Origin of the sequence: Citrobacter sp. MGH104, from assembly GCF_001034485.1 — a bacterium.
Classification (GTDB): domain Bacteria; phylum Pseudomonadota; class Gammaproteobacteria; order Enterobacterales; family Enterobacteriaceae; genus Citrobacter; species Citrobacter freundii.
The window spans coordinates 860,771-976,113 of sequence record NZ_KQ089818.1 but is presented as its reverse complement, the minus strand read 5'-3'; the positions used below and the strand labels follow the sequence as shown (position 1 = coordinate 976,113).

The 115,343-nt window shown below is 51.7% G+C and carries 109 protein-coding genes and 1 tRNA gene (2 of these 110 running past the window's edge); 79 read left to right on the top strand and 31 right to left on the bottom strand.

Annotation, left to right across the window (positions count from 1 at the left end):
* Positions 1-595, top strand: partial view of an aminopeptidase gene (gene ypdE, locus SK34_RS04590; protein ID WP_048232475.1) — the 3' portion only. 446 nt of this gene lie to the left of the window's left edge; the window shows 595 of its 1,041 coding nt (coding positions 447-1,041); its start codon lies off the left edge, out of view; it ends in the stop codon at positions 593-595.
* 23 nt (positions 596-618) lie between these two features.
* The gene (gene ptsP, locus SK34_RS04585; RefSeq protein ID WP_048232473.1) at positions 619-3,120 is read left to right on the top strand and encodes a phosphoenolpyruvate--protein phosphotransferase; all 2,502 of its coding nucleotides are present in this window, start codon (positions 619-621) and stop codon (positions 3,118-3,120) included.
* Between the two features lie 37 nt (positions 3,121-3,157).
* On the opposite strand, the gene SK34_RS04580 is transcribed toward ptsP, so the two are convergent.
* The gene (locus SK34_RS04580) at positions 3,158-3,337 is read right to left on the bottom strand and encodes a hypothetical protein (RefSeq protein WP_048232472.1); all 180 of its coding nucleotides are present in this window, start codon (positions 3,335-3,337) and stop codon (positions 3,158-3,160) included.
* Positions 3,338-3,491: 154 nt separating this feature from the next.
* Between SK34_RS04580 and SK34_RS04575 the strand changes: the two genes are divergently transcribed.
* The gene (locus SK34_RS04575) at positions 3,492-3,875 is read left to right on the top strand and encodes a cupin domain-containing protein (RefSeq protein ID WP_003028244.1); all 384 of its coding nucleotides are present in this window, start codon (positions 3,492-3,494) and stop codon (positions 3,873-3,875) included.
* A 37-nt stretch (positions 3,876-3,912) separates the two neighbouring features.
* Here SK34_RS04575 and SK34_RS04570 read toward each other — a convergent pair whose 3' ends face one another.
* From SK34_RS04570 to SK34_RS04560, 3 genes are read right to left on the bottom strand one after another with little or no spacing between them, the layout of a single operon-like run.
* Complete coding sequence (locus SK34_RS04570; protein ID WP_048232470.1) at positions 3,913-4,776, bottom strand: AraC family transcriptional regulator; 864 nt, start codon at positions 4,774-4,776, stop codon at positions 3,913-3,915.
* 15 nt (positions 4,777-4,791) lie between these two features.
* Complete coding sequence (gene ypdB, locus SK34_RS04565; protein ID WP_003028240.1) at positions 4,792-5,526, bottom strand: two-component system response regulator YpdB; 735 nt, start codon at positions 5,524-5,526, stop codon at positions 4,792-4,794.
* Between the two features lie 14 nt (positions 5,527-5,540).
* Positions 5,541-7,238, bottom strand: coding sequence for a sensor histidine kinase (locus SK34_RS04560; protein ID WP_003028239.1), 1,698 nt, complete (start codon positions 7,236-7,238; stop codon positions 5,541-5,543).
* Between the two features lie 387 nt (positions 7,239-7,625).
* On the opposite strand from SK34_RS04560, the gene alaC reads away from it, so the two are divergent.
* Positions 7,626-8,864: an alanine transaminase gene (gene alaC, locus SK34_RS04555; protein ID WP_003028236.1), complete on the top strand. Its 1,239-nt coding sequence runs from the start codon at positions 7,626-7,628 to the stop codon at positions 8,862-8,864.
* Between the two features lie 64 nt (positions 8,865-8,928).
* Here alaC and ypdK read toward each other — a convergent pair whose 3' ends face one another.
* Positions 8,929-9,000 carry a membrane protein YpdK gene (gene ypdK, locus SK34_RS24625; RefSeq protein ID WP_010723117.1) on the bottom strand — a complete coding sequence of 24 codons (72 nt, stop codon included), beginning with the start codon at positions 8,998-9,000 and terminating at the stop codon, positions 8,929-8,931.
* Positions 9,001-9,343: 343 nt separating this feature from the next.
* Between ypdK and SK34_RS04550 the strand changes: the two genes are divergently transcribed.
* Positions 9,344-9,961, top strand: coding sequence for a lysozyme inhibitor LprI family protein (locus SK34_RS04550; protein WP_048232469.1), 618 nt, complete (start codon positions 9,344-9,346; stop codon positions 9,959-9,961).
* Positions 9,962-10,002: 41 nt separating this feature from the next.
* Here SK34_RS04550 and lpxP read toward each other — a convergent pair whose 3' ends face one another.
* On the bottom strand, positions 10,003-10,923 hold the full coding sequence (gene lpxP, locus SK34_RS04545; protein WP_003845019.1) for a kdo(2)-lipid IV(A) palmitoleoyltransferase: 921 nt from the start codon (positions 10,921-10,923) through the stop codon (positions 10,003-10,005).
* Between the two features lie 440 nt (positions 10,924-11,363).
* On the opposite strand from lpxP, the gene SK34_RS04540 reads away from it, so the two are divergent.
* Complete coding sequence (locus SK34_RS04540; RefSeq protein ID WP_003028231.1) at positions 11,364-11,606, top strand: YfdY family protein; 243 nt, start codon at positions 11,364-11,366, stop codon at positions 11,604-11,606.
* A 106-nt stretch (positions 11,607-11,712) separates the two neighbouring features.
* Here the strand turns inward: SK34_RS04540 and pgtP are convergent, their stop codons facing one another.
* The gene (gene pgtP, locus SK34_RS04535) at positions 11,713-13,104 is read right to left on the bottom strand and encodes a phosphoglycerate transporter PgtP (protein WP_003028229.1); all 1,392 of its coding nucleotides are present in this window, start codon (positions 13,102-13,104) and stop codon (positions 11,713-11,715) included.
* 415 nt (positions 13,105-13,519) lie between these two features.
* Here pgtP and pgtC point away from each other — a divergent pair, with 415 nt between their 5' ends.
* From pgtC to pgtA, 3 genes are read left to right on the top strand one after another with little or no spacing between them, the layout of a single operon-like run.
* The gene (gene pgtC, locus SK34_RS04530) at positions 13,520-14,719 is read left to right on the top strand and encodes a phosphoglycerate transport regulator PgtC (protein WP_103790837.1); all 1,200 of its coding nucleotides are present in this window, start codon (positions 13,520-13,522) and stop codon (positions 14,717-14,719) included.
* A gap of 11 nt (positions 14,720-14,730) precedes the next feature.
* On the top strand, positions 14,731-16,725 hold the full coding sequence (pgtB, locus tag SK34_RS04525) for a two-component system sensor histidine kinase PgtB (RefSeq protein ID WP_170926233.1): 1,995 nt from the start codon (positions 14,731-14,733) through the stop codon (positions 16,723-16,725).
* On the top strand, positions 16,715-17,962 hold the full coding sequence (gene pgtA / locus SK34_RS04520) for a two-component system response regulator PgtA (RefSeq protein ID WP_003839279.1): 1,248 nt from the start codon (positions 16,715-16,717) through the stop codon (positions 17,960-17,962). Before pgtB ends, pgtA begins: the two co-directional genes overlap by 11 nt.
* Positions 17,963-18,067: 105 nt before the next feature.
* On the opposite strand, the gene SK34_RS04515 is transcribed toward pgtA, so the two are convergent.
* Positions 18,068-18,607: a DUF2058 domain-containing protein gene (locus tag SK34_RS04515; protein WP_003839289.1), complete on the bottom strand. Its 540-nt coding sequence runs from the start codon at positions 18,605-18,607 to the stop codon at positions 18,068-18,070.
* A gap of 373 nt (positions 18,608-18,980) precedes the next feature.
* Here SK34_RS04515 and SK34_RS04510 point away from each other — a divergent pair, with 373 nt between their 5' ends.
* The 12 genes from SK34_RS04510 to SK34_RS04460 all read left to right on the top strand — a co-directional run bounded on the left by SK34_RS04510 (position 18,981) and on the right by SK34_RS04460 (position 31,637).
* Complete coding sequence (locus SK34_RS04510; RefSeq protein ID WP_048232467.1) at positions 18,981-20,879, top strand: methyl-accepting chemotaxis protein; 1,899 nt, start codon at positions 18,981-18,983, stop codon at positions 20,877-20,879.
* Positions 20,880-21,053: 174 nt separating this feature from the next.
* Positions 21,054-21,683 carry an ECs1377 family protein gene (locus tag SK34_RS04505; protein ID WP_003028217.1) on the top strand — a complete coding sequence of 210 codons (630 nt, stop codon included), beginning with the start codon at positions 21,054-21,056 and terminating at the stop codon, positions 21,681-21,683.
* A 543-nt stretch (positions 21,684-22,226) separates the two neighbouring features.
* Complete coding sequence (locus SK34_RS23425) at positions 22,227-22,454, top strand: helix-turn-helix transcriptional regulator (RefSeq protein WP_075262632.1); 228 nt, start codon at positions 22,227-22,229, stop codon at positions 22,452-22,454.
* Between the two features lie 18 nt (positions 22,455-22,472).
* Positions 22,473-23,333 (top strand): hypothetical protein, encoded by an 861-nt coding sequence (locus SK34_RS04500; RefSeq protein ID WP_048232466.1) that lies wholly within the window; start codon positions 22,473-22,475, stop codon positions 23,331-23,333.
* 22 nt (positions 23,334-23,355) lie between these two features.
* Complete coding sequence (locus SK34_RS04495) at positions 23,356-24,360, top strand: P2 family phage major capsid protein (protein WP_048232465.1); 1,005 nt, start codon at positions 23,356-23,358, stop codon at positions 24,358-24,360.
* Positions 24,361-24,447: 87 nt separating this feature from the next.
* Positions 24,448-25,038, top strand: coding sequence for a host cell division inhibitor Icd-like protein (locus SK34_RS04490; RefSeq protein WP_001111089.1), 591 nt, complete (start codon positions 24,448-24,450; stop codon positions 25,036-25,038).
* Positions 25,035-25,271 (top strand): hypothetical protein, encoded by a 237-nt coding sequence (locus tag SK34_RS04485; protein WP_003838756.1) that lies wholly within the window; start codon positions 25,035-25,037, stop codon positions 25,269-25,271. The genes SK34_RS04490 and SK34_RS04485 overlap by 4 nt, the downstream gene beginning before the upstream one ends.
* Positions 25,264-25,674 carry a hypothetical protein gene (locus tag SK34_RS04480; protein WP_001063903.1) on the top strand — a complete coding sequence of 137 codons (411 nt, stop codon included), beginning with the start codon at positions 25,264-25,266 and terminating at the stop codon, positions 25,672-25,674. Before SK34_RS04485 ends, SK34_RS04480 begins: the two co-directional genes overlap by 8 nt.
* Positions 25,671-28,358 carry a DUF927 domain-containing protein gene (locus tag SK34_RS04475; RefSeq protein WP_048232464.1) on the top strand — a complete coding sequence of 896 codons (2,688 nt, stop codon included), beginning with the start codon at positions 25,671-25,673 and terminating at the stop codon, positions 28,356-28,358. The genes SK34_RS04480 and SK34_RS04475 overlap by 4 nt, the downstream gene beginning before the upstream one ends.
* Positions 28,359-28,640: 282 nt before the next feature.
* Positions 28,641-28,913, top strand: a complete 273-nt coding sequence (locus SK34_RS04470) for an Ogr/Delta-like zinc finger protein (RefSeq protein ID WP_000783295.1) — start codon at positions 28,641-28,643, stop codon at positions 28,911-28,913.
* A 582-nt stretch (positions 28,914-29,495) separates the two neighbouring features.
* Positions 29,496-30,170 carry a DUF2971 domain-containing protein gene (locus tag SK34_RS23415; protein ID WP_197081263.1) on the top strand — a complete coding sequence of 225 codons (675 nt, stop codon included), beginning with the start codon at positions 29,496-29,498 and terminating at the stop codon, positions 30,168-30,170.
* Positions 30,171-30,173: 3 nt separating this feature from the next.
* Positions 30,174-31,637 carry a hypothetical protein gene (locus SK34_RS04460; protein ID WP_048232462.1) on the top strand — a complete coding sequence of 488 codons (1,464 nt, stop codon included), beginning with the start codon at positions 30,174-30,176 and terminating at the stop codon, positions 31,635-31,637.
* Here the strand turns inward: SK34_RS04460 and SK34_RS04455 are convergent.
* The 3 genes from SK34_RS04455 to SK34_RS04445 all read right to left on the bottom strand — a co-directional run bounded on the left by SK34_RS04455 (position 31,634) and on the right by SK34_RS04445 (position 34,073).
* The gene (locus SK34_RS04455) at positions 31,634-32,821 is read right to left on the bottom strand and encodes a tyrosine-type recombinase/integrase (protein ID WP_048232460.1); all 1,188 of its coding nucleotides are present in this window, start codon (positions 32,819-32,821) and stop codon (positions 31,634-31,636) included. The two genes, SK34_RS04460 and SK34_RS04455, sit on opposite strands and share 4 nt — an antisense overlap.
* 160 nt (positions 32,822-32,981) lie before the next feature.
* Positions 32,982-33,056, bottom strand: a tRNA-Arg gene (locus SK34_RS04450).
* A 75-nt stretch (positions 33,057-33,131) separates the two neighbouring features.
* Complete coding sequence (locus SK34_RS04445) at positions 33,132-34,073, bottom strand: formate/nitrite transporter family protein (protein WP_003839292.1); 942 nt, start codon at positions 34,071-34,073, stop codon at positions 33,132-33,134.
* A 288-nt stretch (positions 34,074-34,361) separates the two neighbouring features.
* Here SK34_RS04445 and mlaA point away from each other — a divergent pair, with 288 nt between their 5' ends.
* On the top strand, positions 34,362-35,117 hold the full coding sequence (gene mlaA, locus SK34_RS04440) for a phospholipid-binding lipoprotein MlaA (RefSeq protein WP_003028190.1): 756 nt from the start codon (positions 34,362-34,364) through the stop codon (positions 35,115-35,117).
* Between the two features lie 59 nt (positions 35,118-35,176).
* Here the strand turns inward: mlaA and fadL are convergent, their stop codons facing one another.
* Positions 35,177-36,457 (bottom strand): long-chain fatty acid transporter FadL, encoded by a 1,281-nt coding sequence (gene fadL / locus SK34_RS04435; protein WP_003028188.1) that lies wholly within the window; start codon positions 36,455-36,457, stop codon positions 35,177-35,179.
* A gap of 371 nt (positions 36,458-36,828) precedes the next feature.
* Between fadL and SK34_RS04430 the strand changes: the two genes are divergently transcribed.
* From SK34_RS04430 to sixA, 4 genes are all read left to right on the top strand, one after another.
* Positions 36,829-37,113 carry a YfcZ/YiiS family protein gene (locus tag SK34_RS04430; protein ID WP_003028186.1) on the top strand — a complete coding sequence of 95 codons (285 nt, stop codon included), beginning with the start codon at positions 36,829-36,831 and terminating at the stop codon, positions 37,111-37,113.
* Between the two features lie 176 nt (positions 37,114-37,289).
* Positions 37,290-38,600 (top strand): acetyl-CoA C-acyltransferase FadI, encoded by a 1,311-nt coding sequence (gene fadI / locus SK34_RS04425; RefSeq protein ID WP_016150715.1) that lies wholly within the window; start codon positions 37,290-37,292, stop codon positions 38,598-38,600.
* On the top strand, positions 38,600-40,747 hold the full coding sequence (gene fadJ, locus SK34_RS04420) for a fatty acid oxidation complex subunit alpha FadJ (protein ID WP_048232457.1): 2,148 nt from the start codon (positions 38,600-38,602) through the stop codon (positions 40,745-40,747). The genes fadI and fadJ overlap by 1 nt, the downstream gene beginning before the upstream one ends.
* A gap of 208 nt (positions 40,748-40,955) precedes the next feature.
* Positions 40,956-41,441, top strand: a complete 486-nt coding sequence (sixA, locus tag SK34_RS04415; protein WP_003028179.1) for a phosphohistidine phosphatase SixA — start codon at positions 40,956-40,958, stop codon at positions 41,439-41,441.
* Between the two features lie 80 nt (positions 41,442-41,521).
* On the opposite strand, the gene smrB is transcribed toward sixA, so the two are convergent.
* Positions 41,522-42,073 (bottom strand): endonuclease SmrB, encoded by a 552-nt coding sequence (gene smrB, locus SK34_RS04410; RefSeq protein ID WP_003839296.1) that lies wholly within the window; start codon positions 42,071-42,073, stop codon positions 41,522-41,524.
* Between the two features lie 166 nt (positions 42,074-42,239).
* Here smrB and prmB point away from each other — a divergent pair, with 166 nt between their 5' ends.
* From prmB to SK34_RS04380, 6 genes are read left to right on the top strand one after another with little or no spacing between them, the layout of a single operon-like run.
* Entirely contained in the window at positions 42,240-43,172 is a 933-nt protein-coding gene (gene prmB / locus SK34_RS04405) for a 50S ribosomal protein L3 N(5)-glutamine methyltransferase (protein WP_003028173.1), read from the top strand.
* Positions 43,173-43,211: 39 nt separating this feature from the next.
* Positions 43,212-44,297, top strand: coding sequence for a chorismate synthase (gene aroC, locus SK34_RS04400; protein WP_044701213.1), 1,086 nt, complete (start codon positions 43,212-43,214; stop codon positions 44,295-44,297).
* Between the two features lie 3 nt (positions 44,298-44,300).
* Positions 44,301-45,125, top strand: a complete 825-nt coding sequence (gene mepA / locus SK34_RS04395) for a penicillin-insensitive murein endopeptidase (protein WP_048232455.1) — start codon at positions 44,301-44,303, stop codon at positions 45,123-45,125.
* Complete coding sequence (locus SK34_RS04390; RefSeq protein WP_003028167.1) at positions 45,125-45,934, top strand: sulfite exporter TauE/SafE family protein; 810 nt, start codon at positions 45,125-45,127, stop codon at positions 45,932-45,934. Before mepA ends, SK34_RS04390 begins: the two co-directional genes overlap by 1 nt.
* The gene (locus tag SK34_RS04385) at positions 45,934-46,482 is read left to right on the top strand and encodes an elongation factor P hydroxylase (protein WP_003834819.1); all 549 of its coding nucleotides are present in this window, start codon (positions 45,934-45,936) and stop codon (positions 46,480-46,482) included. The genes SK34_RS04390 and SK34_RS04385 overlap by 1 nt, the downstream gene beginning before the upstream one ends.
* Positions 46,483-46,514: 32 nt before the next feature.
* The gene (locus tag SK34_RS04380; RefSeq protein WP_003028163.1) at positions 46,515-46,790 is read left to right on the top strand and encodes a YfcL family protein; all 276 of its coding nucleotides are present in this window, start codon (positions 46,515-46,517) and stop codon (positions 46,788-46,790) included.
* A 114-nt stretch (positions 46,791-46,904) separates the two neighbouring features.
* Here the strand turns inward: SK34_RS04380 and mnmC are convergent, their stop codons facing one another.
* Positions 46,905-48,905 (bottom strand): bifunctional tRNA (5-methylaminomethyl-2-thiouridine)(34)-methyltransferase MnmC2/FAD-dependent 5-carboxymethylaminomethyl-2-thiouridine(34) oxidoreductase MnmC1, encoded by a 2,001-nt coding sequence (mnmC, locus tag SK34_RS04375; protein ID WP_048232453.1) that lies wholly within the window; start codon positions 48,903-48,905, stop codon positions 46,905-46,907.
* Between the two features lie 159 nt (positions 48,906-49,064).
* On the opposite strand from mnmC, the gene fabB reads away from it, so the two are divergent.
* Positions 49,065-50,285, top strand: coding sequence for a beta-ketoacyl-ACP synthase I (gene fabB / locus SK34_RS04370; protein WP_046670107.1), 1,221 nt, complete (start codon positions 49,065-49,067; stop codon positions 50,283-50,285).
* A 207-nt stretch (positions 50,286-50,492) separates the two neighbouring features.
* On the top strand, positions 50,493-51,671 hold the full coding sequence (locus SK34_RS04365; protein WP_003845065.1) for an MFS transporter: 1,179 nt from the start codon (positions 50,493-50,495) through the stop codon (positions 51,669-51,671).
* On the opposite strand, the gene flk is transcribed toward SK34_RS04365, so the two are convergent.
* Positions 51,668-52,669, bottom strand: coding sequence for a flagella biosynthesis regulator Flk (flk, locus tag SK34_RS04360; RefSeq protein ID WP_003845068.1), 1,002 nt, complete (start codon positions 52,667-52,669; stop codon positions 51,668-51,670). The two genes, SK34_RS04365 and flk, sit on opposite strands and share 4 nt — an antisense overlap.
* Positions 52,670-52,777: 108 nt before the next feature.
* Between flk and pdxB the strand changes: the two genes are divergently transcribed.
* From pdxB to hisP, 15 genes are all read left to right on the top strand, one after another.
* Entirely contained in the window at positions 52,778-53,914 is a 1,137-nt protein-coding gene (gene pdxB / locus SK34_RS04355; RefSeq protein ID WP_048232451.1) for a 4-phosphoerythronate dehydrogenase PdxB, read from the top strand.
* A gap of 68 nt (positions 53,915-53,982) precedes the next feature.
* Complete coding sequence (locus SK34_RS04350; protein WP_048232449.1) at positions 53,983-54,996, top strand: aspartate-semialdehyde dehydrogenase; 1,014 nt, start codon at positions 53,983-53,985, stop codon at positions 54,994-54,996.
* Positions 54,996-55,808 carry a tRNA pseudouridine(38-40) synthase TruA gene (gene truA / locus SK34_RS04345; RefSeq protein ID WP_003028142.1) on the top strand — a complete coding sequence of 271 codons (813 nt, stop codon included), beginning with the start codon at positions 54,996-54,998 and terminating at the stop codon, positions 55,806-55,808. The genes SK34_RS04350 and truA overlap by 1 nt, the downstream gene beginning before the upstream one ends.
* Before the next feature lie 24 nt (positions 55,809-55,832).
* Positions 55,833-56,492 (top strand): DedA family protein, encoded by a 660-nt coding sequence (locus SK34_RS04340; RefSeq protein WP_003028140.1) that lies wholly within the window; start codon positions 55,833-55,835, stop codon positions 56,490-56,492.
* A 149-nt stretch (positions 56,493-56,641) separates the two neighbouring features.
* The gene (accD, locus tag SK34_RS04335) at positions 56,642-57,556 is read left to right on the top strand and encodes an acetyl-CoA carboxylase, carboxyltransferase subunit beta (RefSeq protein ID WP_003839317.1); all 915 of its coding nucleotides are present in this window, start codon (positions 56,642-56,644) and stop codon (positions 57,554-57,556) included.
* Between the two features lie 192 nt (positions 57,557-57,748).
* Entirely contained in the window at positions 57,749-59,017 is a 1,269-nt protein-coding gene (gene folC / locus SK34_RS04330) for a bifunctional tetrahydrofolate synthase/dihydrofolate synthase (protein WP_003839318.1), read from the top strand.
* Positions 59,007-59,669: a cell division protein DedD gene (gene dedD / locus SK34_RS04325; RefSeq protein WP_048218334.1), complete on the top strand. Its 663-nt coding sequence runs from the start codon at positions 59,007-59,009 to the stop codon at positions 59,667-59,669. The genes folC and dedD overlap by 11 nt, the downstream gene beginning before the upstream one ends.
* A 220-nt stretch (positions 59,670-59,889) precedes the next feature.
* Entirely contained in the window at positions 59,890-60,378 is a 489-nt protein-coding gene (gene cvpA / locus SK34_RS04320) for a colicin V production protein (protein WP_003028129.1), read from the top strand.
* Positions 60,379-60,411: 33 nt separating this feature from the next.
* Positions 60,412-61,929 (top strand): amidophosphoribosyltransferase, encoded by a 1,518-nt coding sequence (gene purF / locus SK34_RS04315; protein ID WP_003028127.1) that lies wholly within the window; start codon positions 60,412-60,414, stop codon positions 61,927-61,929.
* 96 nt (positions 61,930-62,025) lie between these two features.
* On the top strand, positions 62,026-62,595 hold the full coding sequence (locus SK34_RS04310; protein ID WP_003028125.1) for a UbiX family flavin prenyltransferase: 570 nt from the start codon (positions 62,026-62,028) through the stop codon (positions 62,593-62,595).
* 287 nt (positions 62,596-62,882) lie between these two features.
* Complete coding sequence (gene argT, locus SK34_RS04305) at positions 62,883-63,665, top strand: lysine/arginine/ornithine ABC transporter substrate-binding protein ArgT (RefSeq protein WP_003028123.1); 783 nt, start codon at positions 62,883-62,885, stop codon at positions 63,663-63,665.
* A gap of 247 nt (positions 63,666-63,912) precedes the next feature.
* Entirely contained in the window at positions 63,913-64,695 is a 783-nt protein-coding gene (gene hisJ, locus SK34_RS04300; protein ID WP_003028120.1) for a histidine ABC transporter substrate-binding protein HisJ, read from the top strand.
* A gap of 186 nt (positions 64,696-64,881) precedes the next feature.
* Positions 64,882-65,568 (top strand): histidine ABC transporter permease HisQ, encoded by a 687-nt coding sequence (locus SK34_RS04295; protein WP_016150709.1) that lies wholly within the window; start codon positions 64,882-64,884, stop codon positions 65,566-65,568.
* Complete coding sequence (gene hisM, locus SK34_RS04290; RefSeq protein WP_003839329.1) at positions 65,565-66,272, top strand: histidine ABC transporter permease HisM; 708 nt, start codon at positions 65,565-65,567, stop codon at positions 66,270-66,272. The genes SK34_RS04295 and hisM overlap by 4 nt, the downstream gene beginning before the upstream one ends.
* A gap of 13 nt (positions 66,273-66,285) precedes the next feature.
* A complete protein-coding gene (hisP, locus tag SK34_RS04285; protein ID WP_003839331.1) occupies positions 66,286-67,059 on the top strand; it encodes a histidine ABC transporter ATP-binding protein HisP in 774 nt (257 codons plus the stop codon).
* A 33-nt stretch (positions 67,060-67,092) separates the two neighbouring features.
* On the opposite strand, the gene SK34_RS04280 is transcribed toward hisP, so the two are convergent.
* The 4 genes from SK34_RS04280 to yfcG form a co-directional block, all read right to left on the bottom strand.
* Positions 67,093-67,608, bottom strand: coding sequence for a GNAT family N-acetyltransferase (locus SK34_RS04280; RefSeq protein ID WP_071524309.1), 516 nt, complete (start codon positions 67,606-67,608; stop codon positions 67,093-67,095).
* 71 nt (positions 67,609-67,679) lie between these two features.
* On the bottom strand, positions 67,680-68,573 hold the full coding sequence (locus tag SK34_RS04275) for a TIGR01777 family oxidoreductase (RefSeq protein WP_048232447.1): 894 nt from the start codon (positions 68,571-68,573) through the stop codon (positions 67,680-67,682).
* Positions 68,574-68,593: 20 nt separating this feature from the next.
* A complete protein-coding gene (folX, locus tag SK34_RS04270; protein WP_003028107.1) occupies positions 68,594-68,956 on the bottom strand; it encodes a dihydroneopterin triphosphate 2'-epimerase in 363 nt (120 codons plus the stop codon).
* Between the two features lie 54 nt (positions 68,957-69,010).
* Positions 69,011-69,646 (bottom strand): GSH-dependent disulfide bond oxidoreductase, encoded by a 636-nt coding sequence (yfcG, locus tag SK34_RS04265; RefSeq protein ID WP_003845076.1) that lies wholly within the window; start codon positions 69,644-69,646, stop codon positions 69,011-69,013.
* A gap of 134 nt (positions 69,647-69,780) precedes the next feature.
* Between yfcG and yfcF the strand changes: the two genes are divergently transcribed.
* The 3 genes from yfcF to yfcD are packed head-to-tail and all read left to right on the top strand — an operon-like array spanning position 69,781 to position 71,634.
* Positions 69,781-70,425 (top strand): glutathione transferase, encoded by a 645-nt coding sequence (yfcF, locus tag SK34_RS04260; RefSeq protein WP_048232445.1) that lies wholly within the window; start codon positions 69,781-69,783, stop codon positions 70,423-70,425.
* A gap of 55 nt (positions 70,426-70,480) precedes the next feature.
* Positions 70,481-71,032 (top strand): phosphodiesterase, encoded by a 552-nt coding sequence (yfcE, locus tag SK34_RS04255; RefSeq protein WP_044714050.1) that lies wholly within the window; start codon positions 70,481-70,483, stop codon positions 71,030-71,032.
* 56 nt (positions 71,033-71,088) lie between these two features.
* The gene (gene yfcD, locus SK34_RS04250; protein ID WP_044714048.1) at positions 71,089-71,634 is read left to right on the top strand and encodes an NUDIX hydrolase YfcD; all 546 of its coding nucleotides are present in this window, start codon (positions 71,089-71,091) and stop codon (positions 71,632-71,634) included.
* Positions 71,635-71,689: 55 nt separating this feature from the next.
* On the opposite strand, the gene SK34_RS04245 is transcribed toward yfcD, so the two are convergent.
* The 3 genes from SK34_RS04245 to ackA all read right to left on the bottom strand — a co-directional run bounded on the left by SK34_RS04245 (position 71,690) and on the right by ackA (position 76,644).
* Positions 71,690-72,802 carry a fimbrial protein gene (locus tag SK34_RS04245; RefSeq protein ID WP_048232443.1) on the bottom strand — a complete coding sequence of 371 codons (1,113 nt, stop codon included), beginning with the start codon at positions 72,800-72,802 and terminating at the stop codon, positions 71,690-71,692.
* 418 nt (positions 72,803-73,220) lie between these two features.
* Positions 73,221-75,365: a phosphate acetyltransferase gene (gene pta / locus SK34_RS04240; protein WP_003028094.1), complete on the bottom strand. Its 2,145-nt coding sequence runs from the start codon at positions 75,363-75,365 to the stop codon at positions 73,221-73,223.
* 76 nt (positions 75,366-75,441) lie between these two features.
* Entirely contained in the window at positions 75,442-76,644 is a 1,203-nt protein-coding gene (gene ackA / locus SK34_RS04235) for an acetate kinase (RefSeq protein WP_003028092.1), read from the bottom strand.
* A 339-nt stretch (positions 76,645-76,983) separates the two neighbouring features.
* Between ackA and yfbV the strand changes: the two genes are divergently transcribed.
* From yfbV to SK34_RS04215, 4 genes are all read left to right on the top strand, one after another.
* Positions 76,984-77,439 (top strand): terminus macrodomain insulation protein YfbV, encoded by a 456-nt coding sequence (yfbV, locus tag SK34_RS04230; protein WP_003028087.1) that lies wholly within the window; start codon positions 76,984-76,986, stop codon positions 77,437-77,439.
* A gap of 83 nt (positions 77,440-77,522) precedes the next feature.
* Complete coding sequence (locus SK34_RS04225; protein WP_003028086.1) at positions 77,523-78,017, top strand: YfbU family protein; 495 nt, start codon at positions 77,523-77,525, stop codon at positions 78,015-78,017.
* Positions 78,010-78,687 (top strand): sugar phosphatase, encoded by a 678-nt coding sequence (locus SK34_RS04220; RefSeq protein WP_085951580.1) that lies wholly within the window; start codon positions 78,010-78,012, stop codon positions 78,685-78,687. Before SK34_RS04225 ends, SK34_RS04220 begins: the two co-directional genes overlap by 8 nt.
* 77 nt (positions 78,688-78,764) lie before the next feature.
* The gene (locus tag SK34_RS04215) at positions 78,765-80,597 is read left to right on the top strand and encodes an SLC13 family permease (protein ID WP_003845084.1); all 1,833 of its coding nucleotides are present in this window, start codon (positions 78,765-78,767) and stop codon (positions 80,595-80,597) included.
* 101 nt (positions 80,598-80,698) lie between these two features.
* Here the strand turns inward: SK34_RS04215 and yfbR are convergent, their stop codons facing one another.
* Positions 80,699-81,298 carry a 5'-deoxynucleotidase gene (gene yfbR / locus SK34_RS04210; protein ID WP_048232442.1) on the bottom strand — a complete coding sequence of 200 codons (600 nt, stop codon included), beginning with the start codon at positions 81,296-81,298 and terminating at the stop codon, positions 80,699-80,701.
* 83 nt (positions 81,299-81,381) lie between these two features.
* On the bottom strand, positions 81,382-82,599 hold the full coding sequence (gene alaA / locus SK34_RS04205; RefSeq protein ID WP_003028082.1) for an alanine transaminase AlaA: 1,218 nt from the start codon (positions 82,597-82,599) through the stop codon (positions 81,382-81,384).
* 927 nt (positions 82,600-83,526) lie between these two features.
* Here alaA and lrhA point away from each other — a divergent pair.
* The 14 genes from lrhA to nuoN all read left to right on the top strand — a co-directional run bounded on the left by lrhA (position 83,527) and on the right by nuoN (position 100,157).
* The gene (gene lrhA, locus SK34_RS04200; RefSeq protein ID WP_003028079.1) at positions 83,527-84,465 is read left to right on the top strand and encodes a transcriptional regulator LrhA; all 939 of its coding nucleotides are present in this window, start codon (positions 83,527-83,529) and stop codon (positions 84,463-84,465) included.
* A gap of 627 nt (positions 84,466-85,092) precedes the next feature.
* Complete coding sequence (gene nuoA, locus SK34_RS04195; RefSeq protein ID WP_003028077.1) at positions 85,093-85,536, top strand: NADH-quinone oxidoreductase subunit NuoA; 444 nt, start codon at positions 85,093-85,095, stop codon at positions 85,534-85,536.
* A 15-nt stretch (positions 85,537-85,551) separates the two neighbouring features.
* Positions 85,552-86,214, top strand: a complete 663-nt coding sequence (gene nuoB / locus SK34_RS04190) for an NADH-quinone oxidoreductase subunit NuoB (protein WP_003028075.1) — start codon at positions 85,552-85,554, stop codon at positions 86,212-86,214.
* 85 nt (positions 86,215-86,299) lie between these two features.
* Positions 86,300-88,102, top strand: coding sequence for an NADH-quinone oxidoreductase subunit C/D (gene nuoC, locus SK34_RS04185; protein WP_003028072.1), 1,803 nt, complete (start codon positions 86,300-86,302; stop codon positions 88,100-88,102).
* A gap of 2 nt (positions 88,103-88,104) precedes the next feature.
* Positions 88,105-88,605 (top strand): NADH-quinone oxidoreductase subunit NuoE, encoded by a 501-nt coding sequence (gene nuoE, locus SK34_RS04180; protein ID WP_003845087.1) that lies wholly within the window; start codon positions 88,105-88,107, stop codon positions 88,603-88,605.
* Complete coding sequence (gene nuoF, locus SK34_RS04175; protein WP_003839356.1) at positions 88,602-89,939, top strand: NADH-quinone oxidoreductase subunit NuoF; 1,338 nt, start codon at positions 88,602-88,604, stop codon at positions 89,937-89,939. Before nuoE ends, nuoF begins: the two co-directional genes overlap by 4 nt.
* An 80-nt stretch (positions 89,940-90,019) precedes the next feature.
* Positions 90,020-92,746, top strand: a complete 2,727-nt coding sequence (gene nuoG / locus SK34_RS04170) for an NADH-quinone oxidoreductase subunit NuoG (protein WP_044714107.1) — start codon at positions 90,020-90,022, stop codon at positions 92,744-92,746.
* Positions 92,743-93,720: an NADH-quinone oxidoreductase subunit NuoH gene (nuoH, locus tag SK34_RS04165; protein ID WP_003028063.1), complete on the top strand. Its 978-nt coding sequence runs from the start codon at positions 92,743-92,745 to the stop codon at positions 93,718-93,720. Before nuoG ends, nuoH begins: the two co-directional genes overlap by 4 nt.
* A gap of 14 nt (positions 93,721-93,734) precedes the next feature.
* Entirely contained in the window at positions 93,735-94,277 is a 543-nt protein-coding gene (gene nuoI, locus SK34_RS04160) for an NADH-quinone oxidoreductase subunit NuoI (RefSeq protein ID WP_003028062.1), read from the top strand.
* 11 nt (positions 94,278-94,288) lie between these two features.
* On the top strand, positions 94,289-94,843 hold the full coding sequence (gene nuoJ, locus SK34_RS04155; RefSeq protein ID WP_003028059.1) for an NADH-quinone oxidoreductase subunit J: 555 nt from the start codon (positions 94,289-94,291) through the stop codon (positions 94,841-94,843).
* Positions 94,840-95,142 (top strand): NADH-quinone oxidoreductase subunit NuoK, encoded by a 303-nt coding sequence (nuoK, locus tag SK34_RS04150; protein ID WP_000612644.1) that lies wholly within the window; start codon positions 94,840-94,842, stop codon positions 95,140-95,142. The genes nuoJ and nuoK overlap by 4 nt, the downstream gene beginning before the upstream one ends.
* Positions 95,139-96,980 (top strand): NADH-quinone oxidoreductase subunit L, encoded by a 1,842-nt coding sequence (gene nuoL, locus SK34_RS04145; RefSeq protein ID WP_003027695.1) that lies wholly within the window; start codon positions 95,139-95,141, stop codon positions 96,978-96,980. The genes nuoK and nuoL overlap by 4 nt, the downstream gene beginning before the upstream one ends.
* A 183-nt stretch (positions 96,981-97,163) precedes the next feature.
* The gene (nuoM, locus tag SK34_RS04140) at positions 97,164-98,693 is read left to right on the top strand and encodes an NADH-quinone oxidoreductase subunit M (RefSeq protein WP_003027692.1); all 1,530 of its coding nucleotides are present in this window, start codon (positions 97,164-97,166) and stop codon (positions 98,691-98,693) included.
* Positions 98,694-98,699: 6 nt separating this feature from the next.
* Positions 98,700-100,157 carry an NADH-quinone oxidoreductase subunit NuoN gene (nuoN, locus tag SK34_RS04135; RefSeq protein ID WP_003027689.1) on the top strand — a complete coding sequence of 486 codons (1,458 nt, stop codon included), beginning with the start codon at positions 98,700-98,702 and terminating at the stop codon, positions 100,155-100,157.
* Between the two features lie 59 nt (positions 100,158-100,216).
* On the opposite strand, the gene SK34_RS04130 is transcribed toward nuoN, so the two are convergent.
* Both SK34_RS04130 and rbn read right to left on the bottom strand, forming a co-directional pair.
* A complete protein-coding gene (locus SK34_RS04130; RefSeq protein WP_003839364.1) occupies positions 100,217-101,221 on the bottom strand; it encodes a chemotaxis protein in 1,005 nt (334 codons plus the stop codon).
* Positions 101,222-101,285: 64 nt separating this feature from the next.
* Positions 101,286-102,203 carry a ribonuclease BN gene (gene rbn, locus SK34_RS04125; RefSeq protein WP_003845091.1) on the bottom strand — a complete coding sequence of 306 codons (918 nt, stop codon included), beginning with the start codon at positions 102,201-102,203 and terminating at the stop codon, positions 101,286-101,288.
* Positions 102,204-102,270: 67 nt separating this feature from the next.
* On the opposite strand from rbn, the gene SK34_RS04120 reads away from it, so the two are divergent.
* The 9 genes from SK34_RS04120 to pmrD all read left to right on the top strand — a co-directional run bounded on the left by SK34_RS04120 (position 102,271) and on the right by pmrD (position 110,628).
* Positions 102,271-102,732, top strand: coding sequence for a GNAT family N-acetyltransferase (locus SK34_RS04120; protein ID WP_048232440.1), 462 nt, complete (start codon positions 102,271-102,273; stop codon positions 102,730-102,732).
* Between the two features lie 63 nt (positions 102,733-102,795).
* The gene (gene elaB / locus SK34_RS04115; protein WP_003027683.1) at positions 102,796-103,101 is read left to right on the top strand and encodes a stress response protein ElaB; all 306 of its coding nucleotides are present in this window, start codon (positions 102,796-102,798) and stop codon (positions 103,099-103,101) included.
* A gap of 104 nt (positions 103,102-103,205) precedes the next feature.
* Positions 103,206-104,504: an isochorismate synthase MenF gene (gene menF / locus SK34_RS04110; RefSeq protein WP_048232439.1), complete on the top strand. Its 1,299-nt coding sequence runs from the start codon at positions 103,206-103,208 to the stop codon at positions 104,502-104,504.
* A gap of 84 nt (positions 104,505-104,588) precedes the next feature.
* Positions 104,589-106,259, top strand: a complete 1,671-nt coding sequence (menD, locus tag SK34_RS04105; RefSeq protein ID WP_048232437.1) for a 2-succinyl-5-enolpyruvyl-6-hydroxy-3-cyclohexene-1-carboxylic-acid synthase — start codon at positions 104,589-104,591, stop codon at positions 106,257-106,259.
* Positions 106,256-107,014 (top strand): 2-succinyl-6-hydroxy-2,4-cyclohexadiene-1-carboxylate synthase, encoded by a 759-nt coding sequence (menH, locus tag SK34_RS04100; RefSeq protein ID WP_048232436.1) that lies wholly within the window; start codon positions 106,256-106,258, stop codon positions 107,012-107,014. The genes menD and menH overlap by 4 nt, the downstream gene beginning before the upstream one ends.
* 14 nt (positions 107,015-107,028) lie before the next feature.
* Positions 107,029-107,886: a 1,4-dihydroxy-2-naphthoyl-CoA synthase gene (gene menB / locus SK34_RS04095; RefSeq protein ID WP_003027671.1), complete on the top strand. Its 858-nt coding sequence runs from the start codon at positions 107,029-107,031 to the stop codon at positions 107,884-107,886.
* A complete protein-coding gene (menC, locus tag SK34_RS04090; RefSeq protein WP_003027669.1) occupies positions 107,886-108,848 on the top strand; it encodes an o-succinylbenzoate synthase in 963 nt (320 codons plus the stop codon). Before menB ends, menC begins: the two co-directional genes overlap by 1 nt.
* Complete coding sequence (gene menE / locus SK34_RS04085) at positions 108,845-110,269, top strand: o-succinylbenzoate--CoA ligase (protein WP_048232434.1); 1,425 nt, start codon at positions 108,845-108,847, stop codon at positions 110,267-110,269. The genes menC and menE overlap by 4 nt, the downstream gene beginning before the upstream one ends.
* 95 nt (positions 110,270-110,364) lie before the next feature.
* Entirely contained in the window at positions 110,365-110,628 is a 264-nt protein-coding gene (gene pmrD / locus SK34_RS04080) for a signal transduction protein PmrD (protein WP_003839377.1), read from the top strand.
* Positions 110,629-110,630: 2 nt separating this feature from the next.
* On the opposite strand, the gene arnF is transcribed toward pmrD, so the two are convergent.
* The 5 genes in view from arnF to arnA are tightly spaced (each overlapping or abutting the next) and all read right to left on the bottom strand, a layout consistent with a single transcriptional unit that may run on beyond the window.
* Complete coding sequence (gene arnF / locus SK34_RS04075) at positions 110,631-111,017, bottom strand: 4-amino-4-deoxy-L-arabinose-phosphoundecaprenol flippase subunit ArnF (RefSeq protein WP_048232433.1); 387 nt, start codon at positions 111,015-111,017, stop codon at positions 110,631-110,633.
* Positions 111,017-111,352, bottom strand: coding sequence for a 4-amino-4-deoxy-L-arabinose-phosphoundecaprenol flippase subunit ArnE (gene arnE / locus SK34_RS04070; RefSeq protein WP_003027661.1), 336 nt, complete (start codon positions 111,350-111,352; stop codon positions 111,017-111,019). The genes arnF and arnE overlap by 1 nt, the downstream gene beginning before the upstream one ends.
* The gene (gene arnT, locus SK34_RS04065) at positions 111,349-113,007 is read right to left on the bottom strand and encodes a lipid IV(A) 4-amino-4-deoxy-L-arabinosyltransferase (protein ID WP_048232432.1); all 1,659 of its coding nucleotides are present in this window, start codon (positions 113,005-113,007) and stop codon (positions 111,349-111,351) included. Before arnT ends, arnE begins: the two co-directional genes overlap by 4 nt.
* Positions 113,004-113,906, bottom strand: a complete 903-nt coding sequence (gene arnD / locus SK34_RS04060) for a 4-deoxy-4-formamido-L-arabinose-phosphoundecaprenol deformylase (protein WP_048232431.1) — start codon at positions 113,904-113,906, stop codon at positions 113,004-113,006. Before arnD ends, arnT begins: the two co-directional genes overlap by 4 nt.
* Positions 113,903-115,343, bottom strand: partial view of a bifunctional UDP-4-amino-4-deoxy-L-arabinose formyltransferase/UDP-glucuronic acid oxidase ArnA gene (gene arnA, locus SK34_RS04055; RefSeq protein WP_044714032.1) — the 3' portion only. The gene runs 542 nt beyond the window's last position; only the last 1,441 of its 1,983 coding nucleotides appear in the window; its start codon lies off the right edge, out of view; its stop codon occupies positions 113,903-113,905. Before arnA ends, arnD begins: the two co-directional genes overlap by 4 nt.

The following is a 115,343-nucleotide window of genomic DNA, read 5'->3' as shown; positions in this document are numbered from 1 at the left end:
CACAACCTTTCAGGTCTTGCCGCACCAGCGAATCATGGGCAAAGCCTTTGATGATCGTCTTGGATGTTATTTGCTGGTGGCGCTACTGCGTGAATGGCATAACGCCATACTTCCTTGCGAGGTCTGGCTGGTGGCCAGTTCCAGTGAAGAAGTGGGACTGCGCGGAGGACAAACGGCTGCACGCGTTGTCGCACCGGATGTGGCATTTGTGCTGGATACCGCCTGCTGGGCCAAAAACTTTGATTACAGTGCGGCCAATCACCGACAGCTCGGTAAAGGCCCGATGCTGGTGTTAAGCGATAAATCGCTGATTGCACCACCAAAGCTGACGGCGTGGGTTGAAAGCGTGGCCGCTGACGCGGGTATTTCCCTGCAGCTCGATATGTTCAGTAACGGCGGCACCGACGGCGGGGCGGTGCACGTAAGCGGTACAGGGATCCCAACGGTTGTCATGGGACCCGCCACACGGTATGGACATTGCGCGGCGTCGATTGCCGACTGCCGGGACATCATCCAGACGCAGCAGCTGTTGTCGGCTCTTATTTCACATCTTACGTGCGAAACCGTGGCTCATCTGACGGATTTCAGGTGCTGATTTCGCGCTAATCAGGAGTTGTTATGCTAACGATTCAATTTCTTTGCCCGTTACCCAATGGTCTGCATGCGCGTCCGGCGTGGGAGCTGAAAGAACAGTGCAGCCAGTGGCAAAGTGAGGTGATATTTATTAATCATCGCCAGAATGCGCGGGCGGATGCGAAAAGCTCGCTGGCGCTGATAGGTACCGGAACGCTGTTTAACGACAGTTGCAGCCTGTCCATTACTGGTCGCGATGAAGAACAGGCCCGGCGAGCGCTGGAGGAGTACCTACAGCACCGGTTTATTGACAGCGATAGCGTTCAGCCGACCCCGGCGGAACTGGCGGCGCACCCGTTGCCGCGTTCGCTGATTCGCCTCAACCCGGACCTGCTGTACGGTAGCGTGCTGGCAGGGGGCGTAGGAGCAGGTACGCTCACGCTTTGGCAGAGTGATAACCTGGAAAGTTATCGTGCGATTGCGGCGAGTGCGGAAGACAATACCCGGCTGGAGCATAGTCTGGCGACGCTTGCCGAACAGCTCAATCAGCAGCTGCGCGAGCGCGACGGCGAGAGTAAAACCATCCTTAGCGCGCATCTGTCTCTGATTCAGGATGACGAGTTTGCCGGGAATATTCGCCGCTTAATGCTGGAGCAACATCTGGGGCTAGGGGCGGCAATCATTGCCAATATGGAGCTGGTGTGCGACAAGCTGTCGGCCTCCGGTAGTGATTACCTGCGCGAACGCGTCAGTGATATCCGTGATATCAGCGAACAGTTGCTGCACATCACCTGGCCTGAAAGACGACCGCGTAATGCGCTGGTGCTGAATAAACCGACGATTCTGGTTGCTGAGGATTTGACGCCCAGCCAGTTTTTAAGCCTCGATTTGCAGCATCTGTCTGGCATGATCCTGGAGAAAACGGGGCGCACTTCACATACCTTGATCCTTGCCCGTGCGTCAGCTATTCCGGTACTTAGCGGCTTGCCGCTGGCGGCCATTAACCGGTATTCCGGGCAGCATGCGGTACTGGATGCCCGATGTGGGGTATTAGCCATCAATCCAGACGATGCCGTTCGCGGCTATTACGCGATTGCGCAGAAGCTGGCCGATGAATGCCAGCGGCGGCAGGCGCTTGATGCCGCCCAGCCTGCGTTGACCAAAGATCATCAGCGTATTGACGTTGCAGCGAATATCGGTACCGCGCTGGAAGCGCCGGGAGCGTTTGCCAATGGTGCGGAAGGGATTGGGCTGTTTCGTACTGAAATGCTGTTTATGGACCGCGACAGCGCACCTGATGAGCAGGAACAGTTTGAAGCCTACCAGCAGGTCTTACTCGCCGCGGGCGACAAGCCGGTTATCTTTCGCACCATGGATATCGGCGGCGATAAGAACATCCGCTATCTTAATATTCCGCAGGAAGAGAATCCGTTCCTGGGCTATCGCGCGGTGCGGATTTATCCGGAGTTTGCCGGGCTTTTTCGCACTCAATTGCGCGCGATTTTACGGGCGGCGACCTTCGGCAATGCGCAACTGATGATCCCGATGGTGCACAGCCTCGACCAGATTTTATGGGTAAAAAGCGAACTGCAAAACGCGTTGGTGGCGCTGAAAGCGGACGGCTTACGTCATGCTCCGACAATCTCATTGGGGATTATGGTTGAAGTCCCTTCGGTGTGTTACATCATCGACCATTTCTGTGATGAGGTGGATTTCTTCAGTATTGGCTCAAATGACATGACCCAGTACTTGTACGCCGTTGATCGCAATAACCCGCGCGTTTCGCCGCTGTACAACCCGATTACGCCGTCGTTCCTGCGCATGTTACAGCAGATTGTTCGCGTGGCGCACGAACGCGGTAAATGGGTGGGTATTTGCGGCGAACTGGGCGGTGAAGGACGTTATTTACCGCTGCTTCTGGGCCTCGGGCTGGACGAGCTGAGCATGAGCAGCCCACGTATTCCGGCGGTAAAAAGCCAGCTTCGTCAACTGGACGGTCGGGCATGTCGTGAGCTCGCCATGCAGGCCTGCGAATGCCGTAGCGCTCAGGAGATAGAAGATCTGCTAAACCAGTTTGCACCGCAGAAAGATGTGCGTCCGCTGCTGGCGCTGGAGAACATCTTTGTCGGCGAATCTCTGAGTAACAAAGAGCAGGTGATCCAGTTCCTGTGCGGCAATCTTAGCGTTAATGGACGCACTGAACATCCGTTTGAACTGGAAGAGGATGTCTGGCAGCGTGAAGAGATCGTCACCACAGCCGTCGGCTTCGGCGTGGCTATTCCGCACACGAAATCCCAGTGGATCCGCCATTCCAGCATCAGCATTGCCCGGCTTCAGCAGCCCGTTGACTGGCAGTCTGAGATGGGTGATGTGGAACTGGTGATCATGCTGACGCTGGGTGCCGATGAAGGCATAAACCACGTGAAGGTCTTTTCGCAGCTGGCGCGCAAGCTGGTGAACAAGCAGTTCCGCCAGTCGTTGTTTGCCGCTGAAAATGCTGAGAGCATTCTTGCGCTGCTGGAGGCAGAACTGACGTTTCAAGTTTGACAGCAAGAGTGGATAAGAGGGTCAGAAAGGGAAATTATCAATCAGAGAACGGTAGTTTCCCGGCCCTCAACAACGTCATCTCTTGTTTGCAGAGCAGCACTACCGCCTGGCGACCTTTAACACGGCGGGAGGTCAGGGCTCTTTTCACGGTCCGACGATCCGCACCTGATTCCAGCATCTGAAAACACATCAGGGAGAGTGCACGTTTGTTCTTCATCGTATATTCACTTTATTGAGTAAGCCTGCAGGGTTTAGCTAAAGGCCGTTATTTTACAACGATCCTGGCTGAGATTACGAATCGTACAATAAATGACCGCTGCTGATATAATTTAAGAGCGGCCATGCGCGTAATCAACCTAAGGAGGTGCGCAATGGACAAAGCAGAAGTGAAGTCATTTGGTCTTCCAGACGAAGTTCGTGAGTTCCCTCACGGGCGACTGGAGCTTCTCGATGTGGGAGGTGCAATTGTCGGCCGTGCGGTCCTGGAACCAGGCTGGCGGTGGTCTACGTCAGTTCAACCTATCGCTGGAACGAAGAGTTGCGAAGCCCCTCATTTTCAGTACCACGTTTCCGGTGTGCTGCGGGTAAAAATGGATGATGGCAGCGAATTTGATTGTAAGCCCGGTGAGCTGTCGCGCATTCCTCCAGGCCATGATGCCTGGGTGGTTGGCGATGAATCCGTGGTGATTGTTGATTTCCAGGGAATGGTCAATTGGGCTAAACACACAGACATCGGCTGTAACGACTCACCATAAAGCAAAGATGCGGCGGCCTTGGCAGGTGTTGACATAATCAACGCGCTGACTGAAAACGCGCGCCGTACTCTCCCGGCGTCAGGCCAAACTGACGCCGGAACAGGCGGCAGAAATAATCACTGTCATGGTATCCACACCGCTGTGCGACTTCGCTAATCGACAGATGGTATTTCTGCAAGATAATGCGCGCCTTCGCCATTCTTACCCACCGCAGATACTCGACGAACCCCATAGTGCCGTGCTGGGCAAAAACTTTTGACAGGTGATTGGGTGTGATATTAAAAAACTGCGCCACGCTTTCGCGAGTCAGCGGCTGGGCATAGTTATCTTGTATCCAATTACACATACTATGATAGAGAAATTCAGCGCGTGGGCGCTCTGTGTCTGGGCGGGTATTCACCACGCTACGACACAGATGCAGCAGACTAAGCACCAACGGCTGAATGATATCCTGGGCCAGAGGAGAGCGGCTTAAATGCGTCAATGCGGTGAGCATCGCCTCGCCTTCGCCGCGCTGTGGATGGGGTAACTCAATACGGCGTACCGGACGAAGCAGCGATGCGGTTCGATTATCGTAAAAAGAGAGTCCCAGCCATGCCGGAGAAAAAACCAGGCTCAGCAGCATCACGGGTTTGTCGCCGCCGGGCAGATTGGCCGCTTTCGCCGGGATAAACAGCATGTCGCCTTCTGCCAGGTTATGCTGCTGTTTTTGCAGTTGGTTGCTGTATTCCCCACGTAGCACGATATCAAGGCGCGGAAGATCAATACATAAACTGCCGGTCGGTAACGTGGCGGGCTGGGTTGCGAACCACACGTGCCCCAGACGCTGTGGGTTTAACACCAGGCCACTGAACAGATCGGCGAAAAACTGTTGGTCTGCGGGAAGGCCTGGCTCTTTCATCGCTCTTTCTCTGCGCTATAAGTGCATTAACTGTCTGAACTCTTTCACTTTACTCCGACTAACCGGGATTTCAAATTCCAGATCTTTTAAGCGCAAAATATAGGTATTGTTAAACCAGGGTTCGATCTCGCGGATTTTATTCAGATTCACGCAGAACGAGCGGTGGCAGCGGAAGAAATGCGAAGCCGGCAGTTTGCTGCAAAATTCGGTGATGTTCATCGGCATCACGTACGATTCGCGCCGGGTGTAGACAAACGTCATCTTTTCATGGGCTTCTGCGTAGTAGATGTCGTTGATCGGGGTCACGATGATCCGCTCATCTTTGATCAGGTTGATCGTATCGTTTTCGCGGGCCACCGGACTGGCGAGCGAAGTTCCAGTTTGCTGCTGTTGCCAGGCGGCTTCCAGCTTTTGCAGCATGCTGACAATGCGTGATTCCTGGTACGGCTTCAGAATGTAGTCAAAAGCTTCCAGTTCGAAGGCTTCAACGGCGTGTTCTTTCCACGCGGTAATAAACACAATAAAGGGTTTATGCGCGAACTGGCTGATATTTTGTGCCAGCAATACGCCGTCCAGCGAGGGAATATTAATATCCAGAAAAATGGCGTCAACGCGGTTGTGCTGGAGATATTTCAGCACGTCCAGACCATCGTCAAACGTGCCGACAATCTCCATCTGGCTGTGCTCTTTTATCAGCCAGCTCAGTTCCTGTTGGGCCAGGAATTCATCTTCAACAATGATGACTTTCACGACTTCACTCCTGGTTAAAGCAGCAATGTGGCCGGTGCGGCTGCGGGCGAATGCTGATTCGGTACATAAAAGGCAATCTCAGTGCCGGGCTCCAGACGGCGGATATGTAATCCCTCACCGTAGAGCAGCTTAACGCGATGGTGCACATTCAATAGACCAATTTTATTGCCCGGCATTTCATTGGATTCGACCCGTTCAATCACTTTTGGATCGATACCGTGGCCCGTATCCCGCACGGCTATCCGTACCCGGTTACCACACTCCGCCACGCTGATGGTGACCACACCTTTCCCTTTGCAGGGCTGAATCCCATGGACGATAGCGTTTTCTACCAGCGGCTGAATCAGCAGGCTGGGAATATAACAGCTTACCTCTTCATCGATATCATAAATAACCGTTAGTTTGTCGCCAAAACGCGCTTGTTCGATGGCGATGTAATCCTTGATTTGATACAGCTCTTTTTTGATATCGATCTGCTCATCGTCTTTTAATTCGATATTGTAGCGAAGATAACGCGACAAATTAAAAATGAGCTGGCGTGCGGTGTCCGGGTTAAGTCGTACCGAGGATGAAATCGCGTTCAGGGCGTTAAACAGGAAATGAGGATTTATTTTACTTTGTAGTGCGCGTAGCTCTGCCTTATTTGCCATTTCGCGTAGCTGTTCCGCTCGGGAAACTTCAAGCTGAGTCGAGATAATTTGCGACAGACCAATAGCCATTTCCTGCAGCGAGGAGGTTATCTGGTGGGCGTGACAGTAGTAGATTTTTAGCGTACCGGTGACAACGCCTTTCTCCCACAGCGGGATCACCAGCATGGAGTGTATTTCCGGTGTGCGATGCGCTTCATCATTGTTTTTAATGATGATTTTTCCGTAATTGATCGCCTGCTGCGTGGTAGGACTGACGAAATCATCGTTATCACGGTAGTTAAGTTCCCCCACGCCAACGTAGGCCAGAACGTGCTGGGTATTGGTAATTGCGACGGCGTCCGCATGGATGTCATGGCGAATAATTTCGCATACCTGGCGGAGCGACTCGCTGTTAACCTGCCGAAAAAGCGGCAAGGTTTTGTTGGCAATATCCAGCGCCAGCTTGGCCTGCTTCGCGGCGCTGGCCTCTTTCTCGCCCTCCACGCTTTGCACTAGCATGACGATAAAGCCAATGCAGACGCTGCCCAGGATCATTGGGATACCGATTTTTGAGACAATATCCAGCCCCAGTGCGGTAGAGGGGGCCCAGACGACGACGAGGATCATCGTCAGGGATTCGCAAAGCATTCCGCCTAAAATGCCAGCTCGCCAGTGCTGTGCTTTAGGGATCTTACGGTTGATCCACCCGGCAATACAGCCTGCCAGAATACTGGTGATAAAACAGGGCAGGGCGGTGACGCCGCCGATGTCGATCAGATAGCGGTGGGTACCCGCGATGAGGCCCGTAATGATACCGACCCACGGGCCAAACAGAATCCCCCCTGACATGACCGCGATAATACGCACGTTAACCAGTGAGCCTTCAACCGGTACGCCGGACCAGGTACTGAACAGGGCAAACATTGAGAAAATCGCGGTAACGGCGAGCAGCTCTTTTGGGGAGTGGGCTGATTTGTGCAACAGTTCGCGGAACAGGCGGATACGAATCAGGAAAAACAGACAGAACAGCATCAGTGCTGCCCGGTCAAATACCGCCAGCAGCATATTGAATATTTCGTGCACGGGTGACTCTTGCGCAAGGGTTAAACCTCTATGATAGGTAACCTGGGCCAGGATGACCAGCACCCACGCAGCCTGTGCCTAATGAGGAAAAACCATAATATTAAAAGGGGATTGTTGCATGATTGTTGTATTTACAATACCTGTCCTGTCAGCGCTGCATTCAAGGTAATGTATTTAACAACAAAATGTTAAATGATGGTAATTTTAAGCGGGTTGTGAAAATGAATATTTCCTCATTTTACTATGTTGTTCCTCTTTTTTGTCAGGAAAAAATATTTTGTTTTGCCTCTCGACAGAAGGAAATTATTCAGGCTATTTTCTAAACGTGCCACCATCGTGGCAGCGTCGCTCGGACGGTCCGGGCGCTAACGTTAATCTGAGGATATTATGGCTGACTCCCGCCCTGAACGTCGCTTTACGCGTATTGATCGCCTTCCCCCGTACGTTTTTAACATCACGGCTGAACTGAAGATGGCTGCGCGTCGGCGCGGCGAAGATATTATCGACTTCAGCATGGGGAACCCGGATGGGGCCACGCCTCCTCACATTGTTGAAAAACTGTGTACCGTAGCGCAGCGCCCGGATACGCACGGTTATTCCACCTCTCGCGGTATTCCGCGTCTGCGTCGGGCGATTTCCCGCTGGTACCAGGAACGCTATGACGTTGAGATCGATCCTGAATCCGAAGCCATTGTGACCATCGGTTCCAAAGAGGGACTTGCGCACCTGATGCTGGCAACGCTCGATCACGGTGATACGGTCCTCGTACCCAACCCAAGTTATCCCATCCATATTTATGGCGCGGTGATTGCCGGCGCGCAGGTACGATCTGTGCCGCTGGTCGAAGGCGTCGATTTCTTTAATGAGCTGGAGCGCGCGATTCGCGAAAGCTATCCGAAACCGAAGATGATGATCTTAGGTTTCCCGTCGAACCCGACTGCGCAATGCGTCGAGCTGGAGTTCTTCGAAAAAGTTGTGGCTCTGGCTAAACGCTATGACGTGCTGGTGGTTCATGATCTGGCCTATGCCGATATTGTCTACGACGGCTGGAAAGCGCCGTCGATTATGCAGGTACCGGGCGCTCGCGATGTCGCAGTTGAATTTTTCACCCTGTCGAAAAGCTACAACATGGCGGGCTGGCGTATCGGTTTTATGGTGGGCAATAAAACGTTGGTAAACGCGCTGGCGCGAATTAAGAGCTATCACGATTACGGAACCTTTACACCGTTACAGGTTGCGGCCATCGCCGCGCTGGAAGGCGATCAGCAGTGCGTGCGAGATATTGCAGAGCAATATAAACGTCGTCGTGATGTGCTGGTCAAAGGGCTGCATGAAGCTGGCTGGATGGTCGAGGTGCCAAAAGCCTCGATGTACGTTTGGGCGAAAATTCCAGAGCAATACGCCGGGATGGGGTCACTTGAGTTTGCCAAGAAACTGCTGAATGAAGCGAAGGTATGCGTTTCGCCGGGGATTGGGTTTGGTGATTATGGTGATACGCATGTGCGTTTTGCGTTGATTGAAAACCGTGACCGTACCCGCCAGGCTATTCGCGGTATCAAAGCAATGTTCCGTGCAGATGGCCTGTTACCGACCAGTGCAAAATCGACTTCTGAAAGTACCGACTGACCGAATGTTCCCCAAAATGCAAACAGGAGCCTTATGGCTCCTGTTTTTTGCTGCGTCTTTTAATTTAGATCATCAGGGCGAAAGTACCGGCCCAAACGATGACCATAAAAGAAATGCCCATAAAGAAATATTTCACTTTTCATCTCTCCGCATACCTTGGGTATGTCTAAATGAACATATGCTTACCTGACAGAGAGCTGATGCACGCATAAACGAAATGGAGAATTCCCCTCGTTTACTTGGCTGCATCACCTCAGAATTCTGAGCTTTAATGCTCCAGACGGCGCTAATGTACGCCTAAAAATGAGGCGAGACAAGAGGCATTTTTTTATTTAATTTTAATAACTTACAAGTGTCGTGATTCGGCGACAGTTTAATTTCTTTCGGTAATAAATTGCTATTGAGCGACGGAATGCTTACTCGGATAGTTCTCATATCGCCATGATGTTAATGCGGTTAATTTTTCGCGGAATTTAATAATGAAAAGGTTAAAAATGACCAGGTTAATGATGTTAGCACTCGCTCTTACGCCGTTGACGTCGATGGCGGCTTCGCCGCTGGCGTTCAATTTCAGCTGCGCAAGTATTGGTGGTGTGAATAGTGATGGTAAAGGCAATGTCTGGATCGATGGCGCGAAGGCGACGGTGAAGGCTTTCAATGAAAACTATTGGGAGGCGACAAGTGGTAAAAATACCGTTTCTATCTCCCGCAAAGATGACGGAAATCCGGACGTATCCTGGACTGGACCTAATCGTAAGCACGGGGTTTGCCTGCCGGAGGACAATATTGATTACTCTCCAGCGAAAAAATTGACCAACGCTGGTCCGTCTTACTCCTGCTCTGCTGTTCAAAAGGGAAGTGCGGAAGATATTATTTGCCAGAGCCCATCGCTCTCTGCAATGGATCTGAAATTGAACGAAATTTTTAAACAGGCACTGGCTAAATCGAAGAATGATCCGATGTTAAAAGCAGAGCAGCGAGGTTGGATCAAAGGACGCAACGAGTGCTGGAAAGAGAAGGGGGATGAGCCAGCCTGCATTGCCCGAAGCTATAGCGAACGAATGACTGAACTCCACAATAAATGGGGCGTGAAGTAATTCAGCCGTAGAAAAAAAGAAAGGCCTTGCGGCCTTTCTTTTCAGATATACAACGAGGCTTCACCCATTGGGCGCGTTTTGAAGCGACGGTGGATCCAGAGATACTGCTCGGGGGCGCGCATGATCTCTTTTTCGATAATTTTATTCATATAGGCCGCTGCCTGGCACTCATCAGCCGGGTAACCTTCCATTTCAGGCGTGATGAACAGGCGATAACCTGAGTTATCTGCTTTTCTCACCATGGTTACGGTCAGCATCGCTGCACCCGACAAACGCGACAGCACGTAAGTACCGTTGGTGGTTGCCACATCTTTGACGGCAAAGAAGGGGGCAAATGAGCTTCCTTTACGACCGTAGTCCTGATCGGGGGCAAACCATACGGCTTCTCCTTTTTTGAGAGCGCCGACAATACCACGCAGATTATTTCTGCCGATCATCGCCTTGTTGGAGCGCATACGACCGCGGGTTTGGATCCACTCCATCAACTTATTGTTGTGCGGGCGATAGGTCGCCATCATTGGCTGACAAAGTCCCATTACGCGGCCACCCAACTCGAGCGACATAAAGTGTACACCTACAACCATCACACCACGATTTTGCAACTGGGCGCGTTTCAGGTTGTCCAGTCCTTCTACATCAAACCATTTACGCACCCGACGGTCCGGCCAGAACCAGGCCATACCTGTTTCAAGTAGCCCCATGCCGAGTGAACGGAAATTCTCATCGACCAGTTTGTCTCTTTCTTCCTGCGACAAATTTGGGAAACAGAGTTCGAGATTTTTACGTGCAATAGATTCACGGCGTTTTAAAAATGGACGAGCCAGCGTTCCTGTACGGGTACCAAGAAAACACAATACGGGATAGGGAAGCTGTACCAGTAACCAGAGCACTCCAACACCAAACCACGTGAGCCAGTAGCGCGGATGCAAAAACGCGCGTGAAAATTTACATTGGGGGAACATAAGCACCTGTTGTTGATACGAAATAGATGTATCGCGAAGATTCTTTGTCTTTCGCTTTACTCTCTTTACTGATCGTTAGGCCGCCATGAACGACATTGGTTCCTGTAAAGAGTGTAAAACTGAGTCAGGACAAAACCACGAGGGGGCATGAATGATCGGACGCACAATGTACACCCGAAAATTAATGTCAGCCAGAAATAATTACTCAAGATTCGTAAATGTTTTTAAGGCGATTAAGAACAAAAATTAACCTATATATAATCCGTTGTTTTTATGCAGATTAAATAAATGTCTGCCCGAGAGAGTAATAGTATGCAGGTGAAGGATTTTTGTAACTAAGATGTTGCTGAAATTGCACGAGGATAGGAATTGTCTTAGAATATAAAGTTAAGGGAGTGTAAGGACTTACGTTAAGTTTACGGCAAACAGGAGGTATCGCTATGCTCTATTTCTGGATCTTTCTCGCTCTGAGCATTTTGTGCGTCAGTTGCTATATCTGGCAGGTTATGGGCGCTGCGGCGTCAATCAGCGCTTTTCTCGGCATGGCCATCCTTACGGCATTAATTTACTTTTTTACTATGCGATTGACCAATGGTAACGAAATGGTAACCGGGTTATTCCTGTTTCTTGCTCCTGCTTGCGGTTTAATTATTCGCTTTATGGTGGGTTACGGTAAGCAATAATTTGGAATGTTACGTTTAGCAATAAATTATCACGTTGAGCTTTTTTATTTATCTGAGTTATTGAAGTGCCAGCATCGCTGGCACTTTTTTGTGAGAGCGAAATGAATTACCGGGCATCCGCCAACTGGAGTGAGGCTTCCTCTTGCTGAGCATTTTTTCGCTGCTGTTCGAGCTCCAGCGCGCCACGATGAGAGAGGTAGCAAAACAGGATGCAGCAGACAATCCCACCCATCAACAGATAGAATCCGCCATGCCATCCCATTTTGTCGACCATTACGCCAAACAGGCTGGTTCCCAGCGACGCGCCAAAAATGTAGCTCATAAATCCGCGTAAACCTACCGCTGACCCCACTGCGAAGCTGGGGACGATTTCCATCGTCTGAACAGAAGCGAGGAACTGTGGAACATAGATCAGGCAACCCACAATGGCGGCAAAAATAGTGACCATCAGCAGGGATTCACTTTTCCAGTAGCCGATCAAACAGACGAAAATCAGCGCCATACAAATCATGGCCAGCGGCATGCGACGGCCTTTAAACAGTTTATCGGTAAGCCAACCCGCCAGTAATGTGGAAGGGATTGCTGCCCATTCAAAAAACAGAAAAGCGATGCTCATTTGCTCTTTCGAAAAATGTTTTTCGGTTAACAGATAAATAGGCAACCAGCTAATCATGCCAAAACGCACCATATAGACGAAGACATCTACCAGTGAAACATACCAGGCATTCTTATTACGCAGCACATAAGTGCAGAAGATCTGGAAGGCACTCATATTTTCTGGCGCCTGGACAGCGTGTCGGGAATTTAATACGACTTTTTCTTCCGGCATCATTTGTTCCAGAGCCGGTAAGCCTTCCTGGCGCGGTGAACCTTTCCCCAGCATTAGCACAATAAAAGCGAACAGGACGGCCACACCGGCCGGAACAATATAGCTGGCACTTTGCCAGTGCTCGCTCCCCAAAATGGCAAAGGCGGCACCCACGATCGGGGCAACAATACCACCGCCAACATTGTGAGAGATATTCCAGAATGCGCCAACGCGTCCACGTTCTTTACGCGGAAACCAGTTGGCAATGGTAATAAATGAAGGGCCAACGCCCATACCCTGGAACAAACCATTGAAAACGACCAGAGCGGCAAAAATCCAGAATCCGGTACTGAATCCTAAACCGACGTTTACAATGGCACACAGAATCAGGCCGCATGCCATAAAGACCTTAGGGCTGGCCTTGTCTGCCAGGCTGCTCATAATGCCTTTACTGATCCCATAAGCAATAAGCATGCAGCTGCTGAGTAGACCAATTTGTGTGGCACTGAGATCCAGATGTTCCTTCAGGTACGGTGTTGAGAGCGTGAAATTATTGCGCACAATATAGTACGCAAGATAGCCAAGAAATACGCTGAGTAATGCCTGAATGCGGTATCGGCCATAAGTTTCCTGGACTTTCTCCGCCGGGACTTTATTTGCCGCTGGCCCTGCTTTAAATATTGATAACATATCATCACCTAAATTTATATTGATGTGAATATCAGGATTTTTCGCAGTGAAGAGTGAAATAGGTGGCAGAGAAACTCAAGTTGATGAAATGAGTCACTATTGACACAATTTGTGGATTGCGTGGCTGATTTTGACTCTTTTTAAATAATGGATTTTAAATTCTATTCTTTTACGGACGTTTTTATCATCAGCGTGTGCGGATATTAACAAATTCAGGCTGCATTTTCGGGTATTCTTTACCGATGCCGTCACTTTCCGTTTGGTTATTCTACGAATAACCTTATTCTTAACTCTGGCAGTGATAAACGGGTAAGTTTTGTCTCAATATTATTTTTTGCACATGTTGGTATTTATGAACGGGATCACAAACAGACTTTTGGACCGGGGGCGTTGTTGGGCGATCTCGCTCTGTTTTATGTCGCTGTCGGTGAGTTGTCTGGCGCAGGGTAAAGAGCTGGTAATGGCAACAACCTTTTCACCGGGGGCAACGGCCTGGATTATTCAGCGTTGGCAGACGGAACCGGGGTCGGTGATGATTCGCACATTAAACCGGACCAGCAGTTCACTGGAACAACTGCTTGATACTGCCAATGCGGAGAACGTCGATTTGATTTTGACCTCGTCGCCCATGCTGTTGCAGCATCTTCAGGAGCATCAGAAGCTGGCGCCCTTCGATAATGTGCTGCCGGAAAGCCAGCGGCTGGTGCCGGACTCGATTCGTTCTACCTCCGTGGCTGTTGCGATATCTGGTTTTGGCCTGTTGATTAACCGTTCTGCGCTGGCGGCGCGTCATTTGTCGCCTCCTGCTGACTGGGGGGATTTAACGCATCCTAAATATCAGAACGCTTTGTTAATGAGTAGCCCGTCGCGTTCCGATACCAACCATCTGATGGTTGAGTCGTTGCTACAGCAAAAAGGGTGGGAAGAGGGCTGGGCGACATTACTGGCGAGTGCTGGAAATTTGGTGACGATTTCATCACGCAGTTTTGGCGTAGCCGACAAAATTAAGAGCGGCCTTGGCGTTGCGGGGCCGGTCATTGATAATTATGCCAACTTGTTGCTTAACGATCCTCACCTGGCGTTTACCTATTTTCCACGCTCGGCGGTATCGCCAACCTATGTTGCTGTTCTCAATAACAGCCAGCATCCCAATGAAGCGCGTCGTTTTATCCGCTATTTGTTAAGCCCGGAGGGACAGCGGATCCTTGCGGATGCGAATACGGGGAAATACCCGGTAACGCAGCTCGCATCTGATAATCCCCGCGCTGCTCAGCAGGCTATTTTAATGAACCAGCCTGCGCTTAATTATCGGCTGATCCTTAAGCGGCAACAGTTGGTGCAGCGGATGTTTGATACCGCCATCAGTTTTCGTCTTGCGCAACTAAAGGATGCATGGCGGGCGCTATACAGTGCGGAAGCTCGCCTGAAACGCCCGCTACCCGAAATCAGAGCCTTACTGACCAGCGTTCCGATAGATGCCAAAAGTAGTGAAGATGAAGCCTGGCTTGCGCAGTTTGATAATAAAAGCGTTGCCGAACAGCAGATGATGGAGTGGCAGCTCTGGTTTCTTAAAAATCAGCGTCAGGCGATATCAAAACTGGAAGAATTAAAATGAAAGGTGGATCGATACTGCACCGTCTGCGTCAGCTCAGCATCAGCAGCAGTCTGCGAGGAGCCTTTCTGACGGGCGCATTACTGACGTTGAGCGTAAGCTGCGTCAGTTTGTACTCCTGGCATGAGCAGAGCTCGCAGATACGCTATTCGCTTGATGATTACTTCCCGCGCGTGCATTCCGCTTTTTTGATTGAAGGGAATCTCAACCTGGTTGTGGACCAGCTTAATGAATTCCTGCTGGCTCCCAATACGACGGTAAGGCTGCAACTGCGCAATCAGATAATCTCGCATCTGGATAAAATCGAAGTGCTGAGCAGGGGGTTGCAACCAGCAGAACAGCAGCAGCTGGCGGTGATTTTGCAAGACAGCCGGGCGCTGATGGCAGAACTGGACCGGGTGCTCTACAACATGTTCCTTGTACGCGAAAAAGTGAGCGAACTTTCCGCGCGCATTGATTGGCTACATGATGATTTTACTACTGAGCTGAATTCACTGGTGCAGGATTTTACCTGGCAGCAGGGGACGTTGCTGGATCAAATCGAGGCCAAAAATGGTGATGCGGCGCTGTATCTCAAACGTGCCCGAGAGGTGCAAAACGAGCAGCAGCAGGTTTACACCCTGGCAAGAATTGAAAACCAGATCGTTGATGATTTACGCGACAGGCTTAATGAACTGAAATCGGGTAGCGACGACGGAATGCTGGTGGAGAATCACATCCGCTACCTGGAAAATCTGAAGAAAACGGCGGATGAAAATATCCGTACCCTTGATGACTGGCCCAGCACTATCACCCTGCGACAAACTATCGATGAGCTGCTGGAAATCGGGATGATGAAAAATAAAATGCCCGATACCATGCGCGATTATGTCGCAGCGCAAAAAGCGCTCGTTGATGCCAGCCATGCCAGAGAGGCCACACTTGGGCGCTTTCGAACACTGCTTGAAGCGCAACTGGGGAGTAGCCATCAGCAAATGCAGACGTTTAACCAACGGTTGGAACAAATTGTTCGTGTCAGCGGTGGACTTATCCTGCTGGCGACGCTGCTGGCGCTACTTCTCGCCTGGGGGCTTAATCACTTTTTCATTCGTTCGCGTCTGGTGAAACGTTTTACTGCGCTCAACCAGGCCGTGGTGCAAATTGGTCTTGGCAGAACGGATGCCACTATCCCGGTATATGGACGTGATGAACTGGGGCGTATCGCAGGCTTGCTGCGCCATACTCTGGGCCAGTTGAGCGCGCAAAAAAATCAGCTGGAGCAGGAAGTGACCGAGCGCAAAGAGATTGAATCCGATCTTCGCGCAACGCAGGATGAGCTGATCCAAACCGCAAAACTGGCGGTGGTCGGCCAGACTATGACCACGCTGGCGCACGAGATTAATCAACCGCTGAATGCGCTGTCGATGTACCTGTTTACGGCGGGGAGGGCAATTGAACAGGGGCAATCCGCTCAGGCCAGAAGCACATTAACCAAAGCGGAGGGACTGATTACTCGCATTGATGCCATTATCCGTTCGCTGCGTCAGTTTGCGCGCCGAGCCGAGCCAGGTACGCCTCTGCATCCGGTCGATCTCCGACAAACGTTCAATGCTGCCTGGGAACTGTTGTCCATGCGGCATAAGCCACAGCAGGGTACGCTGACGCTCCCAGATCGGAGCGTGTGGGTGGCTGGTGATGAAGTGCGTATTCAGCAGGTGCTGGTAAACGTCCTGGCAAATGCGCTGGATGCCTGTCCGGTAGCGGCGAAAATAGATGTTCACTGGCAGGCCGAAGGCAGCCGGTTGTGCGTATTTATCAGCGATAACGGCCCCGGCTGGCCTGGGGCATTATTACCATCACTGTTAAAACCGTTTACCACCAGTAAGGATGTTGGCCTCGGTATTGGCTTATCGATTTGTGTATCGTTAATGATGCAAATGAACGGCGAACTGCGCCTGGCGTCAACCCCGGGGCGCAATGCCTGCGTCGTTCTGCAATTTAATCTGACGGATGTAAACGATGTTGAGTGATGAATATTCTGTTCTGCTTATTGATGATGATGCCGATGTTCTCGACGCTTACACCCTGTTGCTTGAACAGGAGGGATATCATGTATTCGCATGCAGTAACCCTTTTGATGCCCGAAATTGGTTGCAGGCCGACTGGCCAGGGATTGTCCTGAGCGATGTGTGTATGCCTGGCTGTAATGGAATCGACCTGATGACGTTGTTTCATCAGGATGACAATCAGCTTCCGATCCTGTTGATCACCGGGCATGGCGATGTTCCGATGGCGGTGGACGCGGTGAAGAAAGGGGCGTGGGACTTTCTGCAAAAACCGGTTGATCCTGGCAAACTGCTGGTGTTGGTAGAGGATGCGTTGCGTCAGAGAAAATCTGTGATTGCACGTCGTCACTATTGCCAGCAAAAGCTACAAGTTGAACTGGTCGGCTACAGTGACTGGGTTAATCAGTATCGCCAGCGTTTACGGCAACTGGCGGAAACGGATATTGCCGTCTGGTTTTATGGCGAGCCGGGAACCGGGCGTATGACCGGGGCCCGTTATTTACATCAACTTGGGCGCAGCGCTGAAGGCGCGTTTATTCGCGGTGAATTGACGCCCGGGAACTCTGAACAACTCAATGACCTTATTGCCCAGGCGCAAGGGGGAACGCTGGTTCTGAGTCATATTGAGTGCCTGACACGTGAACAGCAGCACCATCTGGTGCATTTGCAAAGCCAGGAGCGACGTCCGTTTCGCCTAATTGGCATTGGCGCCACTTCGTTGGTGGAACTGGCGGCAACCAACCAGATTGTGGCCGAACTCTATTACTGTTTTGCGATGACGCAAATTGGTTGCCAGCCGTTGTCTCAGCGCCCGGATGATGTTGAACCGCTGTTTCGCCATTATCTGCAGAAAGCCTGTCTGCGTCTGAACCATCCTGTGCCTGAGATTGACGGGGAATTACTAAAAGGTATGCGGCGTCGCGTGTGGTTAAGCAATGTTCGGGAACTGGCCAATGCCGCCGAGCTTTTTGCCGTTGGGCTATTGCCACTGGCTGAAACCGCGAATCCGCAACTGCATTTGCCTCAACCGACACCGCTCGATCGTCGGGTCGACGAGTACGAGCGGCAGATCATTACTGAAGCGCTAAATATCCATCAGGGGCGTATTAATGAAGTCGCGGAGTATCTACAAATCCCGCGTAAAAAACTCTATTTACGCATGAGAAAATACGGACTGAGCAAAGAACACTATAAGTTTTAGCAGGCGGAATGTGGGGATGAAGAGACGTTGACAGTATTTCGGTGGCAGCGTGAGCGTTCACCGAAATATGTGACGAAATTCCGGGTGATTATTGAGGGGTTTTGCTTACCACATCAGATCATCAGGAATGACAAAATCAGCATACGGATCGTCTTCATCCTTAGCTTCCTGGCTCAGTTCGCAATTAAGCACGATATAGCTTGCATCGCGCTGGGCAATCTTGTCGGCGACGACTGCCGGAATGATGGCGTATTCGCTCTCGCTACCACTTTCAGCCGTCAGACGGGCAATAGCCAGACGGCCCTTGATCAACTGAGACTGAGTCACCTTATCAACATAGACTTTTTTGATCAGATTATTGTCAGTAAAGTTGTAACCAATATCGCCACGGGTAATGGTGATTTTATTCATTTCAATTAGTTGCTTGATCTGCGCTTTATACTCTTTAGACAACGTGGCCTGCTTCTGTTGTTCGCTGAGTTGCTTATCACGCTCGATCTGCGCTTTTTTATTCTCTTCAACCGCTTCTCTGGCTTCACGAGCCTGAACGCGCGATTTTTTCGCCGTTCTCTGCACTTTCGCCATTTTTTTGCTGCTGACCAGACCCGCTTTAAGCATCTGTTCTTGTAGGGTAAGTTTTGTCATTGTCGCTTCTAATCCAAAAAATCATTGTAAGGATTATAACCTTAACGTTCGGTGGGACGCCAGAATGATGGCCGTAGTCACGGCTGTTATCTCGGCTGCTATCACTGTCCTGAGTCTCTCTCCCTTGCTGAATCAGTTGATGATTACCTGATTTTTTTAATAAAAAATAATATGCCGAATAAGTTAATAAGATGGAGCATAGGTTTGCAGATTCACATTAGACAGCGTTTTATTCTGATTGAAGTAATTAAATAGAGTTATCCTGGTAAATATTTAATCTAAAAAACAAACAGTTGCCCATTGCTCAAATTTAAAGAGCCGCTTCTTTACGCCGATAACCATAATGAAAATATGGACAATGGAGGGAAGTGGCATGTGGTGGGTTTATCGAATGCCGATGAAAATGAAGTTAATAATCGCGCTACAACCACTATTACTGGCGTTGTGTTGGTTTGCAGGTTCAGGAATATTGACGCGTATTGAGACAGAACGGCAGATGGAGAATATTGCCCAACTGACAGCGCTCGCACGCAGTGCTGGAAATGTGGTGCATGAACTGCAAAAAGAACGGGGAATGAGTGTCGGATTTCTGGGGGCTGCAGGGACTACGTTCAAAGATGAGTTAAACGCGCAGCGGGCTTTGACCGATCGCGAGATCGAGGTATTCGTGCGCTCGTTGTCCGATACTGCATTACCGGAAGGGGATGTTGCTACCTCTGTCGCTGCGTTTAAGAAAAACATTCTTTCGCTCGCCACCATCCGGGAAAATGTCACGCAGTTGGGGCTTCCGGCCGCAGATGTGGTTAAGTTTTACACCAACGCCATTGCTGATGTGCTGAGTTTTGTCGGCAAGTTGGGGCAGTTGACGGATTCTGGCGAAATGGCAAACGCATTTGCCGCCTACTACAATCTGCTGAATTTGAAAGAACAAGCGGGTATTGAACGGGCACTGTTATCAAATATCTTTTCCTCCGGTCATTTCGCCGACGGACAGTTACATCAGCTCAGTGATGTCGTCAGTAAACAGAACGTCTGGCTGGCACAATCGTTGCGCCTGAGCTCGCCTGAACAGGCGGCCATGTTGAAAAATCGCTTACAATCTGCAGAAGCGTCAAAAGCCCTCTCATTTCGTGAAACCGCGTTTAATCATGTCGAGAACGGTGGATTTGGTGTCGATCCTACTACCTGGTTCAAAGTACAAACCCAGCGTATTGAAGTGATGCGGCAGATAGAAAATGTGACGGCAAATCTTCTGTTGGCGAATGCAGAAAAACTCGCGCAGGATGCACGAAAAAACTGGCAAATATATATGGTCGTCAGCTTGTTAGCGCTACTGGCATCATTGACCTTCGCTGGAGCCATCGCAATCAATATGCATCGCCAATTCAGCGACACGCTGCGCAAGATTGCGGGGATGAATGGCGATCTGACTCAACGTCTGGCGACGCCGGGTAAAGATGAGCTTTCCTCACTTAATCGTGCCTATAACACGATGCTGGAAAGTATTCAGCATATCGTACAGGAGATTAAACAAGGCGCCGTGGTTTTGTCCGATGCCAGCAGCAGTATTACGGTGGGAAATCAGGATTTGGCTCAACGTACAGATGAACAGGCTGCATCAATAGTACAAGCCGTGGCCAGTATGGAGCAGCTATCAACTGCGATTACGCAAACAGCGGATAATGCCCGCGAAGCGGAGCATCTGACAATCAGGCTGGAAAAAGAGGTCCGACAGGCCAGTAACGTTGCCTCTGCGGCGAACCAGAGTATGGGGGATATTCGCGCTTCCAGTGAGAAAATATCGAATATTGTGACCTCAATTGATGATATCTCGTTTCAGACTAACTTACTGGCGCTGAATGCGGCAGTGGAAGCTGCGCGGGCAGGAGAGATGGGCAGGGGGTTTGCGGTTGTGGCCAGTGAAGTGCGGAATCTTTCGCAGCGTTGTGCCAAAGAAGCTAACCAGATCCGCGAGCTGGTTGCGCAGAATATGGTTAAAATTAGTGAGGGCGTTGAGCGGGTCACGGCGTCTGCTACCGCGCTGGAAGCGGCAGCGGACAATACCACCAGTATGAAGCAATATATTGCGGATATCGCGCGTGTGGCGACGGAACAGTCGCAAGGGGTAACCCAGATAAACCTGGCACTGCGGCCGATGGAGCAGGTTACGCAGCAAAATGCGGCGCTGGTTTCTCAGGCCGCGAGCGACAGCCAGCGGCTGGACAATCTGTCAGTCACCATGAAGGGGCTGGTCAATCGTTTTGTTGTCTGACATGACGCCGCTGTACCGATCCGGTAAACGCGCCGGATCGGTCAGTTGTCGTCATCTTAGTGTGATGGTATGAAGCAAATATTGGGTGGGTTAAGCAAAGATTCCTGACATAGCAATCTTGTCGCTGGTAAAGTGAACAACCGATACCGAGATGTGGCCAGAAGGGAATTCCGTGTGACTGAACGTATTGATTATGAGACTGAAAAATACAGCTTTACTGAGGCGACTGAGAGCTCCCGCCTTACCGGCCAGTGGGCTGATGTTATTACTGAATGTCGCGAATTGAAGGCGGGACCGCAAGAGCGTCTGCGTATTGCTTTATTGAATGTGGACTACGTGACCAGTTTTGAGTTGCCTTTCCGCCTGTTATTACTCCGTACCCCGCAACTGATTGCCAGCGTGCGTGAAGAGCTGCAGCTTAGTCAGAAAAACGTCATCTTTAACGGCAAACGCTTTGGTTGTGTTTACAGCCTGAAAGCGAGTCTCGGTGGGATACCGGATGAATTTCAGTACCGCCTGTCGCATCGAATCCGGCGCATTAGTCCTGCAGGTTCAAGCGAAGCGCCGTATCAGCAGATTGCTAAAACAGTAAAAGCACCACGCGAACGTCTGAAGCTGGCACTTGAATCAGGCCTTGATGTCACTGCGCTGGACGGGCTTTTCTGGTTTGGCAGCCAGCGTATTGCCGCTGATGTGTTGAGGCTGAGAAAAGCAGGGATGCGGATAGCTACCAAGCAGACAATGGTGTCCGACAATCTTACTGCAACAGTGAGGAATGTGCCGTTCTACCGCCTGGCCCAGTGATGAACTGGCTGGTAATTGATTGGATTTAAACAGGATGCATTAATTTCAGAGTGTCCCCTGCAGGAATGTGATTAGTGAATTAATAGATTGATTTTTATGAATATATAAATGCTAGAATTAAAATTCTATACACTTAGTTATACACATAAGAAAAAATTAGTGCTTTTTTATGGACTGGGTGTATTTTCCCCAGCCCAGCCCAGCCCAGCCCAGCCCAGCCCAGCCCAGCCCAGCCCAGCCCAGCCCAGCCCAGCCCAGCCCAGCCCAGCCCAGCCCAACCAATGTAGCTTTTTATTTACAAATTGTTACATATATTGTTCATCAAATTTCATCATTATCAGGGATTAACAAGCACTGGCAAAGGTTGTCACTCAGTAATACTCAATAACATTCACCAATATTCACCATTATTCACCATTCAAATTTTTTGAATGAATATGAAAGTGCCAGTCTTTACTGATTAATTCTTCTGTGCAAGTATATATACAGCCAATGGAGACTATTTAAGTCTTAGAATAAATATATATTGTTAAGGATATAGCTATGAGCTTATTGCCTGGACGTGACACACCCAAAAAAAATTATAGACTTCTGAGAATAACAGATGTGATTAATTTGACTGGGTTACCTAAGTCAACAATTTATCTAAAGATAAAGAACAATGAATTTCCAAACCAAGTATCTATTGGTTCTCGTTCTGTTGCATGGGTGGAAAATGAGGTTAATGAATGGATTGAAAAAAACATTAAAAATAGAAATTTTAATTCCTGAAAATAAAATGGTGATAATATGAATGAAATTTTTTTTAAGAAAAGAATTATATCAGTTAAAAATGAACATGCGTCGGTGTTAAATTCTTATAAAGTAAGCCCGTTTAAAGAGACTCATAGCGACACGGCCTGTATTGTGCGTATTATTGAAATATATTCACTGAATAAGCTGCGCGCTAAAGGTGAAAAGCTGTATTCACTTACGGGGTTAACAGTACCTGATACGGAAGCTGTGGCGAATGAGATCAACCTGCTCCTGAGCCGTTATGCCCAGTTGTGTCGTCAGGAAGAGGAAGAGTTATCTTTCCGGCAGCGTGAAGTGACAAATGCGGAGGTTGCATGGAAAAGCACATTCTCAAAAAACGGCGTCAGTAGCATTGCTGAAGCCAAAACGGATAAAACTGGGCATGCTGAACGAGCAGATGCTGAACGATGTTACCATCTGGCTGTTTCCCGACTGAATGAGCAACATAGCCGACTGAGCACAATCAAGCTTTTACCGGGCGTACTGGCCGATGAAGTTAACTACATTGGTAAGGGAGTTGAGAAGCGTTTACTGAACATATTTCCTCAATCCGGCCAGATCCCTGCTGATTTTATTTCTGTGTTTAATGACGGTGACGTTGTCCGTGATATTAAATTTATTACAGATGCACTCAAATCTTTGTCTGATTCTGTGAGTGAAATTATTAGCCGTTGTAGCGTTCCAACTGATCGTTATGTATTAAATAACGGTGGAATGGCAAGAGCTATGGCTTACAGGGAGTACTATCGAGCAGATAATTATGTATTACGTTCAGTCGTAAGTGACCGGGATTATGTTGAGCATGTAATGAAATACAATCGGGTTACTGAGTACAAAAATAAAATCTTTTCTTAAATACTTAAAAAGGTGAAAAACTATGTATGCCTTCAAAACTGAAAGGCCGGACGCAGCACGTCGTTATCATAATAAATTCGTCACTGGCACTAACTATCAGGAAGAATCAAACAGACGCTTTGCATTAAGCGAACCTACTGAAAATATACTGCGTACCTCAATTCTGGAATCCGGGTGGCTTATTAAAAATATCACCCTACGTGATGTTAACGCCGTGTCAGGTAATGCCGTCAATATTGGCGCCAGTGAACTGCATACCGGACGTGTGGATGGTGGCCGTTTCCACAAAAAAATGGCAATCAATGGTACGGAGTTTTTTCTGACAGAGACGGATACCTGCGCCCGGATCAGCTATTCCGATATGTCTCATATTTACCATACCGGCGTGCCGGATGAGTTTGAGAAAACGGTTGAGAGCTTTTTTGCCCAGGCATATGCGCTGGACATGCTGCGGGTCGGTTTCAATGGTGTGTCGATTGCAAATACTACAAACCCGGAAATCAATAAAAAAGGCGAGGATGTCAATATTGGCTGGCATGCACTGGCGAAAGCCTACGGGAACGGGAAGCAAATCATCTCTGAGCCTGTCACGCTGGGAGAGACTGGCACCTGGAAAAATATTGATGCTCTGGCCAACCATCTGATTACTGAGCTTATTGCTGAGCAGTTTCGTGAAGATCCCCGTCTGGTTGTACTGGTTGGGGCAGAGCTGGCAGCACATCAACGCCTGAAGTTATTTAATGCCGCAGACCGCCCGGCTGATGTGAATGCTGCACAGATGGCTACAAGTTCTGTTGCAGGCCGCTTTGCGTTTATTCCCCCGTTTATGCCGGGTAAGCGTCTGGCAGTAACGACGCTGGATAATCTGCATATTTACACTCAGGCGATAACACGTTGGTTTCGTGCTGAGTTTGATGATGAAAACAGTGAATACGTACATTCCTACCTGCGCAATGAAGGCTATGCACTCGGTGAACCTGAACTGTACGCGGCTGTTGATGAGAGCGCCCTGACGTTTACTGATTGACTTCGCGACAGAAAGACCCGCTCAGAGGCGGGTCTCGTTTACAGCATCAGGAAAAATGAAGAACTATTTTTAAGCAGAGGCTTAAGCATGCCAGCGTTAATTAATCCAGGCAATGTTCAGTTTTCGGTTATAAATTTCTTGCCTCACCAGGAATGCGCGGGATATAGTTTAAAGGTTGCCGCAAAATCGGCAGCCGGGCGTAGGAACCCGTGTAATCTAACGGCGACACAACACGCGCCAGGCGTGTTTTTTTGTGTCGTAGCTTTGACTCACCTAAAATTTATGGTGTGGTGGCTGACTGCATGTTTTTATTTTTTACGCCACATCATCAGTATTATGGTAGTCCAGGCGGGGCAGCTTTCGGGCTGGCCGGTATCCGTTAGAGCCGGTATTCCTACCCCCGTCTGGGCTACCACCCATGAGCGTAGGAACTCCGGTGGTAGCGTTACCCGCTATCTAACGGAGGTTGCCATTATGGCTACAGTCCCTGCTTTATCTCACCCTGAATTTACCTTTGTCTTTCTGGCTGTTCGCCGTACAGACCGTGATGCCCGTCCACGTCCTGTGCGTGTAATTGCAGACTGCGAGCATGCTGCACGCCTTAAACTTGCCACTGAATTTATCCTGAGCTTTGCTGCCCGTATCCCTGTGAAAAGTGCCGGGGAGGTGGTTGCATGAAATCCATGAATTTTAAGCAAGGCTGCATATTGAGCGAACTGGGTGAGAGTCGTCTGTTACGGGCGGCACTGGCCAGTGAGTTTCTTGCAGAGGTCCTGTCCGTTCCCACAGTGAATGGAGCTAGAACGGTTTCAGCGGAAGGCGCTGCGGCTTTAGTGGCCTGTATTGCCGAACAACTGGATGGCGTTGTTAAGGAAACCAGCACAATTAAGGGAGTGATGCGCGATGAATAATAATCAAAATTTAAAGGCGCATGCTTTACGAACAGCGGTCTTACGGTACTACATTGCTGATGCATTCATTTCCTTAATGGAGCGTGTTCATAATGAACCTGTTTATATTGAAGATGGCGAAAGAATAGAACTCACCCACGAAAAAGTGGTGAGCAATATTATTTACCATATTGAAATGCCGTGGGTGAATGAGTTTGGGGCTGATGCTGGTTGCATACTGGCCGCAGAGAAACTGGAAAAAATGCTTAAACCAGGCTTTATGTCAGAAAATATTCGCCTGTCAGTTTTTGGTGTCACAGAGATGCGTGAGGTTTACCGGGATATTATTTTCGGTGCACCTGATGGCGAACTACCCGAAGGTTTTGAATTTGTGAAGCCGGAAGGTCAGGAGGTGCTGCTGTGAAAACACAGTCTGTATCCACGATTTCCGGGGCTGCGATTGGGCGCTGGCCTTATATCCTGTCAGCATTAGGTATCAAAGTACCGTCCGCAGGACATCATGGGGCTTGCCCTGCCTGTGGTGGCAAAGATCGCTTTCGACTGGACGATAAAGCGGGGCGTGGGACGTGGTTTTGTAATCAGTGCGGTCATGGCGATGGTCTTGATCTGGTTCGTCTGGTGACAGGAAGAAAGATAAAAGAAGCCGCCGGGATGGTATCTGAGGCGCTTGCATTACCAGAAATACAGGAGAAGCCCGCTTTGCCAGCCAGGAAAAAGGCCGCAGGAAAAGAAGCGGGTGCGGAGCGATATACCAGACTCAGACAGCGGTCCTGCAATGGTGAGCCGGTCTATCTGACAAACAAGAGCTTACACGGGTATTCACTTCCCTTGCTGTCACAGCCTTTGAATCTGGCCGGAATAACATTTTCCTCCGGTTCATTACTGCTGCCGTTGACGGATATCTCCGGGAATATTACCGGTGGTCAGCTTATCAATCCTGACGGGGATAAAAGTCTGCTGCCAGGTAGCCAGCTGTCTGGCGCATTCATTGCCCTGACCGATATACCCGCTGAAACACCTGAACAGGTGATTATCACTGAGGGTTTTGCCACGGCGCTTACCGTCAGTCTGCTGACTGAAGGATGGATCGTGGCGGCTGTCGCTGCCACCAATTTACTGAAGGTGACGGAGCAGATCCGAAAACGCTGGCCGGAAACCCGGATCATTCTGGCCGGAGATAATGATCTGGCTGACGGAAAAGAAAACACCGGGCGTATTCAGGCAGAGAAAGCCGCCAAAGCGGTGGATGGCTGGGTAACGCTCCCTCCGGTACGCCATAAGGCTGACTGGGATGACTATCGGCAGGAAGTGGGGAAAGAACGGGCGAGAGATGCCTTTCGGGAAGAAATGACGCTGCATGGCAAAGGGCAGACCCGTTTACCAGAAGGGTTCCGGCTGACAAAAGAATATTTGTGGTACGACAAGCTGGTTAATAAGTCTGATGGTGATACGGAGATACGCAATATCAAAATTTGCAGCCCGTTGCGGGTGACGGCAATCACCAGTGATGCTGATGGGAGTAATTACGGGCGTTTGCTGGAATGGGAAGATACCAACGGAAACAGCCGTAAATGGGCAATGCCGATGGAGATGCTGGGTGGCAGCGGGGAAGAACTGCGCCGCGTTCTGCTGGTTAACGGGCTTTCTTACATCAACATTAACGGTATGGCCAGAGCATTCCTGATGGAATATATCTCGCTGTGTAAACCGGACAGAAAAGTTACCTGTGTAAATAAAACGGGCTGGCACGGCGGGGTTTACGTTCTCCAGGATGAAGTGATAGGGCGCGAAGCCCAGTCAGTCATCTTACAAACGTCGAGTGTGCAGGGGCGTGATTTTCGTGTCAGCGGCACATCAGAGGACTGGCGTGAAAATATAGGCCGTTACTGCATAAATAATGCCCGTCTTGCCTTTGCGGTGAGTCTGGCATTTGCTGCCCCCCTTCTGAAACTGGTTGGTATCGGCGGTGGAGGTTATCACCTGAAAGGGGAATCAACAGACGGTAAAACCACGACGATGAAAGTGGCTGCATCGGTATGTGGTGGAACAGATTTCTGGCATACGTGGCGGGCGACGGGGAATGCATTAGAAGGAACGGCGAGCCGCCGCAATGATGCCACACTGATGCTGGATGAAATCCGGGAGGTTGACGGCAGGGAGGCGGGGAATATCGCTTATATGCTGGCTAACGGGCAGGGCAAAGCCAGAGCCAGAACAGATGGTTCGGTAAGGGAAACCAACCGCTGGAATCTGTTGTTTCTGTCCACCGGGGAACTGTCACTGGTGGAACATGCGGCAAGCGCCGGGGAACGTACGTATGCCGGAGTTGAGGTCAGAATGATCCAAATCCCAAGTGATTCAGGCAAATATGGCGTGTTTGAAGAACTACATGGTTTCAGTAGCGGGAAAACCCTGGCTGAGCATCTTGAGCAGCACGTAGCGCATTATCATGGTGCACCATTCCGCGACTGGCTGCATTGCCTGACCGCTGATCTGCCGGAACTGACCAGCCAGGCGAAAGCCTTATTGAAAGAGTACACCCGGAGGCTGACGCCGGAAAATGCCGGGAATCAGGTTGGCCGGGCTGTTACCCGTTTTGCTCTGGTTGCTATGGCCGGGGAGCTGGCCACAAAAGCGGGCATCACAGGATGGCCGGAGGGAGAGGCCTTTCGTGCCGCTCAAAGTTGTCTGGCTGCATGGATGGCTGATCGGGGCCATACAGCTAATCAGGAAGATAAAGCGGCGCTTGAACAGGTACGGGACTTCATGACGCGTAATCAGTTCAGTCGGTTTGCTGACTGGAATGACGACAGGAACCGGCCTGTTTCAATGATGGGATTCAGAAAAGTCGATAAAGGAGATAACGTGACAGAGCCGGTTGTGACGTTCTACGTTCTCCCGTCAGGCTGGAAGGAGATCTGTAAGGGATTTGATTCGCGTAAGGTGGCCAGGTTGTGTGTGGACGCGGGCTGGCTGAAACCCGGTGAAGATGGCCGGACGCAAAACAGCATTCGCCTGCCAGAAATAGGGCTTAAACGTGTGTACCAGTTCAATACACAGGTACTGGGAAGCGCCGAACCTGAGTAATTATCGCGTGAGTCTTATTTTTATGAGGTAACACTGGTAACAGAGGTAACACCCGCTACTGATACGGTTCTTCAGTGTTACCAGTCAAAAATACTGACTGGTAACAGAGGTAACAAAAAATGGTGTGTTACCACGCGTTACCTCTTGATTTTGCTAACTGGTAACAGATTAAATCCTTTTAAATCAATAGCGTTACACGTGTTACCAGTGTTACACGTTCAGAACAAGAGGTAGGGATCCAAATCCCTTCTTCTGGCGGGCAACAGTATAGGGCACAGAACGATGAAGATGATGAGAATGTACTGCCCCACATGTCAGGCAGTAGCGCGGATAGGTAAAACAAACAGGAAACACCCACAACTGTACGATGTGTACTGCTATTGCTCTAATGTGGAGTGCGGTCATTCGTTTGTGATGAATGTTGCTTTCTCCCATTCCGTTAGTCCAAGCGCGCTGAACGGGCAGGGGAGGGTTAAAGAGCTAATTGATGCCATTCCACCCGAGGAACGGGAAAAGGCTTTAAAGTTGCTGCTGGCTGCGCAAAAAAATGGGTAAAGTATGCGTCGGGAATGGCCGATCCGTTCCCGAAACCTGAACACAGGATTTCAGTTAATAAGGATATAAAGTTATTATTTTTCATATGGTTATGTTTTTCGTGTTTCACGAGTCTTCATAAAATCACACACCTAAAATAAATTATCCATTTAATATCATAGTGTTGCGTATTCAGACCGCAGACACGACGGACAGTAAAACTGAAAAAAGCTGAATTTCTTTTCATTCTTTTCAGTTCCTGTCTCGCAGAGCATCCCCAGAACGGGCGCGGCCTGGCGATATCGTTTGTAAAAAATCACAACTGAAAAATTTTAGTGATATGAAAACCGCAGGCGGGTGCGGTGTAGTGCGATTTTGGTGAGGTAGAAACTTTCTTGTTGAACAAAAAATTGGTAATACAATACCATAGCAGGGCAGTACTAGGCTTAATGTACATGATAGGATCATTATATGTATTTATATAAATATAGGGAAATGAATGCACGGAACCTTTTATCGTTACGTAAACGCGAAATTTGGTATTCTGTGGGGCGGAATTTTAATGATCCATTTGACTGTACGTTGAACGTACCAGTAAACCTTATGTCTGGTTCATCAATGCTTTCATTTATTCATAAAAATACCAGTGCAAAAACACTTCTCGATGCAAAATTAATAACAACAGAACAAATTGAGCGCACTGCTTTGAATTATATTGTTCAGGCTCAACAGTTAGTTAATAGTGGGCGCATATATGAACATCCTTTATCACCAATAATTGATATTTTATTTGCCTCTTTACAAAGAAGTTTTGTATGTTGTTTTTCAAAAAATGCAACAAATCATCTGTTATGGTCTCATTACGCTGATTCTCATAGAGGTTATTGTTTGCGATATAAAAAAGAAATTTTATTGCATGATATAAAGCCTCATTTATATGGGGATGTAGTATATGATGATACATCAATAGATCTTATTTCTGCTGTTGACGATTTTGCAAATATATCGCGGGATATTATTTTTAGGAAATCTTCATGTTGGGCTTATGAAGATGAGGTGAGATTGATCCATAATGATATCGCTGAAAATGAAGCTAGTGTCAGCAAGGTTGAGGTGCATACTGAAGAAGCTCTTGATTGTGTAATACTAGGTTATAGTTTTGATATGTCAAAGCTAGATGAGTTGAAAGCCCAGTTTTCAAACAATGAAATTAAATTTAAAAAAATAGTACGAAGTTCTAACAGTTACAAGTTATTTGTTTCTACGGAGTGTTATTAATATATGAAAACACCTCAAATATTAAAAATAAACAGATCTAGGTTCACTCAGAGGATTATTGACTTTGCATTCAAATATCCTAAATTAGTCCCTGGGTATCTCCAATTTTATGCGCAAGAACATCATTCGGCTAGTGAGTGGATGAAAAATAAAAAGGAAGAAAAACCCCAGTATTCATCCATATCTCTGTTCGAGGGGGATTTGCATTGGAAGGCCATTTCTTATTCAATGCTAATTAATGATGATGAATTAAAAAACTTGAAGAAATGGGCTGAAAAAAAATCAATGTTTGTAGATGGAGTAAGAAATAGGAATATTGAATCAAGAACATTCGATAATAATTCAGGTTGGATGAATATAGGTTATATAAGAATAAATCACGATGGTTACACGGACGGGTTTAATCCATTTTACATTAAGGACGAATATTTTAATGGTGTTAGTATTTCTCTTACTAAATATTCTGCGGGGCTGTCCTTTCTCACATTTTACATAATGCTTAAGGAGGGAGTTTCGGGAGAGGTTAAGCATGTTAATGTGCCTGTGATGAATGACTTTTTAGAGCTTGATACCTTCAATATATTTTCTAAAAAGAATGTAGGGTTAAAGTTAAAAAATTATCACGAATATTCCAAGAATATTTTGATGGATAAGATGGTTTGTATCGAAAATTCATCGAGGAAATTTATCTATGCAGTGCTAAAAGAAATAAAAATTAATAAGCAGGAGGACGAAGTATGCTGTGTAAGTGATTTCTACCTCAATCAGGAATCCCCATATTTTGATCGTGATGCAAAAAGTGATAATGAAAATCTAAATATCTACATTAGAAAGCAGATGGTTTTTTGGGAGTCAAAAATTTCTACTAATAGGCAAGAGTCATTTATAAATGAACATTTTCATAGTATAAAAGGTTTTGATTGGTTCTATTTGTATTGTTTTCCGGAAGGGAAAATGAATCAATATAATAATTTTAAAAAAGATATTATCTATAATACAGAGTCACATTTGGCAATCATTCCCCTTTTCCTTATAAGAAAGAAAATTGATTATCTTAGTAAGTATATAAATGATACTAAACTGCATAAAGCTAACCTTTCGCTGGAGGTGCTTCATGAAAGGTTGTTCTTAGTTTCTTATCAACTTGAAATAATACTTCTGTGGCTAAAATCATTAAAGAGTGATATGGATTTCAATTTAACAAAGGAATACTTGGAAAACGCTAGTTTTCAGATTGAAAATCTAACCGATAGATCGGAAAAATTAAAAGGGATTACAGGTGCAATATATTCCTTGTCAGAGAATAGAATACAAGTTAACAACGTTAAATATAATAAGAGGTTATCTTGGGTTGTATTATTTTTTGCTCTTGTTCAGATAGTTCTAGCTGCAATGGCGATTGATCCATCAAAGAAGGAGGCATGGTATTATCCATTGATTTTATGGATTAAACATCATATAAGTTAATCTTCTGATGAGCCTGAAAAATTATATATAAAATTGCCATACCATTGCATCATTGTTTTTCGATGGCTTAAATAAAGCGCATGATTGTAAGTACCTCGGATAGAGTTCTTGTCAACATGCGCAAGCTGCATTTCAATCCATGCGCTTTCGAAACCATGCTCATGCAAAATAGTGCTCATAGTATGCCTGAAACCATGGCCTGTTAAGCGGCCATGATAGCCAAGGAGCTTTATTACTTTATTGATGCTGGCTTCACTCATCGGCTTCCTGACATCATTGCGGCCAGGGAAAACAAGGCTGTAATTTCCAGTAATTACTTGCAGCTGCCTCAGAATGCTGAGCGCCTGAGTAGATATAGGAACCAGATGAGGACGGCGTTTCTTCATTCGCTCTTTGGGGATCTCCCATAAGGCATTTTCTAAGTCAAACTCCACCCATTCTGCAGCTCGTAGTTCGATTGTGCGCACCCCTGTGAGCATCAGTAGCTGTGTTGCATATTTGGTTACTAAACTGCCTTGATAGTTTTCCAAGGTGCTTACAAAAGCAGGTAGCTCACTTTCACTGAGGAAAGGGAAATGCTGTTTTTTCGGTTTGTTGAGTGCGATCGCCAAATCAGGGGCAAAGTTATACTTTGCTCGCCCGGTAGCGACTGCATATCTTAGAACTTCACCGCAGCGGCGACGTATTTTGCTGGTTTGCTCAAGCGCACCTCTTTTTTCGATCTTTTGCAGAACGGCGAGCAGCTCCAAAGGTTCGATTTGTTCGATTGGACGTTGGCCGATGAACGGGAAAATATCTTTTTCCATGCAGTTAAGAACTTCATTTGCATAGCCCTCAGACCAAGTTGCCGTTTTGGATGCGTGCCATTCCCTCGCTACAGATTCAAAGCTGTTTGCATGAGCAAACTGTAACGCAATTTTTTCTGCCTTTCTGGCTTCACTGGGGTTGACCCCTTTGGCCAACATCGAACGAGCTTCGTCACGTTTAGCACGCGCCTGCGCAAGCGATACATCACCGTACACGCCAAAGGAAATCATCTTCGGCTTGCCTGCAAAGCGGTAGCGATAACGCCAGCCTTTGGTGCCTGATGTATCGATAAGAAGTGACAACCCCATGCCATCGTTCAACGTATAGGGCTTATCCTTTGGTTTTGCTCGTTTTATTTGGATGTCAGATAGCAGCATGTGTATAGAAAAAAGATCGAACTCAGTTATACACAATCTTATACGCAAAGATGTATAGATTCTATTAGAAATAATGGCACTTTACTGGACGAACAAGATTAGTGATTAGGATTTAAATCAGTGAGTTATGGAAGTTATTAGACTTGCTGAGATGTAGCTATGGTGTCCCCTGCAGGAATCGAACCTGCAACTAGCCCTTAGGAGGGGCTCGTTATATCCATTTAACTAAGGGGACGAAGCGGCACGAGTATAGCGTTTTTTACTCACAACGGTAAGTCTCAGGCCGCCCGACTGCTCAAACAGTCACCATTCAGGCCTGTTTTTTCTGGTTTTTCTGCGTTTGCTCATCACGCTTTGCTTGTAACCGGGCTTCTTCCTTGCGTTTGTTGCTCATATCATTGCGGATCTGCGCATGGCTCATCAGCGCGAAAATAAACGTTCCGCCACAGATATTCCCGGCGAGCGTTGGTAGCGCAAAGGGCCAGAAAAAATCACTCCAGTGTAGCGTGCCATTAAAGACCAGATAGAGAATTTCCACCGAGCCAACGACGATATGCGTGGTATCGCCTAACGCAATCAGCCAGGTCATCAGAATAATGACCACAATTTTTGCCGCCCCGGCGGCGGGGAACATCCACACCATCGTGGCAATTAACCAGCCAGAAATGATGGCGTTGGAAAACATCTCCACAGGAGAGTTTTTCATCACATCCATGCCAATTTTGACGAAAGCATCGCGGGTCTCTTCATCAAAAATCGGCATATGTTCAAACGCCCATGCTGCAACCCCGGTGCCAATAATATTACCCAGTAGTACCACGCTCCACAGGCGCATCAACAGGCCAAAATTGCCGAGGGTAGGGTTTTGCATCACCGGCAGTACGGCGGTGACGGTATTTTCGGTAAAGAGTTGTTGGCGGGCCATAATGACAATAATAAAGCCGAAGGTATAACCGAGGTTCTCGAGTAAAAATCCCCCTGGCACACCTTCCAGCTGTACGTGAAAAATCCCTTTAGCCAGTAGCGAGGCGCCCATCGACAGTCCTGCTGCGATGGCTGACCACAGCAGGGCCATTGCGTCGCGCTCCATCTCTTTCTCCCCATCCTGGCGAATATGTTCATGGATCGCCATGGCGCGGGAGGGGAGTCTGTCCTCATCAAGCTCTATCTTTTTCCCTGTTAGTTTTTCATCGCTTTCCACTTCGAGTTCGTCGCTGTGTCGATCAATCTTATCTTTCTTGATGTCATTCATGGCCGAATCCTGAATAAGCACGTATTGCTAAAGCGTAGCGGCTTTTCTCTGAAAATCAGCGGGAGAAAGTCTGAGATAGCAAAAATAGTAACGTTTGTTTTTATCGGGTTAGTTAGAATAGAACCGCCGCGGAGTGCGTATTACCAGGCTATGATCAAATCAGTAAGACAGGGTATATAGACATCATTTGACGTGCTGTTACAATCGCTCACATCTAAACAGGCGGATACGTCATCGTTCCGTCATGGATGGCAATCAGCGATAGCCATAAAACACAGGGAGATACTTATGAAGCTTCGCCTGTCGGCGCTTGCGCTGGGAACCACACTTTTGGTGGGGTGTGCGAGCTCCGGTACTGAACAGCAGGGGCGTTCGGACCCATTTGAAGGGTTCAACCGTACCATGTACAACTTCAACTTTAACGTGTTGGATCCCTATGTTGTTCGACCGGTAGCAGTGGCCTGGCGTGATTATGTTCCGCAGCCGGCGCGTAATGGTTTAAGCAACTTTACGGGGAACCTTGAAGAACCGGCTGTCATGGTCAACTATTTCCTGCAAGGCGATCCTTATCAGGGGATGGTGCACTTTACCCGTTTTTTCCTGAATACCCTGTTAGGTATGGGCGGCTTTATCGATGTGGCAGGTATGGCTAATCCGAAGTTGCAGCGCGTTGAACCACACCGCTTTGGCAGTACGTTAGGCCACTATGACGTGGGTTACGGGCCGTATATGCAGCTTCCGTTCTACGGTAGTTTCACACTGCGTGATGACGGCGGCGATATGGTCGATACCCTGTATCCGGTACTATCCTGGCTGACCTGGCCGTTGTCGATAGGCAAATGGACGGTTGAAGGGATTGAAACTCGCGCGCAATTGCTCGATTCTGACGGTCTGCTGCGTCAGTCTTCCGATCCTTACATTATGGTGCGTGAAGCTTACTTCCAGCGTCATGACTTTATTGCGAACGGTGGGAAACTCAAACCAGAAGAAAACCCGAACGCGAAAGACATTCAGGACGATTTAAAAGAGATCGATTCTGAGTAGGGAATTGGGCAAATAAAAAGGTGAGCTAAAAAGCTCACCTTTTTTACGTATGAAGAAAATCAGAATGCGTAGTTGAAGTTTGTACCAAACAGCCAGGCTTTACCTTCAGAGTCGAAAGTATAGTTGCCTTCTTGCACTGTTACTTTTTGTCCGTGCATGTAAGACACACCGACGTCGATAGAGGCATCGTCATTGAACGCATAAGTTGTACCTGCACTCAACCACAGGCGATCCTGATCCGGAATCGAGATGGAACGCTTGCTTGCTGGAACCGGGCTATCGTCATAAGCAATACCGGTACGGAACGTCCAGCTTTTATCCATATAGTAAGTCGTACCCAATGCAATGCGGTAAGAATCTTTGAAGCCTTCTTCTTTATAGAACAGTGTCTGTCCATTGGAACCTGTTGCTTTCAGCTCCTGGAACTGACTCCAGCTGGTATAGGCCATGCTGTAGTGGATAGCCCACTGTGGTGCAATACGGTTATAACCTGACAATTCCCACATTTCAGGCAGGTTAAGCGTCAGAGAACCCGGGACGGTGGCATTGGTCGTTCCCCATGGGAATGTAGTGCCAGCGCCAGGTATGGCGTTCGCTTGGGTACGGATGCCACTCTTATAATCGCCATCAAAATCAATTTTAACTTCAGAACGGTACGTTAAACCATAACGGTTATTTTTATCCAGTTCGTACAAAATCCCGGCGTTCCAGCCGTAGCCCCATTCGTCCCCTTTCAGGCTGGCAATTTTGTTGCTGACCTTCGGTAATGCAGCCGTTTGCTCACCAGAATAACGTTCAATTTTTGCATCAGCATAAACGGCGTTAAAACCGAGACCGAAGCTCCAGCTATCATTCAGACGGTAGGCACCGCTCAGGTTAAGGTTGACCGTTTTAAGGTCGGTCTTACCGCCGTATTCACCAACGATGTAGCTGTCGTTAAATTCGGTAGCCAGACCATAGTTTGAGGTAACGGAAGCACCCCAACCAAACTGTTCGTTGATAGGCATCACGAAGTGAGCATTGGGAACCCACGCCGTAGGCGCGATGTTGTCCGCATCAGTGCTGCGTCCGGTGTATGGCGATTTACCGGAAATATTAACGTCTGGATCGATATACACCGCACCTGCTGAGAAAGTAGGGCGATCGAACATCATAATCAGTGCCGGGTTACGACTGGCGTTTCCTGCATCATCTGCAATTGCGCCTTCACCCGAATATGCCCGGCCAAGGCCAGAGGAAGAAAATTCGTTTAACTGAAAGCCTGCAGACCAGGCCTGTGTGGAGATAATTGCCACTGCGACTGCGAGAGCAGACTTTGTAAACAGGGTTTTCTGGCTCATGACCATAACCTCATAGATTTATTTTTATACAAACAATGTTACATACCGTAACAGGAGCGCGAAGTGTAGGGTCTGAGGTACGACTTAGAAATCAGACCAGTGGCGTGAGTATAGGTCGGACCAGCTGGAATGTTGCAAGTATGTTTATAAATATTTTCAAATTTGATCAGAGAAACGCGATCCAGCTGGCAAAATTGCGGAGGTGCGCACTCACCTGTTTGGGCGATTTTTGTTTTAGATCATTTTTAAGTGTGATTTCGGTCACTTATCGCATTTCGTACAATTAACGACTGGAGAGGCGAATAATGGGAGCGTAAAATATCCCTATCGTTTATCTGGCACCTCAGGTGCGAATACAGAGGAAATCTACAATGAGTAAATGCAGTGCTGATGAAACCCCGGTTTGCTGCTGTATGGATGTTGGCACCATCATGGACAACTCCGATTGCACCGCGTCCTACAGCCGTGTGTTCGCGAATCGCGCAGAGGCAGAAGAAACACTGGCCGCTCTGACTGAAAAGGCACGTGGCGTGGAATCTGAGCCTTGCCAAATCACTTCGACCTTTACTGAAGTGTCAGAAGGTGTGCGTCTGGATATCGACTTTGTTTTTGCCTGTGAAGCTGAAACGCTGATTTTCCAGCTGGGCCTGCGTTAATCCCCTCTGCAAAAGCCCTTGCTATCTGATAGCAAGGGCTTTTTCGTAACTGTCAGTGATTATTCACTGTGTCTTAGCTCCCACTTTCTTTTCTCCCCGCTTGGCTAAATGTAAAAAATTGGTTAAGACTATGATCAGGTCAGACCACTTATTTTATTTTTTTACAGGGGAGTGTTATGAGTCAGGCTTTACCGCTGGTTACCCGCCAGGGCGACCGTATTGCCATTGTAAGTGGATTGCGTACGCCATTTGCTCGTCAGGCTACCGCGTTTCATGGCATTCCCGCCGTTGATTTAGGAAAGATGGTCGTCGGTGAGCTGCTGGCGCGCAGCGAAATTCCTGCCGATGTGATCGAGCAACTGGTTTTTGGCCAGGTGGTGCAAATGCCTGAAGCACCAAATATTGCTCGTGAAATTGTGCTGGGAACCGGTATGAATGTACATACCGATGCATACAGCGTGAGCAGGGCCTGCGCGACCAGTTTCCAGGCGGTGGCGAATGTCGCGGAAAGCCTGATGGCGGGGTCTATTCGTGCTGGAATTGCGGGTGGTGCGGACTCCTCGTCAGTCTTGCCTATTGGCGTTAGTAAAAAGCTGGCGCGGGTGCTGGTGGATGTCAATAAGGCCCGGACAACCGGTCAACGCCTTAAACTCTTTTCCCGATTGCGCTTACGTGACCTGATGCCTGTGCCGCCGGCCGTCGCCGAGTATTCCACCGGTTTGCGTATGGGGGATACGGCTGAGCAAATGGCCAAAACCTATGGTATTACCCGAGAGCAGCAGGATGCTCTGGCGCACCGCTCTCATCAGCGTGCCGCTCAGGCATGGGCTGAAGGAAAGCTGGCTGATGAGGTAATGACTACCTACGCGCCACCATTTAAAGATCCTTTTTCAGAAGATAACAACATTCGCGGTAACTCTACGCTGGCCGATTACGCCAAACTACGTCCGGCGTTTGACCGCAAGCACGGCACCGTCACCGCGGCAAACAGTACCCCGCTAACGGACGGCGCAGCCGCCGTGATCATGATGACGGAGTCGCGTGCGAAAGAGTTGGGGCTGGTGCCGCTGGGGTACTTGCGTAGTTTTGCTTTTACCGCCATCGATGTCTGGCAGGACATGCTGCTGGGACCGGCGTGGTCAACACCGCTTGCCCTGGAGAGAGCCGGTCTGACGATGGCAGATTTAACCCTGATCGATATGCATGAAGCCTTTGCCGCGCAAACGCTGGCGAATCTTCAGCTGTTGGGTAGCGAACGTTTTGCCCGCGACGTGCTGGGCAGGAGGCATGCCACTGGCGAGGTTGATGACAGTAAATTTAACGTGCTGGGCGGATCGATTGCCTATGGACACCCCTTTGCTGCCACCGGTGCGCGCATGATCACTCAAACCCTCCATGAGCTGCGTCGTCGTGGCGGCGGTTTTGGTTTAGTGACAGCCTGTGCAGCTGGTGGTCTGGGTGCGGCAATGGTTCTGGAGGCGGAATAATGGAAATGACATCGGCTTTTACACTAAACGTACGTCTGGATAACGTTGCTGTTGTCACCATTGATGTGCCCGGAGAGAAAATGAACACCCTGAAAGCAGAGTTTGCTTCTCAGGTGCGGGCCATTCTGAAACAAATCCGCGATAACAAAGCATTGCGTGGTGTGGTGTTTATTTCGGCTAAACCCGATAACTTCATTGCCGGGGCGGATATCAACATGATTGGTAGCTGTCGCAGCGCGCAGGAAGCCGAAACGCTGGCCCGTCAGGGGCAGCAGATGATGGCGGAAATTAATGCTTTACCGATCCCGGTTATCGCCGCGATTCATGGTGCATGCCTCGGCGGTGGCCTGGAGATGGCGCTGGCGTGCCACAACCGTATTTGTACCGATGATGCTAAAACCGTACTGGGTTTACCGGAAGTACAACTTGGCTTGTTGCCCGGCTCCGGTGGTACGCAGCGGCTGCCGCGCCTGATTGGCGTCAGTACCGCACTGGATATGATCCTCACCGGAAAACAATTACGCGCAAAACAGGCGCTGAAAGTTGGTTTAGTGGATGAAGTTGTACCGCATTCCATTTTGCTGGAAGCGGCCGTTGAACTGGCTAAAAAGGACAGTTCTGCGCAACGAACACTGCCCGTAAGAGAGCGAGTGTTGGCGGGGCCGCTGGGGCGGGCACTGTTGTTCCGTATGGCCAGTAAAAAGACGGCGCAAAAAACGCAAGGTAACTACCCTGCAACAGAACGTATCCTTGAGGTCATCGAAACCGGGCTAGCGCAAGGCAGCAGTAGTGGTTACGACGCAGAGGCCCGCGCGTTTGGTGAGCTGGCGATGACATCCCAGTCTCAGGCGCTACGGCACATCTTTTTTGCCAACACCGACGTGAAAAAGGATCCGGGAAGCGATGCGAAGCCCGGTCCGCTGGACAGCGTTGGCATTTTGGGCGGCGGTCTGATGGGGGGCGGTATTGCTTATGTGACGGCCTGTAAAGGCGGCTTGCCTGTGCGCATCAAAGATATAAATGCTAAGGGAATCAATCATGCGCTGAAGTATAGCTGGGATCAGCTTGAAACGAAGGTTCGCCGCCGTCATATCAAAGCCAGCGAACGCGATAAACAACTGGCGCTGATTTCGGGAGCGATCGACTACCGTGGCTTTGCGCATCGCGATTTGATTATTGAAGCCGTGTTTGAAGATCTGTCGCTAAAACAACGGATGGTGGCAGAAGTTGAGCAAAATTGCGCACCTCATACCGTTTTTGCTTCTAACACCTCATCTTTGCCCATTGGCGATATTGCTGCGAATGCTACCAGGCCTGAACAAGTGATTGGTTTACACTTTTTTAGTCCGGTGGAAAAAATGCCGTTGGTTGAAGTGATCCCACATGCCACGACCTCGGAGCAGACGATTGCAACTACCGTTAAGTTAGCGAAAAAACAGGGCAAAACGCCGATAGTGGTCAGAGATAAGGCCGGCTTTTACGTTAACCGCATTTTAGCGCCTTACATTAACGAAGCGATTCGTATGTTGACCGAGGGCGAGCGGGTCGAAACCATAGACGCCGCGCTGGTTAAGTTTGGTTTTCCAGTTGGGCCAATCCAACTTTTGGATGAGGTCGGAATTGATACGGGCACTAAAATTATACCAGTGCTTGAGGCTGCATATGGAGAACGTTTTAGCGCGCCTGCAAATGTTGTTGCTTCAATTTTGAATGACGATCGCAAAGGTAGAAAAAATGGTCGGGGTTTCTATCTTTATGGTGTGAAAGGGCGTAAAAGCAAAAAACAGGTCGACCCTGCAATTTATACGCTTATTGGCGTTCAGGGTCAGGGCCGACTTACCGCTGCACAGGTAGCAGAGCGGTGCGTCATGTTAATGCTCAATGAAGCAGCTCGTTGTTTCGACGAGAAGATAGTCCGTAGCGCACGTGATGGCGACATCGGCGCTGTATTTGGTATTGGTTTTCCGCCATTCCTCGGCGGCCCGTTCCGGTATATAGATTCACTCGGCGCGGGAGAAGTGGTTGCGACTCTGCAACGGCTGACCACGCAATACGGCTCGCGGTTTGCGCCGTGTGAACAGTTATTGCAGATGGCGGCACACAGTGAAAGATTCTGGAATATTGGGGAAACTGACCTGAATTCATGAGGTCAAAGGTAGGATGAATCCGCACTGAATGTATGGCTCGCGCTCAAAATGTAAACAGAGATTGACTATACTTACGCCGTTGAGGTAAAAAACAGCGTTTCATTCGGTGAATGGATAAGGCACAATGCCGGCCACCATATCGTTATCACAGCCAATAGGGGCTGTGAATAAAGGTATTGGTGATTCTGGTTAACAAAAGCGGTGCAATATGCAAGTTTTTATCATGCGTCACGGCGACGCGGCCCTCGATGCCGCCAGTGATTCGGTTCGTCCCTTAACCTCCTGTGGTTGTGACGAATCTCGCCTGATGGCGAACTGGCTGAAAGGTCAAAAAGTGGATATCGAACGTGTTCTGGTGAGCCCGTTCCTACGAGCCGAACAAACGCTGGATGTGGTGGGGGAATGTATGAACCTGCCAACCGGTGTGGATGTTTTGCCGGAGTTGACTCCTTGCGGCGATGTCGGTCTAGTCAGTGCCTATTTACAGGCTCTGGCCAATGAAGGTATCGCCACGGCACTGGTTATCTCTCACTTGCCTTTAGTGGGGTATCTGGTGTCTGAGCTTTGCCCAGGTGAAACACCGCCGATGTTTACCACATCAGCGATTGCCAGCGTAACGCTTGATGAGAGCGGGAAGGGGACTTTTAACTGGCAGATGAGCCCGTGTAACCTGAAAATGGCAAAAGCGATTTAAAAAGGTTGGTATCGGATAAGGTGCAGCCGTCATCCGAAAATGCAAAGAGCCGCAAACGCGGCTCTTTCTGTTTTTCTGCATCACGGAAGTTCGGGCGGTAGCCACTCTTCTACTTCAATTAGCACCAGCAGCGCGGCGTCGCCACCGTACTCTTTCGGTGCCTGATGAAAAGCCATCACGTGCGGATGCTGGGCCAGCCAGAGCGGCGTTTGCTGTTTCAGAATATGTTTTCCGTGGCCATGCATCACGCAGGCGCAAAATACATGCTCACGACGACAGGCGGCAATCAGCGCGCCTAACTCTTGTTTGGCCTGCTGCTGGGTCAGCCCATGCAGATCGAGAAACAGCTCCGGAGAGTAATCGCCACGGCGCATTTTCTTCAGTTCGAAATGGCTGACGTCGGCACGCAGGTATCTTACCGGGCCGTCCGTATTCAGCAGCGGCTGAAACTCATCCGAGAAATAGTGGCTGGCATCAGCTTGCTCCTGTAGCAGCCTTTTAACCGGAACCTCGGCAATTTTTTTACGTGGAGGTCGGTGAACAATGGTGTCCTGTTTAATTTTACGCGTGCCGGTCATCAGCTGGCGAAACAGCGTCTGATCCTCCTCGCTGAGCGATGTTTTCTTTTTCATTCGAGAGTCTCAACTTTTATTTTCCATTAGTTTAACCCGACTCGGCGGGCATCCGATCGCTTAAAACGCAATTTTCGCGCTCAGGCCCTGTGTGAATGCTGATTTATCGCCGTCTTCGTGGCAAACTAGCCGCCGAAATTAATACGAGCATGCCCTGGAGGAATACGTGGATAAAATTTTCGTCGATGAAGCAGTGAGTGAACTGCATACCATTCAGGACATGTTGCGTTGGGCGGTCAGCCGTTTTAGCGCGGCGAACATCTGGTATGGCCATGGCACGGATAACCCATGGGACGAGGCCGTACAACTGGTGCTGCCGTCACTTTATTTGCCGTTGGATATTCCGGAAGACATGCGTACAGCGCGTCTGACCTCCAGCGAGCGTCATCGTATTGTTGAACGCGTGATCCGCCGCGTCAACGAGCGCATTCCGGTTGCTTATCTGACCAACAAAGCCTGGTTCTGCGGGCATGAGTTTTATGTTGATGAGCGCGTGCTGGTTCCGCGTTCACCGATTGGCGAGCTTATCAATAACCGCTTTGCGGGTCTTATTAATGAGCAGCCGCAGCATATCCTCGATATGTGTACCGGCAGCGGTTGTATTGCCATTGCCTGCGCGTATGCCTTCCCGGAAGCCGAAGTTGATGCGGTGGATATCTCCACTGACGCGCTGGCGGTGACCGAACACAATATTGAAGAACACGGCCTGATCCATCACGTCACGCCGATCCGTTCCGATCTGTTCCGCGATCTGCTGAAAGTCCAGTATGACCTGATTGTGACCAACCCGCCGTATGTCGATGCGGAAGATATGTCCGATCTGCCAAACGAATATCGTCACGAACCTGAGCTGGGTCTGGCGTCCGGCAGTGATGGGCTGAAACTTACCCGCCGCATTCTGGGGAACGCCCCAGACTACCTGTCAGATAACGGTATTCTGATTTGTGAAGTCGGAAACAGCATGGTACATCTGATAGAGCAATATCCGGATGTACCGTTCACCTGGCTGGAGTTCGACAACGGCGGTGACGGCGTATTCATGCTGACCAAAGAGCAGTTAGTTGCTGCTCGTGAGCACTTCAGCATTTATAAAGACTAATTACACGCGCACATACACAACACTCATAACGGAGCCGTGATGGCAGGAAACACAATTGGGCAACTCTTTCGCGTAACCACTTTCGGCGAATCACACGGGCTGGCGCTCGGTTGTATTGTCGATGGTGTTCCGCCGGGCATTTCTCTGACAGAAGCTGACCTGCAGCACGATCTCGACAGACGGCGTCCAGGCACATCGCGCTACACTACGCAGCGTCGTGAGCCGGATCAGGTGAAAATCCTCTCCGGGGTGTTCGAGGGCGTTACCACTGGCACCAGCATTGGCCTGCTGATCGAAAATACCGATCAGCGTTCACAGGATTATGGCGCGATTAAGGACGTTTTTCGTCCAGGACACGCCGACTATACCTATGAGCAGAAATATGGCCTGCGCGACTACCGTGGTGGCGGGCGTTCGTCCGCACGTGAAACAGCGATGCGCGTGGCGGCCGGAGCGATTGCCAAAAAATATCTGGCGGAAAAGTTCGGCGTTGAGATTCGCGGTTGCCTGACGCAGATGGGTGATATTCCTTTGGAGATCAAAGACTGGTCCCAGGTGGAACTTAACCCGTTCTTTTGTCCGGACCCGGATAAACTCGAAGCGCTGGACGAACTGATGCGCGGGCTGAAGAAAGAGGGCGATTCCATCGGGGCGAAGGTGACCGTTGTTGCAAGCGGTGTGCCTGCGGGTCTTGGCGAACCTGTATTCGACCGCCTGGATTCCGACATCGCCCATGCGCTGATGAGCATTAACGCCGTTAAGGGCGTTGAGATTGGCGACGGATTTGACGTTGTTGCGCTGCGTGGCAGCCAGAACCGAGATGAAATCACCAAAGAAGGTTTCCAGAGTAACCATGCGGGCGGCATTCTGGGTGGGATCAGCAGCGGGCAACAAATCATTGCTCATATGGCGCTGAAACCGACGTCCAGTATTACCGTTCCAGGGCGCACCATTAACCGCTTTGGTGAAGAAGTCGAAATGATCACTAAAGGTCGTCACGATCCGTGCGTTGGGATCCGCGCCGTACCGATCGCCGAGGCGATGCTGGCGATCGTATTGATGGATCACCTGCTGCGTCAGCGGGCGCAAAATGCGGACGTGAAAACCGATATTCCACGCTGGTAAGAGATGAACAAAACGGCACTTGCGGCGCTGGCTCTGTTTGCCAGTACCGCCTGTCTGGCGGCGACGCCCTGGCAGAAAATTACCCATCCGGTTGCGGGCAGCGCGCAGTCTATCGGCGCGTTTTCCAATGGCTGTATTGTTGGCGCAGATACGCTGCCTGTACAGTCAGAACATTATCAGGTGATGCGCACCGATCAGCGTCGTTACTTTGGCCATCCGGATCTGGTGAGGTTTATCCAGCGTCTGAGTAATCAGGCTAATAGTCAGGGGCTGGGCACGGTGTTAATCGGCGATATGGGTATGCCGGCCGGTGGGCGATTCAATGGCGGTCACGCCAGCCACCAGACGGGACTGGATGTGGATATTTTCCTGCAACTGCCGAAAACGCGCTGGACCCAGTCGCAACTGCTGCGGCCGCAGGCGTTAGATCTGGTCTCACAGGACGGCAAACGTGTTGTGCCATCACTGTGGAAACCGGAGATTTTTAGCCTGGTAAGGCTGGCTGCAAAAGATAATGAAGTAACGCGTATTTTCGTGAATCCGGCGATTAAGCAACAACTTTGTCTGGATGCAGGGACCGACAGGGACTGGTTGCGTAAAGTGCGGCCATGGTTCCAGCATCGTGCGCATATGCACGTGCGGTTACGTTGCCCTGCCGACAGCCTTGAGTGCGAAGATCAACCGTTACCGCCACCGGGTGACGGCTGTGGCGCAGAGCTGCAAAGCTGGTTCGAACCTCCAAAACCTGGAACCACCAAGCCTGAGAAGAAGACACCGCCGCCGTTGCCGCCTTCCTGCCAGGCGCTACTGGACGAGCATGTACTCTAATGGATCATTTTGCCTCTCTGTTTATGGTGTCGCCACTGCTGTTAGGTGTGCTTTTTTTTGTGGCGATGCTGGCAGGTTTTATTGATTCTCTGGCCGGAGGCGGTGGTCTACTCACCATCCCGGCATTGATGGCGGCCGGGATGCCACCAGCGCAAGCGCTGGCGACCAATAAGTTGCAAGCCTGCGGGGGATCTATCTCTTCCTCCCTCTATTTTATTCGTCGTGGCGTGGTTAATCTGGCGGATCAGAAGCTCAATATCTTCATGACGTTTGTCGGATCAATGAGCGGGGCGCTATTGGTTCAGCACGTGCAGTCAGATGTTCTGCGCCAGATCCTGCCGGTTCTGGTTATCTGTATTGGCCTTTACTTTCTGTTGATGCCGAAAGTGGGGGAAGAGGACCGACAGCGTCGATTGCACGGTTTACCTTTCGCGCTGGTGGCGGGAGGCTGCGTCGGTTTTTACGATGGCTTTTTTGGTCCGGCGGCAGGGTCGTTCTACGCGCTGGCCTTTGTCATGCTGTGCGGATACAACCTGGCGAAATCGACGGCCCACGCCAAAGTATTAAATGCCACATCGAATATCGGTGGGCTGTTGCTGTTTGCCCTCGGTGGCAAAGTGATTTGGGCGACAGGTTTTGTGATGCTCATTGGCCAGTTTATTGGCGCACGGATGGGCTCTCGACTGGTGCTCAGCAAAGGACAAAAACTCATTCGGCCAATGATCGTTATTGTCTCTGCCGTGATGAGCGCCAAGCTACTTTATGATAATCATGGACAGGAGATTCTCCACTGGCTGGGGATGAACTAATGAATAATACGCATCACTACGAACAGTTAATTGAGATTTTTAACGGCTGCTTTGCCGATGAATTTAATACCCGTCTGATTAAAGGCGACGACGAACCGATCTATCTTCCTGCGGATGCGGAATTACCGTATCACCGTATCGTTTTTGCGCATGGTTATTACGCCAGTGCTTTACACGAAATTTCACACTGGTGCATCGCCGGTAAAGCCCGTCGTGAGCTGGTCGATTTTGGTTACTGGTACTGCCCGGACGGACGCGACGCGAAGACACAATGCCAGTTTGAAGATGTGGAAGTGAAGCCGCAGGCGTTTGACTGGTTATTTTGCATGGCGGCGGGGTACCCGTTTAACGTCAGTTGCGACAACCTCGAAGGGGACTTTGAACCGGACCGCGTGGTATTCCAGCGCCGTGTTCATGCTCAGGTAATGGAGTACCTGGAAAAGGGGATCCCTGAACGTCCGGCGCGTTTTATTAACGCGTTACAGAATTATTATCACACGCCTGAACTTACGGCGGAACAATTCCCGTGGCCCGAAGCGCTCAACTGAAGCCGCTGCCACGTTTACAATGAGGAAAGAAGATGATCGCGGAGTTTGAATCACGCATTCTGGCATTAATCGACGATATGGTAGAGCACGCCAGCGATGATGAGTTGTTTGCCAGTGGTTATTTGCGTGGGCACCTGACGCTGGCTGTGGCTGAGCTGGATGCTGGCGAGGACCATTCCGCTGAGGCATTGTACGCCAATGTGACCAGCAGCCTGGAAAAAGCCATCAGCGCAGGCGAACTCTCGCCGCGTGACCAGGCGTTAGTGAAAGAGATGTGGGACACTTTATTTCAAAAGGCAACGCAATAATAATTGCAGTGGATTGTGCCGGATGGCGACGCGAAGGCGTCTTATCCGGCCTACGTGGACGGGGATTGTTGGCCTGATAAGCGTAGCGCCATCAGGCAATGATGAGATGGTATCTTATTTCACCGCTTTACCCTTCAATAACTTCCTTACCCACAGACGATTCGGATTCAGCGCAGCCAGCGTGCTGGCATCCATAGGGATAGGTTCATCGCTCATTTGCGATGCCAGAATTTCTGCACATAGCGGGGCAGTACACAGCCCGCGCGAGCCCAGCGCACCCAACATAAATAAATCGGAATAAACCGGGGCGTTTACGGCGTGCTCTCTGTCTTCGGCAAGAGTGGCATACTGGCTGAGCGTGGCGTCATAGTCCGCGACGTTGCCGACCATTGGCATGTGATCGCGCGTGGCGCAGCGCACTCCACAACGGGCGGCATTGCCACTAACGTCTACTTCTTTTGCCCACACGGCATTCGGGAAACAATCTATTAAGCGCTGACGGTTTTGCTGCTGATCGTCAGCACGATACACCGTTTCTTCACTTCCGCGATGATAGCTGGCGCCAATGCAGTGCTGCTGGTTTTGCGGGTTGTGCGGCGTGAGGTAGCCGTCATAGCACAGCACCTGACGCAGCGCTGAAAGCGAAGGCGTAGTAGGAATGTGACTCACCTGACCGCCTACGGAGTACACCGGTAGCGACTGCGTCTGTTCAACGCTGTTAATGTGATGCCCGTTAGCCAGAACTACCGCAGCGTGAGTGGCGGTTGCTCCACTGGCAAACGCCAATTTCCAGTTTTTTGTCTGTCGAGACAGTGAGGCCAGCGTATGTTGATACCGGGTGTGTAATCCCAGCGTTGCGGCATAGTCGAATACGGCGGCGGTTAATTGTGCCGGACACAGCCATCCTCCGGCGGGGTACTGAATCCCGCCGCATCCGGTTTTCACGCCGGTTGTTTGTAAAACCTGCTCTGCGTCAACCCCGACGGCGAGCGCATCGGGCAATTCAAGGGACAGCATTTGGTCGATTTTTTGCTGGCTTTTCTCATCCCACGCCAGTTGCGTCACGCCGCACCAGTCATGCGCGAACTCAACGGGGAGGGCATCATACAGCCGGCGGGCGAAGGTAAACGCGGTGGGGAAAAAGAGATTAATGGCCGCGTCATGCTTGCTCAGTAGCGGATAAAGTGCGCCCTGGCGATTGCCGGATGCCCCCCCGGCTGGGTTATCGTCGGCGCAATAGAGCGTGACCTGCCAGCCGCGGCGCAGTAACGCCAACGACAGCAATGCGCTGGCAATCCCCCCGCCAATAATGGCGGCTTCGCGTTTATCTGTTCCGGTACGTGCAAACCAGGGGGCCGAGGTGGGGAGCGCCAGCGTCTGATCCATGACGCCACAAAGCATTTCTCGTTTGCGACCAAAGCCTTTGCATTTTTGCATCGTAAACCCGGCTTCCTGCAATCCCCGACGCACAAAGCCTGCTGAGGTGAAGGTCGCCAGCGTGCCGCCGGGGCGAGCCAGACGGGCCATTGCGTTAAACAGCGTTGGCGTCCACATATCCGGATTTTTTGCCGGCGCGAAACCGTCCAGAAACCAGGCATCCACTTTTTGATTCAGGGAGTCATCCAGCTTGCTGGTCAGTTCATTAATATCACCAAACCACAGATCCAGCGTGACGCGTCCTTCATCAAGGAGCAGACGATGGCATCCCGCCAGCGGCAGCGGCCATTGCTCTTGTAGCGCCGTGGCCCACGGGGCAAGTTCTGGCCAGTGCTGATGGGCTAAGGTCAGATCTTCACGCGTCAGCGGAAATTTTTCAAAACTGATGAAATGTAATCTTTCCAGGGTAGCGTCAGGGTGGGTATCGCGGAATTCGGCAAATGCCTGCCAGAGTGTCAGGAAGTTAAGTCCGGTGCCAAACCCGCTTTCTGCCACCACGAAGAGGGGACGTGAATGCGCAGGGAATCGCTGGGCGAGATGATTCCCGCCGAGAAAGACGTAACGTGTCTCTTCCAGCCCGTTATCATTAGAAAAATAGACATCGTCAAAATCTCGGGAAACAGGTGTACCCTCAGCGTTGAATTCAAGGTTGGCAGGTTGTATAGCGTATTGTTTCACGTAAGTTACTCGTCTGGCAGGCTGTGCCCCGATCTTAGCGATGAGTGCCTGGCTGCGCAAATTTCCACATTAAATGGCTGATCGGACTTGTTCGGCGTACAAGTGTACGCTATTGTGCCACTCGAAACTTTAAAATAGTGCGACTTACAGAGGTATTGAATGAAACGTGCAGTGATTACTGGCTTGGGCATCGTTTCCAGCATCGGTAATAACCAGCAGGAAGTCCTGGCATCTCTGCGTGAAGGACGTTCAGGGATCACTTTCTCTCAGGAGCTGAAGGACTCCGGCATGCGTAGCCACGTTTGGGGCAACGTAAAACTGGATACCACTGGCCTCATTGACCGCAAAGTAGTGCGCTTTATGAGCGACGCATCCATCTATGCATTCCTTTCTATGGAACAGGCAGTGGCTGATGCCGGCCTTGCAGCAGAAGATTACCAGAATAACCCGCGCGTTGGCCTGATTGCAGGTTCCGGCGGCGGCTCCCCGCGTTTTCAGGTGTTCGGTGCTGACGCAATGCGTAGCCCGCGTGGCCTGAAAGCGGTTGGCCCGTATGTAGTCACCAAAGCGATGGCGTCCGGCGTTTCTGCCTGCCTCGCAACGCCGTTCAAAATCCACGGCGTAAACTACTCTATCAGCTCTGCCTGTGCGACATCTGCACACTGTATCGGCAACGCAGTAGAACAAATTCAGCTGGGCAAACAAGACATCGTTTTCGCTGGCGGCGGCGAAGAGCTGTGCTGGGAAATGGCGTGTGAATTCGACGCCATGGGCGCGCTGTCTACCAAATATAACGACGATCCATCCAAAGCTTCCCGTACCTATGACGCACACCGTGACGGTTTCGTTATTGCTGGCGGCGGCGGTATGGTCGTGGTCGAAGAGCTGGAACACGCGCTGGCACGTGGCGCGCACATCTATGCGGAAATCGTCGGTTACGGCGCAACGTCCGATGGCGCAGACATGGTTGCTCCGTCTGGCGAAGGCGCAGTACGTTGCATGCAGATGGCGATGCACGGCGTAGACACGCCGATCGACTACCTGAACTCCCACGGTACCTCTACTCCGGTAGGCGACGTGAAAGAGCTGGGTGCGATTCGTGAAGTGTTTGGCGACAACAGCCCGGCAATCTCCGCAACCAAAGCCATGACCGGTCACTCACTGGGTGCGGCTGGCGTTCAGGAAGCTATCTACTCTCTGCTGATGCTGGAACACGGTTTTATCGCGCCAAGCATCAACATTGAAGAGCTGGACGAGCAGGCGGCAGGTCTGAACATCGTGACCAAACCGACCGAGCAGGCGCTGACGACTGTTATGTCTAACAGCTTCGGTTTTGGCGGCACCAACGCCACGCTGGTTATGCGTAAGCTGAAAGCGTAAGACTGAAAGATTATGCAAGAGGGGAGCCTGATGGCTCCCTTTTTTATATCGTTGACAACCGCTCTGGTTTACAGGCAGACTCCAGCTTCAACATTATCCTCTTGATAATGCGTAAGCGTTTAACGTTATCCAACGCACCTTAATCCTGATAGTCAGGTAGAGGGGGCGTGGGCATTCCTCGCCTTACTCTGCATTTTGGAGTAACGCATGACAACTGTAACCCAACAAGAAAAAACACCTTCGGCGAACTTTTCGCTGTTTCGCATCGCTTTTGCGGTTTTCCTGACCTATATGACGGTCGGTTTACCTTTGCCCGTCATTCCTCTGTTTGTGCACCAGGAACTGGGCTATGGCAATACCATGGTCGGCATCGCCGTCGGCGTACAGTTTCTGGCGACGGTATTAACACGCGGCTACGCCGGGCGGTTAGCCGATCAATATGGTGCCAAACGCTCGGCGCTGCAGGGGATGTTTGCCTGTGGGCTGGCGGGTGCGGCGTGGCTGTTAGCCGCGCTATTGCCCGTTTCTGTTCCCGTAAAATTTGCGTTGCTAATCGTCGGTCGTTTGATCCTCGGTTTTGGCGAAAGCCAACTGCTCACCGGAACGCTGACCTGGGGGCTGGGGCTGGTCGGCCCAACACGCTCCGGTAAGGTGATGTCATGGAACGGAATGGCGATTTACGGCGCGCTGGCCGCCGGTGCACCGTTGGGACTTCTGATCCACAGCCACTTTGGCTTCGCGGCGCTGGCGGGAACCACGATGGTATTACCGCTGCTGGCATGGGTATTCAACGGCACCGTGCGTAAAGTGCCTGCACATGCAGGAGAACGCCCTTCGTTATGGAGCGTGGTAGGGCTTATCTGGAAACCGGGCCTGGGCCTGGCGCTGCAGGGCGTTGGCTTTGCGGTGATCGGTACATTTATTTCACTCTATTTTGTCAGCAACGGCTGGACGATGGCGGGGTTCACCCTGACCGCGTTTGGCGGGGCGTTTGTGCTGATGCGCATTCTGTTTGGCTGGATGCCGGACCGGTTCGGCGGCGTGAAGGTTGCCGTTGTCTCTTTGCTGGTGGAAACCGCAGGACTGATTCTGCTGTGGCAGGCCCCAACAGCCTGGGTTGCACTGCTTGGAGCGGCATTAACCGGGGCCGGGTGTTCGCTTATCTTCCCGGCCTTGGGCGTCGAGGTGGTGAAGCGAGTACCCGCGCAGGTTCGCGGTACGGCGCTTGGCGGTTACGCCGCATTTCAGGATATCTCCTACGGCATAAGCGGGCCGGTCGCCGGGGTGCTGGCCACCGCGTACGGTTATCCCTCAGTGTTCCTTGCCGGGGCGATATCCGCCGTGGTAGGGATTATTGTAACGTTGCTTACGCTGCGTAAAGGTTAAGCGACCAGCCAGAAAATGGCTAACGCAATCATCAATGCAACAAACAACAGTCCCGGTCGTGCCGACAGAGATTTAACCGTTTCAATCATCGGCGCGAACGGGCTGTAAATGGGCTGCAGATGACGCGGATCGCTGAGCTCGCGTTCTCGTTCCACGCGACGCAGGAAAATTTGATTGAGCAAGTCCTGCACCTGCACCGTGGTCAGAATCGATTGTGGTTGGATCTGATACGTCTGCTGCGCGTACTCTTTTATTGCTGTCAGCTCATTCGGCTCTAATGGCAGCTTCAGCGCAGCCTGGAGCGTTTGTAGCGTCGGGGCGCTTTGCAGGCTGAGCGTCTGGCGCGCCTGCAGCCAGGTGACCAGGTGCGTAAACTGTTTGGCAGGGATCAGCTCACCGCTTTTTACGCCAGACAACTCCAGCATCGACTGCCAGATCATCTTCCCGGATTCTCCCGTGGCCGCCGCCAGTTTGGTAACTAACTGGTTCAGCGTATTGTGCTCTGCGGGGAGCAACGGGCGATCGGTTGCCGGGCGCTGCTGCGGCTGTGGTATCGACAGCTGCCCTTGTTGCAGCAGCGTGAGCACGTTTTTCAACTGCTCAGGCGTGAGCTGGCTGAGCGCCGTTTGCCCATACTGCTGACGGATAAAATCACTCACCGCCTGGCGATTATTTCCCTGGCTCAGTAATTCAGTGAGCTGCGAAAGCACCTGACGATTAACATGATTTTGCTGAGCAACTCCCAGCCGTTGGTTAAGGTTTTGCTCAGCGGCTGGAAAGTGACGTGACTGCAGCGGAGTATCACTTTTGACGCCCAGATCGTGCTTCATTCCGGCCCACACCTCAGCACTTTGCTGCTGGGTGAGTGAAATCAAACGGGTAATTAGTCGTTCCAACACAGTACGTTGTTGCGTGGATAACGGTTGTTCACCCGCAGCGGAAGGGGCATTTTGGCCTTCGCCGGGAGGGCGTGCGGGCGTACCTGAAATGGGCTGCATCATCTCTGTTCCTTAAATCTGTGCTGACCAGGTCTCGCAGTATGCCTGGCGGCGAGATTATGGCACACTTGCCCGGTTAACTCTCGTTCTCAAACAGGTGCGAAAGACGTGAAAATCCTCGTTGATGAAAATATGCCCTATGCCCGCGAACTGTTCAGTCGTTTGGGGGAGGTCAAAGCGGTTCCCGGTCGTCCGATTCCCGTTGCTGAACTGGATGATGCGGATGCTTTAATGGTGCGCTCGGTGACGAAAGTAAATGAATCACTGCTTGGAGGAAAACCGGTTAAATTTGTCGGTACGGCAACCGCTGGCACAGACCATGTGGATGACGCCTGGCTTGCGCAGGCTGGGATCGGTTTTTCCGCCGCGCCCGGTTGTAACGCGATAGCGGTCGTAGAATATGTTTTTTCAGCGTTGCTGATGCTGGCGGAGCGTGACGGGTTTGCGTTACGCGATCGCACCGTAGGCATTGTGGGTGTGGGCAACGTGGGTGGGCGTTTGCAGGCGCGTCTGGAAGCGCTGGGGATCCGCACGCTGCTGTGCGATCCACCGCGAGCCGATCGCGGTGACGAGGGTGATTTCCGCTCGCTGGACGAACTGGTAGAGCAAGCCGATGTGCTGACTTTCCATACGCCACTGTTTAAAGACGGACCCTACAAAACGCTGCACATGGCGGATGATGCGCTGATTAGCCGACTGAAGCCGGGCACTATTCTGATCAATGCCTGCCGTGGGCCGGTCATCGACAATACAGCATTGCTGAACCGGTTGAATGCCGGTCAGTCGCTGAGCGTTGTGCTGGATGTCTGGGAAGGAGAGCCGGATCTCAATGTGGCGTTGCTGGAGAAAGCCGATATCGGCACGGCGCACATTGCCGGGTATACCCTCGAAGGAAAAGCGCGTGGCACCACGCAGGTCTTTGAGGCCTATAGTAAGTTTATTGGTCACGAGCAGCACGTTGCGCTCAGTACCCTGTTACCCGCGCCGGAATTTGGTCGTATCACCCTGCATGGCCCGTTAGATCAGCCAACGCTGAAAAGGCTGGTGCATTTAGTGTATGATGTGCGCCGCGATGATGCGCCTCTGCGTAAAGTCGCTGGAATTCCGGGTGAGTTTGATAAACTGCGTAAAAATTACCTTGAGCGTCGTGAATGGTCGTCTTTATATGTGATGTGTGACGATGCAACGGCTGCTGCCTTATTATGTAAGCTGGGTTTTAACGCTGTTCATCATCCGGCACATTAATGTCTTCTTAATGCTCCCTGTCGAATAATGCGACAGGGACGCTTACGTATTTCTTGGAGTAAATCACCATGTCTGAAGGCTGGAATATTGCCATTCTGGGCGCAACGGGCGCCGTAGGCGAAGCCCTGCTCGATACGCTGGCTGAACGCCAGTTCCCGGTCGGTGAAATTTATGCGCTGGCGCGTAATGAAAGCGCCGGTGAGCATCTGCGTTTTAACGGTAAATCGGTCATAGTGCAGGACGTTGCAGAATTTGACTGGACGCAGGCACAGTTGGCATTTTTTGTTGCGGGCACTGAAGCCACCGCCGCATGGGTAGAAGAAGCAACAAATGCGGGTTGCCTGGTGATTGACAGCAGCGGTCTGTTCGCGCTTGAGCCAGACGTTCCGCTGGTTGTTCCGGACGTTAACCCGTTCGTGCTGGCGGATTACCGTAACCGCAATGTGATTGCGGTACCAAACAGCCTGACAAGCCAGTTGCTGTCAGCGCTGAAACCATTGATTGATGACGGCGGGCTGTCACGGATTACGGTGACCAATATTATTTCGGCTTCCGCTCACGGCAAAAAAGCCGTAGACGCACTGGCCGGACAAAGCGCGAAATTGCTTAACGGCATCCCGATTGACGAAGATGATTTCTTTGGTCGTCAGCTGGCGTTCAATATGCTGCCGCTGCTGCCCGATCGCGAAGGCAGCGTGCGTGAAGAGCGTCGTATTGTTGATGAAGTGCGCAAAATTATGCAGGATGACGGCCTGCTGATCTCCGCCAGCATCGTGCAGTCCCCGGTGTTTTATGGCCATGCGCAGATGGTGAATTTTGAAGCCCTGCGCCCGTTGGCGGCGGAAGAAGCACGTGATGCGTTTTCACGCGGCGAAGATGTGGTGTTGTCGGAAGAGACCGACTTCCCTACCCAGGTTGGCGACGCGTCAGGTAGTCCGCACCTTTCTATTGGCTGCGTGCATAACGATTACGGTATGCCGGAGCAAGTTCAGTTCTGGTCTGTGGCAGACAACGTACGCTTTGGCGGCGCGTTAATGGCGGTGAAAATTGCGGAAAAACTGGTGCAGGAGTACCTGTACTAATGTCTGACCAGCAACAGCCGTCAACCCATAAAATTGCGCTGGGCATTGAGTATGACGGCAGCAAATATTATGGCTGGCAGCGCCAGAACGAAGTGCGTAGCGTTCAGGAAAAACTGGAAAAAGCGCTTTCTCAGGTGGCGAACGAACGCATTAATGTTTTTTGTGCAGGTCGCACGGATGCGGGCGTTCATGGCACTGGGCAGGTCGTGCATTTTGAAACCACTGCCCAGCGTAAAGATGCGGCCTGGACACTGGGGGTAAATGCGAATTTACCTGGTGACATCGCCGTGCGCTGGGTGAAAGCTGTACCTGATGATTTTCATGCCAGATTTAGCGCTACGGCTCGCCGTTATCGCTACATCATCTACAATCATCGGTTGCGCCCTGCGGTTTTGGGTAAAGGGGTAACCCATTATTATGAACCGCTGGACGCTGAGCGTATGCATCGTGCAGCCCAGTGTCTGATTGGCGAAAATGATTTTACCTCGTTTCGTGCGGTACAGTGCCAGTCGCGCACACCGTGGCGTAACGTGATGCACATTAACGTTGAACGTTTCGGTGCATATGTGGTGGTGGATATTAAAGCGAATGCCTTTGTACATCATATGGTCAGGAATATTGTCGGCAGCCTGATGGAAGTTGGCGCCAACAACCAGCCGGAGAGCTGGATAGCAGAACTGTTAGCGGCAAAGGACAGAACGCTGGCAGCGGCAACGGCGAAAGCGGAAGGACTGTATCTGGTTGCAGTAGATTACCCGGATCGGTTCGACCTGCCAAAACCGCCTATGGGCCCGCTATTTCTGGCGGACTAATTTGAGTCGTATAAAGGCATAACTATGGACCTGATTTACTTTCTTATTGATTTTATCCTGCACATTGATGTGCACCTGGCGGAGCTGGTCGCGGAATACGGTATCTGGGTATACGCGATTCTGTTTCTGATCCTGTTCTGCGAAACCGGGCTGGTGGTGACGCCGTTCCTGCCGGGAGACTCGCTGCTGTTTGTTGCTGGTGCGCTTTCTGCGCTGCCGACCAATGATCTCAATGTTCATCTGATGGTGGCGCTGATGATTGTGGCGGCGATTGTGGGCGATGCAGTGAACTACACGATTGGCCGATTGTTCGGGGAAAAACTTTTCAGTAACCCGAACTCCAAAATTTTCCGTCGCAGCTACCTGGATAAAACCCATGCGTTCTACGAGCGTCATGGCGGTAAGACGATTATCCTGGCGCGTTTCGTGCCTATCGTGCGCACATTTGCGCCGTTTGTTGCCGGTATGGGACATATGTCCTACCGTCACTTTGCGATGTATAACGTCGTAGGTGCATTGCTGTGGGTATTGTTGTTCACCTACGCAGGCTACCTGTTCGGCGATCTGCCGATTGTCCAGGAGAACCTGAAATTACTGATTGTGGCGATTATCGTCCTTTCCGTATTGCCGGGGGTGATTGAAGTAATTCGCCATAAACGTGCTGCGTCACGGGCTGCAAAATAGAAAGTAACTCAGCGGTTCGACCACTTTTTTATCCAAAGTTTCGGGCTGTTATGTTTTAATGTGCAACATTCATGGTCTGTTAGGGGCAAAAATGGCATTATGCGCCCCTTATAACAAAGCTGACTAGGGTTCAGGCAGAAAGGTCACCAATGAGCTGGATTGAACGAATTAAAAGCAACATTACTCCCACCCGCAAGGCAAGCATTCCTGAAGGGGTGTGGACCAAGTGTGATAGCTGCGGTCAGGTTTTATACCGTGCTGAGCTGGAACGTAATCTTGAGGTCTGTCCGAAGTGTGACCATCATATGCGCATGTCGGCGCGCAATCGCCTGCATAGCCTGTTAGATGAAGGTTCTCTTGTGGAACTGGGTAGCGAGCTTGAGCCGAAAGACGTGCTGAAGTTTCGTGACTCCAAAAAATACAAAGACAGACTGGCTTCTGCGCAGAAAGAAACCGGCGAGAAAGATGCGCTGGTGGTGATGAAAGGCACGCTGCATGGTATGCCGGTCGTTGCTGCGGCATTCGAGTTCGCGTTTATGGGCGGCTCCATGGGCTCTGTGGTCGGTGCGCGTTTTGTCCGTGCCGTTGAGCAGGCGCTGGAAGACAACTGTCCGCTGATCTGCTTCTCCGCTTCTGGCGGGGCGCGTATGCAGGAAGCGCTGATGTCTCTGATGCAGATGGCAAAAACCTCTGCTGCGCTGGCGAAAATGCAGGAACGCGGTTTACCGTATATTTCTGTACTGACCGACCCAACAATGGGTGGTGTTTCCGCAAGCTTCGCGATGCTGGGCGATCTCAATATTGCAGAACCGAAAGCACTGATCGGCTTCGCGGGTCCGCGTGTTATCGAGCAAACCGTACGTGAGAAACTGCCGCCGGGATTCCAGCGCAGCGAGTTCCTGATTGAAAAAGGCGCTATCGATATGATCGTCCGCCGTCCGGAAATGCGCCTGAAACTGGCAAGCATCCTGGCGAAGCTGATGAATCTTCCTGCGCCGAATCCGGATGAGCCGCGTGAAGGCGAGGTGGTATCTCCGGTACCCGATCAGGAATCAGAAGCCTGATAACTTACTCTATGGATTTCGAGTTGCAGGAAGACGGCAAGAGAGTGAACCCTGATGAGCTTGCACGGGCAAGTGATTCGGGTGAGCGAGAGCAGCCAACACACCTGCAGCTTGAAAGACGACGAGTAAAAAAGGGCAGGGCCAACTGGCGCTGCCTTTTGCTTTAATCTACGTAATAAAATTACAGGCATCATGGACAATAAACGTATTCCTCAAGCCGCGTCGCCCCTGGCGTCGTGGCTTTCTTATCTGGAAAACCTGCACAGTAAAACCATCGATCTTGGCCTTGAGCGCGTAAGCCAGGTAGCGCGCAAACTGGGTGTATTGAAACCCGCGCCATTTGTGTTTACGGTGGCAGGAACCAACGGAAAAGGCACGACCTGTCGTACGCTGGAATCTGTGCTGACTGCGGCAGGCTATAAAGTTGGGGTGTACAGTTCGCCTCATCTGGTGCGTTACACGGAACGCGTACGCGTGCAGGGGGGGGAACTGCCGGAATCAGCCCATACCGCCTCGTTTGCTGAGATTGAAGACGCTCGTGGTGATATTTCCCTGACTTACTTTGAATACGGTACGTTATCGGCACTCTGGCTGTTTAAACAGGCCCAACTGGATGTTGTTATTCTGGAAGTGGGATTAGGCGGCCGCCTTGACGCCACCAATATCGTCGATGCCGATGTCGCTGTAGTCACCAGTATTGCGCTTGACCATACTGACTGGCTGGGCCCGGATCGCGAAAGTATTGGTCGTGAGAAGGCGGGCATTTTCCGTGCAGAGAAACCGGCTATCGTCGGCGAACCTGAAATGCCTTACACCATCGCGGATGTCGCGCAAGAGTGCGGGGCGATTTTGCAACGCTGCGGCGTGGACTGGCGCTATGCGGTCACTGAGAACGACTGGTCGTTTACGGATGCTCATGGAACGTTGGCGCATTTGCCGTTGCCGCAGGTGCCACAACCTAATGCTGCTACCGCACTGGCCGCGCTGCGCGCAAGCGGGCTGAACGTTAGCGAGCAGGCGATTCGTGACGGCATCGAACGCGCGATTTTACCGGGGCGCTTCCAGATTGTGAGCGAGTCGCCGCGAGTGATTTTCGATGTTGCTCATAACCCGCATGCGGCAGAGTATCTGACCGGACGTCTGAAAAAGTTAGTGAAAAGCGGGCGTGTACTTGCGGTTATCGGTATGCTACATGATAAAGATATTGCCGGTACGTTAGCCTGGTTAAAAAGCGTGGTTGACGTCTGGTACTGTGCGCCCCTGGAAGGGCCGCGTGGCGCAACGGCAGAACAACTGCTGGAGCACCTGGGCAAAGGCAACGCTTATGACAGCGTGGCGCAGGCATGGTCTGCAGCACTTGCTGAGGCGAAGCCAGAAGATACCGTGTTGGTGTGTGGATCCTTTCACACTGTCGCACATGTCATGGAAGTAATAGACGTGGGGAGAAGCGGTGGCGAGTAAGTTTCAGAATCGATTAGTCGGCACAATTGTGCTAGTCGCGCTCGGGGTAATTGTGCTTCCCGGGCTGCTTGACGGGCAGAAAAAGCATTATCAGGATGAATTTGCAGCGATCCCACTGGTACCTAAACCCGGTGATCGCGATGAACCAGACATGATGCCTGCAGCAACGCAGGCGCTGCCGACTCAGCCGCCGGAAGGGGCGGCAGAAGAGGTGCGTGCGGGTGATGCTGCCGCGCCATCGTTGGATCCATCGCGTTTGACGACGGCAAACAGCGCGGAATTAGATCCTGTCCCTGCGCCTGTGGAACCACCGAAACCTAAACCGAAACCGCAGCCTGTTGCCGTCGCTCCGACGCCGGCACCGACTCCTGCGCCGAAACCGGCCGCTGAAGAAGCGCCAGCCCCAACCGGCAAAGCGTACGTTGTACAGCTTGGTGCGCTGAAAAATGCGGATAAGGTCAATGAGATCGTGGGTAAACTTCGTGGCGCGGGCTTCCGGGTATATACTTCCCCGTCGACGCCGGTGCAGGGTAAAATAACCCGCATTCTCGTCGGGCCGGACGCCTCCAAAGATAAGCTAAAGAACTCGCTGGGCGAGCTGCAAAAGATCTCTGGTCTGAGTGGCGTCGTGATGGGGTACACCCCTAATTAAGGGATTGCGCTGTTTACGGCGCAGCCCTGATTCAGGCCGGATACGGTGTTTTTACCGCTATCCGGTAGTGCCCGAAGAGGCATAAAACGGTATGGCGTTGAAGATTTTTTCAGCGCCATTTTTATTTACGCGTGGAAAGGAAATCCCTACGCAAACGTTTTCTTTTTCTGTTAGAATGCGCCCCGAACAGGACGACAGGGCGTAAAATCGTGGGACACATATGGTCTGGATTGATTACGCCATTATCGCGGTGATTGGTTTTTCCTGTCTGGTTAGCCTGATCCGTGGCTTTGTTCGTGAAGCATTATCGTTGGTGACTTGGGGTTGTGCTTTCTTTGTCGCCAGCCATTACTACACTTACCTGTCTGTCTGGTTTACGGGCTTTGAAGACGAACTGGTTCGAAATGGGATTGCTATCGCGATACTGTTCATCGCGACACTTATCGTCGGCGCTATCGTTAACTTTGTGATAGGCCAACTGGTAGAGAAAACAGGACTGTCGGGTACCGACAGGGTGTTGGGGATCTGCTTCGGTGCTTTGCGTGGAGCGTTGATCGTTGCCGCCATACTGTTCTTTCTCGATACCTTTACCGGTCTGTCGAAAAGTGAAGACTGGGGTAAGTCGCAGCTGATTCCGCAGTTCAGTTTCATCATCAGATGGTTCTTTGACTATCTGCAAAGCTCGTCAAGTTTCTTGCCCAAAGTATAAACTTTGGGTCGTTGCTGAACGAGGAAAAGACGTATGTGCGGTATTGTCGGTATCGCCGGTGTTATGCCGGTAAACCAGTCGATTTATGACGCGTTAACGGTGCTCCAGCATCGTGGTCAGGATGCTGCGGGCATCATCACCATTGATGCCAACAACTGCTTCCGCTTGCGTAAAGCAAACGGAATGGTGAGCGATATTTTTGAAGCGCGCCATATGCAGCGTTTGCAGGGCAATATGGGCATCGGTCATGTGCGTTACCCAACGGCTGGCAGCTCCAGCGCCTCCGAAGCTCAACCTTTTTACGTCAACTCACCGTATGGCATCACTCTTGCTCATAATGGCAACCTGACCAACGCGCATGAGTTGCGTAAAAAGCTGTTTGAAGAAAAGCGCCGCCACATCAATACCACTTCAGATTCTGAAATTCTGCTGAATATTTTCGCCAGCGAGTTGGATAACTTCCGCCATTACCCGCTGGAGGCCGACAATATTTTTGCTGCCATTGCGGCAACCAACCGCCAGATTCGCGGCGCCTATGCCTGCGTGGCGATGATTATCGGTCACGGTATGGTTGCCTTCCGCGACCCTAACGGTATCCGTCCTCTGGTAATGGGCAAACGCGATATTGGCGATGGCCGTACCGAGTACATGGTGGCGTCTGAGAGCGTAGCGCTGGACACGTTGGGCTTTGAATTCCTGCGCGACGTAGCCCCTGGCGAAGCGGTGTATATCACCGAAAAAGGCCAGCTGTTTACCCGTCAGTGTGCTGATAACCCGGTGAGCAATCCGTGTCTGTTTGAATACGTTTACTTCGCTCGTCCTGACTCCTTTATCGACAAGATTTCCGTCTACAGCGCCCGTGTGAATATGGGGACTAAGCTTGGCGAAAAAATTGCCCGTGAGTGGGAAGATCTGGACATCGACGTAGTCATCCCAATCCCGGAAACCTCCTGCGATATCGCGCTGGAAATTGCCCGTATTCTCGGTAAGCCGTACCGTCAGGGGTTTGTGAAAAACCGCTATGTGGGACGCACCTTTATCATGCCGGGCCAGCAGCTGCGCCGTAAATCAGTACGCCGTAAGCTGAACGCTAACCGTGCGGAATTCCGTGATAAAAACGTGCTGCTGGTGGATGATTCCATCGTGCGCGGCACCACTTCAGAACAAATTATCGAGATGGCGCGTGAAGCCGGAGCGAAGAAGGTGTATCTGGCCTCTGCCGCCCCGGAAATTCGCTTCCCGAACGTTTATGGCATCGATATGCCTACCGCGACGGAGCTGATTGCGCATGGTCGTGAAGTGGACGAGATTCGCCAGATAATCGGCGCAGATGGTCTAATCTTCCAGGACCTGAACGATCTGATTGAAGCTGTCCGTGCTGAGAATCCGGATATTCAGCAGTTTGAATGTTCAGTGTTTAACGGTGTGTACGTCACCAAAGACGTCGACCAGCAATATCTCGATTTCCTCGACTCCCTGCGTAATGATGATGCTAAAGCGGTATTGCGTCAGAACGAAGCGGAAAACCTTGAAATGCACAACGAAGGTTAATGTTTGCTCGCAAGCAAGGGCGCAACCTGCACCCTTGCTTGCAACTCACCGTAATTTCCTGCAAAGTCGGCCCTGAGCAAGTAAGGGCTATTACACATGAAACGACTCATCATTGGTATTTCTGGCGCAAGCGGGGCAATTTACGGCGTGCGCCTGCTGCAGGTTTTGCGTGACGTTACCGATGTGGAAACCCATCTGGTGATGAGTGCCGCTGCCCGGCAGACGCTGGCACTGGAAACGGACCTCTCTGTGCGCGACGTGCAGGCGCTGGCAAATGTGAATCATGATACGCGCGATATCGCCGCCAGTATCTCCTCCGGCTCTTTTCAGACCGCCGGCATGGTTATCCTGCCGTGTTCAATCAAAACCCTTTCCGGCATTGTCCACAGTTACACCGATGGGTTGCTTACCCGTGCGGCAGATGTGGTGTTGAAAGAACGTCGTCCGCTGGTGCTGTGTGTACGCGAAACGCCGCTGCATCTGGGGCATCTGCGCCTCATGACCCAGGCGGCAGAAATTGGCGCAGTGATTATGCCACCAGTCCCGGCGTTCTATCATCGTCCACAAACGCTCGATGATGTGATTAATCAAACGGTTAATCGCGTGCTTGACCAGTTTGATATTACCCTTCCGCAGGACCTGTTCACCCGCTGGCAAGGGGCGTAAGCCGTTCCATCAGCGTGCAAAGAAATATCCGTTGCCCTGTTTCAGGGCAATTTTGTAACCGCGATCATATCCTCAACATTTAATTCGTTAAAACTCAACGAAACGCTGCGGTTCAACCGTCAGACCTGCTATCTTCAAAATCAGGACATTATTGCAACGTTTTATTAACATATTTAACGTCGAATATCCTCATCGACGCGAAAATGGCATAAGACCTGCATGAAAAAGTCTGCAAACACACAACACAACGTAAAACATAATAAAATTACGCCACTTGAGGGTTATGTATGAAGAAGACGGTTCTTGCTTTGTCTTTGCTGGTAGGACTCTCCGCCACCGCGGCCAGCTACGCAGCACTTCCGCAGACGGTTCGTATTGGTACAGATACAACGTACGCACCTTTTTCCTCTAAAGATGCCAAAGGCGACTTTGTCGGCTTTGATATCGATCTGGGAAATGAGATGTGTAAGCGCATGCAGATCAAATGTACCTGGGTTGCCAGCGACTTTGATGCGCTGATCCCGTCGCTGAAAGCGAAAAAAATTGATGCCATTATCTCCTCGCTTTCTATCACCGAGAAGCGTCAGCAAGAGATTGCATTCTCAGACAAACTTTACGCAGCAGACTCACGGCTGATCGCCGCGAAAGGTTCCCCAATTAAACCGACTCTGGACTCCCTCAAAGGTAAACACGTTGGCGTGCTGCAAGGCTCTACTCAGGAAGCCTATGCCAATGACAACTGGCGTAGCAAAGGCGTGGATGTGGTGGCCTATGCGAACCAGGATCTTATCTATTCTGACCTGACGGCGGGTCGTCTCGACGCAGCGCTGCAGGATGAAGTCGCGGCCAGCGAAGGCTTCCTGAAGCAACCTGCCGGTAAGGACTACGACTTTGCAGGTCCTTCGGTGAAAGATAAAAAATACTTTGGCGACGGAACCGGGATTGGTTTGCGCAAAGATGACACCGAGCTGAAAGCCGCTTTTGATAAAGCGCTGGGTGAGCTGCGCAAAGACGGCACCTACGACAAAATGGCGAGCAAATATTTTAATTTTAATGTCTACGGCGATTAATACAGCGGCGTGGGGAATTGACTGCACCATTGCGGGTAACCATTACGGTGCATAATACATTCAGTGCACTGTTTTGGTGCTTTTATCACTGACTTAATAAGCATGAGTGCATACTTAAGCGCTTTTCATGCAAATAAATACCGCCGGCAGGGTAGAATACTTTGCCTTGTCGGCCTGATTAATGGCACGATAACTGCACCTGGTCCTGTAAAGATCCCCTATAAAAGACAGTCTGTTGAGGATAGTTATGAAAAAACTGGTGTTGTCTCTTTCTCTGGTTCTGGCTTTCTCCAGTGCTACCGCAGCATTTGCAGCCATTCCGCAAAAAATTCGTATCGGTACTGATCCTACTTATGCGCCGTTCGAATCGAAAAATGCCCAGGGTGAATTAGTCGGTTTTGATATCGATCTGGCTAAAGAGCTGTGCAAACGTATTAATACGCAATGTACTTTCGTGGAAAACCCGCTGGACGCGCTGATCCCTTCGCTAAAAGCGAAGAAAATCGATGCCATCATGTCCTCGCTTTCCATTACTGAAAAACGTCAGCAGGAAATCGCTTTTACTGACAAGCTTTATGCAGCCGACTCGCGTCTGGTTGTCGCTAAAGATTCAGCTATTCAGCCGACCATTGAGTCGCTGAAAGGTAAACGTGTTGGTGTGCTGCAGGGCACCACCCAGGAAACGTTCGGCAACGAACACTGGGCGCCAAAAGGTATTGAGATTGTCTCTTATCAGGGGCAGGACAATATCTATTCTGACCTGACTGCCGGGCGTATTGACGCCGCGTTCCAGGATGAAGTCGCGGCCAGCGAAGGCTTCCTGAAACAGCCAGTCGGTAAAGATTACAAATTTGGCGGTCCGTCTGTGAAAGACGAGAAGTTGTTCGGCGTGGGTACCGGTATGGGGCTGCGCAAAGACGATAACGAGCTGCGCGAAGCGCTGAACAAAGCCTTTGCCGAAATGCGAGCTGACGGTACTTACGAGAAGCTGGCGAAAAAGTACTTCGATTTTGATGTTTACGGCGGTTAATTACCGCAGGTGCTGATAAAGCCCGTAGATTTTTGACGCGTTGAATTTATGCCTGATGGCGCTGCGCTTATCAGGCCTACGGTGATTTTGTAGGCCGGATAAGGTAAAGCCGCCATCCGGCATTTAACGGTTAGTCTGAAATCAAAAGAGGCTTACTACTCCACCACACACGACAGGACAGGCAGCATGTTGTATGGCTTTTCAGGTGTTATTTTACAGGGCGCAATTGTTACGCTGGAGCTGGCACTCAGCTCGGTGGTACTGGCGGTTCTGATAGGTCTTGTCGGCGCGGGAGCTAAGCTGTCGCAAAGCCGGGCAATGGGGCTTATTTTCGAAGGGTACACAACCCTAATCCGCGGCGTGCCCGATCTGGTCTTAATGCTGCTCATCTTCTACGGATTACAAATCGCGCTGAATACCATTACCGATGCCATCGGTATCGGCCAGATTGATATCGATCCGATGGTTGCGGGCATTATCACCCTTGGATTTATCTACGGCGCCTACTTTACCGAAACTTTTCGCGGTGCGTTTATGGCTGTACCAAAAGGCCATATTGAAGCCGCGACGGCGTTTGGCTTTACCAGCTCACAAATATTTCGTCGCATTATGTTCCCGGCGATGATGCGTTATGCCTTACCGGGAATCGGTAATAACTGGCAGGTTATTCTTAAGGCTACGGCACTGGTGTCGCTGCTCGGCCTGGAAGACGTGGTGAAAGCGACCCAGCTTGCCGGGAAGAGTACCTGGGAGCCGTTCTATTTTGCCGTCGTGTGCGGGGTCATCTATCTGGTGTTTACCACTGTTTCTAATGGTGTGCTGCTGTACCTTGAGCGCCGCTATTCCGTGGGTGTGAAGAGGGCTGACCTGTGATCGAGATTATTCAGGAATACTGGAAGTCCCTGCTGTGGACCGACGGATATCGCTACACTGGCGTCGCTATCACCCTGTGGCTTTTGATTTCGTCAGTAGTGATGGGCGGAATACTTGCGCTCTTTTTGGCTATTGGCCGCGTTTCCAGTAATAAATTTATCCAGTTCCCTATCTGGCTGTTCACCTATATTTTTCGTGGCACGCCGCTGTACGTTCAGCTACTGGTGTTTTATTCCGGGATGTATACGCTGGAGATAGTCAAAGGCACGGACTTCCTCAACGCTTTTTTCCGCAGCGGGTTGAATTGCACCGTGCTGGCGCTGACGCTGAATACCTGCGCCTATACCACTGAGATTTTCGCCGGGGCTATCCGTTCCGTGCCTCACGGTGAGATTGAGGCTGCTCGCGCATACGGTTTCTCGTCATTCAAACTGTATCGATGCATTATTTTACCTTCCGCGCTGCGTATTGCGCTGCCGGCTTACAGCAATGAAGTCATTTTAATGCTGCACTCCACGGCGCTGGCGTTTACCGCAACGGTACCTGACCTGTTGAAAATCGCCCGCGATATCAACTCGGCAACGTATCAGCCGTTTACCGCCTTCGGTATTGCCGCTGTACTGTATTTGATTATTTCGTATTTCCTGATCAGTCTGTTCCGTAAAGCGGAAAAACGCTGGTTGCAGCATGTATCCTCTAAATGATTCGAGTAACACGATGTCTGAAAATAAATTAAACGTTATCGATTTACATAAGCACTACGGCGAACATGAAGTGCTGAAAGGGGTGTCGCTGCAGGCCAACGCGGGTGATGTTATCAGTATTATTGGCTCGTCAGGTTCCGGTAAAAGTACCTTCCTGCGCTGCATTAACTTTCTTGAGAAACCAAGCGCCGGGTCGATTATAGTCAGTGGTCAGAACATTGGTCTGGTGCGCGACAAAGACGGTCAGCTCAAGGTTGCGGACAAAAATCAGCTGCGCCTGCTGCGCACGCGTCTGACGATGGTCTTTCAGCACTTTAATCTGTGGAGCCACATGACGGTGCTGGAAAACGTCATGGAAGCGCCGATCCAGGTGTTGGGGCTGAGCAAACAGGAAGCCCGCGACCGTGCGGTGAAGTATCTGGCTAAAGTGGGCATTGATGAGCGCGCGCAGGGCAAATATCCGGTGCATCTGTCCGGTGGTCAGCAGCAGCGTGTTTCCATTGCCCGTGCGCTGGCGATGGAGCCGGAAGTGTTGCTGTTTGATGAACCTACGTCGGCACTAGATCCTGAGCTGGTGGGTGAAGTGCTGCGCATTATGCAACAGCTGGCCGAAGAGGGGAAAACCATGGTGGTGGTGACTCACGAAATGGGGTTTGCCCGTCATGTTTCCACGCACGTGATTTTCCTGCATCAGGGGAAAATTGAGGAAGAGGGCGACCCGGAGCAGGTATTCGGTAATCCGCAAAGTCCACGTTTGCAGCAGTTCCTCAAAGGTTCGTTGAAGTAAATCACCTGCCCGGAGGCGTTACGTTTTCCGGGCTTACAATTTTAGCGCGTCGCGCTCCAGCCGAAACACCCAGTCGTCGTAGGCGATGCCATCAATCTCATACGCCTTTTCCAGTACCTGGGTACGCACAAACCCCGTTTTTTCCAGAATACGAACAGAACCCTTATTCTCCGCGAGTGCGTAAGCGTTTATCGCAGTGACGTCCGTGCGCTCGAAAGCGTACTGGCACACTGCCGTCACGGCTTCGCTGGCAATCCCTTTCCCCTGAGCTTCTGGCAAAATGGCGTAGCCGAGGTCGGCCTCGTGTGGGTATAAATGGCTGATTTGCAGACCAATATCACCGAGAGGTGTTGATTTGTTATGCTCGCGGATGACAAAAGTATGCTGTGCAGCCAGACGTCTGGCGAATAACAGCCGCGTATCTTTCGCCGGGGCAATATCACCCATATAGCGCATGACTTCCGGGGATTCACGTAATCTCTGGAAAAATGACCAGTCAGAAAATTTAAATAAGGAGAGGGTAAGTCGGGGAGTCGAAATTATCGCCATAACGTCGCCATTGCGGAAATCTGGCCTATAACCTTACCACCACAACAGCGACCGTGAATAGAGCTACTGGATTATCGGATCACATCCGCCAGCGCTTCTTCTAAATCGTACCAGCGAAATGCAAAACCGGACGCTTCCAGGCGTTTGGGTAATGCGCGTTGACCACCAAGGACCAGTACTGAAGATTCCCCCATCAGCAGCCGCATAGCGGTGGCGGGAATGCGCAGAATGGCAGGGCGGTTTAGAGCGTGTCCCAGCGCGTGGGCAAACTGCTCATTGTGCACCGGGTATGGCGAAACCATATTGAAGGGACCGCGTAGATCATTATTCAGCAGCCAGATAATTCCGTTGACCATATCATCAACATGGATCCAGGCCATATACTGTCGTCCGTTACCGATTGGGCCGCCTAAGCCAAGACGAAATGGCGGGACCATTTTCGCCAGAATACCGCCAGCAGAGGCTAGTACCACGCCGGTACGCAGCATACACACGCGGGTTTTGTCGCTTTGCGCGGTGCTGGCAATTTGCTCCCAGCGGGCGCAGAGCTTATGGGTAAATTCGTTATGCGGTGGCTCTTCTTCCGTAACCACAACTTCGCCCAAATCGCCGTAGTAACCGATAGCGGAACCGGAGATTAACACTGAGGGCGGCGTCTCGCTGGCATTGATTAAATCGACCAGTTTCTGCGTAATGGCCCAACGGCTCTGGCACAGGCGTTCCTTTTGTTGTGCGCTCCAGCGCTTATCTGCAATAGGTTCTCCGGCAAGGTTAATCACGGCATCAATGTCATTGAGATGCTGCCGCTCTTCCAGTCCTTTCCATAACGTGACCCGAGAGTCGAGAATCTGACGAGCCTTATCAGGGGTACGTGTCACTACAATTATCTGATGCCCCAGTTCCAGCAGGCAGGGGATCAGATGACGTCCAATCAGGCCAGTACCGCCGGTAATCAGAATCTGCATGTCGCCTCCCGGGTTACGTTTTAGCGCTGCCAGCTCAGCGTCATAGAAACTGAGTCGGCGTAACGCAATGCGTGAAGTTTATCTATCTCCACTTCAGCATAAGTGACCCAGTGATGTTCGCGTGCGATATCGAGCACATCTTGAGTTAATTTTTCTAATAATGAGAAGCGGTTACCCTCCACGTGGGCAATGATGCTTTTGGTGATTGTGCGATAATTCAGCGCGTCGTTGATATCTTCGCTGGTACGGGCTTTGTCTGCCGGATAGTGAATGGCAATGTTGATGACGATATCCTGGCGGTTAAGGATCTCCTCTTCTTTGATGCCGATAAAAGTGCGCAGACGAAGGTTTTTTATACGAATAATAGCGTCAGGTTGTGACATTGCAGGTTTCCTCCATGTATGAACCTTTGCATGATACACGAGAACCGAATTGCGTCATCGCTTCTCGCTTTGTGCGTGCTGCATGGCGCGTTCAGTCGCGGGACGCGTACGGATGCGTTCGTGCCAGTTATTGACCGCCGGATAGTTGTCGAGGTCGATGCGCTGACGCTGATGGGCGTGGATCCACGGCCAGCTGGCAATGTCGGCAATGCTGTAGTGATCGCCTCCCAGCCAGGGTGACGATTCCAGACGTTTATTCATCACGTTGTACAGGCGCTGGGTTTCAACCTGGTATCTTTCAATGGCGTAAGGGATCGTTTGCGGAGCGTAATGACTGAAATGATGATTCTGCCCCAGCATAGGACCCAGACCGCTGACCTGCCAGAACAGCCACTGCAGCGTGGTGTGGCGTTCGCGTAATTCACCGCTGAGCAGCTTACCGCTCTTTTCCGCCAGATAGAGTAAAATTTCTCCGGACTCAAACAAGCTGATGGGCCTTCCGCCGTCCACCGGGGCATGATCGATAATGGCCGGGATTTTATTGTTCGGCGAGATCTGCAGAAAATCGGGGTGAAACTGGCTACCTTTGCTGATATCGACATGAATCAGACGGTATTGCAGCTGCGCCTCTTCAAGAAACAACGTGATTTTGTGACCGTTTGGCGATGGCGTGTAATAGAGATCGATCATTTTCAGCATCCGTTTTGTCATGAACCGGGTCATAACAAGTATAGAGCCTGTTGGCGTGCTTGAGTTTTCATCAAGTGACAGCGAGAGAAAGACTCTATATTTTGAAGGCAAGCTAATACACTTCAGAGGACATTATGAGCAAACCTGCAATTACGCTGTGGTCAGATGCCAATTTTTTCTCCCCTTACGTGCTGTCTGTTTATGTCGCTCTGCAAGAGAAAGGGCTGCCTTTTACGCTGAAAACTGTTGATCTCAACAGTGGCGAACATTTGCAACCTTCATGGCAAGGTTACGCCTTGACGCGCCGCGTGCCGGTTCTTGAGATCGATGGTTTTGAACTGAGCGAATCATCAGCGATTACGGAATTCCTGGAAGAGAGCTTCGCGCCGCCACAGTGGGAGCGTATCTATCCGCACGATGTGCAAAAACGCGCGCGGGCGCGCCAGGTTCAGGCGTGGATCCGCAGCGATTTAATGCCTATCCGTGAAGAACGCTCAACGGATGTCGTTTTTGCTGGCGTGAAGAAAGGACTGTTAAGCGAAGCGGGAAAAGCCAGTGCGGAAAAATTGTTCGCTACTGCCGGCAGTTTACTGAGCCACGGTAAGCAGAATTTATTTGGTGAATGGTGTATCGCTGACTGTGATTTAGCGCTAATGCTTAATCGCCTGGTCCTGAATGGCGATGAGGTTCCGGAAGCGCTTGCGGAATACGCCACCTTCCAGTGGCAGCGCGCTTCAGTACAGCGTTTTATCGCGCTTTCAGCGAAGCGTTCCTGCTGAAAAACGGGCCGTAATCCAGTATCATTACAAGGTACTTTTCAGCGAGGAGTGAGTGATGAAACTGATGTTCGCATCGGACATTCATGGTTCGTTGCCAGCCACGGAACGCGTACTCGAACGGTTTGCTGCAAGCGGTGCGCAATGGCTGGTGATATTGGGTGATGTTTTAAACCACGGGCCGCGTAATGCGCTTCCAGAAGGCTATGCACCTGCGCAGGTTGCAGAACGGCTGAATGAACAGGCATCGCGAATTATTGCGGTGCGTGGTAATTGCGACAGCGAAGTGGATCAGATGCTCCTGCATTTTCCGATGACTGCGCCGTGGCAGCAAATTCTGACAGAAAACCTGCGACTCTTTTTGACGCACGGACATCTTTTTGGCCCGCAAAATATGCCGGCGCTCAATGCGGGCGATGTTCTGGTTTATGGGCATACTCATCTGCCGGTTGCTGAGCTGCGCGAGGATATCTATTATTTCAATCCCGGCTCGGTAAGCATCCCTAAAGGGGGCTTTGCGGCAAGTTACGGGATCCTGGATGATAATGTTCTCAGCGTAATGGCACTCAATGATCAAAGTGTTATTGCACAGGTCGAGATTAATCCGTAATTTACCCCACAAACATAAACGCGCCGTAAGAGCGCCAGAAAAAAGAAGGTTTCCTGATGGTGGAACAGCGTCGTTTGGCAAGTACTGAATGGGTGGATATTGTGAATGAAGACAACGAAGTCATTGCACAGTCCAGCCGGGAACAAATGCGGGCGCAACGCTTACGCCATCGTGCAACGTATATCGTTGTGCATGATGGTATGGGCAAAATTCTGGTTCAACGTCGCACTGAGACAAAAGATTTTTTGCCCGGTATGCTGGATGCCACCGCAGGCGGTGTTGTTCAGGCTGACGAGCAGATGCTGGAATCAGCGCGCCGTGAAGCAGAAGAGGAACTGGGGATTGCGGGCGTGCCGTTTGCCGAGCATGGTCAGTTTTACTTCGAAGACCAGAACTGTCGCGTGTGGGGCGGGCTGTTTAGCTGTGTTTCCCACGGACCGTTCGCGCTGCAGGAAGAAGAAATTAGCGAAGTTTGCTGGCTGACGCCGGAAGAAATTACCGCGCGTTGCGACGAGTTCACTCCGGATTCGCTGAAAGCCCTGTCGCTGTGGATGACCCGCAACGCCAAAAATGAATCACTGAAGGAAGAAGAGACGGAATAAAACCTGAACCGCTATCGCAGCACTCTGAACGTTACGATAGCGGGCATCGACAGAGTTATGGAAGGGATATTGTTATTATCGTAGGGATGTAAAGTGTCCCGGGAGCTAAGGCATCCACATCGTTCACATACAGTTGAGCTTTAAGTCTAAGCAGGCCGTTGCCATTATAGTAATTTAAATATTTAGCAGGTACAGTACTGGGCTGTGTCACATCAATGTTAAATGCTACGTCCGAGCCACCCTGGTCCGTAAGATATTGTAAGGCAACACCCACGCCTCTGGAGGTACCCTGGGTATTAACGAGGGTGGAGGTATAGCTGTTAATTGCTTTTGTCTGATTATTGGAAAAATTGAGCACCAGATCGGATGTGGCATAGCAATTTTCCAGTTTGATATTAAATGGCGTATCGTTATAAGGCGGATAGGGCACTCTTTTCAGGATACTGTAATTGATGTCACCCAGGTTTACTGTTTGAGTATCAACGATAAATGCGGCACAGCCTACGGTCGCGATGGTCAGTGGGCCAGAAATATAGACGTCGAGCTCGCCACCTTTACCGGTTAAGTTTTGAAGAACGCCCACCTGCTGCCTGCTTGTAAAGAATTTTTTCCCGGATGCTTTCGCTGGGTCAAATGCTGAGGTTGTGTAAAAGTTGAGCGTGAAGGATACTGTGCCGTTTTCCATTTTCTTGTCGCTAAGATCACTGCACCCCCATCCGCTTGCGTAAGCCTGATTAATGCTGGTATCGGTAGACAGGCTAATCGTTGTTTTATTCCATGCGCTATAAGGGCCCTGTGGCGGCTTGGGCAGGTTTGCCTCCAGCGTAAAATAGAGTCCAGGGATAGAGGAATCAACCAGCCACCCTTTTTTATTGCTGCTGTCAACGGTGAACGTCGTTCCTGCCGGGGAAAACCGAACCGTTGCGGCATCACCTGCATTGACTGAGCCGTTTCCTTGAACCCAGTAAGTTATTGTGCTATTAGCTGATGTTTGTACAACAGAGGATGTATTTGCAAGAGGTGCTTGAACGGTTGCTGGGATATTGAGATCGGAGGTTGTTATCCCGTCCGAACTTGAGCCGGTACCTATTTTTATATAACAACCTGCAGCCCATACTGATTGTATAGGCATCGTCAATAGTAAAAGAATCATCCATAATTCGCGCATTGAAATTCCCATCAAAGAAAATAAATAATTCTGGATTGTAGCATAGGCTCTATGCTTTTTTATATTTTGGAGGGAAAGTTTGAGAGTATTTTTATATAAACAAAACTATATCTTATTAATATTTAATTAGATGTGTGTGTATTTAAAATATCTTAATTTTAAAATTAGTTATTCTAAATAATAAGAACCCCTATTTCATCACTTCTGCGTATTAATACCTGTGGCTGCTCTCAATCTGTACACAGGCATCCACTGTGGTGGAGAGGCGTGCGATGACCTGATCCTGCAATTCGCTGAAGTTGTGAATGGCGTCAGAATATGTTCGCAGGTGGAAGGGAGAAAAAAACCGGGAATAGTCGCTATTACCGGTTTGAAATACGGGATGTGTGCCGGATTATTACCCGGCACACTCGGCAGATTATTGCTGCTGCTGGGAAGACTGGATCGCGGTCAGTGCAATGGTATAGACGATATCGTCTACCAGCGCGCCACGAGACAGGTCGTTCACCGGCTTGCGCATACCCTGCAGCATCGGCCCGATGGAGATCAGGTCGGCAGAACGCTGTACCGCTTTGTAGGTGGTGTTACCGGTGTTCAGATCCGGGAAGATGAACACGGTAGCGCGACCTGCAACCGGAGAGTTCGGCGCTTTGGATTTCGCAACGTCAGCCATAACGGCGGCGTCGTACTGCAGTGGGCCGTCGATCATCAGGTCAGGACGTTTTTCCTGCGCCAGACGAGTCGCTTCACGAACTTTCTCTACGTCGCTACCTGCACCAGAGGTACCGGTGGAGTAGGAGAGCATCGCAACGCGCGGTTCGATACCGAAGGCAATCGCGGATTCAGCGGACTGAATAGCGATTTCTGCCAGCTGTTCTGCGGTTGGATCCGGGTTGATCGCGCAGTCGCCGTAAACGTAAACCTGATCCGGCAGCAGCATGAAGAACACAGAAGACACCAGGGAACTACCCGGTGCAGTTTTGATCAGCTGCAGCGGTGGACGAATGGTGTTCGCAGTAGTGTGAACGGCACCGGAAACCAGTCCGTCAACGTCGTCCTGTTCCAGCATCAGGGTACCGAGAACGACGTTGTCTTCCAGCTGTTCGCGGGCAACGGTTTCGGTCATGCCTTTGTTCTTACGCAGTTCGACCAGACGAGCAACGTAGCTTTCGCGAACCACATCTGGATCAACGATTTCTACGCCAGCGCCAAGTTCAACGCCCTGAGAGGCCGCAACGCGGGTGATCTCATCCGGGTTACCCAGCAGTACGCAGGTTGCGATACCACGTTCAGCACAGATGGCTGCCGCTTTAACGGTACGCGGTTCGTCGCCTTCCGGCAGAACAACGCGTTTGCCCGCTTTACGTGCCAGCTCGGTCAACTGATAACGGAACGCTGGTGGAGACAGACGACGGCTGCGCTCAGATGTTGCGGTCAGAGATTCAATCCAGTCAGCGTTGATGAAGTTAGCAACGTATTCCTGAACTTTTTCGATACGCTCGTGATCGTCAACCGGAACTTCCAGGTTGAAGCTCTGCAGGCTCAGAGAGGTCTGCCAGGTGTTGGTGTTTACCATGAATACCGGCAGGCCGGTTTCGAATGCACGTTCGCACAGTTTGGTAATGCGCGCGTCCATTTCGTAGCCGCCGGTCAGCAGCAGGGCGCCAATTTCTACGCCGTTCATCGCTGCCAGGCATGCAGCAACCAGCACGTCCGGACGGTCAGCGGAGGTCACCAGCAGGGAACCTGCGCGGAAGTGTTCCAGCATGTGCGGAATGCTGCGTGCGCAGAAAGTCACAGACTTCACGCGACGGGTATTGATATCGCCTTCGTTTACGATGGTGGCGTTCAGGTGACGCGCCATATCGATTGCACGGGTAGCGATCAGATCGAAGCTCCATGGCACCGCGCCCAGAACCGGCAGCGGGCTGGATTCTTGCAGTTTAGCCGGATCAACTTTGATCACTTTCGCTTTGGAAGAGTCGTCGAAAATCTCGGACAGATCCGGGCGAGTACGGCCCTGCTCATCAACCGGTGCGTTCAGTTTGTTAACGATTACGCCGGTGATGTTGGTGTTTTTCGCGCCACCGAAGCTGCTGCGAGTCAGTTCAATACGCTCGTTCAGTTGTTCCGGGGTATCGGTGCCCTGAGACATAACGAAGACGATTTCTGCATTCAGCGTTTTCGCGATTTCGTAGTTCAGAGACTGCGCGAACTGATGTTTACGGGTTGGGACCAGGCCTTCAACCAGGACAACTTCAGCGTCTTTAGTGTTCGCGTGGTAGTTCGCGATGATCTCTTCCATCAGCACATCTTTCTGATTGCTGGACAGCAGAGATTCAACGTGGCTCATCTTCAGCGGCTCAGCGGCTGGCAGAGAAGAGTTAGCACGGACGATGCTGGTAGTCTGGTCTGGCGCATCGCCACCGGCACGCGGTTGAGCGATCGGCTTGAAGACGCTCAGACGAACGCCTTTGCGTTCCATTGCGCGGATCACGCCAAGGCTGACGCTGGTCAGACCGACGCTGGTTCCGGTAGGGATCAGCATAATAATACGGGACACGGTTTATCCTCTTTCGTTACCGCCCGTTTCAGGCGGGTTACAAAACAGCACCGCCAGCTAGGCTGGCGGTGTGAAATCAGGCGGTCAGACGGCTCGCGTCTTGCGCGATAACCAGTTCTTCGTTGGTTGGGATAACCACCGCAGGACGGGTACCTTCTTTGTTGATGAAACCAGATTTGCCGAAACGTGCGGCCAGGTTACGTTCGTGGTCTACTTCAAAGCCCAGAACGCCCAGTTTGCCCAGAGACAGTTCACGAACCATCGCGGCGTTTTCACCGATACCACCGGTGAAGACAACGGCATCCAGACGACCATCCATCAGCGCAGTGTAAGAACCGATGTATTTCGCCAGACGGTGGCAGTAAACGTCCATTGCACGTTTAGCGTCTTCTTTAGTCGCGTAGTTATCTTCAACATAGCGGCAGTCGCTGGTGACTTCGGTCAGACCCAGCAGGCCGGACTCTTTGGTCAGCATTTTGTTGATCTGGTCAACGCTCATGCCCAGGGTGTCGTGCAGGTGGAAGATGATCGCCGGGTCGATGTCACCGGAACGCGTACCCATCACCAGACCTTCCAGTGGGGTCAGACCCATGGAGGTATCAACACATTTACCGTTACGGATAGCAGATACAGAACCGCCGTTGCCCAGGTGGCAAGTGATGATGTTCAGCTCATCAACCGGTTTGTTCAGCACTTTAGCCGCTTCCTGAGTGACGAAGAAGTGGCTGGTACCGTGCGCGCCGTAACGACGAACGCCATGTTCTTTGTACAGGCTGTACGGCAGGGCGTAGAGGTAAGATTCTTCCGGCATAGTCTGATGGAACGCGGTGTCGAATACGGCCACGTTTTTGTCTTTCAGATTCGGGAAGGATTTCAGCGCTTCAGCGATACCGATCAGGTGTGCAGGGTTGTGCAGCGGTGCAAAAGAGGCTGCATCTTTGATACCCTGAATAACGGAATCGTCGATAACTACAGAGCCGGTGTATTTTTCGCCGCCGTGAACAACACGGTGACCAATCGCAGTCAGCTGAGCAGACAGTTCTGGTTTTTGTGCCAGAATAGTATTAACGATAAAATTCAGCGCTTCACTGTGAGCGGCGCCTGCACCTAAAGCCGCTTCTTGTTTACCGCCATCCATTTTCCATTTGATACGTGCTTCTGGGAGATGGAAACATTCGGCTAAACCAGAAAGGTATTCTTCACCGTTTACTGCATCGATGATGGCAAATTTCAGTGAGGAGCTACCGCAGTTCAGAACCAGTACTAACTTACTCGACATGGAAGTACCTATTTATGATACGTGGCTAAAAAAACGTCAGGGAGTCATAGAGCGTAGCGCATGATGACACCGACGTTTATGATTAACATCATGCGCCATGGTCTTTTTGGGCACGATGGAATAAATACCTTTGAGTCTATGTCATTTTGCGTATTTTTCAGCCAATGGCATACTATGTGTCAATTTGACGACTCAATGATTTTGGACTAAAGGCCTTACAGGCCGGCACAGGATACCTGAATGTGGGTATCAAAGACAAAATGTTTTGAACGATGTCCCTTGTAGTTGTTGTTTTGCACAAATTTTTTAATTTTTATATGTGAAGTTGAGGTAACCGCCATGTCGACACCGGATAATCGTTCCGTCAATTTTTTTAGCTTGTTTCGCCGGGGGCAGCACTACGCGAAGACGTGGCCAATGGAAAAGCGCCTCGCGCCCGTGTTTGTAGAGAACCGCGTGATCCGTATGACACGTTACGCAATCCGTTTTATGCCGCCTATCGCCGTCTTCACCTTATGCTGGCAAATTGCGCTAGGGGGACAGTTGGGACCGGCCGTGGCGACCGCGCTGTTTGCGCTCAGCCTGCCGATGCAAGGCATGTGGTGGCTGGGTAAACGTTCCGTAACGCCGCTGCCGCCTTCAATACTCAACTGGTTCTACGAAGTTCGGGGTAAATTGCAAGAAGCCGGGCAGGCGCTCTCTCCGGTAGAAGGAAAGCCGGATTACCAGGCGCTGGCTGACACGCTTAAGCGCGCCTTCAAACAACTGGATAAAACTTTCCTTGATGATTTGTAATTGACCCCTGATTACGCATATAAAAGAAGGCACAAGATGCCTTCTTTTTTTTCATCGCAGTAGTAGTGATACAGGAGTCCCAAATGGAAATGACCAACGCTCAACGTCTGATTTTGTCGAATCAGTACAAAATGATGACTATGCTCGACCCAACTAACGCCGAGCGTTATCGTCGTTTGCAGACGATTATTGAACGCGGTTACGGCTTGCAGATGCGTGAGCTGGATCGTGAGTTTGGTGAACTGACGGAAGAAACCTGTCGTACGATTATCGATATTATGGAGATGTATCACGCATTACATGTGTCCTGGACTAATCTTAAGGATGCACAGGCTATTGATGAGCGCCGCGTGACTTTCCTCGGTTTTGACGCCGCAACGGAAGCCCGTTTCCTCGGATACGTTCGCTTTATGGTGAATGTGGAAGGTCGCTATACCCACTTTGATGCGGGTACGCATGGCTTCAACGCCCAGACCCCGATGTGGGAAAAATATCAGCGTATGTTGAACGTCTGGCACTCTTGCCCGCGCCAGTATCACCTGAGCGCGAATGAAATTAACCAAATCATTAATGCCTGAGGGGGCGAGCGTGCAGTGCAAAGGTTTTCTGTTTGATCTGGATGGAACGCTGGTCGATTCCTTACCCGCAGTAGAACGTGCGTGGTGCAACTGGGCCGATCGTTTTGGCCTCGATCACGCCGAGGTGCTCGGCTTTATTCATGGCAAGCAGGCCATTACCTCCCTGCGACACTTTATGGTGGGCAAATCTGAGGCAGAGATCGCCGCGGAGTTTACCCGTCTGGAGCAGATCGAAGCGACGGAAACCGCCGGAATCACTGCGCTGCCTGGGGCTGTTGATTTACTCAACCATCTCAATAAAGCGGGTATTCCATGGGCAATTGTGACCTCCGGCTCTATGCCGGTCGCACGGGCGCGCCATCGTGTTGCTGGGCTTCCTGCTCCTGAAGTGTTTGTCACCGCCGAGCGGGTAAAAAGAGGGAAACCAGAGCCAGACGCGTATCTGTTAGGCGCTCAGCTTCTGGGCCTGGCGCCGCAGGAATGTGCCGTGGTGGAAGATGCCCCCGCCGGGGTGCTTTCAGGACTGGCAGCTGGGTGTCATGTCATCGCGGTCAACGCGCCAGCGGATACGCCGCGTCTGAACGAGGTTGATTTTTCGCTGACCAGTCTGGAACATATTTCTGTGACCAAACAACCCAACGGAAATGTGGTCGTTATAAGAAATACCTGATCATGATTTAGCCCCAGATTGTTGGGGCTTTTTTATGGCAGAATCAGTCCATCCCTCTCATTTAACAAGGATATGTTGTGAACGGTGAATTGATATGGGTTCTCTCATTGCTGGCGATTGCCGTCGTCTTGTTTGCAACTGGCAGAGTGCGTATGGACGCGATCGCTTTGCTGGTCATTATTGCCTTTGTTCTGAGTGGAACATTGAGCATCACAGAAGCTTTTTCCGGATTCAGCGATCCTAACGTTATTTTGATAGCGGCTTTATTCATTATCGGTGACGGCCTCGTGCGTACCGGTGTGGCGACAGTAATGGGCGCCTGGCTGGTGAAGGTCGCCGGTAGCAGTGAAGTCAAAATGCTGGTGTTGCTGATGATAACCGTAGCTGGACTCGGTGCATTCATGAGTTCGACCGGTGTGGTCGCCATCTTTATTCCGGTTGTCTTAAGTGTTTCCATGCGCATGGAAATTTCCCCTTCACGCCTGATGATGCCGCTAAGTTTTGCCGGCTTGATAAGCGGCATGATGACGCTGGTGGCAACGCCGCCAAACCTGGTCGTCAACAGTGAACTGTTACGTGAAGGACTTAATGGTTTTAGCTTTTTTAGCGTAACCCCACTGGGATTGGTGGTGTTGGTACTTGGCATAATTTATATGCTGGTGATGCGTTTTATGCTGAAAGGTGAAGACTCCGGGCAGCCGGGCGACGGCTGGAAGCGCCGGACTTTTCGCGATCTGATTAAAGAATATCGCCTGACCGGGCGCGCGCGTCGCCTGGCGATTCGCCCGGGTTCTCCTATGATAGGCCAGCGTCTGGACGACCTGAAACTGCGTGAGCGCTACGGGGCAAACGTGATTGGCGTGGAGCGCTGGCGTCGCTTTCGTCGCGTGATCGTTGACGTAAACGGGGTTTCTGAGTTTCGTGCTCGTGACGTATTGCTGATTGATATGTCTGCGGCCGATGTCGACCTGCGTGAATTTTGCGCTGAGCAACTGTTGGAACCGATGGTGCTGCGTGGAGAATACTTCTCCGAGCAGGCACTTGATGTGGGCATGGCCGAAATCTCTCTGATCCCTGAGTCGGAATTGATCGGCAAAACGGTACGGGAAATCGCTTTTCGTACGCGTTACGGGCTGAATGTCGTTGGGCTGAAGCGCGATGGTACGGCGCTGGCCGGGGCGGTGGTTGATGAGCCGCTGTTGATGGGCGATATCATTTTAGTGGTGGGCAACTGGAAGCTGATCACGCTGCTTGGACAAAAAGGGCGCGATTTTGTGGTGCTAAATATGCCTGTGGAAGTCAGTGAAGCTTCTCCGGCGCACAGCCAGGCGCCGCATGCGATTTTCTGTCTGGTACTGATGGTCGCGTTAATGCTCACCGATGAAATCCCTAATACGGTTGCCGCGATTATCGCTTGTTTGCTGATGGGAAAATTCCGCTGCATCGATGCCGAAAGCGCCTACAAAGCCATTCACTGGCCAAGCATTATTTTGATTGTCGGGATGATGCCTTTTGCGCTGGCGTTACAGAAAACGGGCGGCGTCGATCTGGTGGTGAAAGGGCTAATGGACGTTGGTGGTGGGTACGGCCCGTATATGATGCTGGGCTGCCTGTTCGTGCTGTGCGCGACCATTGGGTTATTTATCTCTAACACCGCGACGGCGGTACTGATGGCGCCGATTGCGCTGGCGGCGGCAAAGTCGATGGGCGTTTCGCCGTATCCGTTTGCGATGGTGATTGCGATGGCGGCTTCCGCAGCCTTTATGACGCCAGTGTCTTCCCCGGTAAACACACTGGTGCTCGGGCCGGGTAACTACACCTTTAGCGACTTCGTGAAGATTGGCGTACCGTTTACGGTGATTGTCATGGCAGTGTGCGTGGTGATGATCCCGATGCTGTTCCCGTTTTGACCGCCGCAGTAAACGCCTGATGGCGCTGCGCTTATCAGGCCTACGGATATCACGTTACCTGTAGGCCGGATAAGGCGTTAGCCGCCATCCGGCAAAATCGTTTAAAGCGGTGAATCCTGGCTGATTTCATCTAATGAAAGGTGAAAGCTTGGGACAAACACGTCCATAAAGTAGTCCATCTCTTCGCTGCGTCGTGACTCCAGCGTTTTTTCCAGACGTGTTTTCGCCAGCAGAAATTCGTTGTTACCGGCGGAGAGTTCTTCCAGGCACTTCAGATACGCGCACAGGGCATCGGCCTGTTTAACAATCGATCTTTCTTCTTCACTCAAGGCATGTTCATCAATGAGCGGTGCAAAAATATCGCGCAACTCATCGGGAACCATATCGACCAGTTTTTGCTGGGCAATTTTCTCTATCGCTTTATATTCCTGAGCAATCTGCGAGTTGAAATATTTCACTGGGGTAGGGAGATCGCCGGTTAACACCTCTGACGCATCGTGATACATCGCCAGCAGGGCAATACGCTCAGCATTTACCTGACCACTAAATTTACGGTTTTTGATCGCGGCCAGCGCATGAGCAACCATGGCAACCTGCAGACTGTGTTCGGACACGTTTTCGGTGCGCACGTTGCGCATCAGCGGCCAGCGGTTAATGAGTTTCAGACGGGAGAGGTGGGCAAAAAAGTGGCTCTGCTTCATAACGACCCTTACTCAGTGACTTCAGTAACGGTATTTTGCGCAGAGAGTGCTACCGGATGCAAACCCGGTAGCACTTTGCGTGGTTACAGCTGGCGATACCCTGACAGGAAACGCTCAAATTTACTCAACGACATTTCGATATCATCAATTCGCGGCAGCGTAACGATGCGGAAATGATCCGGCCACGGCCAGTTGAATGCCGTCCCCTGGACCAGCAGTACTTTTTCCTGCAACAGGAAGTCGAGCACCATCTTCTGGTCGTCATGAATATTGAAGCGCTTGGCGTCAATTTTCGGGAACATATACAGTGCACCGCGCGGTTTTACGCAAGAGACGCCAGGAATATCATTGAGCAGTTCCCAGGCGCGGTTACGTTGCTCATACAGACGTCCGCCAGGCATGATGAATTCGCTGATGCTCTGATATCCGCCCAGCGCGGTCTGAATGGCATGTTGTGCAGGGACGTTCGCACACAGGCGCATAGAAGCCAGCATCTCAAGGCCTTCGATATACCCTTTGGCATGTTTCTTCGGTCCGTTCAGTACCATCCAGCCCTGACGGAAACCGGCAACACGATAGGTTTTTGACAGGCCGTTAAAGGTAATAGTCAGCAGATCCGGGGCCATTGCCGCTATCGAGTGGTGCTCGGCGTCATCGTAGAGAATTTTGTCGTAAATCTCATCTGCAAAGATGATGAGGTTGTTCTGGCGAGCAATCTCAACAATCTCCATCAGCAGCTCTTTAGAATAAACAGCGCCGGTTGGGTTGTTGGGGTTGATAATGACGATCCCACGCGTACGCGGCGTAATTTTGGCGCGGATATCATCCAGGTCCGGGAACCAGTCTGATGATTCATCACACAGGTAGTGCACGGCATTACCACCAGAGAGCGAAACCGCCGCCGTCCACAGTGGATAATCAGGTGCAGGAACCAGCATTTCGTCCCCACTGTTCAGCAATGCCTGCATGGCCTGCACAATCAATTCGGATACGCCGTTACCGATATAGATATCTTCTACGGTTACATCGCGCATCCCGCGGGCCTGGTAATGCTGCATGATTGCTTTGCGGGCTGAATAAAGGCCTTTGGAATCGCAATATCCTTGCGCAGTTGGCAAATTGCGGATCACATCCACTAAAATTTCATCTGGTGCTTCAAACCCGAAAGGCGCAGGGTTGCCGATATTCAGTTTCAGAACTTTGTTGCCTTCTTCTTCCAGGCGCTTTGCTTCCTTCAGAACCGGGCCGCGAATGTCATAACAAACGTTTTCTAATTTGCTGGATTTTTCAATGGGGGACATGAACGTTGACCTTTTTAGCTGTGAATGCCACTCCCTGCCGTGGAAGTCAGCCCAGCACAATGTACTCCCACGACGGTGAGTTTTGAAGGGTCTTTAGTAGAAGATTTTGGAAAGCAGGAGGACGATAATTAACTTTTAATAACTAAATTATGCAATTATTACAGTGTAATAATCTGGATTGTTGTGTTTTTTATGGTTTATGTTTTGCTTTGTTGGCTTTGGTATGGTGATTTGTCTGGTCGAAAAAAGTTACCCCTATAAAACAAAATGCAGTCGATATCTGTGTGATACGGCGCGATTCGAAAATACTGAGGTTTCATCAACGAATTCTGTTATCGGTCTGATCCCTACGTGATACGGTGTGAATCCATTGTTAAGCATAATTAATGAATTGAGAGATTCTTAATTAATTATTATTTATTATTTAAACGACATCAAATTGAGTGGGCTAATAATACGAAAACCGTTGCACTGACATAACACCAATTCGCCCGGAATTATTCGCAATAACACTTATAAATATAGTGGTTTTAGGTTAAGATAACTCCTATGAAATGGTTTGTAGTACGAGTTTTACGATAATTCAAATGTTTGTTGGTTGTTCATAACATACTGAAAAGTTAGTTTTTAATGTGTAAATTATTGTTCGTTAACTATTTTTTAAATTTACAAAATTTACATGTTTTCCATTAGTCAGAATCATACGGCAGCTAAAAATACGGCTCTTTCTCGTTGCTATATTCCGATGAATATCACGGGTTTTAAAATAGCTCAGAAAGAGCATTGTTTCGTTTGTTAAACCAAATACATCCTTATTTTCACTTGGTTACACTAAGCGAAACTGAAGGGAGGCACATTACAAATGGAGTTGTTTGATTCTGAATGCACAGCATTAACCCGGTATGACCCGCGAGTAAGTGAAAAACTATGATAAATGCAAATCGTCCGATAATTAACCTCGACCTCGATCTGCTGAGAACCTTTGTTGCTGTTGCCGACCTAAATACCTTCGCGGCTGCGGCAGCTGCAGTATGTCGAACTCAGTCTGCGGTAAGTCAGCAAATGCAGCGCCTTGAGCAACTTGTGGGGAAAGAGTTGTTCGCGCGTCATGGACGCAACAAACTGCTGACCGAACATGGTATCCAGCTGTTGGGTTATGCCAGGAAAATACTGCGATTTAATGATGAGGCATGCTCATCATTGATGTTTAACAATCTTCAGGGGGTGTTAACTATCGGTGCTTCTGATGAATCCGCCGACACCATACTCCCATTTCTGCTTAACCGCATTAGTTCGGTTTATCCGAAACTTGCCCTTGATGTAAGAGTGAAACGCAATGCTTACATGGTGGAGATGCTTAAGTCGCAAGAAGTGGATTTAGTGGTAACCACGAATCGCCCTGACGATTTTGAATGCCTGAATTTGCGGACTTCACCGACGCACTGGTATTGCGCAGCCGAATATATCCTGCAAAAAGGCGAACCCGTGCCGTTAGTTCTGCTGGACGATCCCAGCCCGTTTCGCGATATCGTGCTGGCGACGTTGAATGCCGCACAGATCCCGTGGCGTCTGGCTTATGTCGCTTCAACATTACCTGCGGTCCGCGCGGCGGTAAAAGCAGGGCTTGGCGTTACTGCGCGTCCTGTAGAAATGATGAGCCCGGATTTACGCGTACTGGGTGCGGCGGACGGATTGCCACCTCTGCCTGATACCGAGTATCTGTTGTGCAGCGATCCGGCCACGCAAAATGAATTAGCTCAGGCTATCTTTAAGTCGATGCAGACATATCAAAATCCTTGGCAATACAATCAGTTTACCCCTGAAGGGGGAGATGACTCGCTGATTGTTGAAGGCGACTTTGAGTAAAGCGTCACAAAAAAACGTTTAAAAATGTAAGTGTAAAAAAGAGCCACTGATGATGAAAAAACATCCAGCGGCTCTTTTTTTATGCAAATATTACTGCTTTCTGTTCATTCATATACTAAAACTTAACAAAATCAGCAGGTAAAAAAACAGACTGACAATAGGGTGAAAAATAATCAGCCGCGTTGCTAAATGTTTCCATGTTAAAAAACTAGAGAAATTGTTGCTGTTTTTTATGGTGAATTAACAAAAGCGTGTCACAGATCAAGAAAATACTCCCATTTAGGGGGAGGCATCTGGGTGAATTCCTGTCAAAATAGACGTGTATTATCTTTTTTACTTCACTACGGACACGATTCAACAACATTAAAAATGACCGATGATGCAATCGAAATGGGTCTAAAGAGCACTTTATGTTAATGAAGTTGGATTAGTGTAAAATAATGTGAGGAAACTTTTGTTAAAGTTGACAAAAGGTTATAGAAAGGAGTAAAAAACCCCATCAATTAGCTGTATAAAATGATTTTTCACAGTGATTGTAAGGTTTTTTTTATTCCTCCCCATGAATCGATGTGGCGTTCATCTGCCGAAAAGAGCAGAGAATTTGGCGCTACTTTTGATGAGTAAGCAATGAGTATGTCAACATCCACTGAAATCATCGCTCATCACTGGGCATTCGCTATCTTTCTTATCGTTGCCATTGGCCTGTGTTGCCTGATGCTCGTCGGCGGCTGGTTTTTAGGGGGTCGCGCACGCGCGAGATCTAAAAACGTGCCGTTTGAATCAGGTATCGACTCGGTCGGCACCGCCCGCCTGCGCCTGTCTGCCAAGTTTTATCTGGTAGCCATGTTCTTCGTTATCTTCGACGTTGAAGCGCTGTATCTGTTCGCATGGTCAACTTCTATCCGTGAAAGCGGTTGGATTGGCTTTGTGGAAGCTGCAATTTTTATTTTTGTGTTACTGGCAGGTCTGGTTTATCTGGTGCGTATTGGCGCGCTGGACTGGACGCCCGCGCGTTCACGCCGCGAGCGTATGAACCCGGAAACGAACAGTATCGCTAATCGTCAACGCTAACCGCGAGGCATTAAGATGGATTATACGCTCACCCGCATAGATCCTAACGGTGAGAACGACCGTTACCCCCTGCAAAAACAGGAGATCGTAACCGACCCCCTGGAACAAGAAGTTAACAAAAACGTGTTCATGGGCAAACTGCATGACATGGTTAACTGGGGCCGTAAAAACTCAATTTGGCCATATAACTTTGGCCTTTCCTGCTGCTACGTTGAGATGGTGACCTCGTTTACCGCCGTGCACGATGTGGCCCGTTTTGGTGCGGAAGTACTGCGTGCATCGCCGCGTCAGGCTGACCTGATGGTCGTAGCCGGAACCTGCTTTACCAAAATGGCGCCAGTTATTCAGCGCCTCTACGATCAGATGCTGGAACCGAAATGGGTTATTTCCATGGGCGCATGCGCCAACTCCGGCGGGATGTACGACATCTATTCTGTGGTGCAGGGCGTTGATAAATTTATTCCGGTCGATGTGTACATCCCGGGATGTCCGCCGCGCCCAGAAGCGTATATGCAGGCTCTGATGCTGCTGCAAGATTCCATTGGCAAAGAACGCCGTCCGCTCTCCTGGGTGGTTGGCGATCAGGGCGTTTATCGCGCCAATATGCAATCAGAACGCGAGCGTAAACGCGGCGAACGTATTGCTGTAACGAATCTTCGTACACCAGACGAGATTTAATTTGCGCCTGTCGGCAGCAGCACTTCCTTCGCTTATCACTACATAAATAGCGCGAAGCACTGCCGACCACCACGGACCATTTGCAATGGTGAACAATATGACCGACTTAACCGCGCAAGACGCTGCATGGCAAACACGGGATCACCTTGATGACCCGGTCATTGGCGAACTGCGCAACCGTTTTGGGCCGGATGCCTTTACCGTTCAGGCGACTCGCACCGGGGTACCCGTTGTTTGGGTCAAGCGTGAACAATTACTGGAAGTTGGCGATTTCTTAAAGAGACTGCCGAAACCTTACGTCATGCTGTTTGACTTACACGGCATGGACGAACGTCTGCGTACGCACCGCGAAGGGTTACCCGCCGCGGATTTTTCCGTTTTCTATCACCTGATCTCCATTGAACGCAATCGCGATATCATGCTCAAGGTGGCTTTGTCTGAAAACGATCTGCGCGTACCGACTTTCACCAAACTGTTCCCGAACGCCAACTGGTATGAGCGTGAAACCTGGGAAATGTTTGGCATCGACATCGAAGGTCACCCGCACCTGACGCGTCTGCTGATGCCGCATACCTGGGAAGGCCATCCGCTGCGTAAAGACTACCCGGCGCGTGCGACTGAATTCGACCCGTTTGAGCTGACTAAAGCCAAACAGGATCTGGAAATGGAAGCGCTGACCTTCAAACCTGAAGATTGGGGCATGAAGCGTAGCACCGAAAATGAGGACTTCATGTTCCTCAACCTCGGTCCTAACCACCCGTCTTCCCACGGTGCGTTCCGTATTGTGCTGCAGCTTGATGGCGAAGAAATCGTCGACTGCGTACCTGACATCGGCTACCACCACCGTGGCGCTGAAAAGATGGGCGAACGTCAGTCCTGGCACAGCTACATTCCGTACACTGACCGTATCGAGTACCTCGGCGGCTGCGTTAACGAAATGCCTTACGTACTGGCGGTTGAGAAACTGGCAGGCATCACCACGCCGGATCGCGTCAACGTGATTCGCGTCATGCTGTCTGAACTGTTCCGTATCAACAGCCACCTGCTGTACATCTCCACGTTCATTCAGGACGTCGGCGCGATGACCCCAGTATTCTTCGCCTTTACCGACCGTCAGAAAATCTACGACGTCGTGGAAGCGATCACCGGTTTCCGTATGCACCCGGCCTGGTTCCGTATCGGCGGTGTGGCACACGATCTGCCGCGCGGTTGGGACAAACTGCTGCGTGATTTCCTCGACTGGATGCCAAAACGTCTGGATTCTTACGAGAAAGCCGCGCTGCGTAACACCATCCTGAAAGGCCGTTCGCAGGGTGTTGCAGCTTACGGTAAGAAAGAAGCGCTGGACTGGGGTTGTACCGGTGCTGCGCTGCGTGCGACCGGTATTGATTTCGACGTGCGTAAAGCGCGTCCGTACTCTGGCTATGAAAACTTTGACTTTGAGGTCCCGGTTGGCGGCGGCGTGTCCGACTGCTATACCCGCGTGATGCTGAAAGTTGAAGAGCTGCGCCAGAGTCTGCGCATCCTTGAGCAGTGCCTCAATAACATGCCGGAAGGCCCGTTCAAAGCGGATCACCCGCTGACGACGCCGCCACCGAAAGAGCGCACGCTGCAACATATCGAAACCCTTATCACCCACTTCCTGCAGGTTTCGTGGGGTCCGGTTATGCCGGCAAACGAATCCTTCCAGATGGTGGAAGCGACCAAGGGTATCAACAGTTACTACCTGACCAGCGATGGCAGCACCATGAGTTACCGTACCCGTATCCGTACCCCGAGCTATGCGCACCTGCAGCAGATCCCGGTAGCGGTACGTGGCAGCCTGGTGTCCGACCTGATCGTCCATCTGGGTAGTATCGATTTTGTTATGTCAGATGTGGACCGCTAATTATGCACGAGAATCAACAACCACAAACCGAGGCTTTTGAGCTGAGTGCGGCTGAGCGTGAAGCGATTGAGCACGAGAAGCACCACTACGAAGACCCGCGTGCGGCGTCCATTGAAGCGCTGAAAATCGTTCAGAAACAGCGTGGCTGGGTGCCGGATGGGGCGATCTATGCGATCGCTGATGTGCTGGGTATTCCGCCAAGCGACGTAGAAGGTGTTGCTACGTTTTATAGCCAGATCTTCCGCCAGCCGGTAGGTCGCCACGTGATCCGCTATTGCGACAGCGTGGTGTGCCATATCAACGGCTACCAGGGGATCCAGGCCGCGCTTGAGAAAAAACTCAACATCAAGCCGGGGCAGACGACTTTTGATGGTCGCTTTACGCTGCTGCCGACCTGTTGCCTGGGGAACTGCGACAAAGGGCCAAACATGATGATCGATGAGGATACTCACGCTCATCTGACCCCAGAAGGCATTCCCGAACTGCTGGAGCGGTATAAATGAAAGACATTATCCGTACTCCCGAAACCCATCCGCTGACCTGGCGTCTGCGTGATGACAAACAGCCGGTCTGGCTGGACGAATACCGTAGCAAGAACGGCTACGAAGGTGCGCGTAAGGCCCTGACCGGGCTGTCACCGGACGAAATCGTTAATCAGGTAAAAGACGCTGGCCTGAAAGGGCGCGGCGGCGCGGGCTTTTCCACCGGTCTGAAGTGGAGTCTGATGCCGAAAGACGAATCCATGAACATCCGTTACCTGCTGTGTAACGCCGATGAAATGGAGCCGGGCACCTATAAAGACCGTCTGCTGATGGAACAGCTGCCGCACCTGCTGGTGGAAGGCATGCTGATTTCCGCGTTTGCGCTGAAAGCGTACCGTGGTTACATCTTCCTGCGCGGTGAATATATCGAAGCAGCCGTGCATCTGCGTCGCGCGATCGCCGAAGCGACCGAAGCCGGTCTGCTTGGCAAAAACATTATGGGCACCGGTTTCGACTTCGAACTGTTTGTCCACACTGGGGCAGGGCGTTACATCTGCGGTGAAGAAACCGCGCTGATCAACTCCCTCGAAGGTCGCCGTGCTAACCCACGCTCCAAGCCGCCGTTCCCGGCAAGCTCTGGCGCATGGGGTAAGCCGACCTGCGTAAACAACGTCGAAACCCTGTGTAACGTACCGGCTATCCTCGCGAACGGCGTGGAGTGGTACCAGAACATTTCGAAGAGCAAAGACGCGGGCACCAAGCTGATGGGCTTCTCCGGTCGTGTGAAGAACCCTGGCCTGTGGGAACTGCCTTTCGGTACTACCGCGCGTGAGATCCTCGAAGATTACGCGGGTGGCATGCGCGATGGCCTGAAGTTCAAAGCCTGGCAACCTGGCGGCGCGGGGACTGACTTCCTGACCGAAGCACACCTCGATCTGCCGATGGAATTCGAAAGCATTGGTAAAGCAGGTAGCCGTTTGGGCACCGCGCTGGCAATGGCTGTCGATCACGAGATTGGCATGGTTCCTCTGGTGCGTAACCTCGAAGAGTTCTTTGCCCGCGAGTCCTGTGGCTGGTGTACGCCGTGCCGTGATGGTCTGCCGTGGAGTGTGAAAATTCTGCGCGCGCTTGAGCGTGGCGAAGGCCAGCCTGGGGATATCGAGACACTTGAGCAACTGTGTCGTTTCCTCGGCCCGGGTAAAACCTTCTGTGCACACGCACCGGGTGCAGTGGAACCGCTGCAGAGCGCCATTAAATATTTCCGCGAAGAATTCGAAGCTGGCATCAAGCAGACCTTCAGCAATACCCACGCTATTGGTGGTATTCAGCCGAACCTGCTGAAAGAGCGCTGGTGATCACAGGGTTAGCCCTGTGTCGCGATAAGAAATTCGATTAACGCTCGGTTACGACCGAGCCAACTGGAAGCATGCTGACTATGGCTACGATTCATGTAGACGGCAAAGAATATGAGGTCAACGGAGCGGACAACCTGCTGGAAGCTTGTCTGTCTCTTGGCCTTGATATTCCGTACTTTTGCTGGCACCCGGCGCTGGGAAGCGTCGGTGCTTGCCGCCAGTGTGCGGTGAAGCAATATCAGAACGCGGAAGACACGCGTGGTCGCCTGGTGATGTCTTGTATGACACCGGCCACCGAAGGCACCTTTATTTCTATTGATGACGAAGAAGCGAAGCAGTTCCGCGAAAGCGTCGTGGAGTGGTTGATGACTAACCACCCGCACGACTGTCCGGTCTGTGAAGAGGGCGGCAACTGCCACCTGCAGGATATGACCGTCATGACCGGTCACAGCTTCCGTCGCTACCGCTTCACGAAGCGTACTCACCGTAACCAGGACCTGGGGCCGTTCATCTCTCACGAAATGAACCGCTGCATCGCCTGCTATCGCTGTGTACGTTACTACAAAGATTACGCCGATGGTGCGGATCTGGGTGTGTATGGCGCACATGACAACGTCTACTTCGGTCGTCCGGAAGACGGTACGCTCGAAAGCGAATTCTCTGGCAACCTGGTTGAAATTTGTCCAACCGGCGTCTTCACCGATAAAACGCACTCCGAGCGTTATAACCGTAAATGGGACATGCAGTTTGCGCCGAGCATCTGCCAGCAGTGTTCCATTGGCTGTAACACCAGCCCGGGCGAGCGCTACGGTGAACTGCGTCGTATCGAAAACCGTTATAACGGTACCGTTAACCACTACTTCCTCTGCGACCGTGGTCGTTTCGGCTATGGTTACGTGAACCTGAAAGACCGTCCGCGTCAGCCGGTACAGCGTCGTGGCGATGACCTGATCACGCTGAACGCCGAGCAGGCGATGCAGGGCGCGGCAGATATTCTGCGTCAGTCGAAGAAAGTGATTGGTATCGGCTCCCCGCGCGCCAGCGTTGAAAGTAACTTCGCGCTGCGTGAACTGGTCGGTGCGGATAACTTCTATACCGGTATCGCTCAGGGCGAACTGGATCGTCTGCAACTGGCGCTGAGCGTACTGCGTGACGGCGGGATTCATACTCCGGCTCTGCGCGAAATCGAATCTTATGATGCGGTTCTGGTGCTGGGCGAAGATGTCACCCAGACCGGCGCACGCGTTGCGCTGGCGGTGCGTCAGGCGGTGAAAGGTAAAGCGCGTGAAATGGCGGCGGCACAGAAAGTGGCTGACTGGCAGATCGCAGCAATCCTTAATATCGGCCAGCGTGCTAAGCATCCGCTATTCGTTACCAACGTCGATAACACCCGTCTGGACGATATCGCCGCTTGGACCTATCGCGCACCGGTTGAAGATCAGGCGCGTTTAGGTTTCGCTATCGCCCACGCGCTGGATAACAACGCGCCGGCGGTTGACGGTATTGACCGTGACCTGCAGAACAAAATTGACGTTATCGTTCAGGCACTAGCCGGGGCGAAGAAACCACTGATTATTTCCGGCACCAACGCCGGTAGCGCCGAAGTGATTCAGGCGGCTGCCAACGTGGCGAAGGCGCTGAAAGGCCGTGGCGCAGAAGTCGGCATCACCATGATTGCTCGCTCGGTTAACAGCATGGGCCTCGGCATGATTGGCGGTGGTTCCCTTGACGATGCGCTGACCGAGCTGGAAACAGGCCGCGCTGACGCTGTTGTGGTGCTGGAAAATGACCTGCATCGCCATGCTTCAGCCGCTCGCGTTGATGCCGCGCTGGCGAAAGCGCCGCTGGTACTGGTCGTTGACCATCAGCGTACGGCAATTATGGAAAACGCCCATCTGGTGCTTTCCGCTGCAAGCTTCGCCGAAAGCGATGGTACGGTGATTAACAACGAAGGCCGCGCCCAGCGTTTCTTCCAGGTTTATGACCCATCCTACTACGACAGCAACACCGTAATGCTGGAAAGCTGGCGCTGGCTGCACTCGCTGCACAGCACCGTGCAGAGCCGTGAAGTGGACTGGACGCAGCTCGACCACGTTATCGACGCGGTTGTTGAGAAGTTGCCGCAGCTGGCGGGCATTAAAGATGCCGCGCCGGACGCAAGCTTCCGTATCCGTGGACAGAAGCTGGCGCGTGAACCGCACCGCTACAGTGGGCGTACTGCAATGCGCGCCAACATCAGCGTACACGAACCGCGTCAACCACAGGACAAAGACACTATGTTCGCTTTCTCTATGGAAGGGAACAACCAGCCGTCTGCACCGCGTTCACAAATTCCGTTTGCCTGGGCTCCGGGCTGGAACTCCCCACAGGCGTGGAACAAGTTCCAGGATGAAGTGGGCGGTAAACTGCGTCATGGCGATCCGGGCGTGCGCCTGATCGAAGCTTCTGCGGATGGTATGGATTACTTCACTACCGTTCCGGCGAGCTTCCAGGCTCAGGATGGTCAGTGGCGTATCGCGCCTTACTATCACCTGTTTGGCAGTGACGAAATGTCCCAGCGTGCGCCGGTCTTCCAGACCCGTATGCCGCAGCCGTACATCAAACTCAACCCGGCTGATGCCGCGAAGTTGGGTGTTAATGCCGGTACGCGCGTTTCTTTCAGCTACGATGGCAACACGGTTACGCTGCCGGTTGAAATCGCTGAAGGATTAACGGCAGGGCAGGTTGGTTTGCCGATGGGCATGCCTGGCATCGCGCCGGTTCTGGCAGGTGCGCGTCTTGAGGATCTGCAGGAGGCACAACAATGAGTTGGATTACACCCGATCTGATTGAGATCCTGCTGAGCATTCTCAAAGCGGTGGTGATCCTGCTGGTGGTGGTCACCTGCGGGGCATTCATGAGCTTTGGCGAACGTCGTCTGCTGGGTCTGTTCCAGAACCGTTACGGACCGAACCGTGTTGGCTGGGGCGGTTCGCTCCAGCTGGTTGCGGACATGATCAAGATGTTCTTTAAAGAAGACTGGATCCCGAAATTCTCGGATCGCGTCATCTTTACCCTGGCACCGATGATCGCCTTCACCTCGCTGCTGCTGGCTTTCGCCATCGTGCCGGTGAGTCCGAACTGGGTGGTTGCTGACCTGAACATCGGGATCCTGTTCTTCCTGATGATGGCGGGCCTCGCGGTATACGCGGTGCTGTTCGCCGGCTGGTCCAGTAACAACAAATACTCCCTGCTCGGTGCGATGCGTGCGTCTGCGCAGACCCTGAGCTACGAAGTGTTCCTCGGACTTTCCCTGATGGGCGTGGTGGCGCAGGCCGGTTCATTTAACATGACCGACATCGTCAACAACCAGGCTGATATCTGGAACGTTATTCCGCAGTTCTTTGGTTTTGTCACCTTTGCCATCGCGGGCGTGGCGGTGTGTCACCGTCACCCGTTTGACCAGCCAGAAGCCGAGCAGGAACTGGCCGACGGTTACCACATTGAATATTCCGGTATGAAATTCGGTCTGTTCTTCGTGGGTGAATACATCGGTATCGTCACCATTTCTGCACTGATGGTTACCCTGTTCTTCGGTGGCTGGCATGGCCCGTTCTTACCGCCATTCGTCTGGTTCGCGCTGAAAACCGCGTTCTTCATGATGATGTTCATTTTGATTCGTGCGTCGTTACCGCGTCCTCGTTATGACCAGGTAATGTCCTTCGGCTGGAAAGTCTGTCTGCCGCTGACGCTCGTCAACTTGCTGGTAACTGCGGCTGTCATTCTCTGGCAGGCGCAATAAGGGACACAAAGACCATGACCTTAAAAGAATTGTTCGTAGGTTTCGGCACCCAGGTACGCAGTATCTGGATGATCGGCCTGCATGCGTTCGCGAAACGCGAAACGCAGATGTACCCGGAAGAGCCGGTCTATCTACCGCCCCGTTTTCGTGGTCGTATCGTTCTGACTCGTGATCCAGACGGTGAAGAGCGCTGCGTTGCCTGTAACCTGTGTGCGGTAGCGTGTCCGGTAGGCTGTATCTCTTTGCAAAAAGCAGAGACCAAAGATGGCCGCTGGTATCCGGAGTTTTTCCGCATTAACTTCTCACGCTGCATTTTCTGCGGCCTGTGCGAAGAAGCCTGTCCGACAACGGCTATTCAGCTGACTCCAGATTTCGAGCTGGGTGAGTACAAGCGCCAGGACCTGGTTTACGAGAAAGAGGATCTGCTGATCTCCGGTCCGGGCAAATACCCGGAATATAACTTCTACCGGATGGCAGGTATGGCAATCGACGGCAAAGATAAGGGCGAAGCAGAGAACGAAGCCAAGCCTATCGACGTCAAGAGCCTGTTACCGTAAGGAGAGGGGCAATGGAGTTCGCTTTTTATATCTGTGGCCTGATAGCCATTCTCGCAACCTTGCGGGTGATCACCCACACCAATCCGGTACACGCACTGCTGTATCTGATTATTTCGCTGCTGGCGATTTCCGGGGTGTTCTTCTCGTTAGGCGCTTACTTCGCCGGTGCGCTGGAAATTATCGTCTACGCGGGCGCTATCATGGTGCTGTTCGTATTCGTGGTAATGATGCTCAACCTCGGTGGTTCTGAAATTGAACAGGAACGCCAGTGGCTGAAACCTCAGGTGTGGATTGGTCCGGCGATTCTGTCGGCCATCATGCTGGTGGTCATTGTTTACGCCATTCTGGGCGTAAACGATCAGGGCATCGACGGGACGCCAATTAGCGCGAAAGCAGTCGGCATTTCCCTGTTCGGACCGTATGTACTGGCGGTCGAACTGGCTTCGATGCTGCTGCTGGCGGGCCTGGTTGTGGCCTTCCACGTGGGGCGCGAAGAGCGTTCAGGTGAAGTGCTGAGCAATCGCACTGATGACCGCGCGAAAAGAAAAACGGAGGAGCACGCATGATCCCCTTACAACATGGACTGATCCTCGCTGCGATTTTATTCGTCCTGGGTTTGACCGGTCTGGTTATCCGCCGCAATCTGCTGTTTATGCTGATCGGGCTGGAAATCATGATTAACGCCTCCGCGCTGGCCTTTGTGGTCGCCGGAAGCTACTGGGGCCAGACCGATGGTCAGGTGATGTACATTCTCGCCATCAGCCTTGCGGCTGCGGAAGCGAGCATTGGACTTGCGCTGTTGCTGCAACTTCATCGCCGTCGCCAGAACCTGAACATCGATTCAGTAAGTGAGATGCGTGGATGAACATGCTTGCCTTAACCATTATTCTGCCATTTATTGGCTTTGTATTACTGGCGTTTTCTCGTGGTCGTTGGTCAGAAAATCTGTCCGCTACCGTGGGTGTCGGGTCGATTGGTCTGGCCGCGCTGGTGACTGCGTTTGTTGGCGTTGATTTCTTTGCCAATGGCCAGCAGGCTTACAGCCAGCCGCTGTGGACCTGGATGTCAGTCGGCGACTTCAACATCGGTTTTAACCTGGTGCTGGACGGCCTGTCGCTGACCATGCTCTCCGTGGTGACCGGCGTCGGTTTCCTGATCCACATGTTCGCCTCCTGGTATATGCGCGGAGAAGAGGGCTATTCTCGTTTCTTCGCCTACACCAACCTGTTTATCGCCAGCATGGTGGTTCTGGTGCTGGCGGATAACCTGCTGCTGATGTACCTCGGCTGGGAAGGCGTGGGCCTGTGCTCCTATCTGCTGATTGGTTTCTACTATACCGATCCGAAGAATGGCGCTGCGGCAATGAAAGCCTTCGTGGTAACCCGTGTTGGTGACGTATTCCTGGCGTTCGCGCTGTTCATCCTCTACAACGAGCTGGGCACGCTGAACTTCCGCGAAATGGTGGAACTGGCGCCTGCGCACTTTGCAGATGGTAACAACATGCTGATGTGGGCAACCCTGATGCTGCTGGGCGGTGCGGTCGGTAAATCTGCGCAGTTGCCGTTGCAAACATGGCTTGCTGATGCGATGGCCGGCCCGACGCCTGTCTCTGCGCTTATCCACGCTGCGACGATGGTTACCGCCGGTGTCTACCTGATTGCACGTACGCACGGCCTGTTCCTGATGACCCCAGAAATCCTGCACCTGGTGGGGATTATCGGTGCCATCACTCTGGTGCTGGCGGGTTTTGCTGCGCTGGTACAGACCGACATCAAACGCGTTCTTGCGTACTCCACCATGAGCCAGATTGGTTATATGTTCCTGGCTCTCGGTGTACAGGCGTGGGATGCGGCGATTTTCCACCTGATGACGCACGCCTTCTTTAAAGCGCTGCTGTTCCTGGCATCCGGCTCGGTTATCCTGGCTTGCCACCACGAACAGAACATCTTCAAGATGGGCGGACTGCGTAAGTCAATTCCGCTGGTGTATCTCTGCTTCCTGATCGGTGGCGCGGCGCTGTCGGCTCTGCCGCTGATTACCGCTGGCTTCTTCAGTAAGGATGAGATTCTGGCCGGTGCAATGGCGAATGGTCATATTAATCTGATGGTTGCAGGTCTGGTCGGTGCGTTCATGACCTCTCTGTACACCTTCCGTATGATTTTCATCGTGTTCCACGGTAAAGAACAAATTCACGCTCATGCAGGGAAGGGGATTACCCATCATCTGCCGCTGATTGTGCTGATGATCCTGTCCACCTTCGTTGGCGCGCTGATTGTGCCACCGCTGCAGGGTGTACTGCCTGCGACGACCGAACTTGAGCATGGTCGCGTTATGACGCTGGAAATTACCTCCGGTATCGTAGCGATTGCGGGCATCCTGATCGCAGCATGGCTGTGGCTGGGTAAACGCCAGCTTGTGACATCGATTGCCAACAGTGCGCCGGGCCGCCTGCTGGGTACCTGGTGGTATAACGCCTGGGGCTTCGACTGGCTGTACGACAAAGTGTTCGTCAAGCCGTTCCTGGGTGTTGCCTGGTTGCTGAAACGCGATCCGCTCAACTCAATGATGAACATTCCGGCGATCCTTTCCCGCTTTGCAGGTAAAGGCCTGCTGTTGAGCGAGAACGGTTATCTGCGCTGGTATGTGGCATCAATGAGCATCGGCGCCGTCGTTGTGCTGGCACTGTTGATGGTACTGCGTTGAGTTTGAGGATTGTGGGGTTGATGTCGGATGGCGCTGGTGCTTATCCGACCTACGGGAATCTGTAGGCCCGGTAAGCGTTCGCGCCACCGGGCAAAAAAAGCCGCAATCCGAAGTGAATTTTCTGTTTGAGAATTCGTTGAAAATCAGGTCCTGATGGGACTTTAACAAGGAATAAAGATCGCCATGTTACTACCCTGGCTAATATTAATTCCCTTTATCGGTGGCTTCCTGTGCTGGCAGACCGAACGCTTTGGCGTGAAGGTGCCGCGCTGGATCGCGCTGATTACCATGGGATTGACGCTGGCGCTTGGCCTGCAACTGTGGTTGCAGGGCGGCTATTCACTGACGCAATCCGCTGGCATTCCGCAGTGGCAGTCTGAGTTTGTCCTGCCGTGGATCCCACGTTTTGGCATCTCTATTCATCTGGCTATCGACGGTCTGTCGCTGCTGATGGTAGTGCTGACCGGTCTGCTCGGTGTTCTGGCGGTACTTTGCTCCTGGAATGAAATCGAAAAATACCAGGGCTTCTTCCATCTGAACCTGATGTGGATCTTAGGCGGCGTGATCGGCGTGTTCCTTGCCATCGACATGTTCCTGTTCTTCTTCTTCTGGGAAATGATGCTGGTGCCGATGTACTTCCTGATCGCGTTGTGGGGGCATAAAGCCTCTGACGGTAAAACGCGTATCACGGCGGCGACCAAGTTCTTCATTTATACCCAGGCGAGTGGTCTGGTGATGTTGATTGCCATCCTGGCGCTGGTGTTTGTGCACTATAAAGCGACCGGTGTGTGGACCTTCAACTATGAAGAGTTGCTGAATACCCCGATGTCCCACGGTGTGGAATATCTGCTGATGCTGGGCTTCTTCATCGCCTTCGCGGTGAAAATGCCGGTGGTTCCGCTGCACGGCTGGTTGCCGGATGCACACTCCCAGGCGCCGACGGCAGGTTCCGTTGACCTGGCGGGGATCTTGCTGAAAACCGCGGCTTATGGTCTGCTGCGCTTCTCTCTGCCGCTGTTCCCGAACGCGTCGGCGGAGTTTGCACCTATCGCAATGTGGCTGGGCGTTATCGGTATCTTCTACGGCGCGTGGATGGCCTTTAATCAGTACGATATCAAACGCCTGATCGCTTACACCTCCGTATCGCACATGGGCTTCGTACTGATTGCTATCTACACCGGCAGCCAACTGGCGTACCAGGGTGCTGTTATCCAGATGATTGCGCACGGTCTGTCCGCAGCCGGTCTGTTCATTCTGTGTGGTCAGCTGTACGAACGTCTGCACACGCGTGATATGCGTATGATGGGCGGCCTGTGGGGCAAAATGAAATGGTTGCCTGCGCTGTCGATGTTCTTCGCCGTGTGTACGCTGGGTATGCCGGGTACAGGTAACTTCGTTGGCGAATTTATGATTCTGTTCGGCAGCTACCAGGTAGTTCCGGTCATTACCGTGATCTCGACCTTTGGTCTGGTGTTTGCCTCTGTTTACTCGCTGGCGATGTTGCATCGCGCTTACTTCGGTAAAGCGAAGAGCCAGATTGCCAGTGTTGAACTGCCAGGGATGTCGCTGCGTGAGCTGTTTATCATCCTGTTGCTGGTCGTGCTTCTGGTACTGCTTGGCTTCTATCCGCAGCCGATTCTGGATACCTCGCATTCTGCGATGAGCAACATCCAGCAGTGGTTTGTTAATTCCGTTACTACTACAAGGCCGTAAATCGCCATGACAATAACTCCACAACACCTGATTGCGCTGCTACCGCTGCTGATCGTCGGCTTGACGGTGGTGGTTGTGATGCTCTCCATTGCGTGGCGACGCAATCACTTCCTCAATGCCACGTTATCGGTCATTGGGCTTAACGCCGCGCTGGTTTCGCTCTGGTTTGTTGGCCAGGCGGGCGCCATGGACGTCACCCCGCTGATGCGGGTTGACGGTTTCGCCATGCTCTACACCGGACTGGTGCTGCTGGCCAGTCTTGCCACCTGTACCTTTGCTTACCCGTGGCTGGAAGGCTACGACGACAACCGGGAAGAGTTCTACCTGTTGGTGCTGATTGCCGCACTCGGCGGTATTCTGCTGGCTAACGCTAACCATCTGGCGGCGCTGTTCCTTGGTATTGAGCTGATCTCTCTGCCGCTGTTTGGTCTGGTTGGCTATGCGTTCCGTCAGAAACGTTCGCTGGAAGCCAGTATCAAATACACCATTCTGTCTGCCGCAGCGTCTTCCTTCCTGCTGTTCGGTATGGCGCTGGTGTACGCGCAGTCTGGCAATCTGTCGTTTGTTGCGCTCGGTAAGAGCCTCGGCGACGGCATGCTGCACGAACCGCTGCTGCTGGCGGGCTTCGGTCTGATGATTGTTGGCCTCGGCTTTAAACTTTCGCTGGTTCCGTTCCACCTGTGGACGCCAGACGTTTACCAGGGCGCTCCGGCTCCGGTTTCCACCTTCCTGGCGACGGCGAGCAAAATCGCTATCTTCGGCGTGGTGATGCGTCTGTTCCTGTACGCACCGGTAGGGGATAGCGAAGCGGTACGTATCGTACTGGGCGTGATTGCCTTTGCTTCCATCATCTTCGGTAACCTGATGGCGCTGAGCCAGACCAATATTAAACGTCTGCTCGGTTACTCTTCTATCTCTCATCTCGGCTACCTGCTGGTGGCGCTGATTGCTCTGCAGAGCGGTGAGATGTCGATGGAAGCGGTTGGCGTTTACCTGGCCGGTTACCTGTTCAGCAGCCTCGGCGCGTTCGGTGTGGTCAGCCTGATGTCCAGCCCGTACCGTGGCCCGGATGCGGACTCCCTGTTCTCCTACCGTGGTCTGTTCTGGCATCGTCCGATCCTCGCGGCAGTGATGACGGTAATGATGCTGTCTCTGGCCGGTATCCCGATGACGCTGGGCTTTATCGGTAAGTTCTACGTACTGGCAGTCGGTGTGCAGGCTAACCTGTGGTGGCTGGTTGCCGCTGTGGTGGTCGGTTCGGCGATTGGTTTGTACTACTACCTGCGTGTTGCCGTGAGCCTGTACCTGAGCGCACCGCAACAGCTGAACCGCGATGCGCCATCCAACTGGCAGTACAGCGCGGGCGGTATCGTGGTGCTGATTTCTGCCCTGCTGGTACTGGTGCTGGGTATTTACCCGCAACCGCTGATCAGCATTGTGCAGTTAGCGACTCCGCTGATGTAAGGCTACATGCAGTAACGAAAAAACCCGCCTCGGCGGGTTTTTTTATGCGTGAAATACGGTCAGTTCAATAGCTGACGGCTCACCAGCGGACCGCTGATGCCTTTTGCTGTGCGATCCATCACTTCCTGGATCACTGAAGAAAGCTCATTGACTTCGAATTTGGCCACGTAGCCATCCGCTTTTACTCGGCGAACATGATCTTCGTTCGCACTACCGGAAAGCGAAGAGTGGATAACGACCGGGATCTTCTTCAGGCGTTCGTCGGTTTTTATTTTGCGGGTAAGCGTAAAACCGTCCATCTCCGGCATTTCGAGATCGGTGAGTACCAGGGCGATCTTCTCGCTAATAGGCTTGCCCTCCGCCAGTGCTTCTGCGGAAAGCTGCTGTATTTTTTCCCACGCATCCTGGCCCGTTACATGCATCAGATGCGGGATTTCCATGGCGTTAAGCCCTTTTTCCAGCATTGCGCGGGCCACTTTTGAATCATCTGCCACAATCGCCACCGCACCCGGCGTGATGTTGAATTTATTGGTTTTCAGATCGGTTGCGCGCAGGTCGTGGTTCGCCGGTACGATGTCATACAAGATCTGCTCAACGTCGAGCACCAGCGCCAGGTTGTTGGTCTCTTTGTTATCGTCCAGGCAAGCGATACTGGTGATATAGCGACCATTGACGGCTTTCTCGGCGGTATGCACCTGTTGCCAGTCCAGGCGCATAATGTTTTCCACTGACTCCACCGCAAACGCCTGGACGCTGCGGGCATATTCTGTGATCAACAGGATGTTGAGTCCGGTCTCTGGTTTACAGCCCGCGACGGCGGGCAGGTCAATCACCGGGATCACCTGATCGCGAATATTAACCATACCCAGCAGCGGGGCCTTCATACCAGCCGGACGCGTAAAGGTCGGCATCGGCACGATTTCACGCAGCTTGAATACGTTGATGCCAAATAGCTCTGATTTCTGCTCCTCAACAGATTTGCCGAGGCGAAATAGCAGCAGTTCAAAACGGTTAGACAGGGTTAGGTTTGTCCTGTCATCAATATCTTTCTGGAAATTGTTCATCCTGTCCTCAGTGTGAAAGCCAGCCTTTCCACTGTTATCGGCACTGAGGCGGAAAAATAAAGCGTTAAACGCTGAAAATGGCGAAATCGTGTGCCAGTTCCGTGTCTGGAAAAATCGCTTTGCACTCTTCAAGCAAACGCTGACAGCCTTTTTCATCATAGCGTGAGCTAACGTGGGTCATGATCAGGCGTCCCACTCCGGCATCCAGCGCCAGCTGTGCTGCTTGTCGGGTTGAGCTGTGCCCGCGACTGTTCGCTTTCTCCTCCATTGAGGCATCCAGCGTGGTTTCGTGTACCATGACATCTACACCTCGAGCCAGTTCAATGGCGGACGCGCAGGGTCCTGTGTCACCGAAAATAGCGACTGATTTTCCCCTGGTGGCCGGGGCGAGGAAGTCGGCGCCGTGGATCGTACGTCCATCCTCCAGCACGATAGTTTTCCCGGCTTTCAAATCCTGAAACCACGGGCCCGCTTTAACACCTGCCGCCTTCAGGGCGCTAGCGTCAAGCGCACCGGGTTTGTCATGCTCTTGAATGCGAAAACCGTAGCACTCCAGCGGATGCGCCAGCGGGTACGCCGTGACTTTACGCAGGCCGTCATCGACAATCTCACCTGCGGTGATTTCCACAATTTCCATCGGATAATCGGTCCAGGAGCCGCTCAGACGTAATGCGGTTTCGGTAAACTCTCGCAACCCTTTTGGCCCGTAAAGCGTCAGAGGCTGGACATTGCCGGCCATTGAGCGACTGCACAGTAGTCCCGGTAAACCAAACAGGTGATCGCCGTGCAGATGGCTGATAAAAATACGATCGAGTTTTCCTGGATTGAAAGGAGTGGTGAGCATCTGATGCTGCGTCCCTTCACCGCAATCAAAAAGCCACAGCCCCGCCTGAGTCGGGTGTTGCAGATTCAGTAAAATTGCCGTTACATTGCGTGAGCGAGTGGGGACTCCCGCTGACGTGCCTAAAAATAGTAATTCCATCTTCGCGTTACACTTTTCGCCATCAATAAGGCAGGGTGTTCAGGTTATCACAACATAGGGGCAGACAATGATTCACTGGCAAGATCTCCACCATGCAAAGCTGAGTACCCAACAACTGTACGCACTACTTCAGTTGCGATGCGCGGTGTTTGTAGTTGAGCAACAGTGTCCGTACCAGGATGTGGATGGCGATGACCTGGTTGGAGAGAATCGCCATATTCTGGGCTGGCATAACGATGAGCTAGTGGCGTATGCGAGGATTCTGAAAAGCGATGACGAACTGGAGCCGGTGGTGATTGGTCGGGTGATTGTAAGCGAAGCGCTGCGCGGTGAAAAACTGGGGCAACAGCTGATGGCCCAGACGCTGGCATCCTGCGCGCAACACTGGCCACACAAGGCGTTATATCTGGGCGCGCAGGCGCATCTGCAATCGTTCTATGCGCGCTTTGGCTTTGTTCTGGTAACGGATATCTATGACGAAGACGGTATTCCACACGTCGGAATGGCGCGGGAAGCACATCAGGCGTAAACAGGCACAAACAGTCCAGGTTGTCTATAGTTAGCGGGTACGTCAATTGAAAGGGAGAATATAATGTCTTTTCATTCTTATGAATCACGTATCGATGATGATCTGGAATTATTGAGTGAAACGCTGGAAGAGGTGCTGCGTTCTTCTGGCGACCCAGCAGATCAAAAATACCTTGAGTTAAAAGCGCGGGCAGAGCGGGCGTTAGAAGAGGTGAGAAATCGCGTCAGCCATGCTTCTGATAGCTACTATTACCGTGCGAAAAAAGCTGTTTGTCGGGCGGATGACTATGTGCACGAAAAACCCTGGCGCGGGATCGGTGTTGGCGCCACAGTCGGTTTAGTGATGGGATTATTGTTAGCACGGCGATAAATTCCGTTCTGTCATCGCATTTGTACGTACTCCCTAACTGGGGGTACTGCTTTTTCTGCTCAGTACCCCGTATAATGTGAGGTTTTTAACAGGGAGAGGTCCGCGTGCATTCAATCACTACTGCGCTGGAAAGTCTGATGCGTCATTTGTCGCAAGAGTTACCAGCCGCACCTGGAATTCGTATTTACGACATACCTTTCCCACTGAATGATGCGTTTGACGCTTTAGGATGGCTGGCTAGCCAACCCGTCTGGCCCCAGTTTTACTGGCAGCAGCGTAACGGCGACGAAGAGGCCGCCGTATTAGGGGCCGTCGCCGCATTTTCCTCGCTGGAATCGGCCCAGCAATTTTTACACCAGCATGATAATCATCCCGACCTGCGCATCTGGGGCCTGAATGCCTTTGAGCCACAGCGTGGCAATTTGCTGCTGCCGCGGCTGGAGTGGCGACGTTGCGCCGGAGTGGCGAGCTTACGCTTACATCTCTATAGCGACGTATCGTTACGTGACGACGCCGCGCAGGCGGTGGCGTTTATCTCATCGCTCGCCAACGTTAAGCCGCTACCCGCGTTGCGTCTCAGTTTGACGGGAGAACAGAACTGGCCAGATAAAGCGGGCTGGACAAATCTGATAAAACTCGCCACGCAAACGATCAATAGGGAAGAACTCGATAAGGTTGTGCTGGCACGGGCGACCGACTTACAGTTTTCTCAGTCGGTTAATGCCGCGGCCGTGATGGCTTCCAGCCGTCGCTTAAACCTGAACTGCTACCATTTCTTTATGGCATTCTCTGCCGACTCCGCTTTTCTTGGCTCTTCCCCTGAGCGTCTGTATCGGCGGCGAGACACGGCGCTGCGCACCGAGGCGCTGGCCGGAACCGTTGCTAACCACCCTGAGGATCATCGCGCCTGGCAGTTGGGTGAATGGCTAATGAAAGATGATAAAAACCAGCGTGAGAATATGCTGGTGGTTGAAGATATTTGCCAGCGCCTGCAAGGCTGTACGCAAACTCTTGATGTGCTGCCGCCACAGGTGCTGAGACTGCGTAAAGTGCAGCACTTGCGCCGTTGCATCTGGACGGAACTGAATCAGGCCGACGATATGCTTTGCCTGATGCAACTCCAGCCCACGGCGGCTGTCGCCGGTATTCCGCGAGAGCTGGCACGTGAATTCATCCAACAAAATGAACCCTTTGAACGTGAGTGGTATGCCGGTTCTGCGGGTTATCTTTCACGGCGCCAAAGTGAGTTTTGCGTGTCACTACGTTCGGCGAAAATTAGCGCAAACGTGGTGCGCCTGTATGCCGGGGCAGGGATCGTACGTGGTTCAGATCCTGAGCAGGAATGGCAAGAAATAGACAACAAAGCGGCGGGTTTACGTACTTTATTACAGATGGAAGCCTAATGAGTCACACATTATCGACTCATATCAAAAATCCATTTATTCGATTCTTTATACTGTGTCGCAATATTGATACCGGACAATCTCATGTCAGTAAGCGCATTTAACCGACGCTGGGCGGCGGTCATTCTGGAAGCACTCACTCGCCACGGCGTCAGGCATGTCTGCATTGCCCCTGGCTCTCGTTCTACACCGTTGACGCTGGCGGCAGCGGAAAACCCCGCATTCATCCACCACACCCATTTTGACGAGCGTGGTCTTGGGCATCTGGCCTTAGGTCTGGCAAAAGTTAGCCGTCAGCCTGTCGCCGTGATTGTGACGTCCGGTACCGCGGTGGCGAATTTATATCCCGCGTTGATTGAAGCGGGCCTGACCGGTGAAAAACTAATTTTACTTACGGCAGACCGACCGCCAGAGCTTATCGACTGTGGTGCGAACCAGGCGATTCGTCAGGCCGGAATGTTTGCCTCGCATCCATCGCAAACGCTCTCTTTACCGCGTCCCACTCAGGACATTCCGGCAAGCTGGCTGGTGTCCACTATTGATAATGCGTTAGCAACCCTGCATAGCGGGGCGGTTCATATCAATTGCCCGTTTGCGGAACCGCTGTATGGCGATATGGACGAAACGGGGATTGCCTGGCAGCAGCGCCTCGGCGACTGGTGGCAGGACGATAAACCCTGGCTGCGAGAAGCGCGTCGGCTGGAAAGCGACAAACAGCGCGACTGGTTTTTCTGGCGACAAAAACGCGGCGTAGTCATTGCGGGCCGCATGAGCGCTGAAGAAGGTAAGAAAGTTGCGCAGTGGGCGCAGACGTTAGGCTGGCCGCTGATTGGTGATGTTCTGTCGCAAACCGGACAACCGCTGCCGTGCGCCGACCTGTGGCTGGGAAATGCGAAAGCGGTAGCTGAGTTACAGCAGGCGCAGATTGTGGTGCAGCTTGGCAGCAGCCTGACCGGAAAACGACTCCTGCAATGGCAGGCCAGTTGCGATCCGCAGGAATACTGGATTGTCGATAATATCGAAGGCCGCCTCGATCCGGCTCACCATCGTGGCCGCAGGCTGGTGGCGAAAGTTGGCGACTGGCTGGAGCTGCATCCGGCGGAGAAACGTCAGCCCTGGTACGTGGAAATCCCTCGCCTGGCACAACTGGCCTGGCAGGCGGTAGAAGCCCGTCGTGAGGCGTTCGGTGAAGCGCAATTAGCCCACCGTATTCACGAATACTTGCCGGAGCAGGGGCAGCTGTTCGTGGGTAACAGTCTGGTGGTACGCCTGATTGATGCGCTGTCGCAGCTTCCGGCTGGTTACCCGGTCTATAGCAACCGTGGCGCGAGCGGTATTGACGGTCTGCTGTCAACGGCAGCAGGTGTACAGCGTGCCAGCGCGAAATCGACGCTGGCGATTGTTGGCGATTTATCTGCATTGTATGACCTGAATGCGCTGGCGTTATTGCGTCAGGTTTCTGCACCGTTTGTCCTGATAGTGGTCAACAATAACGGCGGACAGATTTTTTCTCTACTGCCGACGCCAGCCAGCGAACGCGAACGGTTCTATCTGATGCCGCAGAACGTACATTTCGAGCATGCTGCCGCCATGTTTAACCTTAAATACCAGCGCCCGGAAAACTGGGAGCAACTGGAGAGCGCGTTGACTAACGCCTGGCGTACTCCTGCGGCCACGGTGATTGAGCTGGTGGTGAATGAAACTGACGGGGCGCAAACCTTGCAGCAACTGCTGGCGCAGGTAAGTCATCTATGATCCTGCATGCGCAGGCGAAAGAGGGCCAGACGGGATTTCCCTGGCTGGTTTTCCTGCACGGTTTTTCTGGCGATTGTCGGGAATGGCAGACGGTCGGCGAAGCGTTTCAGGATTATTCGCGGCTATACATCGATCTGCCGGGACACGGTGGCTCCGCTGACATCAGCGTGAGCGGATTCGATGACGTAAACGTTTTGCTGCGTAACACTTTGCTTAGTTACAACATACACAACTACTGGCTGGTGGGATACTCTCTTGGTGGCAGAGTCGCGATGATGGCGGCCTGTCAGGAGATGCCTGGGCTTTGTGGTCTGGTGGTTGAAGGTGGACATCCAGGCTTGCAAGGCGAAGAGGCGCGCGTTCAGCGTCGTCTCTCGGATGGCCGCTGGGCTGCGCGTTTTCGCGCAGAGCCGCTACGTGAGGTGTTTAATGACTGGTATCAACAGCCCGTTTTTTCCTCGCTGAACACGGTACAAAGAGAGGCGCTGGTCGCTCTGCGTAGCCAGAATAATGGGCAAACGCTGGCGGCAATGCTGGAGGCCACCTCGCTTGCCGTACAACCTGATTTACGTGCGCAACTCACGACGCGCACATTTCCGTTTTATTATTTATGTGGTGAACGTGACGATAAATTCCGCGCTCTGGCGGCGGAAATATCAGTACCAAACCATGTGTTTCGTAATGCCGGACACAACGCGCATCGGGACAACCCCGCGGGTGTAGTGGACTGTCTGGCTCAGATTCTGCGTCGCTGACTATAGGACATTTTATGATCTATCCTGATGAAACAATGCTTTACGCACCGGTAGAATGGCACGATTGCTCTGAAGGCTATACCGACATTCTTTACGAGAAATCCACCGACGGTATCGCAAAAATCACCATTAATCGTCCGCAGGTACGCAATGCCTTCCGTCCGGTCACCGTGAAAGAGATGATCCAGGCGCTGGCGGATGCTCGCTATGATGACAACATCGGCGTAATTATTCTGACCGGTGCGGGCGATAAAGCGTTCTGTGCAGGCGGCGATCAGAAGGTACGTGGCGACTACGGCGGATACCAGGATGACTCCGGTGTGCATCACCTGAACGTACTGGACTTCCAGCGTCAGATTCGTACCTGTCCGAAACCGGTAGTAGCGATGGTTGCAGGTTTCTCCATTGGCGGCGGTCATGTGCTGCACATGATGTGTGACCTGACCATTGCGGCTGAAAACGCCATCTTCGGTCAGACCGGTCCAAAAGTCGGTTCCTTCGACGGCGGTTGGGGCGCTTCCTATATGGCGCGCATCGTCGGTCAGAAAAAAGCGCGTGAAATCTGGTTCCTGTGCCGTCAGTACGATGCGAAACAGGCGCTGGATATGGGGCTGGTCAACACCGTGGTTCCGCTGGCGGATCTGGAAAAAGAGACAGTACGCTGGTGTCGCGAAATGCTGCAAAACAGCCCAATGGCGCTGCGCTGCCTGAAAGCTGCACTGAACGCCGACTGTGATGGTCAGGCAGGTCTGCAGGAGCTGGCAGGTAACGCCACTATGCTGTTCTACATGACGGAAGAAGGTCAGGAAGGCCGTAACGCCTTTAACCAGAAACGTCAGCCTGATTTCAGCAAATTCAAACGGAATCCGTAATGCGTAGCGCGCAGGTATACCGCTGGCAGATCCCCATGGACGCGGGGGTGATTCTGCGCGACAGGCGGTTAAAAACGCGTGACGGGTTATACGTATGTCTTCGTGACGGTGAGCGTGAAGGGTGGGGAGAAATCTCCCCGCTGCCGGGCTTCAGTCAGGAAAGCTGGGAAGAAGCGCAAACCGAGTTGCTGGCCTGGGTGAAAGGCTGGCTGCAAGGGGATGCCTCCTTACCGCAACTGCCTTCGGTCGCCTTTGGCGTAAGCTGTGCGCTGGCCGAACTGGCTGGCGTATTGCCACAGGACGCAGACTATCGTGCTGCACCGCTGTGTACGGGCGATCCTGACGATCTGGTACTGCAACTGGCGGACATGCCGGGCGAAAAAGTGGCGAAGATTAAGGTCGGTCTGTATGAAGCGGTTCGCGACGGCATGGTAGCCAATCTGTTACTTGAGGCGATCCCGGAGCTGCATTTGCGACTTGACGCCAACCGGGCCTGGACGCCGTTGAAAGCTCAGCAGTTCGCGAAATACGTTAATCCGGAGTACCGCGGACGCATTGCCTTCCTCGAAGAACCGTGCAAAACCCGTGATGATTCTCGTGCCTTCGCGCGTGAAACCGGCATTGCCATCGCCTGGGATGAAAGTCTGCGTGAAGCGGATTTCACCTTCGAAGCCGAAGAGGGCGTCAAGGCTGTGGTTATCAAACCTACGCTGACCGGCAGTCTCGATAAAGTCCGTGAACAGGTGGCAGCGGCGCATGCGCTTGGTCTTACTGCCGTTATCAGTTCGTCAATCGAGTCGAGTCTGGGCTTAACCCAGCTGGCGCGAATTGCTGCCTGGTTGACGCCGCAAACCATCCCGGGTCTCGATACCCTGAGCCTGATGCAGTGCCAGCAGGTACGCACCTGGCCGGGTAGCGCGTTGCCGTGTATCGACGTTGATGCGCTGGAACGTCTGCTATGACCCAGCAGGAAATGCCCGATAGCGTGAGCTTATCGGGCCTGATACAACCCAGTGACTGGCCGTGGCGTCACTGGCGACAGGTTCGTGCGAAGGCGCCAGCCTTACGCCTCAACGACGAGGTATTAAGCTGGAGCGAGCTCTGCGCGCGCATCGACCATCTGGCCTGCGGTTTTGCCGCTCAGGGCGTGGAAGAAGGCGATGGCGTCCTGCTTCGCGCCTGGAATCATCCGCGCGCTTTGCTGGCCTGGCTCGCGCTGCTGCAGTGTGGGGCGCGGGTTTTACCTGTGAACCCACAGTTGCCTCAGTCGCTGCTTGATGCGCTGGTCCCGGACTTAACGCTACGTTTTGCGCTGGATCTGGAGGCTGCTATCGCACTCCCGGAACTCAGTCCGTTACAGATGCAGTCGTTGCCAGGCTATCACGCCGCCGCATGGTTGCCCGAGCGTTTGAGCACGATGACGTTAACCTCAGGTTCTACCGGATTACCAAAGGCGGCGCTGCATACATGTCAGGCGCATCTGGCAAGCGCGCAGGGCGTACTGTCATTAATGCCGTTTGGTGCTGAGGATGACTGGCTGCTCTCATTGCCGCTGTTTCATGTTTCCGGGCAGGGCATTTTGTGGCGATGGTTGTTCGCCGGGGCGCGAATGACCGTGCGCGACAAACAGCCGCTGGATCAAATGCTGGCTGGATGCACTCACGCTTCACTGGTGCCCACGCAACTGTGGCGCTTACTTGTTAATAACACGCCAGTCACGCTAAAAGCGGTGCTGCTGGGCGGTGCGGCAATTCCTGTTGAGTTGACGGAACAGGCGCGTGAACAGGGGATTCGTTGCTGGTGCGGTTACGGATTGACGGAGTTTGCTTCTACGGTTTGTGCGAAAGAGGCAGATGGCCTGGCGGATGTGGGCTCTGCTTTACCGGGGCGGGAAGTCAGGATCGTTAATGACGAAGTTTGGCTACGAGCCGCCAGCATGGCGCAAGGTTACTGGCGTAACGGACAGCTTATGCCTTTAGTGAACGCGGAAGGCTGGTTTGCAACCCGCGATCGCGGCGTGTTGAAGGACGGCAAGTTAACCATTGTCGGCCGTATGGACAATCTGTTCTTTAGCGGCGGGGAAGGCATACAGCCGGAAGAGGTGGAACGCGTGATTGCCGCACATCCACATGTTCTGCAGGCCTTTATTGTGCCGATAGAAGACAAAGAATTTGGCCATCGCCCGGTGGCGGTCGTTGAGTATGACGCTAATGCTGGAGAAACTAATCTGGCAGAGTGGGTAAAAGATAAGCTGGCCCGCTTTCAGCAACCGGTATGTTGGTTGACATTGCCACCCGAGCTTAAAGCCGGAGGGATAAAAATCTCGCGTCGTGCGTTGTCGGATTGGGTAAGTGCTTCATCATTAACATTAAGAAAGCATTAATTACATTTCTCATTTTTGTCATTCCGCAGCTATTGTCCTTTTGTTTATCTGCTGAAGTGTAACCTATTGTGAAATTTTTTAACAAAAGGTGCGCTATGGAATGGCATGTGAAGAAGTCTTGCTGTCACAAGAAAGCAGAGAGGCTCTATATCGTACTTTGCGATAGTGGTGGTTCGCTTAAGATGCTCGCTGAGGCGCAATCTTTCGAGCGGGTTAAACCTGGCGATCTTCTTTCACCGCTGAAAGATGCGCAGTATTGTGTTAATCGCGATGTATCCCGCGTGATTAAAATAATCGATGCCAGACAGTACATATGTGACGAATGGGAGCGCCTGTTACGACTGTCGGCAGATAAATGAGCTCAGCGCCGGTGCTTGTCTGCAGGCAGAAAAATCGTCATTAAACCCGCCATGATGCACAGTACCCCAACCAGCGCCTTTACTGAAAATGTTCCCTGCCAGCCGGGCAGAATCATTGATGCAACCCAAACCAGCACATAGCTCAGGCTGAGCAGGGCATAAGCTTTGCTCAGCGCGAGCTGGTGCAGGGCTTTATGCCAGCAAATAACCGACAGCAAATAGCCTGCCAGCCCGGCAGATAAAGCAAACGCTCCAATACTGAGAGATAATACGACGGAGATGAACTCCAGCGGCTGCATCATTGGCGGCAGATTATCCATTGCGAAGCCGAGGCTCAACTGGGCTGCAGAGGTGATAATAACGCTACATAATCCCCAAAAGATGCCCATTACACTGCGCTCCCAAGAATAAAGATGCCGGTAATGATCAGCCCAACCCCCAGCCAGTGGCGTGTAGTGACGGGTTCGCGCCAGATTTTCCACGCGGCCAGCGTCACCCATACAAAGTTAAGACTCAGCATGGGGTAGGCGATACCGACAGGAATGTTCTGCAGTACCGCCAGCCATAGCAGCATGGCCAGACCGAGGCTTGCCAGAGCAAGCCCAATCCATTGCGTGACGTGGCGTTTTCGCGCACGAACGGACACCGGTCGGGTCGCCTGCTTCTGGCATAGCTGGCCGCAGACGCTGAGCAGGCTGGCGAGAACTAAGGCTATCCAGATCATTTTGGCCGATACTGAATCAGGACCAGTCGCCCCTGATTATCAATGTAATCAGCGGGAGGGATAGCGAGTTGATTAATATCTTCATCCTTATCAATCGTGAGCACGAGCGTAATATTTCCTTGCTGACGATGTTGCGCTAACCAGTCGGCAAAGTCTTCCCGACTGACAAAGCGCCCCTGAGCATCCGGGTAGTTGAGGCCATATTTTAACTCGCCCGTTTGGCCGTACATCATGATGTCGTCACGCTTCAGGCTCCAGGCCAGCCCTGCGGCAACGCCAACGTTGTCGGTGAGAATGTAACGGCTCGACTCCAGCGACTCTTTAGTCATCTCGACAAAAAACTGCGGCTGTTTAGACTCCATCACCCGGTCAGGGACTGAGAAACCAAACAACAGCGCGAGTCCCAGCGGACACAGCGCGGCGAATTTCCAGTTCTTCTCGCGGTTATTTAGCGTATACCAGCCGAACAGTGCCCAGGTGATAAAAATGCCCCACGCGCAAAACACCTTATACGTTTCGATATGCGACCAGACCGGCGTCTTTAACGGACCCAATGTGGAAACAATAAATGTGGCGACAATGCCGGTCACGCCGAACAGCACGTTGATCCAGCCATTCACACGCAGTGCGGCGGAGCCTTTTTCCGCGGCCTGCAGGCCGAAACGCGCCGTTAATATCGCCAGCGGGGCGAAGCAAGAAAGAATATAGGTCGGCAGTTTTCCTTTGGCGATGCTGAAAAACAGGATTGGCATGACAATCCAGCTTAACAGGTACAGCGCGCTGCGCGGAACATCCCGCTCACGCCAGCCCGTACGCAGCGCGCCGGGGAGCAGCCCGAGCCATGGTAATGCGCCAGCCACGAATATCGGAATGTAGTACCAGATGGGAGCCTTGTGTTGGGCATCATCCTGTGCGAAGCGTTGAATATGTTCAACCCAGAAGAAGTAATGCCAGAAATCCGGCTCACGCTGGGCAATCGCTATTCCCCACGGTAGCACAATCACGACGCAGCCGATAACCGCCAGCAGACCGTAGAGTATGAGATCTTTCCAGCGTTTTTGTGCGAAAACCCACGGCAGTACGCTGAGCACAGGAACGGCAAGCGCAAGGAAGCCCTTGGTCATCACGCCCATGCCGCAGGTTAACCCTAACAGCAAAAAAGCGATGATTTTGCGCGTTCTGGTGGTGGCCTGCATGCCTTCCCAAAAACAGCACATGCCCGCCATCAGCCAAAGCGCAATTATGGGATCAAGTACCGCGTAGGTGCCGATGCTGTAAACCGAGAAAAACGTTAAAAAGATAGCAGAAGAGAGTACGGCGGTACGCTTATCCTGCCATAACCGCATGGCAAGCCAGGCTACCAGTAGCGCCGTCAGCAAGGTGGCAAATATAGCCCCCGCTCTGACGCCAAAATTATTAGCGCCAAATAGCCATTGCCCGATGCTGTTTAACCAGTATCCGGCAATGGGTTTTTCAAAGTAACGAAGCCCTAAAAAGTGCGGCACGATCCAGTCGCCGGACGTCAGCATTTCCCGACTGATTTCGGCATAGCGCGTTTCATCAGGCTGCCAGAGCAGGCGACTGTTGATAGGGAGAATAAAATACAGCGCAATAAACGCGATACAGGCCAGAGTGTAGCGGGCAGCAGGTTTCATTGTGTCGCACTCACCGGTTGTTGGCAGCCGAGCCATCCCTCTCTGCCCGGTATTTTTCCCCGCACGATCTGCCCTGTTGGCAGCGTGCTGATATCGTCTGGTAACAGCTCGCCAAGCGGGCAAAATGTCATCCCCATGTCGGCGGCGCGAGTAAGCAGCTCGTCAAAATTCTGATGAAAGGCGATGCCTTCAACTTCCGCATGAATGGTGTACACCGGTGTTCCTCTGCTCATCTGGATGTGGGAGAGAATATAAGCGTTGAAGTCCACCGCCTGGACCTCCTGACCAACCACTTCATCCCATGTTGGTAACGTGACGGGAATTTGCGGCGTACCTGTTTTCCCGGACGCCAGTACAGGACGAAATAAAGACGTTCCCCGACAGTCGCTGTTATAGCGTAAATGGAACATTTCTTTTGCCTCGACGACGCGGTTGTCGGCACGCCATCCGGCAACCGCAGAACAGGTAACCGGTTGTCCGATGATGGCTTCAAGGGCGGTAATGCCTCGTGAAATATCATCAATCAGCTGTTTATCATTCCAGTTTCCGCTTCGCGCTTGCCAGGCATGGTGATCCCAGGCATGCAAACCGGTTTCATGAATCAGGGCGGTTTGCGCAATGATCGCCGCATTGGCCTGGCCAATCTCTTTTCCCGGCCACGCGGTTCCCGCGAGCAATATATCCCATCCGTAGAGCGATGCTGCGTTTGAGCGCAGCATTTTCCACAGAAATTGTGGCTTCACAAGACGCCAGAGATGGCGCCCCATGTTGTCAGGTCCAACGCTAAAGAAAAAACTTGCCCGAACGTTATGCCGGTTCAATGTCTCCAACAGGCGGGGCACACCTTCGCGCGTCCCCCGGAAAGTATCGACATCAATGCGCAAGCCTACTTTGGTCATGATGTGTGTTCCGTGATATCCACACTGCGTAAGAAGAAGTCCAGCGTCTCTTCTACCGTTTCCTGCATCTCAATAGTGGGCTCCCAGTTCAGGCAGCGTTTTGCATTACGAATGTTGGGCTTACGATGCTCAACGTCCTGATAACCTTTACCATAGTAGCTACTGCTTTCGACGTCACGGAAACCGGCAAACGGTGGGAAGTGGTTGCGTAATGGGTGTTTTTCAAAGCAGGTAAGCAGCATTTCTGCCAGTTCCTGAATACTGGCCTCATTCTCCGGGTTACCGATGTTGATAATTTCGCCATCGCAGCGTCCGCCTTCGTTTTCAATGATGCGGTACAGGGCTTCGATACCATCGCGAATATCAGTAAAGCAGCGTTTTTGCTTACCGCCTTCAATCAGCTTAATCGGTGAACCTTCCACCAGATTGAGGATCAGTTGGGTAATGGCGCGTGAGCTGCCGATACGCGCGGCGTTAAGGCTGTCCAGACGCGGTCCCATCCAGTTAAACGGACGGAACAGGGTGAAGCGCAATCCCTCTTTTTCGCCGTATGCCCAAATTACGCGGTCCAGCAACTGCTTGGAAACGGAGTAGATCCAGCGTGGTTTATTCACCGGGCCGACGATCAGGTTCGAGCTGTCTTCATCAAAAACTTTGTCGGTACACATGCCGTAGACTTCGGAGGTTGACGGGAAAATGATGCGCTTACGGTATTTCACGCAGTAGCGAATGATTTTCAGGTTCTCTTCAAAATCGAGCTCAAACACGCGCAGCGGGTTGCGGGTATATTCGATTGGCGTGGCGATCGCTACCAGCGGCAGCACGACGTCGCATTTTTTCACATGATATTCAATCCATTCGGAGTGAATGCTGATATCGCCTTCGACGAAATGGAATCGTGGATGCTGCAGAAAACGACTAATGGCGTCGCTGCCAATGTCGAGTCCATACACTTCGTAATTGTCTTCTTGCAACAGGCGTTCGGTCAGATGGTTACCAATGAAGCCATTGACGCCAAGGATCAGCACGCGAGTACGGCGTTTAGCGGTAGTAACTGACTGGCTGTTCAGGCGAGAACCTGGTACCAGGCCCAGAACCTGCGCCAGCTGTGACCCCTGCATGGCAATACCATCGCCAGCTTGCCCGGTAATAATCTCCAGTGCGCCATCAGCGCAGGCGATCAGCAAAGGCGAAACGGAGATGACGGTTCCTGGCTGGGCTGCGCGGTCATTTTTGCAAACACGTGACGACCAGACGGTGAATTTTTGCGTACCAACATAGCTAAATGCGCCCGGCCATGGATCGCTGACGGCGCGTACCTGGTTATGCAACTCTGCGGCTGGTTTGTTCCAGTCGAGGAAGCTATCTTCCGGCGTACGGCGACCAAAACAGGTCGCTTCTGCTTCCTGTTGGGGGTGTTCTGCATAATCTCCCGTT

Coding starts and splice junctions, on each gene's coding strand:
- SK34_RS04515 (WP_003839289.1), bottom strand. CDS start 18,607: ATGACAAAACTTACCCTACAAGAACAGATGCTTAAAGCGGGTCTGGTC.
- SK34_RS04295 (WP_016150709.1), top strand. CDS start 64,882: ATGTTGTATGGCTTTTCAGGTGTTATTTTACAGGGCGCAATTGTTACG.
- lrhA (WP_003028079.1), top strand. CDS start 83,527: ATGATAAATGCAAATCGTCCGATAATTAACCTCGACCTCGATCTGCTG.
- SK34_RS04365 (WP_003845065.1), top strand. CDS start 50,493: ATGACAACTGTAACCCAACAAGAAAAAACACCTTCGGCGAACTTTTCG.
- SK34_RS04280 (WP_071524309.1), bottom strand. CDS start 67,608: ATGGCGATAATTTCGACTCCCCGACTTACCCTCTCCTTATTTAAATTT.
- arnD (WP_048232431.1), bottom strand. CDS start 113,906: ATGACCAAAGTAGGCTTGCGCATTGATGTCGATACTTTCCGGGGGACG.
- SK34_RS04580 (WP_048232472.1), bottom strand. CDS start 3,337: ATGAAGAACAAACGTGCACTCTCCCTGATGTGTTTTCAGATGCTGGAA.
- hisJ (WP_003028120.1), top strand. CDS start 63,913: ATGAAAAAACTGGTGTTGTCTCTTTCTCTGGTTCTGGCTTTCTCCAGT.
- aroC (WP_044701213.1), top strand. CDS start 43,212: ATGGCAGGAAACACAATTGGGCAACTCTTTCGCGTAACCACTTTCGGC.
- yfcE (WP_044714050.1), top strand. CDS start 70,481: ATGAAACTGATGTTCGCATCGGACATTCATGGTTCGTTGCCAGCCACG.
- SK34_RS04575 (WP_003028244.1), top strand. CDS start 3,492: ATGGACAAAGCAGAAGTGAAGTCATTTGGTCTTCCAGACGAAGTTCGT.
- SK34_RS04350 (WP_048232449.1), top strand. CDS start 53,983: ATGTCTGAAGGCTGGAATATTGCCATTCTGGGCGCAACGGGCGCCGTA.
- SK34_RS04490 (WP_001111089.1), top strand. CDS start 24,448: ATGCCAGCGTTAATTAATCCAGGCAATGTTCAGTTTTCGGTTATAAAT.
- arnT (WP_048232432.1), bottom strand. CDS start 113,007: ATGAAACCTGCTGCCCGCTACACTCTGGCCTGTATCGCGTTTATTGCG.
- sixA (WP_003028179.1), top strand. CDS start 40,956: ATGCAAGTTTTTATCATGCGTCACGGCGACGCGGCCCTCGATGCCGCC.
- SK34_RS04550 (WP_048232469.1), top strand. CDS start 9,344: ATGAAAAGGTTAAAAATGACCAGGTTAATGATGTTAGCACTCGCTCTT.
- SK34_RS04480 (WP_001063903.1), top strand. CDS start 25,264: ATGAATAATAATCAAAATTTAAAGGCGCATGCTTTACGAACAGCGGTC.
- SK34_RS04340 (WP_003028140.1), top strand. CDS start 55,833: ATGGACCTGATTTACTTTCTTATTGATTTTATCCTGCACATTGATGTG.
- elaB (WP_003027683.1), top strand. CDS start 102,796: ATGTCTTTTCATTCTTATGAATCACGTATCGATGATGATCTGGAATTA.
- SK34_RS04445 (WP_003839292.1), bottom strand. CDS start 34,073: ATGAATGACATCAAGAAAGATAAGATTGATCGACACAGCGACGAACTC.
- SK34_RS04455 (WP_048232460.1), bottom strand. CDS start 32,821: ATGCTGCTATCTGACATCCAAATAAAACGAGCAAAACCAAAGGATAAG.
- menD (WP_048232437.1), top strand. CDS start 104,589: ATGTCAGTAAGCGCATTTAACCGACGCTGGGCGGCGGTCATTCTGGAA.
- pmrD (WP_003839377.1), top strand. CDS start 110,365: ATGGAATGGCATGTGAAGAAGTCTTGCTGTCACAAGAAAGCAGAGAGG.
- SK34_RS23415 (WP_197081263.1), top strand. CDS start 29,496: ATGTCTGGTTCATCAATGCTTTCATTTATTCATAAAAATACCAGTGCA.
- SK34_RS04275 (WP_048232447.1), bottom strand. CDS start 68,573: ATGCAGATTCTGATTACCGGCGGTACTGGCCTGATTGGACGTCATCTG.
- rbn (WP_003845091.1), bottom strand. CDS start 102,203: ATGGAATTACTATTTTTAGGCACGTCAGCGGGAGTCCCCACTCGCTCA.
- fadI (WP_016150715.1), top strand. CDS start 37,290: ATGAGTCAGGCTTTACCGCTGGTTACCCGCCAGGGCGACCGTATTGCC.
- nuoF (WP_003839356.1), top strand. CDS start 88,602: ATGAAAGACATTATCCGTACTCCCGAAACCCATCCGCTGACCTGGCGT.
- yfcD (WP_044714048.1), top strand. CDS start 71,089: ATGGTGGAACAGCGTCGTTTGGCAAGTACTGAATGGGTGGATATTGTG.
- SK34_RS04510 (WP_048232467.1), top strand. CDS start 18,981: ATGTGGTGGGTTTATCGAATGCCGATGAAAATGAAGTTAATAATCGCG.
- purF (WP_003028127.1), top strand. CDS start 60,412: ATGTGCGGTATTGTCGGTATCGCCGGTGTTATGCCGGTAAACCAGTCG.
- nuoN (WP_003027689.1), top strand. CDS start 98,700: ATGACAATAACTCCACAACACCTGATTGCGCTGCTACCGCTGCTGATC.
- nuoG (WP_044714107.1), top strand. CDS start 90,020: ATGGCTACGATTCATGTAGACGGCAAAGAATATGAGGTCAACGGAGCG.
- accD (WP_003839317.1), top strand. CDS start 56,642: ATGAGCTGGATTGAACGAATTAAAAGCAACATTACTCCCACCCGCAAG.
- SK34_RS04500 (WP_048232466.1), top strand. CDS start 22,473: ATGAATGAAATTTTTTTTAAGAAAAGAATTATATCAGTTAAAAATGAA.
- alaC (WP_003028236.1), top strand. CDS start 7,626: ATGGCTGACTCCCGCCCTGAACGTCGCTTTACGCGTATTGATCGCCTT.
- alaA (WP_003028082.1), bottom strand. CDS start 82,599: ATGTCCCCCATTGAAAAATCCAGCAAATTAGAAAACGTTTGTTATGAC.
- SK34_RS04245 (WP_048232443.1), bottom strand. CDS start 72,802: ATGCGCGAATTATGGATGATTCTTTTACTATTGACGATGCCTATACAA.
- SK34_RS04380 (WP_003028163.1), top strand. CDS start 46,515: ATGATCGCGGAGTTTGAATCACGCATTCTGGCATTAATCGACGATATG.
- SK34_RS04130 (WP_003839364.1), bottom strand. CDS start 101,221: ATGAACAATTTCCAGAAAGATATTGATGACAGGACAAACCTAACCCTG.
- fadJ (WP_048232457.1), top strand. CDS start 38,600: ATGGAAATGACATCGGCTTTTACACTAAACGTACGTCTGGATAACGTT.
- smrB (WP_003839296.1), bottom strand. CDS start 42,073: ATGAAAAAGAAAACATCGCTCAGCGAGGAGGATCAGACGCTGTTTCGC.
- lpxP (WP_003845019.1), bottom strand. CDS start 10,923: ATGTTCCCCCAATGTAAATTTTCACGCGCGTTTTTGCATCCGCGCTAC.
- nuoM (WP_003027692.1), top strand. CDS start 97,164: ATGTTACTACCCTGGCTAATATTAATTCCCTTTATCGGTGGCTTCCTG.
- hisP (WP_003839331.1), top strand. CDS start 66,286: ATGTCTGAAAATAAATTAAACGTTATCGATTTACATAAGCACTACGGC.
- mlaA (WP_003028190.1), top strand. CDS start 34,362: ATGAAGCTTCGCCTGTCGGCGCTTGCGCTGGGAACCACACTTTTGGTG.
- SK34_RS23425 (WP_075262632.1), top strand. CDS start 22,227: ATGAGCTTATTGCCTGGACGTGACACACCCAAAAAAAATTATAGACTT.
- SK34_RS04390 (WP_003028167.1), top strand. CDS start 45,125: ATGGATCATTTTGCCTCTCTGTTTATGGTGTCGCCACTGCTGTTAGGT.
- SK34_RS04460 (WP_048232462.1), top strand. CDS start 30,174: ATGAAAACACCTCAAATATTAAAAATAAACAGATCTAGGTTCACTCAG.
- SK34_RS04570 (WP_048232470.1), bottom strand. CDS start 4,776: ATGAAAGAGCCAGGCCTTCCCGCAGACCAACAGTTTTTCGCCGATCTG.
- ackA (WP_003028092.1), bottom strand. CDS start 76,644: ATGTCGAGTAAGTTAGTACTGGTTCTGAACTGCGGTAGCTCCTCACTG.
- yfbV (WP_003028087.1), top strand. CDS start 76,984: ATGTCGACACCGGATAATCGTTCCGTCAATTTTTTTAGCTTGTTTCGC.
- SK34_RS04470 (WP_000783295.1), top strand. CDS start 28,641: ATGAAGATGATGAGAATGTACTGCCCCACATGTCAGGCAGTAGCGCGG.
- nuoK (WP_000612644.1), top strand. CDS start 94,840: ATGATCCCCTTACAACATGGACTGATCCTCGCTGCGATTTTATTCGTC.
- pgtP (WP_003028229.1), bottom strand. CDS start 13,104: ATGTTATCAATATTTAAAGCAGGGCCAGCGGCAAATAAAGTCCCGGCG.
- SK34_RS04225 (WP_003028086.1), top strand. CDS start 77,523: ATGGAAATGACCAACGCTCAACGTCTGATTTTGTCGAATCAGTACAAA.
- nuoE (WP_003845087.1), top strand. CDS start 88,105: ATGCACGAGAATCAACAACCACAAACCGAGGCTTTTGAGCTGAGTGCG.
- SK34_RS04120 (WP_048232440.1), top strand. CDS start 102,271: ATGATTCACTGGCAAGATCTCCACCATGCAAAGCTGAGTACCCAACAA.
- fadL (WP_003028188.1), bottom strand. CDS start 36,457: ATGAGCCAGAAAACCCTGTTTACAAAGTCTGCTCTCGCAGTCGCAGTG.
- cvpA (WP_003028129.1), top strand. CDS start 59,890: ATGGTCTGGATTGATTACGCCATTATCGCGGTGATTGGTTTTTCCTGT.
- pgtC (WP_103790837.1), top strand. CDS start 13,520: ATGTCGCTGTCGGTGAGTTGTCTGGCGCAGGGTAAAGAGCTGGTAATG.
- nuoI (WP_003028062.1), top strand. CDS start 93,735: ATGACCTTAAAAGAATTGTTCGTAGGTTTCGGCACCCAGGTACGCAGT.
- menE (WP_048232434.1), top strand. CDS start 108,845: ATGACCCAGCAGGAAATGCCCGATAGCGTGAGCTTATCGGGCCTGATA.
- nuoH (WP_003028063.1), top strand. CDS start 92,743: ATGAGTTGGATTACACCCGATCTGATTGAGATCCTGCTGAGCATTCTC.
- flk (WP_003845068.1), bottom strand. CDS start 52,669: ATGCAGCCCATTTCAGGTACGCCCGCACGCCCTCCCGGCGAAGGCCAA.
- yfcF (WP_048232445.1), top strand. CDS start 69,781: ATGAGCAAACCTGCAATTACGCTGTGGTCAGATGCCAATTTTTTCTCC.
- SK34_RS04495 (WP_048232465.1), top strand. CDS start 23,356: ATGTATGCCTTCAAAACTGAAAGGCCGGACGCAGCACGTCGTTATCAT.
- menH (WP_048232436.1), top strand. CDS start 106,256: ATGATCCTGCATGCGCAGGCGAAAGAGGGCCAGACGGGATTTCCCTGG.
- menB (WP_003027671.1), top strand. CDS start 107,029: ATGATCTATCCTGATGAAACAATGCTTTACGCACCGGTAGAATGGCAC.
- arnF (WP_048232433.1), bottom strand. CDS start 111,017: ATGGGCATCTTTTGGGGATTATGTAGCGTTATTATCACCTCTGCAGCC.
- menC (WP_003027669.1), top strand. CDS start 107,886: ATGCGTAGCGCGCAGGTATACCGCTGGCAGATCCCCATGGACGCGGGG.
- mepA (WP_048232455.1), top strand. CDS start 44,301: ATGAACAAAACGGCACTTGCGGCGCTGGCTCTGTTTGCCAGTACCGCC.
- SK34_RS04220 (WP_085951580.1), top strand. CDS start 78,010: ATGCCTGAGGGGGCGAGCGTGCAGTGCAAAGGTTTTCTGTTTGATCTG.
- SK34_RS04310 (WP_003028125.1), top strand. CDS start 62,026: ATGAAACGACTCATCATTGGTATTTCTGGCGCAAGCGGGGCAATTTAC.
- folC (WP_003839318.1), top strand. CDS start 57,749: ATGGACAATAAACGTATTCCTCAAGCCGCGTCGCCCCTGGCGTCGTGG.
- nuoL (WP_003027695.1), top strand. CDS start 95,139: ATGAACATGCTTGCCTTAACCATTATTCTGCCATTTATTGGCTTTGTA.
- pgtA (WP_003839279.1), top strand. CDS start 16,715: ATGTTGAGTGATGAATATTCTGTTCTGCTTATTGATGATGATGCCGAT.
- fabB (WP_046670107.1), top strand. CDS start 49,065: ATGAAACGTGCAGTGATTACTGGCTTGGGCATCGTTTCCAGCATCGGT.
- nuoB (WP_003028075.1), top strand. CDS start 85,552: ATGGATTATACGCTCACCCGCATAGATCCTAACGGTGAGAACGACCGT.
- nuoC (WP_003028072.1), top strand. CDS start 86,300: ATGGTGAACAATATGACCGACTTAACCGCGCAAGACGCTGCATGGCAA.
- yfcG (WP_003845076.1), bottom strand. CDS start 69,646: ATGATCGATCTCTATTACACGCCATCGCCAAACGGTCACAAAATCACG.
- folX (WP_003028107.1), bottom strand. CDS start 68,956: ATGTCACAACCTGACGCTATTATTCGTATAAAAAACCTTCGTCTGCGC.
- truA (WP_003028142.1), top strand. CDS start 54,996: ATGTCTGACCAGCAACAGCCGTCAACCCATAAAATTGCGCTGGGCATT.
- ptsP (WP_048232473.1), top strand. CDS start 619: ATGCTAACGATTCAATTTCTTTGCCCGTTACCCAATGGTCTGCATGCG.
- SK34_RS04385 (WP_003834819.1), top strand. CDS start 45,934: ATGAATAATACGCATCACTACGAACAGTTAATTGAGATTTTTAACGGC.
- nuoA (WP_003028077.1), top strand. CDS start 85,093: ATGAGTATGTCAACATCCACTGAAATCATCGCTCATCACTGGGCATTC.
- yfbR (WP_048232442.1), bottom strand. CDS start 81,298: ATGAAGCAGAGCCACTTTTTTGCCCACCTCTCCCGTCTGAAACTCATT.
- SK34_RS04485 (WP_003838756.1), top strand. CDS start 25,035: ATGAAATCCATGAATTTTAAGCAAGGCTGCATATTGAGCGAACTGGGT.
- arnE (WP_003027661.1), bottom strand. CDS start 111,352: ATGATCTGGATAGCCTTAGTTCTCGCCAGCCTGCTCAGCGTCTGCGGC.
- SK34_RS04540 (WP_003028231.1), top strand. CDS start 11,364: ATGCTCTATTTCTGGATCTTTCTCGCTCTGAGCATTTTGTGCGTCAGT.
- argT (WP_003028123.1), top strand. CDS start 62,883: ATGAAGAAGACGGTTCTTGCTTTGTCTTTGCTGGTAGGACTCTCCGCC.
- SK34_RS04430 (WP_003028186.1), top strand. CDS start 36,829: ATGAGTAAATGCAGTGCTGATGAAACCCCGGTTTGCTGCTGTATGGAT.
- nuoJ (WP_003028059.1), top strand. CDS start 94,289: ATGGAGTTCGCTTTTTATATCTGTGGCCTGATAGCCATTCTCGCAACC.